At 47.2% G+C, this 115,343-nt stretch carries 104 protein-coding genes (2 of these 104 only partly in view); 74 read left to right on the top strand and 30 right to left on the bottom strand.

The annotated features are described in order from the left end of the window. The 4 genes from CWE13_RS05905 to CWE13_RS05890 all read left to right on the top strand — a co-directional run. Window positions 1–588, top strand: the 3' portion of a protein-coding gene (locus CWE13_RS05905; protein WP_126806793.1) for a calcium/sodium antiporter. Its footprint begins 378 nt before the window's first position; 588 of the gene's 966 nt are visible here — the last part of the coding sequence; its start codon lies off the left edge, out of view; its stop codon occupies window positions 586–588. Window positions 589–593: 5 nt separating this feature from the next. Further along, entirely contained in the window at window positions 594–2,027 is a 1,434-nt protein-coding gene (locus CWE13_RS05900) for a phospholipase D-like domain-containing protein (protein WP_126806791.1), read from the top strand. 112 nt (window positions 2,028–2,139) lie between these two features. Continuing rightward, the gene (ribA, locus tag CWE13_RS05895; RefSeq protein WP_126806789.1) at window positions 2,140–2,733 is read left to right on the top strand and encodes a GTP cyclohydrolase II; all 594 of its coding nucleotides are present in this window, start codon (window positions 2,140–2,142) and stop codon (window positions 2,731–2,733) included. 111 nt (window positions 2,734–2,844) lie between these two features. Then, a complete protein-coding gene (locus CWE13_RS05890) occupies window positions 2,845–4,920 on the top strand; it encodes a M13 family metallopeptidase (RefSeq protein ID WP_126806788.1) in 2,076 nt (691 codons plus the stop codon). Between the two features lie 449 nt (window positions 4,921–5,369). Here CWE13_RS05890 and CWE13_RS05885 read toward each other — a convergent pair whose 3' ends face one another. Next, the gene (locus CWE13_RS05885) at window positions 5,370–7,886 is read right to left on the bottom strand and encodes a zinc-dependent metalloprotease (RefSeq protein WP_126806786.1); all 2,517 of its coding nucleotides are present in this window, start codon (window positions 7,884–7,886) and stop codon (window positions 5,370–5,372) included. A 183-nt stretch (window positions 7,887–8,069) separates the two neighbouring features. On the opposite strand from CWE13_RS05885, the gene CWE13_RS05880 reads away from it, so the two are divergent. The 3 genes from CWE13_RS05880 to CWE13_RS05870 are packed head-to-tail and all read left to right on the top strand — an operon-like array spanning window position 8,070 to window position 11,020. Continuing rightward, complete coding sequence (locus tag CWE13_RS05880; protein ID WP_126806784.1) at window positions 8,070–9,875, top strand: glycerophosphodiester phosphodiesterase family protein; 1,806 nt, start codon at window positions 8,070–8,072, stop codon at window positions 9,873–9,875. Between the two features lie 43 nt (window positions 9,876–9,918). Beyond that, window positions 9,919–10,398, top strand: a complete 480-nt coding sequence (locus CWE13_RS05875) for a methylated-DNA--[protein]-cysteine S-methyltransferase (RefSeq protein ID WP_126806782.1) — start codon at window positions 9,919–9,921, stop codon at window positions 10,396–10,398. Beyond that, window positions 10,385–11,020, top strand: a complete 636-nt coding sequence (locus CWE13_RS05870; RefSeq protein ID WP_126806780.1) for a hypothetical protein — start codon at window positions 10,385–10,387, stop codon at window positions 11,018–11,020. The genes CWE13_RS05875 and CWE13_RS05870 overlap by 14 nt, the downstream gene beginning before the upstream one ends. Window positions 11,021–11,076: 56 nt before the next feature. Here the strand turns inward: CWE13_RS05870 and CWE13_RS05865 are convergent, their stop codons facing one another. Continuing rightward, window positions 11,077–14,136 (bottom strand): efflux RND transporter permease subunit, encoded by a 3,060-nt coding sequence (locus CWE13_RS05865; protein ID WP_126806778.1) that lies wholly within the window; start codon window positions 14,134–14,136, stop codon window positions 11,077–11,079. Between the two features lie 3 nt (window positions 14,137–14,139). Further along, window positions 14,140–15,258 carry an efflux RND transporter periplasmic adaptor subunit gene (locus tag CWE13_RS05860; RefSeq protein WP_126806777.1) on the bottom strand — a complete coding sequence of 373 codons (1,119 nt, stop codon included), beginning with the start codon at window positions 15,256–15,258 and terminating at the stop codon, window positions 14,140–14,142. Between the two features lie 137 nt (window positions 15,259–15,395). Here CWE13_RS05860 and CWE13_RS05855 point away from each other — a divergent pair, with 137 nt between their 5' ends. The 15 genes from CWE13_RS05855 (at window position 15,396) to CWE13_RS05785 (ending at window position 32,344) form a co-directional block, all read left to right on the top strand. Beyond that, a complete protein-coding gene (locus tag CWE13_RS05855; protein WP_126806775.1) occupies window positions 15,396–16,289 on the top strand; it encodes a LysR family transcriptional regulator in 894 nt (297 codons plus the stop codon). 80 nt (window positions 16,290–16,369) lie between these two features. Beyond that, window positions 16,370–17,689, top strand: coding sequence for a chromate efflux transporter (gene chrA / locus CWE13_RS05850; protein WP_126806773.1), 1,320 nt, complete (start codon window positions 16,370–16,372; stop codon window positions 17,687–17,689). A gap of 111 nt (window positions 17,690–17,800) precedes the next feature. Beyond that, window positions 17,801–19,318 carry a DUF1538 domain-containing protein gene (locus tag CWE13_RS12750; RefSeq protein WP_126806771.1) on the top strand — a complete coding sequence of 506 codons (1,518 nt, stop codon included), beginning with the start codon at window positions 17,801–17,803 and terminating at the stop codon, window positions 19,316–19,318. Further along, a complete protein-coding gene (locus tag CWE13_RS05840) occupies window positions 19,315–19,665 on the top strand; it encodes a P-II family nitrogen regulator (RefSeq protein ID WP_126806770.1) in 351 nt (116 codons plus the stop codon). The genes CWE13_RS12750 and CWE13_RS05840 overlap by 4 nt, the downstream gene beginning before the upstream one ends. A 36-nt stretch (window positions 19,666–19,701) precedes the next feature. Continuing rightward, entirely contained in the window at window positions 19,702–20,088 is a 387-nt protein-coding gene (locus CWE13_RS05835; protein WP_198677900.1) for a CBS domain-containing protein, read from the top strand. Next, entirely contained in the window at window positions 20,088–20,576 is a 489-nt protein-coding gene (locus CWE13_RS05830; RefSeq protein WP_126806766.1) for an alpha/beta fold hydrolase, read from the top strand. The genes CWE13_RS05835 and CWE13_RS05830 overlap by 1 nt, the downstream gene beginning before the upstream one ends. A gap of 140 nt (window positions 20,577–20,716) precedes the next feature. Then, the gene (locus tag CWE13_RS05825; protein ID WP_126806764.1) at window positions 20,717–21,280 is read left to right on the top strand and encodes an NUDIX hydrolase; all 564 of its coding nucleotides are present in this window, start codon (window positions 20,717–20,719) and stop codon (window positions 21,278–21,280) included. Between the two features lie 167 nt (window positions 21,281–21,447). Next, the gene (gene acnB / locus CWE13_RS05820) at window positions 21,448–24,036 is read left to right on the top strand and encodes a bifunctional aconitate hydratase 2/2-methylisocitrate dehydratase (RefSeq protein WP_126806762.1); all 2,589 of its coding nucleotides are present in this window, start codon (window positions 21,448–21,450) and stop codon (window positions 24,034–24,036) included. Window positions 24,037–24,244: 208 nt separating this feature from the next. Continuing rightward, window positions 24,245–24,490 (top strand): type II toxin-antitoxin system Phd/YefM family antitoxin, encoded by a 246-nt coding sequence (locus tag CWE13_RS05815; protein ID WP_007420767.1) that lies wholly within the window; start codon window positions 24,245–24,247, stop codon window positions 24,488–24,490. A gap of 13 nt (window positions 24,491–24,503) precedes the next feature. Then, window positions 24,504–24,854, top strand: coding sequence for a hypothetical protein (locus CWE13_RS05810; RefSeq protein WP_126806760.1), 351 nt, complete (start codon window positions 24,504–24,506; stop codon window positions 24,852–24,854). A 17-nt stretch (window positions 24,855–24,871) separates the two neighbouring features. Next, window positions 24,872–26,599: a gamma-glutamyltransferase gene (gene ggt, locus CWE13_RS05805; RefSeq protein ID WP_126806758.1), complete on the top strand. Its 1,728-nt coding sequence runs from the start codon at window positions 24,872–24,874 to the stop codon at window positions 26,597–26,599. Between the two features lie 102 nt (window positions 26,600–26,701). Further along, window positions 26,702–28,687, top strand: coding sequence for an acyltransferase family protein (locus CWE13_RS05800; RefSeq protein WP_126806756.1), 1,986 nt, complete (start codon window positions 26,702–26,704; stop codon window positions 28,685–28,687). 46 nt (window positions 28,688–28,733) lie between these two features. Beyond that, window positions 28,734–30,272 (top strand): S10 family peptidase, encoded by a 1,539-nt coding sequence (locus CWE13_RS05795; protein ID WP_198677899.1) that lies wholly within the window; start codon window positions 28,734–28,736, stop codon window positions 30,270–30,272. A gap of 149 nt (window positions 30,273–30,421) precedes the next feature. Beyond that, window positions 30,422–31,348 (top strand): glycosyltransferase family A protein, encoded by a 927-nt coding sequence (locus CWE13_RS05790; RefSeq protein ID WP_126806754.1) that lies wholly within the window; start codon window positions 30,422–30,424, stop codon window positions 31,346–31,348. A 93-nt stretch (window positions 31,349–31,441) separates the two neighbouring features. Continuing rightward, a complete protein-coding gene (locus CWE13_RS05785) occupies window positions 31,442–32,344 on the top strand; it encodes a Dyp-type peroxidase (protein WP_126806752.1) in 903 nt (300 codons plus the stop codon). Between the two features lie 23 nt (window positions 32,345–32,367). On the opposite strand, the gene argR is transcribed toward CWE13_RS05785, so the two are convergent. Further along, window positions 32,368–32,832 carry a transcriptional regulator ArgR gene (gene argR / locus CWE13_RS05780; RefSeq protein WP_126806750.1) on the bottom strand — a complete coding sequence of 155 codons (465 nt, stop codon included), beginning with the start codon at window positions 32,830–32,832 and terminating at the stop codon, window positions 32,368–32,370. 180 nt (window positions 32,833–33,012) lie between these two features. Between argR and mdh the strand changes: the two genes are divergently transcribed. After that, entirely contained in the window at window positions 33,013–33,948 is a 936-nt protein-coding gene (mdh, locus tag CWE13_RS05775) for a malate dehydrogenase (RefSeq protein ID WP_126806748.1), read from the top strand. A gap of 210 nt (window positions 33,949–34,158) precedes the next feature. Here mdh and ispB read toward each other — a convergent pair whose 3' ends face one another. Next, entirely contained in the window at window positions 34,159–35,130 is a 972-nt protein-coding gene (ispB, locus tag CWE13_RS05770) for an octaprenyl diphosphate synthase (RefSeq protein ID WP_126806746.1), read from the bottom strand. Between the two features lie 174 nt (window positions 35,131–35,304). Here ispB and rplU point away from each other — a divergent pair, with 174 nt between their 5' ends. From rplU to CWE13_RS05730, 8 genes are all read left to right on the top strand, one after another. After that, a complete protein-coding gene (gene rplU / locus CWE13_RS05765) occupies window positions 35,305–35,616 on the top strand; it encodes a 50S ribosomal protein L21 (RefSeq protein WP_007420752.1) in 312 nt (103 codons plus the stop codon). Window positions 35,617–35,631: 15 nt separating this feature from the next. After that, window positions 35,632–35,889, top strand: coding sequence for a 50S ribosomal protein L27 (gene rpmA / locus CWE13_RS05760; RefSeq protein WP_126806744.1), 258 nt, complete (start codon window positions 35,632–35,634; stop codon window positions 35,887–35,889). 122 nt (window positions 35,890–36,011) lie between these two features. After that, on the top strand, window positions 36,012–37,199 hold the full coding sequence (gene cgtA / locus CWE13_RS05755; RefSeq protein WP_126806743.1) for an Obg family GTPase CgtA: 1,188 nt from the start codon (window positions 36,012–36,014) through the stop codon (window positions 37,197–37,199). A gap of 56 nt (window positions 37,200–37,255) precedes the next feature. Continuing rightward, window positions 37,256–37,765, top strand: a complete 510-nt coding sequence (folA, locus tag CWE13_RS05750; protein WP_126806741.1) for a type 3 dihydrofolate reductase — start codon at window positions 37,256–37,258, stop codon at window positions 37,763–37,765. Window positions 37,766–37,929: 164 nt separating this feature from the next. Further along, window positions 37,930–39,423 (top strand): alpha/beta hydrolase, encoded by a 1,494-nt coding sequence (locus CWE13_RS05745; protein WP_126806739.1) that lies wholly within the window; start codon window positions 37,930–37,932, stop codon window positions 39,421–39,423. Between the two features lie 3 nt (window positions 39,424–39,426). Further along, window positions 39,427–40,161 carry an ABC transporter ATP-binding protein gene (locus tag CWE13_RS05740; protein WP_126806737.1) on the top strand — a complete coding sequence of 245 codons (735 nt, stop codon included), beginning with the start codon at window positions 39,427–39,429 and terminating at the stop codon, window positions 40,159–40,161. Then, on the top strand, window positions 40,158–41,300 hold the full coding sequence (locus tag CWE13_RS05735) for an ABC transporter permease (protein WP_126806735.1): 1,143 nt from the start codon (window positions 40,158–40,160) through the stop codon (window positions 41,298–41,300). The genes CWE13_RS05740 and CWE13_RS05735 overlap by 4 nt, the downstream gene beginning before the upstream one ends. Before the next feature lie 9 nt (window positions 41,301–41,309). Further along, a complete protein-coding gene (locus CWE13_RS05730) occupies window positions 41,310–42,632 on the top strand; it encodes an NAD(P)/FAD-dependent oxidoreductase (RefSeq protein ID WP_126806733.1) in 1,323 nt (440 codons plus the stop codon). Between the two features lie 10 nt (window positions 42,633–42,642). Here the strand turns inward: CWE13_RS05730 and CWE13_RS05725 are convergent, their stop codons facing one another. From CWE13_RS05725 to folE2, 4 genes are all read right to left on the bottom strand, one after another. Next, a complete protein-coding gene (locus CWE13_RS05725) occupies window positions 42,643–43,221 on the bottom strand; it encodes a GNAT family N-acetyltransferase (RefSeq protein WP_126806731.1) in 579 nt (192 codons plus the stop codon). A 96-nt stretch (window positions 43,222–43,317) separates the two neighbouring features. After that, window positions 43,318–44,691 carry an adenosylhomocysteinase gene (gene ahcY, locus CWE13_RS05720; protein ID WP_126806729.1) on the bottom strand — a complete coding sequence of 458 codons (1,374 nt, stop codon included), beginning with the start codon at window positions 44,689–44,691 and terminating at the stop codon, window positions 43,318–43,320. A gap of 29 nt (window positions 44,692–44,720) precedes the next feature. After that, a complete protein-coding gene (locus CWE13_RS05715; protein ID WP_126806727.1) occupies window positions 44,721–45,737 on the bottom strand; it encodes an adenosine kinase in 1,017 nt (338 codons plus the stop codon). Between the two features lie 55 nt (window positions 45,738–45,792). Next, the gene (folE2, locus tag CWE13_RS05710; protein WP_126806725.1) at window positions 45,793–46,716 is read right to left on the bottom strand and encodes a GTP cyclohydrolase FolE2; all 924 of its coding nucleotides are present in this window, start codon (window positions 46,714–46,716) and stop codon (window positions 45,793–45,795) included. A 272-nt stretch (window positions 46,717–46,988) separates the two neighbouring features. Here folE2 and CWE13_RS05705 point away from each other — a divergent pair, with 272 nt between their 5' ends. Next, window positions 46,989–47,345 (top strand): Hpt domain-containing protein, encoded by a 357-nt coding sequence (locus tag CWE13_RS05705; RefSeq protein WP_126806723.1) that lies wholly within the window; start codon window positions 46,989–46,991, stop codon window positions 47,343–47,345. 16 nt (window positions 47,346–47,361) lie between these two features. On the opposite strand, the gene arcA is transcribed toward CWE13_RS05705, so the two are convergent. The 7 genes from arcA to mutH form a co-directional block, all read right to left on the bottom strand. Continuing rightward, entirely contained in the window at window positions 47,362–48,099 is a 738-nt protein-coding gene (gene arcA, locus CWE13_RS05700; RefSeq protein WP_126806721.1) for a two-component system response regulator ArcA, read from the bottom strand. 142 nt (window positions 48,100–48,241) lie between these two features. Then, window positions 48,242–49,897, bottom strand: a complete 1,656-nt coding sequence (locus tag CWE13_RS05695; RefSeq protein WP_126806719.1) for a sensor histidine kinase — start codon at window positions 49,895–49,897, stop codon at window positions 48,242–48,244. 54 nt (window positions 49,898–49,951) lie between these two features. Further along, entirely contained in the window at window positions 49,952–51,001 is a 1,050-nt protein-coding gene (locus CWE13_RS05690) for a class I SAM-dependent methyltransferase (protein WP_126806717.1), read from the bottom strand. Window positions 51,002–51,075: 74 nt separating this feature from the next. Next, on the bottom strand, window positions 51,076–52,107 hold the full coding sequence (locus CWE13_RS05685; protein ID WP_126806707.1) for a succinylglutamate desuccinylase/aspartoacylase family protein: 1,032 nt from the start codon (window positions 52,105–52,107) through the stop codon (window positions 51,076–51,078). Window positions 52,108–52,137: 30 nt separating this feature from the next. Then, complete coding sequence (gene rimK / locus CWE13_RS05680) at window positions 52,138–53,043, bottom strand: 30S ribosomal protein S6--L-glutamate ligase (RefSeq protein ID WP_126806705.1); 906 nt, start codon at window positions 53,041–53,043, stop codon at window positions 52,138–52,140. Continuing rightward, window positions 53,040–53,492 carry an ATP-dependent zinc protease family protein gene (locus tag CWE13_RS05675; RefSeq protein WP_126806703.1) on the bottom strand — a complete coding sequence of 151 codons (453 nt, stop codon included), beginning with the start codon at window positions 53,490–53,492 and terminating at the stop codon, window positions 53,040–53,042. The genes rimK and CWE13_RS05675 overlap by 4 nt, the downstream gene beginning before the upstream one ends. A 120-nt stretch (window positions 53,493–53,612) precedes the next feature. Next, window positions 53,613–54,317: a DNA mismatch repair endonuclease MutH gene (gene mutH / locus CWE13_RS05670; protein ID WP_126806701.1), complete on the bottom strand. Its 705-nt coding sequence runs from the start codon at window positions 54,315–54,317 to the stop codon at window positions 53,613–53,615. A 125-nt stretch (window positions 54,318–54,442) separates the two neighbouring features. Between mutH and rppH the strand changes: the two genes are divergently transcribed. The 6 genes from rppH (at window position 54,443) to tcdA (ending at window position 60,716) form a co-directional block, all read left to right on the top strand. Next, a complete protein-coding gene (gene rppH / locus CWE13_RS05665; protein ID WP_126806699.1) occupies window positions 54,443–54,958 on the top strand; it encodes an RNA pyrophosphohydrolase in 516 nt (171 codons plus the stop codon). 3 nt (window positions 54,959–54,961) lie between these two features. Further along, entirely contained in the window at window positions 54,962–57,235 is a 2,274-nt protein-coding gene (gene ptsP, locus CWE13_RS05660) for a phosphoenolpyruvate--protein phosphotransferase (protein WP_126806697.1), read from the top strand. Next, window positions 57,235–58,032 carry a sulfite exporter TauE/SafE family protein gene (locus CWE13_RS05655; RefSeq protein ID WP_126806695.1) on the top strand — a complete coding sequence of 266 codons (798 nt, stop codon included), beginning with the start codon at window positions 57,235–57,237 and terminating at the stop codon, window positions 58,030–58,032. Before ptsP ends, CWE13_RS05655 begins: the two co-directional genes overlap by 1 nt. 64 nt (window positions 58,033–58,096) lie before the next feature. Continuing rightward, on the top strand, window positions 58,097–58,990 hold the full coding sequence (lgt, locus tag CWE13_RS05650) for a prolipoprotein diacylglyceryl transferase (RefSeq protein WP_241973643.1): 894 nt from the start codon (window positions 58,097–58,099) through the stop codon (window positions 58,988–58,990). 61 nt (window positions 58,991–59,051) lie between these two features. Then, a complete protein-coding gene (locus CWE13_RS05645) occupies window positions 59,052–59,885 on the top strand; it encodes a thymidylate synthase (protein ID WP_126806693.1) in 834 nt (277 codons plus the stop codon). A 42-nt stretch (window positions 59,886–59,927) separates the two neighbouring features. Then, complete coding sequence (tcdA, locus tag CWE13_RS05640) at window positions 59,928–60,716, top strand: tRNA cyclic N6-threonylcarbamoyladenosine(37) synthase TcdA (protein ID WP_126807332.1); 789 nt, start codon at window positions 59,928–59,930, stop codon at window positions 60,714–60,716. 16 nt (window positions 60,717–60,732) lie between these two features. Here the strand turns inward: tcdA and CWE13_RS05635 are convergent, their stop codons facing one another. Continuing rightward, entirely contained in the window at window positions 60,733–61,176 is a 444-nt protein-coding gene (locus CWE13_RS05635; protein ID WP_126806691.1) for a SufE family protein, read from the bottom strand. 246 nt (window positions 61,177–61,422) lie between these two features. Between CWE13_RS05635 and CWE13_RS05630 the strand changes: the two genes are divergently transcribed. The 5 genes from CWE13_RS05630 (at window position 61,423) to CWE13_RS05610 (ending at window position 66,204) form a co-directional block, all read left to right on the top strand. Further along, window positions 61,423–62,172 (top strand): electron transfer flavoprotein subunit beta/FixA family protein, encoded by a 750-nt coding sequence (locus tag CWE13_RS05630; RefSeq protein WP_126806689.1) that lies wholly within the window; start codon window positions 61,423–61,425, stop codon window positions 62,170–62,172. Further along, complete coding sequence (locus CWE13_RS05625; protein ID WP_126806687.1) at window positions 62,169–63,101, top strand: electron transfer flavoprotein subunit alpha/FixB family protein; 933 nt, start codon at window positions 62,169–62,171, stop codon at window positions 63,099–63,101. The genes CWE13_RS05630 and CWE13_RS05625 overlap by 4 nt, the downstream gene beginning before the upstream one ends. Window positions 63,102–63,293: 192 nt before the next feature. Further along, complete coding sequence (locus CWE13_RS05620) at window positions 63,294–65,096, top strand: DUF1302 domain-containing protein (protein WP_126806685.1); 1,803 nt, start codon at window positions 63,294–63,296, stop codon at window positions 65,094–65,096. A gap of 148 nt (window positions 65,097–65,244) precedes the next feature. Continuing rightward, on the top strand, window positions 65,245–65,952 hold the full coding sequence (gene ung / locus CWE13_RS05615) for a uracil-DNA glycosylase (protein ID WP_126807330.1): 708 nt from the start codon (window positions 65,245–65,247) through the stop codon (window positions 65,950–65,952). 90 nt (window positions 65,953–66,042) lie between these two features. After that, window positions 66,043–66,204: a DUF3545 family protein gene (locus CWE13_RS05610; RefSeq protein WP_007420721.1), complete on the top strand. Its 162-nt coding sequence runs from the start codon at window positions 66,043–66,045 to the stop codon at window positions 66,202–66,204. 84 nt (window positions 66,205–66,288) lie between these two features. Here CWE13_RS05610 and suhB read toward each other — a convergent pair whose 3' ends face one another. After that, a complete protein-coding gene (gene suhB / locus CWE13_RS05605) occupies window positions 66,289–67,089 on the bottom strand; it encodes an inositol-1-monophosphatase (RefSeq protein WP_126806683.1) in 801 nt (266 codons plus the stop codon). 188 nt (window positions 67,090–67,277) lie between these two features. Between suhB and trmJ the strand changes: the two genes are divergently transcribed. From trmJ to CWE13_RS05590, 3 genes are all read left to right on the top strand, one after another. Next, window positions 67,278–68,003 carry a tRNA (cytosine(32)/uridine(32)-2'-O)-methyltransferase TrmJ gene (gene trmJ / locus CWE13_RS05600; protein ID WP_126806682.1) on the top strand — a complete coding sequence of 242 codons (726 nt, stop codon included), beginning with the start codon at window positions 67,278–67,280 and terminating at the stop codon, window positions 68,001–68,003. Between the two features lie 185 nt (window positions 68,004–68,188). Then, on the top strand, window positions 68,189–68,671 hold the full coding sequence (gene iscR, locus CWE13_RS05595; RefSeq protein WP_126806680.1) for a Fe-S cluster assembly transcriptional regulator IscR: 483 nt from the start codon (window positions 68,189–68,191) through the stop codon (window positions 68,669–68,671). Window positions 68,672–68,758: 87 nt separating this feature from the next. Beyond that, on the top strand, window positions 68,759–69,913 hold the full coding sequence (locus tag CWE13_RS05590) for an IscS subfamily cysteine desulfurase (RefSeq protein ID WP_126806678.1): 1,155 nt from the start codon (window positions 68,759–68,761) through the stop codon (window positions 69,911–69,913). A 31-nt stretch (window positions 69,914–69,944) separates the two neighbouring features. On the opposite strand, the gene msrA is transcribed toward CWE13_RS05590, so the two are convergent. After that, window positions 69,945–70,508, bottom strand: a complete 564-nt coding sequence (gene msrA, locus CWE13_RS05585; RefSeq protein ID WP_126806677.1) for a peptide-methionine (S)-S-oxide reductase MsrA — start codon at window positions 70,506–70,508, stop codon at window positions 69,945–69,947. Window positions 70,509–70,755: 247 nt separating this feature from the next. Here msrA and ndk point away from each other — a divergent pair, with 247 nt between their 5' ends. The 8 genes from ndk (at window position 70,756) to der (ending at window position 79,521) form a co-directional block, all read left to right on the top strand. After that, window positions 70,756–71,187, top strand: coding sequence for a nucleoside-diphosphate kinase (gene ndk, locus CWE13_RS05580; RefSeq protein WP_007420715.1), 432 nt, complete (start codon window positions 70,756–70,758; stop codon window positions 71,185–71,187). An 85-nt stretch (window positions 71,188–71,272) separates the two neighbouring features. Beyond that, window positions 71,273–72,409, top strand: coding sequence for a dual-specificity RNA methyltransferase RlmN (rlmN, locus tag CWE13_RS05575; RefSeq protein WP_126806675.1), 1,137 nt, complete (start codon window positions 71,273–71,275; stop codon window positions 72,407–72,409). 55 nt (window positions 72,410–72,464) lie between these two features. Then, window positions 72,465–73,547, top strand: a complete 1,083-nt coding sequence (locus CWE13_RS05570) for a RodZ domain-containing protein (protein WP_126806673.1) — start codon at window positions 72,465–72,467, stop codon at window positions 73,545–73,547. A gap of 41 nt (window positions 73,548–73,588) precedes the next feature. Beyond that, the gene (gene ispG / locus CWE13_RS05565) at window positions 73,589–74,704 is read left to right on the top strand and encodes a flavodoxin-dependent (E)-4-hydroxy-3-methylbut-2-enyl-diphosphate synthase (RefSeq protein ID WP_126806671.1); all 1,116 of its coding nucleotides are present in this window, start codon (window positions 73,589–73,591) and stop codon (window positions 74,702–74,704) included. A gap of 138 nt (window positions 74,705–74,842) precedes the next feature. After that, window positions 74,843–76,120, top strand: a complete 1,278-nt coding sequence (gene hisS / locus CWE13_RS05560; protein WP_126806669.1) for a histidine--tRNA ligase — start codon at window positions 74,843–74,845, stop codon at window positions 76,118–76,120. A 12-nt stretch (window positions 76,121–76,132) separates the two neighbouring features. Then, window positions 76,133–76,753 (top strand): YfgM family protein, encoded by a 621-nt coding sequence (locus CWE13_RS05555; protein WP_126806667.1) that lies wholly within the window; start codon window positions 76,133–76,135, stop codon window positions 76,751–76,753. After that, on the top strand, window positions 76,750–77,937 hold the full coding sequence (bamB, locus tag CWE13_RS05550; protein WP_126806665.1) for an outer membrane protein assembly factor BamB: 1,188 nt from the start codon (window positions 76,750–76,752) through the stop codon (window positions 77,935–77,937). Before CWE13_RS05555 ends, bamB begins: the two co-directional genes overlap by 4 nt. A gap of 132 nt (window positions 77,938–78,069) precedes the next feature. Next, window positions 78,070–79,521, top strand: a complete 1,452-nt coding sequence (gene der / locus CWE13_RS05545) for a ribosome biogenesis GTPase Der (RefSeq protein WP_126806663.1) — start codon at window positions 78,070–78,072, stop codon at window positions 79,519–79,521. Window positions 79,522–79,609: 88 nt separating this feature from the next. Here der and hslO read toward each other — a convergent pair whose 3' ends face one another. Both hslO and hslR read right to left on the bottom strand, forming a co-directional pair. Beyond that, window positions 79,610–80,479 carry an Hsp33 family molecular chaperone HslO gene (gene hslO, locus CWE13_RS05540; protein ID WP_126806661.1) on the bottom strand — a complete coding sequence of 290 codons (870 nt, stop codon included), beginning with the start codon at window positions 80,477–80,479 and terminating at the stop codon, window positions 79,610–79,612. Window positions 80,480–80,499: 20 nt separating this feature from the next. Beyond that, the gene (hslR, locus tag CWE13_RS05535) at window positions 80,500–80,886 is read right to left on the bottom strand and encodes a ribosome-associated heat shock protein Hsp15 (RefSeq protein WP_126806659.1); all 387 of its coding nucleotides are present in this window, start codon (window positions 80,884–80,886) and stop codon (window positions 80,500–80,502) included. Between the two features lie 193 nt (window positions 80,887–81,079). On the opposite strand from hslR, the gene gspC reads away from it, so the two are divergent. Genes gspC through CWE13_RS05470 form a run of 13 tightly spaced genes read left to right on the top strand, consistent with a single transcriptional unit; the run spans window position 81,080 to window position 93,246 of the window. Continuing rightward, complete coding sequence (gene gspC, locus CWE13_RS05530; RefSeq protein ID WP_157980935.1) at window positions 81,080–81,910, top strand: type II secretion system protein GspC; 831 nt, start codon at window positions 81,080–81,082, stop codon at window positions 81,908–81,910. A 10-nt stretch (window positions 81,911–81,920) separates the two neighbouring features. Next, window positions 81,921–84,014, top strand: a complete 2,094-nt coding sequence (gene gspD, locus CWE13_RS05525; RefSeq protein ID WP_126806655.1) for a type II secretion system secretin GspD — start codon at window positions 81,921–81,923, stop codon at window positions 84,012–84,014. Beyond that, window positions 84,011–85,591 (top strand): type II secretion system ATPase GspE, encoded by a 1,581-nt coding sequence (gene gspE / locus CWE13_RS05520; RefSeq protein WP_241973642.1) that lies wholly within the window; start codon window positions 84,011–84,013, stop codon window positions 85,589–85,591. The genes gspD and gspE overlap by 4 nt, the downstream gene beginning before the upstream one ends. A gap of 3 nt (window positions 85,592–85,594) precedes the next feature. Further along, window positions 85,595–86,815, top strand: a complete 1,221-nt coding sequence (gspF, locus tag CWE13_RS05515) for a type II secretion system inner membrane protein GspF (RefSeq protein ID WP_126806653.1) — start codon at window positions 85,595–85,597, stop codon at window positions 86,813–86,815. A gap of 1 nt (window position 86,816) precedes the next feature. Continuing rightward, a complete protein-coding gene (gene gspG / locus CWE13_RS05510) occupies window positions 86,817–87,254 on the top strand; it encodes a type II secretion system major pseudopilin GspG (RefSeq protein WP_126806651.1) in 438 nt (145 codons plus the stop codon). An 8-nt stretch (window positions 87,255–87,262) separates the two neighbouring features. After that, window positions 87,263–87,820, top strand: coding sequence for a type II secretion system minor pseudopilin GspH (gspH, locus tag CWE13_RS05505; RefSeq protein WP_126806649.1), 558 nt, complete (start codon window positions 87,263–87,265; stop codon window positions 87,818–87,820). Beyond that, on the top strand, window positions 87,814–88,188 hold the full coding sequence (gene gspI / locus CWE13_RS05500) for a type II secretion system minor pseudopilin GspI (protein WP_126806647.1): 375 nt from the start codon (window positions 87,814–87,816) through the stop codon (window positions 88,186–88,188). The genes gspH and gspI overlap by 7 nt, the downstream gene beginning before the upstream one ends. Continuing rightward, window positions 88,188–88,802 (top strand): type II secretion system minor pseudopilin GspJ, encoded by a 615-nt coding sequence (gspJ, locus tag CWE13_RS05495; RefSeq protein WP_126806645.1) that lies wholly within the window; start codon window positions 88,188–88,190, stop codon window positions 88,800–88,802. The genes gspI and gspJ overlap by 1 nt, the downstream gene beginning before the upstream one ends. After that, window positions 88,799–89,803, top strand: a complete 1,005-nt coding sequence (gene gspK, locus CWE13_RS05490) for a type II secretion system minor pseudopilin GspK (RefSeq protein ID WP_126806644.1) — start codon at window positions 88,799–88,801, stop codon at window positions 89,801–89,803. Before gspJ ends, gspK begins: the two co-directional genes overlap by 4 nt. Beyond that, window positions 89,796–90,998 (top strand): type II secretion system protein GspL, encoded by a 1,203-nt coding sequence (gene gspL, locus CWE13_RS05485; RefSeq protein ID WP_157980934.1) that lies wholly within the window; start codon window positions 89,796–89,798, stop codon window positions 90,996–90,998. Before gspK ends, gspL begins: the two co-directional genes overlap by 8 nt. Next, on the top strand, window positions 90,995–91,543 hold the full coding sequence (gene gspM / locus CWE13_RS05480) for a type II secretion system protein GspM (RefSeq protein ID WP_126806640.1): 549 nt from the start codon (window positions 90,995–90,997) through the stop codon (window positions 91,541–91,543). The genes gspL and gspM overlap by 4 nt, the downstream gene beginning before the upstream one ends. A 52-nt stretch (window positions 91,544–91,595) precedes the next feature. Further along, on the top strand, window positions 91,596–92,342 hold the full coding sequence (locus CWE13_RS05475; RefSeq protein ID WP_126806638.1) for a type II secretion system protein N: 747 nt from the start codon (window positions 91,596–91,598) through the stop codon (window positions 92,340–92,342). A 34-nt stretch (window positions 92,343–92,376) separates the two neighbouring features. After that, on the top strand, window positions 92,377–93,246 hold the full coding sequence (locus tag CWE13_RS05470; RefSeq protein WP_126806636.1) for a mechanosensitive ion channel domain-containing protein: 870 nt from the start codon (window positions 92,377–92,379) through the stop codon (window positions 93,244–93,246). 410 nt (window positions 93,247–93,656) lie between these two features. On the opposite strand, the gene xseA is transcribed toward CWE13_RS05470, so the two are convergent. Next, on the bottom strand, window positions 93,657–95,018 hold the full coding sequence (gene xseA, locus CWE13_RS05465; RefSeq protein WP_126806634.1) for an exodeoxyribonuclease VII large subunit: 1,362 nt from the start codon (window positions 95,016–95,018) through the stop codon (window positions 93,657–93,659). A 276-nt stretch (window positions 95,019–95,294) separates the two neighbouring features. Here xseA and guaB point away from each other — a divergent pair, with 276 nt between their 5' ends. Further along, a complete protein-coding gene (gene guaB, locus CWE13_RS05460; RefSeq protein ID WP_126806632.1) occupies window positions 95,295–96,761 on the top strand; it encodes an IMP dehydrogenase in 1,467 nt (488 codons plus the stop codon). Between the two features lie 5 nt (window positions 96,762–96,766). Here guaB and CWE13_RS05455 read toward each other — a convergent pair whose 3' ends face one another. Then, entirely contained in the window at window positions 96,767–97,039 is a 273-nt protein-coding gene (locus CWE13_RS05455; protein WP_126806630.1) for a hypothetical protein, read from the bottom strand. A 319-nt stretch (window positions 97,040–97,358) separates the two neighbouring features. Here CWE13_RS05455 and guaA point away from each other — a divergent pair, with 319 nt between their 5' ends. Genes guaA through tadA form a run of 3 tightly spaced genes read left to right on the top strand, consistent with a single transcriptional unit; the run spans window position 97,359 to window position 100,916 of the window. Continuing rightward, on the top strand, window positions 97,359–98,936 hold the full coding sequence (guaA, locus tag CWE13_RS05450) for a glutamine-hydrolyzing GMP synthase (RefSeq protein ID WP_126806628.1): 1,578 nt from the start codon (window positions 97,359–97,361) through the stop codon (window positions 98,934–98,936). 37 nt (window positions 98,937–98,973) lie between these two features. Continuing rightward, window positions 98,974–100,368, top strand: coding sequence for a Na+/H+ antiporter NhaC family protein (locus CWE13_RS05445; RefSeq protein WP_126806626.1), 1,395 nt, complete (start codon window positions 98,974–98,976; stop codon window positions 100,366–100,368). Between the two features lie 26 nt (window positions 100,369–100,394). Continuing rightward, a complete protein-coding gene (tadA, locus tag CWE13_RS05440; protein ID WP_126806624.1) occupies window positions 100,395–100,916 on the top strand; it encodes a tRNA adenosine(34) deaminase TadA in 522 nt (173 codons plus the stop codon). Here tadA and CWE13_RS05435 read toward each other — a convergent pair. After that, window positions 100,906–101,088 (bottom strand): hypothetical protein, encoded by a 183-nt coding sequence (locus CWE13_RS05435; protein WP_126806622.1) that lies wholly within the window; start codon window positions 101,086–101,088, stop codon window positions 100,906–100,908. The genes tadA and CWE13_RS05435 overlap by 11 nt on opposite strands. Continuing rightward, a complete protein-coding gene (gene mltF / locus CWE13_RS05430; protein ID WP_126806620.1) occupies window positions 101,085–102,533 on the bottom strand; it encodes a membrane-bound lytic murein transglycosylase MltF in 1,449 nt (482 codons plus the stop codon). Before mltF ends, CWE13_RS05435 begins: the two co-directional genes overlap by 4 nt. Before the next feature lie 151 nt (window positions 102,534–102,684). Here mltF and purL point away from each other — a divergent pair, with 151 nt between their 5' ends. Further along, window positions 102,685–106,620 (top strand): phosphoribosylformylglycinamidine synthase, encoded by a 3,936-nt coding sequence (gene purL / locus CWE13_RS05425; protein WP_126806618.1) that lies wholly within the window; start codon window positions 102,685–102,687, stop codon window positions 106,618–106,620. A 229-nt stretch (window positions 106,621–106,849) separates the two neighbouring features. Here purL and CWE13_RS05420 read toward each other — a convergent pair whose 3' ends face one another. The 3 genes from CWE13_RS05420 to CWE13_RS05410 all read right to left on the bottom strand — a co-directional run bounded on the left by CWE13_RS05420 (window position 106,850) and on the right by CWE13_RS05410 (window position 110,119). After that, complete coding sequence (locus CWE13_RS05420) at window positions 106,850–108,220, bottom strand: alkaline phosphatase (protein WP_126806616.1); 1,371 nt, start codon at window positions 108,218–108,220, stop codon at window positions 106,850–106,852. Between the two features lie 27 nt (window positions 108,221–108,247). Continuing rightward, on the bottom strand, window positions 108,248–108,844 hold the full coding sequence (gene smrA, locus CWE13_RS05415) for a DNA endonuclease SmrA (RefSeq protein ID WP_126806614.1): 597 nt from the start codon (window positions 108,842–108,844) through the stop codon (window positions 108,248–108,250). A gap of 120 nt (window positions 108,845–108,964) precedes the next feature. Further along, entirely contained in the window at window positions 108,965–110,119 is a 1,155-nt protein-coding gene (locus tag CWE13_RS05410) for a DcaP family trimeric outer membrane transporter (RefSeq protein ID WP_126806612.1), read from the bottom strand. Window positions 110,120–110,306: 187 nt separating this feature from the next. Between CWE13_RS05410 and acs the strand changes: the two genes are divergently transcribed. Then, window positions 110,307–112,250, top strand: a complete 1,944-nt coding sequence (gene acs, locus CWE13_RS05405) for an acetate--CoA ligase (protein WP_126806611.1) — start codon at window positions 110,307–110,309, stop codon at window positions 112,248–112,250. 40 nt (window positions 112,251–112,290) lie between these two features. After that, entirely contained in the window at window positions 112,291–112,956 is a 666-nt protein-coding gene (locus CWE13_RS05400) for a response regulator (RefSeq protein WP_126806609.1), read from the top strand. 21 nt (window positions 112,957–112,977) lie between these two features. Here CWE13_RS05400 and CWE13_RS05395 read toward each other — a convergent pair whose 3' ends face one another. Then, window positions 112,978–114,528 (bottom strand): protein adenylyltransferase SelO, encoded by a 1,551-nt coding sequence (locus tag CWE13_RS05395; protein ID WP_126806607.1) that lies wholly within the window; start codon window positions 114,526–114,528, stop codon window positions 112,978–112,980. Next, window positions 114,528–115,343, bottom strand: the end of a protein-coding gene (locus tag CWE13_RS05390; protein WP_126806606.1) for a PAS domain-containing hybrid sensor histidine kinase/response regulator. Its footprint extends 2,649 nt past the window's final position; only the last 816 of its 3,465 coding nucleotides appear in the window; its start codon lies off the right edge, out of view — the gene reads right to left on this strand; it ends in the stop codon at window positions 114,528–114,530. The genes CWE13_RS05395 and CWE13_RS05390 overlap by 1 nt, the downstream gene beginning before the upstream one ends.

Below are 115,343 nucleotides of genomic sequence, written 5' to 3'. Positions count from 1 at the left end.
ATTGATGCTGCTATTTTCTTGGTGACGCTATTTGCTTATCTATTCTGGGCTTACCGCACGGAACGTTTTGGTTCTGCGCCTTCGGCAGAATTACACAAAGCGGAAGCAACAGAAATTACCGCATTGCCGCGCACGGTGTTGTGGATTACTACGGCAGTGGTGTTTGGTTTACTGCTACTAATTGGTGGCTCGCAAGTGCTGCTAAAAGGTGCTGTAGGTATCGCCGAAGCGCTAGGGCTTTCCGAGGCGGTTATCGGCCTCACATTGGTTGCCGTTGGCACCTCTTTACCTGAGCTTTCTATTTCTGTAATTGCGGCATTTCGGCGTCATGCTGATGTAGCGATAGGCAATATTCTGGGTAGTAATATATTTAACTTGTTGGGCATTCTCGGTATTTCGGCGCTTTTACAACCGTTGCCGGTTCACAGCCGGATATTGCAGTTTGATCAGTGGGTCATGCTCGGTGCGGCATTGATTTTAGCGGTGTTTTTATACACGGGTAAGCGGCTAACGCGGTTCGAGGGAGCCTTGCTATTACTCGGCTATGCGGCCTACGTGGGCTTAAGTTTCACTGTGTTTAATGGATGATTCCTTTGAAAAAATTATTAGCAGCCATATTTTTAGTTTTGTTAAGCATTGGGGTTTATCAATCGTATAAGCCGTTACCTGAAGGTTTGGATTACAGCGGTCCGGAGCGCAGCGTTGAGGATGCTGAGTTTTTATCTGATAGCACATACACTGATGCCAATGGCGAACGGGTTATCGAGCAACAAATATTCGATGAAATATTAACCATCATTAGTGATGCGCGGCAGTTTGTGCTCGTTGATATGTTCTTGTTCAATAGCTTTCAGGGGGCATTAGGCGAAACACATCGTTCCCTTTCGTCAGAGCTTACTCAGGCGCTTATTACCCAAAAGCACCAGTATCCAGAGCTTGAGATTTATGTGGTTTCTGATCCATTGAATAGTATCTACGGAGGTTTGCCTTCTGCACACTTTACCGCTTTAGAGGCTGCAGGCATTCACGTAACGCTCACAAAATTACCACGCTTGCGCGATAGTAATCCGATTTACTCTGCGTGGTGGCGCCCATTTGCGCAACCTTTCGGAAATAGCGAAGCAAATACGCTGCCGAATCCCTTTGGCGAAGGACGAGTTTCACTACGTAGCTACCTAGCACTTTTGAATTTTAAAGCGAATCATCGGAAATTGATTATTGCTGATAACAACAATGCGTTATTGGCACTTGTTACTTCAGCAAACCCGCATGATGGTAGCAGTGCACACAGCAATGTTGCCTTGCGGTTTGGCGGCCAAGCAGCATGGGATTTACTGGAATCTGAAATGGCGGTGCTCGCGTTTTCTGATGGCCCAATCATAGAAACGGGTGTAGTACGTTCAGAACTCGAGGCCACTGAAGAAACCGCAGAGAGCGGCTCAATCACACTACAAATAGTGAGCGAGCGTTCGGTAGAGCGGGCACTACTGGAGATTATCAATAAAGCTCAGGCAGGTGATCATATTGATATGGCAGCTTTTTATTTATCGGATCGACAAGTGGTTCGTGCTTTACGACACTCAGTGGCGCGCGGAGTAGCGGTGCGGGTTTTGCTAGACCCCAATAAAGATGCTTTTGGTCGAGAGAAGAATGGTGTGCCGAATCGCCCAGTAGCCCATGAACTTATGAGTGCAGGTGTTCCCGTGCGTTGGTGTGCCACCGAAGGTGAGCAATGCCACTCAAAATGGGTGCTGTATCGTGATAGCCAGGGGCAGGGGGCGATGCTGCTAGGTTCCACAAACTTCACCCGCCGCAATCTACATAATCTCAATCTCGAAACTAGCGTTGTGCTGCGAGGGCCGATGTCGGCAGAGCCTTTAGCAGAAGGTGAACAATGGTTTGATAACCAATGGCACAACGTGGATGGCAACCAGTTTAGCCTTGATTATGCTACCTATGCCGATGATAGCTTGTGGCTACGAACGTTATATCGCGTAATGGAAGCAACCGGCCTGAGTACGTTTTAGCTGCGTTCTTCCGATAACCACAATCGAATGGCAGCGCGTTGCTAAACGCGCAATTATTTTGCCTTCCTGCTATAATCGCCGCGTTTTTAGTTGCTGAATGAGAGCTGTATTCATGACCAACGTTGCAAAAATGAAAGTGGTTGCACAAACCCGTTTACCCACCCAATTTGCCGAGTTTACTTTGGTAGGTTTTGAAGATCCGAAAGGTAAAGAGCACGTTGCTTTAACCTTAGGAGATATCACTACTGATGAACCGGTATTAGCACGGGTGCATTCTGAGTGCTTAACGGGCGATGCGTTGTTTAGCCAGCGTTGTGATTGTGGCCCACAGCTTGAAGCGGCCATGCGTAAAATAGCGCAAGAAGGGCGCGGCGTAATTATCTATTTACGTCAAGAAGGCCGAGGAATTGGCTTATTAAATAAAATTCGAGCCTATGCTGAGCAAGATAAAGGCTTAGATACCGTGGAAGCGAACGAAATTTTGGGATTTGTAGCGGATGCGCGGGAATATGATATTGCCGCCGGTATGCTTGCTGAATTGCAGGTGAAATCGATTCAGTTAATGACGAATAACCCGAAGAAAATAGAAAAGCTTACCGAGTGTGGAGTGAAAGTGGTGGAACGTATTCCTCACCGCACGGAAGGAACGCCACACAATGAGTATTATTTAGCCACAAAAACCAAAAAATTCGGCCACCTGCTGTAATTTGCGACCAACACGCAGTTAGCCGTGCGTGAGAACTTTGCCAAAGGTTCGTGAAAGCCTTAAACTGATTATGTTGTAACACTCTTATTACATAATTCAGGTGGACACAAAATGAAGAAGGTAACTTTGGTAGCCGCAAGCATTGCAATGGCATTAGGCCTAGCTGCTTGCTCACCAGCAGAGCAAACTCAAAATAACACCCAACAAAGCCAGCAAAGCGAACAAGCAGAACAGCAGCTTACTTCAGGTTTATTCTTGCAAGATTTCGATATGGACGTGCGTCCGCAAGACGATCTGTTCATGTTTGTAAATGGTACTTGGTACAATAACACTGAAATTCCTTCAGATCGTTCCACCTATGGTGCGTTCAATATGTTGGCCGAAGAGAATGAAATTCGGTTACGTAGCATTATTGAAGATGCAGCAGCCACTTCCGCCGCACCGGGTTCAAACGAACAAAAAATTGGCGATTTCTTTGCCAGCTTCATGGATGAAGATCGCATTGAAGAGCTCGGTATCACTCCTGTGCAGCCGATGCTTAACCGTATCGCGGGCATTGAAAGCCACGCAGACCTAACCACTACGATGGCCGATATGCGCCGTAGCGGTTTAGGCGGTCCATTCAGTTTCTATATTTCAACAGATGCTAAGAACCCGGAAATCTATGCATTGCACATGAGCCAAGCTGGTTTAGGTTTGCCAGATCGCGATTACTATTTCCGTGATAGCGATGATTTCGAGAACATTCGTCAGAAATATGTGCAATACCTTAGCGATATGCTAACGGCCGCAGGCCATACTGATGCTGAAGCAGCCGCACAACGCATTTACGATCTTGAATACACACTTGCCGGCCATCACTGGACCCGTGCAGAGATTCGTGATGCAGAAGCACGCTACAACAAAATGACCATCGATGAAGTACGCGATCTTATGGGCAGCATTGATTATGATGCGATGGCCGAAGTAGCAGGCATCGATCACGCTGAATACGTAATTGTAAATACGCCTTCTTACATCGAAGCGTTAGGCGAGTTATATGCCGATACGGATCTGCAAACTTGGAAAGATTACCTTCAAGTTCGCTTAATGAGCTCGTTCGCATCACGCCTACACAAAGAAGTAGCGGATATCCAATTTGATTTCTACTCAACTACCCTAAGCGGTACGCCAGAGCAGCAAGAGCGTTGGAAACGTGGTGTTCAAGCAACTAATGGCGCACTCGGCGAAGTGCTAGGCCAAGAATACGTGGCACGTCATTTCCCACCTGCAGCCAAAGAGCGCATGGGTGAGCTGATCGATAACTTATTAGAAGCGATGGAAGAATCTATCGAAGATCTTGAGTGGATGACAGCAGACACCAAAGAAAAAGCACTCGACAAGCTCAACAACTTCACGCCGAAAATTGGTTACCCAGATGAGTGGAAAGATTACTCTGCACTCGAAGTAGCAGCCGATGATCTAATTGGTAACACGATTCGCGTAGCGCAATTTGGTTACGACGAAAACATCGCTGACTTAGGCCAACCAGTAGATCGCACCCGTTGGGGCATGACGCCACAAACGGTAAACGCTTACTACAGCCCAACCGCTAACGAAATCGTTTTCCCAGCCGGTATCTTGCAGCCTCCATTCTTTGATATGAATGCAGAAGACGCAGTAAACTACGGCGGCATCGGTGCCGTAATCGGCCACGAAATCGGCCACGGATTCGATGACCAAGGTTCACGTTACGACGGCGGCGGCAACTTAGCCAACTGGTGGACAGAACAAGACCGCGAGCAATTTGATCAAAAAGCCGACGTGCTCGTTGACCAATACTCGCAGTTTGAGCCACTCCCAGGCATGAACGTTGATGGCCGCGTATCACTTGGCGAAAACATCGGCGATCACGTAGGCCTATTAAGTGCATACCGTGCTTACCAGAAATCGTTAGACGGCGAACCATCACCAGTAATGGACGGCTTCACCGGCGAACAGCGTTTCTTCATCAGCTGGGCGCAAATCTGGAAAATTAAGTTCCGCGAAGACGCCATGCGCGCACAGCTAGCCCGTGGCCCGCATTCACCAGGCAAATACCGCGCCCTAGGTGCTCCACGTAACATCCCAGGCTTCTATGAAGCGTTTGATGTGCAAGAGGGTGATGGGATGTATTTGCCTCCAGAAGAGCGTGTAATCCTTTGGTAGGAGGCTTGTCCGGCATCACATCTAGCTGCGTTGCGGGCCTTACTCGCTCGGTTACGCACTAGATGTGCGCGCCCTCACTCGGTGCGGCCTGCGCCTTGCTATATGCGCGCCGGCCATCGCTTAGTGTGGGCTAGCCCCGATTCTGGTTGCGCCTCTGGTTTAGAGGTTAAGTGTAAATAAAAAGTCAGCGCTTGCGCTGGCTTTTTTATTGGGTGAAAAGTGGCGGCTCTTTGGGGCGAAGTTAAAGCAAAGCTCGATGCATAACAGGAATGGCGTTCGGGGGTGAGGTTCTAGCGCTGCAGGGTGTCTGCCGCAGGGATGCGGCAGCCAAGCCTACATGGAAGTACTTGCGGCGTCCCGGCAGTGTTAGAACCTCACCCCCGAAGCAAGCTATTCCAGCAAGCAATAAAAAAGGCTCCCGAAGGAGCCTTTTTAGTGCAAGGAGGCGATTAGCCTTCCATTGCGCGATCAATCATCATGCGTAAGTAATCGTAGTGCGCAGTAGCCGCGAAATCAGAGCGACGCGGAGCACGCATAGCTTTGATACGGTTAAGCTGCGCAGTAGCCGCTACTTTACTCATGTTATCGTAGCTCGCGCTACCTTCGATACCTGCAACAGCTAACAAACGCGTTACGTATTCTATTTGCAGATTCTTCGCTGTAGTAGAAAGCGCTTTATCTGTTTGGAATACCGCATCAGTAAGATCACCCATTACTTCATGTAACGGATACTCATTACCGTAGCGCGTTGAATCAGTAACACGTTGAAGAACCGCAGGGTGCAATAAGTGATTGAACGTATTGCGTTGCATGTTCAGAACCATTTCATGGAACTTCGGATCTTCGTTACGGCCAGAATGGCTAAAGCCACGGCGCTGATTTTGCATGTAGGCCAATACTGGCTCCATGTTGCTCAACACGTCAGGCGCGTAAACGTGATCTTTCAGCGCTTGAATAGCCGCCTTTTGACGCTCACGTGATACCGGAGTGAACGGCTTCACATCGTCGGCTTGGCCAACAATTGCACGCTCAACATAAACACCACCGATTTGACGCGTAATCACACCCGCTTGGCTAGCATACTGACCGAACAAACGGCTCGCAGAAGTAGCTGTGCGCTGATGCGATTCGCCGGCAACCAATGAACGCTCAAGCAAGTTTTCCAGGGTATCATTTACCACTGCAAAACGGCCTACAGCATAAGCCACTGGATTCGATGACATATCACCAATCATTACCTGTGGATCAATGTGGCGGCCAGGCGCACGCATGTCATCAGCATCGTTACCGAAGGCTAAGCCATGTTCGTGTGAACGGCTCAAGATAGCTTCTAAACGCGCTTCTTCAGCTTCCGCATCGTCAAGACCTTGTGAGTAACCATACTCGATAGCCCACTCATCGTAAGGACCAACCACGTATTGATAGTAATCACCTTGGGAAACACCTGGCGGTGCAATGTTCACTGGTGCGTAATCCATTACAGAGCCGGTTAACACACCTTTAGTTAACGAGGCATCATGAACTTCGTTCTCATCCCAAAGGATAGACGCTTTCATGTTGTGGTTTAAGCCTAACGTGTGGCCAACTTCGTGCAAGATTACGTGAATCATACCTTGGCGAAGCAATTCGTTATCTTCGATAGATTCAGTGCCTAATAAATCAGCCATCGCGCTACCCGCGATAAGATTCTGATGAATTAAATGACCTTGGCTGCAATATAAATCTTGTTCTTCATAACCATGTTCGCTATCGCCGTGTAGTTGATCTTCTAACCAACGGTTGGTCATGTACACGTATTCCATCATGATATCAGCACCAATTAACTCACCCGTTAATGGGTTTGCTAACGATGGGCCGTAACCACCAAATGGAGGACGCGGAGAAGAAGTCCAACGCACAACGTTATAGTTGATATCGCCAGCATCCCATTCGGCGTCGTCAGGCTGAACGCGAACTTCAATAGCATTTAAGAAACCAGCGGCTTCAAATGCTTTGTTCCACGCTAAAATACCTTCCGCAACCACATCGCGCCATTCTACTGGCGTGGTGTTCTCAATCCACCAAACGATAGGTTCTACCGGCTCAGAAAGTTCAGCTGAAGGGTCTTTTTTCACTAAGTTCCAACGATTGATGTAATCGTTGAATGGTGCCCAATCCGCCGTTGTCATATCGGTGAACTGCTGACCGAAATAGCCAACACGTGCATCATCACGACGTGGTTGGAAATCGTTGTCTGGCATTTCAATGAACGAGTGTTGTAGCTTGATTGAAATTGAGCGAGGGTCCGTTACGCCGCCACCGCCCCAAACTACTGGGTTCGGGTTGTTGAACACGTAATCAACCACGATATCCATATTATCTTCGTATGCACGTTGATTTAGGATGCGTGATTGGCTTTTGCTCAAGTTACCTAATGAAAAAGAAGGGCCTTGATTACCTGGGCGTGCCCACGGTGCTACACGGTGAAGTGCTTCGCTGATGAAAAGTTCATCGGCGTCTAACAAGATACGGCCTTCGCTTTCTTCTTTGATTTTTAAGCTGGCAACAGTAGATTCACTAATGTTGGCATCTTTAGCACGGTGAAGTGCGCTATCTTCATCGAAGTGGAAGTTATTGTTCAGAATAACCACATCAATACGATCAAAATAACGGCGGAATTCAATAAGTTTGGTATCGCGGTAGTTGCCCCGGAAGTGGCCGGCTTCAACTACACCATCTACGGTTGTTGCAAAGTAGATGAAAGGTTGGTCTAACTGGTCGGCAGATAAAGAGAACTGCATTGCGCCAGTTTCTTCGTCTTGATAAAAGTTAAATAAACCTTCCGCTTTGTTGAGATCTTTTACAATTTCACTATACGTTTTCGGTTCTTCTGCCTTTTCTGCTTCAGCTTCGGTTGGCTCCTCGGCATAGGCGAAAGGCGAAAGCAGAATGGCAGCCAAACTGCTCGCGATCAGTGTTTTTTTCATGATTATTAGTTCCCTGATGAATTAACACTCTGATTCTATCCATTCTTGGCGCAAATGAAAAAACCGAAAACGTAAAAAAATGTGTATTTGCGATAAGCAGGGCGGTTTCGCCTACAAGTAACAGGTAAATGAATGCGAAATCGAATTATTTAAACCTGTTCGCAAGCGCGTTACACTAACTTCATGATTTCACTTCGGCATATGCAACGGGATATTCTTGCCGCTATTCGGTATCACCGAAGGCCGTTGCTCGCCTTTCATTTGTACTTCGCATTATTGTCGGTGCTCCTCCTCGCTCCTTTTAGTGCGTGGCTTCTAGCGGCACTGGTGCATTTGAGTGGTAGCGGTATGATCGGGAATGAAGAGCTGGTGCTGTTCGCTCTCAACCCGGTAGGTGTGTTGTGGCTCTTGATATCGCTTACTTTGGCGGCGATGTTTATCTTCGTTCAGCATGCTGGAATGATGCTTATTGCTACGCGCGATGCCAGTGGGAAATTTCATACCGCAGCCGGTGCGCTATGGTGTGTGGCAAAACGCCTCGGCTTTTTGCTGAAATTATCCGGCCTACAGGTAGCTGTGCATTTATTGTTGTTAGCGCCCATGGTTTTACTGGTGGCGTGGTCGTTTCAACAATTGCTTGCCGATTACGATATTTATTATGTATTAACCGCTTATCCATCTGAATTTTGGCAGTTCCTCGCTATTTTGGCATTCGCTTCGGTAGGAGTGGTTGCAGTGAATGGTAGCCTTTACTTGCGTTGGGTGTTGGCGTTGCCTGCAATGCTTATCGAAGATTTGAAGCCTATCGCAGCGTTAAAGCGCAGTGCCGAACTCACCTTTGGTGCACGGCGAAAAATTGCGATGACGGTGCTTACCATTGCCGGTGCAGTGGCCATGATCCCATTTGCGGTTTCGCTGTTTTTCGATGCGTTAGGCTGGGGAATTTTTCAGGTGTTGCCGGAGCAGCACGTGGTTGTGTTAACGGTGTTGGCCGCCTTGCTATTTGGCTATGCGCTATTGAATCTGATTGCCGGTTTCTTTGGGGTAAGCGTAAATAGTTTGCTCATTCTTAAGCTCTACCACCGCCGGTGCCAACGTAAACGTGGCGTAACCATTGATAACGAACCTCGGCATGTGGGCTATTTTGCGATTGGTATTGAAGCAGTGTTGGTTATTTTTGCAGTAGTGCAAGTGGCCATTGCATTGCAAGTATTCGCGCCACGCGATGAAGTAATGAATATTGCGCATCGAGGTAATTCTTGGAATGCCCCAGAGAATACATTGGTTGCGATTGAGCGCGCAATAAATGAAGGTGCGAACTATATTGAAGTAGATGTTCGGCACACTGCTGATGGCTCGTTAGTACTTTTACATGATCGTGATTTGCTGCGAATTGCAGGCGATAGCCGCGCGATTTGGGATGTGCATAGCCGTGAGCTTGAGAACATTGATGCAGGCGGCTGGTTTGCGAGTGATTTTCGTGGTGAGCGTATTCCAACATTAGCGCAAGCCGTTGAACTTGTGCGGGGAAGGGCGGGTCTGTATATAGAGATTAAAGGCGCGCCGCAGATGCCGGAATTAGTTGCGAAAACGCTCGCCGAACTGGAAGCATTGGACTTTCTTGAGGAATCGGTGATCGCGTCGCTATCGGCGCATGATTTGTTGCAAGCGCAAGAAATCCATCCAGACATACGCACCAGCTTGTTAGTGCACACTTCGGTTGGGCGGGTTGAAGGGCAACCGTTTACCGCGTTAGCACTAAGAGATGCGTTGGTAACACCGAGCCGATTGAGTAGCGTGCGCCGTTACGGCCACGAACTGCATGTTTGGACGTTGAACGATGCTGCAAGTATGGCGCGAATGGTGGATTTAGGCGTTGATGGCATTATTACCGATAGACCTGACGTATTAGCGGCGGTATTAGCGGAGCGCGCAGAAATGAATGCGCTCGAACGTTGGCTATATCGTTTTAAGCACTGGATTTGGTAGCCCGTGAAGCCAATAAAATACGGGTAACTTGAGGATATAAAATATGATTGATCAGGCTGAACGTTATATTCGAACCCCAGTGGGAACCCTGCATCTGTTGGCGAATGTGAAAGGTATTCTCGCGGTTAATTTCGTAAAAGAAATGCCAAAAATTGGCCATGGTTACCATACCCATAACGAAGCGAATGCTTGGTTAGATAAACTGGAGCAGCAGCTTAACGAATATTTTGCTGGCGATTTAGAGATATTTGATGTGCCGTTAGTAGTGCAAGGTACCGAGTTCCAAAGGCAGGTATGGGCAGCGTTACGGGAAATTCCGTTTGGCGAAACATGGTCTTATCGACAACTTGCTGAACGCGTAGATCGACCTCGAGGTTATCAAGCCGTGGGTCAAGCAAATGGCAAAAACCCACATGCTATTATTGTACCTTGCCACCGTGTAGTGCAGGCTGATGGTAGTATAGGTGGTTACGCCGGTGGCGTAGAACGAAAGAAATGGTTGTTAACACATGAATCTAGTTAGACGTAGTATTGTAATAGCAAGCGCAGTTTTTCTCGCGAGTTGTGGTGATGCACCAAGCCGGAACCAATCGAATTGGCCGGAGGGTGAGTTACCTACAATTCAGCATCAGTTAGCGGTGCTCACCGAGTTTCAGCTTTCGGATTGGGAAGGCTGCAATACTGATTTTGAGCGTGGGCAAATTCTTGGCCAGCAGGGGTACCAAAACTATTGGGTGTGTTGGGGAACCACTTCTTCGGAACATCGGTATGCCATTACGCTGCTCGCAGCGCCGGGCAATGAAACAGGCGCTCAGCTCACGTTGGAGTTCCTGCGTGGGCATGAGCAAGGGATGAATGCGCTGCTGAATACCTATTTGCGAATGGCGGGTATTGATGATGTGGATCAGCGCTTGCGTATGCGCTCGGATATCAGCCGCTATTTAATTACGCCGCCGGATGTACGCACCATGATTCAAGCAAGCATGACGCCTAATCGTTTGCCATTGAACATGGGGTATAACATGCCGCGTTCCGGTTACACTACGCTGCAAATTCAGGCGCGCGTGCAACCGGATGAGCTGCCAGTTGATGAAATGCAGGAAGGTGAATTGCCAGAAGCTAGTGAATCGGGGGCTGCCAACTAACAGCGCTAATAACAGTGAAAACACATGTAAAAGCGCCGGTAGCTCGCGTAGCTAAATTAGCTACTGGTGTATTCCGATTTACGCATCACTAGGCTATACATAACGGGTACTACGATCAGCGTAAGCAAAGTGGCGAAGCCTAAGCCAAACATAATGGTTACGGCCATGCTGGCAAAGAACTCATCAAATAGCAGCGGAATCATACCAAGAATTGTGGTTACCGCAGCCATACCTACCGGGCGTACACGGCTTACAGAGGCATCAACAAGCGCTTGATAACCCGATTTACCACTGCGCTCTTCAGTGAGCACCTGTTCTAACAATACAATACCGTTCTTAATCAACATGCCGCTAAGGCTCAATATTCCGAGTAACGCCATAAAGCTAAACGCTTGGTTGGTAAGCAGTAAACCTAAGGTAACGCCGATAATTGAAAGCGGCACCGTTGTCCAAATTACCGCGGCCCGGCGCACTGAGCTGAACAATAATACGGTGATAATAAACATAGCCAAATAACCTAACGGAAGCGTTTTGAATACTGCCGCTTGCGCATCACCCGAAGCTTCATGTTCGCCACCCCACGCCATTTCGTAACCTGCGGGTAGCGGGATAGCCATAATTTCGGCTTCGATATTGCTAAAGATTTGTGCGGGTGTGCCGTTAAACAGTGGATCGGGATCCGCCATTACAGTGAGCGTACGCTTGCGATCACGGCGGTGAATAACTTGATCTTCCCACTCAAGCGGCATTGCATCCACCACCTGCGGCATCGGAACATACCGGTTTAGGGCAGTACTAAATACCTGAATATCCTGCCATTGCTCTAAATACACACGTTCGCTCTCTGGCGCCCGCACAAGAATGGGCAAAAGTTCGGTGCCATCGCGATAAATACCAACGCGTTTACCACGGAAATTTGCGAGCAATAAATCATCTACATCTTGTTTGCTAATACCTACCCGGCGGGCATGGGTTTCATTAAATTGCGGACGCAATACTTTTGCTCGCTCACGCCAATTATCACGAACGTATGCAAGCGCAGGCTCGCGGCTCAGTACTTCCTGTGCTTGTGCGGAAAGCTGGCGCAAAATATCGGGATCGGCGCCGCTGTAACGTACTTCGATAGCGGCTTTTACAGGCGGGCCAATTTCCATACGGCGTATTTTTGGCCGTGCATCGGGGTGAGCATTCGCCAAGTAATCACGGGTTTTGCCCATTAAACTTGGCAAAATATCGGTGTTTTCCGTGCGAACAATAAGCTGCCCATAGTTTTCATGCTGCATTTCTACTATATATGGCAAGGTGAAACGTGGCGCACCTTGGCCAACGGTAGTGGCAACTTGCTCGATACCATCTTGGCTAAGTAACCATGCTTCGGCGCGCGTAATATCTTCGCCGGTAGCCCGAATATCGGTGCCTTGTGGATACCAAAGATCTACATAAAACACCGGAGTATTGGAACTCGGAAAGAAACTTTGTTTTACCTGCATAAAGCCCATCACCGAAACAACGAGCAGCACGCCCATGAGGCCCATGGTTAGTAAACGAAAACGCAGCGCCGTTTTTAACAAGCGCCGATAGCCGCTATACACTGGGTTGCTGTATAAAGCCTCCTCACTTTCCGCCGGCTTTATGCCTTTTCGGAACAACCGTTCACCTAAGAACGGAATAAGTAAAAGTGCAGTAAGCCAACTTAAACTCAGAGAGATTAACAACACCCAGAATAGAGAACCGGCGAATTCACCAGTAGCATCGTTGGAAAGACCAATAGGTGCGAAGGCTAAAATAGCAATTAACGTGGCCCCTAAAAGCGGCCAAGCATTTTGCCGCAGCACGTTTTGAGCAGCGCGTAAGCGAGTTTGTCCACGCTGCACACCTACCAGCATACCCTCGGTAATAACGATAGCGTTATCAACCAACATCCCTAGCGCGATAATGAGTGCGCCGAGCGACACACGGTGCAAATTAATGCCTGCCATGGCCATGAAGATAAAGGTACCCAATACCGTAAGCAGCAAAACGAGGCCGATTAAGAAGCCGCTGCGTAATCCCATGGTTAGTAGCAATGCAACGATTACAATAACAACCGCTTGCGCTAGGTTATTCAAAAAGCCAGAAACCGAGCTTTCTACTTCAGCGGGTTGGTTGTAAATCGAGTGTAATTCCATACCTACTGGTGTGGCATAGTTTAATTCTTCTATGCGTTCGCGTAAGTGAGCGCCAACTTCTACTACGTTAACATCGCGCGTAAAGGATACGCCTAACCACAACGAAGGCTCACCGTTAAAATGTAAAATATGGCTTGGAATCGGTTGTTCTTGTCGGTAAATATTCGCAACATCACCCAAGTAAATTTGCTCGCGTGCACCAGGGTTGCTGATGATTAGCGTGTTTAACTGTTCTACCGACGTAAATTCACCACTAGTGGCAAACCGCACAGCATCATTCCCGAGCCGAACACGACCTGCATCAGAAATGGTGTTTTGAGTAGAGAGCAATTCATAAATACGTTGTGGTGGAATGCCTAAATTGGCGAGCCGAGCGCGTGATACTTCAGCCACAACTTGCTCTTGTTGTTTGCCGCTAATCACTACTTTGGCAACGCCGGGAACGAGCGCTAACTCGCGGCGCAGATACTTAGCGTGGTCATATAGTGCCGGCAGGCTGTAGCCATCACCAGTAATCGCGAGCAATACACCATATACATCCGAGAAATCATCTTGCACCATGGCTGGGCCTGCGCCCGGGGGTAAATTTCGCGATTGGTCGTTAATTTTACGGCGAAGCTCATCCCAAATTTGCGGTAACGCATCAGAGCGGAATGTTTCCCGCACCTCTACCATAATTTGTGAACGCCCCGGCATAGAGTTCGACGTAATGTGCTTAATGTACGGGAGCTCATGCAATGCATTTTCAAGCAGTACCGTTACCTCTTCCTCTACTTGTTGTGCTGAAGCGCCGGGGTAAGGGGTAACCACTAAGGCTTGTTTGATAGTGAACTCAGGATCTTCAAGGCGGCCTAGGCTTTGTAGTGCCACAAAGCCACCGATTAAAAGTACCAGTAATAGAATCCATGAACTGGTGGGGCGTTCAATACTATAGCGAGCAATATTCATGGCTTATAGGCCTCGCTCGCGGATCCAAGGGCGCACAGCTTGCCCTTCTTCTAGCCGATGAACCCCAGCTACCACTACATGTTCGCCAATATTAAGGCCATCCAGAATTGATATACCCGATGAACTTGCAGCACCAATGGTTACCTGCCGCGCGGTTAGTGTTCCTTGGCTGCCTTGTTCTGCAGGCTGATAAATCCAAACCCTACGAATGTTTTCCGCGAGCATTTCATCTGTTGGCGTAAACACAGCCCCAATCGGAATGGTAATTCCATTGTTGGTTTCCGGCATAACTTGGCTACTATCGATAATTACCGAGGCGCTCATACCCGGTAAAATATTGCCAATTTCAGGTTTCGGTAAGGTGAAAACCACACGGTAGGTATTGGTGGCAGAATCGGCAATTCTATCCCACTCACGAATCTGGCCTTTGAAGGTTTGCCCGGGTAAGCTTTCAAATGTGATATCTGGCTGATAGCTTAAATCGCGGCGGACTTGGGCAAATAATTGTTCTGGCACCTGAATACGTACATCGATCATATCATCCACTTGTAAGGTAATGATCGGCTGCTGTGGGCCAATGTTCTCGTATAGCTCTACATGCAAATTGGCAATAACGCCGGCAAAGGGCGCATGTAATTTGGTGTAGCCTAAATTGGTTTCGGCTGTGTTCAAGTTGGCTTGAGCTACTTGTAGTTCGGCTTTGGCCTCATCAAACTGTGAGCGCGAGATGATATTTTGCTCGGCGAGCTGTTCTATTCGATCGTATTGCGCTTGTGCCAGTTCAGCCCGAGCTCTGGCTTGTTCAGCGGTAAGGCGATAATCAGTAGGGTCAAGCGCTGCAATTAAATCACCCTGTTCTACCTCATGCCCAGGGCGCCATGGAAGCTCAGTGAGTTCGCCGCCAACACGAAAGGTTAAATCGGCAGTTTGGGTTGCTTCAACTACTGCCGGGAAACTACGAATGTCACCGCTATCATCGCTACCTACAGTAATCAATTTCACGGGCCGTAATGGCTTATCTTCAGGCGCTGAAGGCGTTTCGCTGCATGCCGTGAGGCTAATGGCAGCGGTGGCAATGATGAGTGTTATCAAAGACCGGGCATTGAATTTCTTGTACTGCATGAGTGACAACCTTTCACAATTAGGATGTTGGTGAATGCTGCGAATGTACTACTAGTGTAGTGCATTTAATTGTAAAGAAATATTTAAATAAATTTGCTATATTATTAAATAATACTTAATAAGTTTTAGGCGGCTCCATGAAAATATGGCCATTGAAAGTATTGTTCACTGTTCTCGAAAAGGGAAGCCTACAAGGTGCGGCTAAAGCGCTGCACCGAACCGCACCTGCGCTCAGCATGACCCTACAAAAATTAGAAGATGAAGTGGGCTTTGCAATTTTGGATCGTAGTGGTTACCGCTTACAGCTGACCCCGCAAGGCACACAGTTTAAACGACATGCAGAAGAGCTAATGCGGCAACATGAACGCCTGAGTTCTGCTATCGGACAACTTCGGGAGGGGGCAGAGCCGCAGTTGCGTATCGCCTACGATTATACCTGTAACCCTGAGCTTCTGATCGATGCTCTGCGGCTTGTGCAGCAACATTTCCCGTTTACTGAAGTGATTGTTTCGGGGCATTCGCAACTGGAATCACTGCGCGATATCCAATCAGAAGATGCTGATTTAGCCTTAACGCCTTGGTTGCCTACGTTTCAACAACTGGCTGATTTCGAGAGCTTGCGCATTGGTGATTTTCAATTAGTGGTGGTGATGGCGCAAAGCTTGATTACGGAACATGGATTACCGAAAAGCCGCGATGCGCTGAGTGCGTTGCCATATATTTTGCCGAAAGAACTGAATATGGGTATCAATCCGGAACAAATTTATCGCGTTTCGGGGAGTTCCCGGTTACGTGTAAATGATGCGCATACCTTGGTACAGTATGTGAAAGCAGGTATGGGTTGGGGTGTCGTGCCACGCGATTTAATTAGCCGTGAGTTGAAGAATAAGAAGCTTGTAGAAATTGATATTCCGGGGTTCCTTGATCATATTCACGCAGAAATTCATGTGGTAAAAATGGCCGCGAAACACTTAGGGCCTGCAGCCACTTTAGTATGGGAAACCTTCGCGAAGCAAATTCATCGTTGCTGAAGGTTTTCGTTGAGATACCTGAGTAAAACGTTCACAAAACGCTGATACCCTAGGCAATTCACGGGTAAGGAATTGAATTCATGAGCAATGCCACAAGTAAGCTGCAAGAAACTCACTCGATACCGTTCGCCGAGGCCTTAGCCGTATGGTGGCGGATTGGTTTGCTCAGTTTTGGTGGCCCTGCTGGGCAAATTGCATTGATGCATCGGATGATTGTAGAAGAAAAAAAGTGGCTCGATGAATCTCGTTTTCTGCATGCTCTAAATTACTGCATGCTATTACCTGGCCCCGAAGCGCAGCAACTCGCCACTTATGTGGGCTGGTTATTGCACGGGGTGAAGGGGGGCTTAGTAGCTGGTATTTTGTTTATTTTACCCGGTGCAGCCATGATTTTGGCGCTCTCATGGGCGTATGTATTGCTTGGTGACGTGAGCGTGGTTGCTGGGTTGTTATTTGGCCTCAAAGCTGCGGTTCTAGCGATTGTTTTCCAAGCCATGATTCGGCTAAGCCAACGCGCGTTAAAAACGCCTATTGCTGGCTTGTTGGCAGTGGCTGGTTTTTTGGCGCTGTTTGTATTTGATGTTGCTTTTCCGTTGGTCGTGTTGGGCGCTGCCATAATTGGCTGGGCTTTTGCCACCAAAATAAATGCTAAAACCGCTGATCCGAACGATACTCTCACCACTGATATTCGGCCTGGCACTAAACGGGCGGCGCTTATTTGCGCTGGCCTTTGGGTGCTTACTGTTGTTGCGTTAATCGTACTTTTCGGTGATAGCTCAGTGTGGGCACAAATTTCTCTGTTCTTCTCTAAGCTTGCGGTGGTTACTTTTGGCGGCGCTTACGCAGTGCTTGCTTATGTTGCGCAACAAGCGGTTGAGTTATACGGCTGGCTACAGCCCGGCGAAATGCTTGATGGCCTGGGCTTGGCTGAAACCACGCCGGGCCCACTTATTTTGGTAACTCAGTTTGTCGGCTTTTTAGCGGGCTTCCGCGAAGCCTCCGGCATGCACCCATTATTTGGGGCAACATTGGCCGCAATCCTTACTACGTGGGTTACCTTTTTACCTTGCTTCGTTTGGATATTCGCTGGCGCTCCCTACGTTGAGAAACTGCGAGGAATGCCGCGTTTAAGTGCGGCACTATCGGCAGTAACGGCCGCGGTAGTAGGGGTTATCGCAAATTTGGCGCTTTGGTTTGCGCTTAACTATTTATTTGCCAATAACTTCACATGGGAAACTTCCGGCGTTTCTGTGTTACTGCCAGAATTGAGTTCCTTTGAAACCGGAGCGTGGGTGTTAACCGCGATTGCATTTGTGTGCATGTTCGCATTGCGCCTTGGTCTGTTCTCATTGCTGGGTTTGCTGTGTTTAGGCGGAGTTGTGTGGCAATGGTTGATCTAGATCGTTTAACCAGCTAGCTAAGCGTAGGGATCTGTTGCACGCTAAAGGTAAGGCAAGTAAGATTTGTAGCCTCTGCGAAAACGTAGATTAACAACAAGGAAATCGCCGCGTTTGGGTTATTTAAAAGAGTTCTCCCATGCACTAATGCATGCTTTTAAAAACTTAATACCGATCGTTGTTGTGGTATTGGTTTTTCAGCTTCTAGTGCTCCAGCAAGTACCCGATAATAGCCTAAGTATGACTATTGGCTTGGGCATTGTAGCCGTGGGTGTTGCCCTTTTCTTGCAGGGCTTAGAGCTAAGTATTTTTCCAGTGGGAAAGAGCCTTTCCAACCAGTTCGCGAAAAAGGGTTCGGTGCCGATATTGTTGGCCTTCGGTTTTGCAATTGGTTTTTCCGCCGTGGTTGCTGAACCGGCGCTGATCGCGGTAGCTCAACAAGCCCAAGAAATTAGTGACGGCCGCATTGATGCCCTAACGCTCCGATTGTTAGTTGCCGTATCGGTGGGTTTTGTTATTGCTCTTGGGGTATTTCGAACTATTTTTGGGTATCCGCTTCAGTGGTTTATGATTGGCGGCTACATTGTTGTGGTCATTGTCACTTACTTCGCGCCCGAAGAGATTGTTGGCTTGGCTTATGATTCTGGCGGTGTAACCACCAACATTGTTACGGTTCCTTTAATCGCGGCGTTAGGCATTGGCTTGGCTGCTTCAATTCGCGGTCGTAACCCTTTGATTGATGGCTTTGGGCTTGTGGCACTAGCAGTAATGGTGCCGATGATCAGTGTGCAGATCTACGGCATTATTGTGTTTAGTGGCCCGGCCCCAGATGCAGATGCCACGCTACTGCAATCAGGCGCAACCGAAGCTGCTCTCGGTGGCTTTACGGCCATGCTGCTCGATTTAGTAGAAATGTTCCGCGATGTAATTCCCATTATTCTTACCATTGTGTTCTTTCAATACATTGTGTTGCGGCGGCCTTTGGCTAATCCGCGGAAGGTGTTACTCGGCTTTTTATTAGTGATTTTCGGGCTATATGCTTTTGTGGTTGGCTTAAAAATGGGCCTATTCCCGATTGGTAGCAGCATGGCCGAGCAGCTTATTCAGCGCGATAACCTAATTTTTATATATCTCTTCGCCTTCACTATCGGCTTTGCTACTACGATGGCTGAACCTGCGTTAATAGCGGTTGGGCAGCAAGCCGAAGAAGCAGCGGCGGGTAAACTCAATGGCAATGCGATTCGGCTTTTGGTGGCGTTAGGCGTTGCCATTGGTATTACTATTGGTGTTCACCGTATTATTGAAGGTGGCTCCATGCACTATTACGTGATTGGCGGGTACTCGATTGTGATTGTGCTCACGATTATTGCACCACGTTACATTATTGCTCTGGCTTATGATTTAGGCGGCGTAACCACATCAGAGGTTACCGTTCCGCTGGTTACGGCCCTAGGTATTGGTTTGGCTACCCATATTGAGGGGCGGAATGTACTCATTGATGGATTTGGCTTAATTGCTTTCGCCTCAATATTCCCCATTATTACTGTTATGGTATACGCTATTCTTATGCAGTGGCTGGCAACATACCGAGCGAAACAGCAAAACACTTCGATTGAAAAGGTAGAAACATGAAATTTTCAGTGTTAGTTGCAATTGTTCCAGAAGAGTTAGAGCAAGAAGCGATTGATGCAGCGCGCGAACTTGGCGCTGGCGGTATCACGGTGATGTCTGGTCGAGGGATCAGCAATAACCAGAAGAAATCGTTTTTTGGCCTAACATATGATGGAAGTCAGCAAGTGTTGTTGATGGTTTTGGAAAAAGGCTTATCACTACAAATACTGAAAGCCGTCCAGCATGTGATCATGCCTGATGGTGAGGATTCGAAGGGGTTAGTTTTCACATTACCACTCGAACACCTAGGTGGCATTGATGTATCTCAGCTTGAAAAATTCGAACAACATTTAAAAGATACGTTATAACCCAGATAACCCCTTGGTTAATGATAGGAACTAATAATGATCGTACGTGATGTAATGATTAACAATGTAATTACTATCTCGCCTTTTGCGACTTTACGGCAAGCATTAAGCTTGCTGAAAAGCAAAAATATAAAATCGTTGGTGGTAGAAAAGCAAACAGAAAGCGATGCTTACGGGTTAATTACCTACACGAATATTCTAAAAACGGTTATCGCCGAAGATGGCGATATTGATTTATTAAATGTTTATGATGTGTGCGTAAAACCGGCGTTATCGGTAGGAGAGAGCATGGGCTTGAAGCATGTAGCTGGCTTAATGTCGCAGCACCATGTGAAGCGCTTGTTGGTGGTGAACGATAATGATTTGGTAGGCTTCGTAACCATGAACGATATTATGGAAGAACTATTGAAGCGAATTGATTAATGCCAACTTTATTCTTTTTTCATGGCCTCGAAAGTGGCCCTCATGGTTCGAAATATCAGCTGATTAAAAAAGCGTTTCCTGAGTTGGAGTCACCTGATTTTCAAAATATGGATTTACAACAGCGCATAGCGAAAGCGAGCGAAATAACGCAGGGCTTAACGGGGGTTACCCTAATCGGCTCTTCTTTTGGGGGCTTGTTGGCGGCGCGTTTGTACTCCATGTATCCGGAGCGGTTTAAGAGCTTGGTATTGTTGGCACCTGCCGTACATACCGATGAAGGCGAACTCGTTGCTGAATTACCGCCTGCTTCTCGTATCCGCGTTATTCATGGTAAATCCGATGAAGTAGTGCCACACGCGAAAGTTGCGGAGTTTTGTAAGCGCTTTGGCATTTCCCTGATTACCGTTGAAGATGAACACCGTTTAGCTTCAGAAACCTCGCAACAAACTATGCTCGCCGCACTCGATGAAGTGTACACGGGCGCTTAAATTTTCGCGCTCGTATAAGTTTATACACCCAGTAAATTAGATTCAGGCGGCGACTTCGCGTACAATTCGTCGCCTGAATTTAGTGTGCTTCGTTGGCGCTAAATCAATACGTTTTCTGTTAGCGCGGTGCCTCATACTTAATGACTCAATTTTCTCTTCTCGATATCCGGTTAATTTCTCATCTGGTTCATGAATCACTAGCGGATTATGATTTGCATGCGAGCGCTCCAGCGCGAGATATGCGGGTGCTTAAACGAGAGGCCGCGCGTGGCATCGTGCGTCGTGATGACAAAATCTTGTTGCTGTATACCGAGCGCTATGATGATTTTAGCTTTCCGGGCGGTGGTATCGATGCGGGTGAAAGCCCAATTGTTGGATTGAAACGCGAACTGCAAGAGGAAACCGGAGCTCAAGATATTCAAGTGCTCTCGCCGTTCGGGAAGGTTACAGAATATATGCCTACATGGAAGAAAGATTGGGATCTGATGCATCAAACATCCTACTGGTTTCATTGTGATGTTGCGGAAGAGCTTGGGGCAAGTAACCTTGAGCATTATGAAATTAATAACGGCATGTCGGCACATTGGGTTTCACTAGCAGAGGCCGTTGCTCATAATCAAAAGGTGATTCAACAACGCCCTAAAACTATGGGGCTCTCAATTCATCGTGAAACCTTAGTACTTGAGCAGTTATTGGCGTTATAACTGTTCGTTACGAGCACCATAAACACCATGAATGGCTGAAATAGCCCTTATCAGAGCTGCTTAAATTCATTTTCAAGCGAATTTGGCGTATAATTCGCCCGTTTTCAAATTGCCTATGCAGGTTTCATGTTGAGCTTGGCGGGGGCTTTTATTAAGAGGAATTATTTGTGTTAGAACAATACCGTGCACATGTGGCCGAACGTGCCGCCGAAGGAATTCCAGCAAAACCACTTAGCCCAGAGCAAGTTTCTGAGCTAGTTGAGTTATTAAAAAATCCACCAGCAGGTGAAGAAGAATTCTTACTAGAATTAATCAGCGAGCGCGTGCCTCCAGGCGTTGATGAAGCAGCCTATGTGAAAGCTGGCTTTTTAGCTGCAATCACCAAGGGCGAAGTAAGCAGCCCAGTTATTGATAAGAAACTTGCAGTGAAGCTTTTGGGCAACATGCATGGCGGCTACAACATTGTAACCTTGGTTGAGCTGCTTGATGATGCAGAACTCGCCGAGCTTGCTGGCGTTGAGTTAAAGAAAACTATTTTAATGTTCGATGCGTTCCACGATGTAGAAGAGCGCATGAAAAACGGCAATGCCGTGGCAAAAGATGTTGTGGAATCATGGGCGAAAGCGGAATGGTTTACGAACCGTCCGGAAATGCCAGAGAAGATTACCACCACTGTATTTAAGGTTACCGGCGAAACCAATACCGATGATCTTTCACCTGCACCAGATGCATGGTCGCGTCCAGATATTCCATTACATGCGAAAGCTATGTACAAAATGCCACGTGAAGGCATTACGAACGCGGCAGAGCAAATTGAAGAGCTGAAGAAAAAAGGCCACCCAATCTCATTCGTAGGTGATGTAGTAGGTACCGGTTCTTCACGTAAATCGGCAACTAACTCTGTGCTGTGGTGCATTGGTGAAGATATGCCAGGTACCCCGAACAAGCGTTCTGGTGGTATTTGTATCGGCGGTAAAGTAGCGCCTATCTTCTTTAACACCATGAAAGATACCGGAACCCTAGTATTCGAAGCTGATGTAGACAAAATGAACATGGGTGATGTGATTCACATTTATCCATACGCTGGCAAAATCGAAAACGAAGCTGGCGAAGTGATTGCTGAATACGAATATGCTTCTGATGTAATTATTGATGAAGTACGTGCGGGTGGCCGTATTAATCTAATCATCGGCCGTGGCTTAACCACGAAAGCACGTGAATCACTAGGCCTTGGCCATCACGATTTATTCCGAGCGCCAGACCAGCCAAACGATAGCGGTAAAGGCTTTACCTTAGCGCAGAAAATGGTGGGTAAAGCTTGTGGCATCGAAGGCGTTCGCCCAGGTACTTACTGTGAACCACGCATGACAACAGTAGGTTCGCAAGATACTACCGGCCCAATGACGCGTGATGAGCTGAAAGATTTAGCCTGTTTAGGCTTCAACGCTGATTTAGTAATGCAATCATTCTGCCACACAGCGGCGTATCCGAAGCCAGTAGATATCGATACTCAGCACACATTGCCAGATTTCATCATGAACCGTGGCGGCGTTTCATTGCGTCCGGGTGATGGTATTATTCACAGTTGGTTAAACCGCATGTTGTTGCCAGATACTGTAGGTACGGGCGGCGATTCGCATACTCGTTTCCCACTGGGTATCTCATTCCCTGCAGGTTCAGGCTTAGTAGCATTCGCGGCAGCTACCGGTGTAATGCCGTTAGATATGCCAGAATCAGTATTGGTGCGTTTCAAAGGCAAAATGCAGCCGGGCGTTACCTTGCGTGATTTAGTACATGCCATTCCTTTATACGGTATCAAGCAAGGGCTACTTACAGTTGAAAAACGTGGTAAGAAAAATGCCTTCTCTGGCCGTATTTTAGAAATCGAAGGCTTGGATGATTTAACGGTTGAGCAAGCGTTCGAGCTTTCTGATGCCTCGGCAGAGCGTTCAGCTGCGGGTTGTACCATTAAGCTTTCAGAAGAATCGATTGCTGAATACCTACGTTCAAACATCACCATGCTTCGTTGGATGATGGCAGAAGGTTACGGCGATGTGCGCACACTTGAGCGCCGCGCGAAGAAAATGGAAGAGTGGTTGGCGAACCCTGAACTGATGCAAGCTGATAAAGATGCAGAGTATGCAGAAGTTGTGGAAATCGATTTGAACGAAATCGTTGAGCCAATTCTTTGCTGCCCGAACGATCCTGATGATGCGAAAACCTTATCAGATGTTGCTGGCGATAAAGTAGATGAAGTGTTCATCGGTTCTTGCATGACTAACATTGGTCACTTCCGTGCTGCTGGTAAATTGCTTGAGCAAAACACCAAGCCACTGAACACACAATTGTGGATTGCGCCACCAACGAAGATGGACGAAGCGCAATTGATGGAAGAAGGTTATTACAACATTTACGGTCGCAACGGTGTGCGTACTGAAATGCCTGGCTGTTCATTGTGTATGGGTAACCAAGCGCGTGTGAAAGCCGGTGCAACGGTGCTTTCTACCTCTACGCGTAACTTCCCTAACCGTTTAGGTGACGGTGCAAACGTATACTTGGCTTCTGCTGAACTTTCAGCAGTGGGCGCGATTTTGGGCAAAATCCCAACGCGTGAAGAGTACATGGAATACGCACAAAACATCGATGCAATGGCTGGCGAAGTTTATAAGTACCTAAACTTCGATCAAATGCCTGATTTCATGGCTGCGGAACAAAAAGCTAAAGACAGCATTATTCCAACGATTAATGTTGCGTAACTTATCTAGCGAGTAACTTCCGCTAGCAAAATAAAGCCCAGTACTTATCTAAGTGCTGGGCTTTTTGTTTCTTGGGCATTGAATCTTGTGAACTCATGATAAATGGTCTATAAATAGTTCATATTTAGACTGCCTAACTGTGTTCTACTTTTGCCGGTGTTCTACTTTGGGCTGTGTTCTATTATGACTAAGTGTTTACGGGGGTCTTATGCAAATTAAAACCATCAGTTATATAAAGCAAAATGCGGCAACTCTTGATGTTGAAGAGCCTATTGTGGTTACTCAAGGTGGTACCCCGGTATATCGAATAGAATCAGAGGCGAGTGCGCAAATACGCGATGAAGGTATTGCGCTTCTCAAGCTTATGAACCTTGCCGAGCGAGATATTCGCGAGGGCAGAACTATCGGTGCAGATGAGCTTTTGCAGCGAGTAGGTTTGGATTCACAAGATTAGGATCCAAACAAAAATGAATACTGCAAGAACACTCGTAAAATACACTCATGTTTCTCAAGTAACGCTAACCATACTGATTCGCTATATGAACCAATTTATAGGCGAGGTAGAGGCTAGTGCAATCGCACGAGAGTTGGTTTTAGCCACGGAAAGCAAGTTAGCCAATAACCCGAAGCAGTTTCCGGTATGCCCAGAGCTTGAAATGCTCGGCATTACTGATTATCGTCAGGTAACCTACAAAAAATACAAAGTTTTATTTCGATTGGATGAAGGTAAGCAGGAGGCTCACGTGATGGCGTTTATGCGCCAGAAACAAAGCGCACAGCAGCTGCTGATTGATTATGTAATCAAAGCGCCCACTTAACATAGCTGGAGAACACCATGCATGCATTTGTTCAAAAGGCAGCCGTTGCTGCTATCACCGCGGGCCTAGTTACCGCTGCCGCACTTGCTCCAATATATACCGCCACAGCCTCCGATAGAATTACTGGCCACCATTTTGCTACTCGCTCGGAAGTAATGGCTCCGGAAGCTATGGCTGCAACTAGCCAAGGGCTAGCCACACAGGTAGCCCTTGATATTATGCAAGCGGGCGGCAACGCCATTGATGCAGCTATTGCCGCCAACGCTGTATTGGGGCTGGTTGAACCAACGGGCAACGGAATTGGTGGTGATCTTTATGCCATAATTTGGCATGCGGAAAGTGAGCAATTGTATGGATTAAATGCTTCTGGTCGCTCACCGATGAGCCTTTCGCTCGATTATTTTATTGAAAATGGCTATGAAAGCATTCCGGCGCGTGGGCTATTGCCACTCTCGGTGCCGGGCGCTGTTGATGGCTGGTTTGAAATGCATGGCCGCTTTGGTGCATTGCCGATGAATGAAATTCTTGCGCCCTCTATTCATTACGCAGAAAACGGCTTTCCAGTAACGGAAGTAATTGCCTATTACTTTGAGCGCAACGCTGAAGTGTTGCAAGATTTCCCCGGTTTTCGTGAAGTTTTCATGAAAGATGGGCATCCGCCGCGCAAAGGCGAAATGTTTCGTAATCCAGATTTAGCCAGTACTTATAAGAAGCTGGCGAGCGATGGCCGAGATGCTTTCTATGAAGGTGAAATTGCCCGCACCATTGGTAATTTTGTGCAGGAGCATGGCGGCTTTTTAAGTTACGAAGATTTAGCTGCGCATGAATCAGAGTGGGTGGAGCCGGTATCAACGAATTATCGTGGCTACGATTTGTGGGAGCTGCCACCGAATACCCAGGGTATAGCAGCTCTGCAAATTCTTAATATCCTTGAGAATTTCGATATAGCCGAAATGGGATTTGATAGCCCTGAGTATATTCATCATTTTGTAGAAGCGAAAAAACTGGCGTTCGAAGATCGCGCGAAGTTTTATTCTGATACCGCGTTTAATGATATTCCGGTTGATTGGCTGATCTCGAAAGAATATGCCCAAGAACGTGTGCAGTTAATTAACCCTGAACGGGCTGGCCGCAGCTATGAGCCCGGTAATCCGCCAACTACGGGTGATACGATTTACCTTACCACTGCGGATAAGCATGGCAATATGGTTTCGCTGATTCAGAGTAACTATCGTGGCATGGGCTCGGGCGTTACACCGGAAGGCTTGGGCTTTGTACTACAAAACCGTGGCGAGCTGTTTGCTCTGGAAGAAGGCCATATGAACGTGTTTGAACCGGGAAAACGGCCGTTCCAAACCATTATTCCAGCGTTTGTTACCAAAGATGGTAAACCACTCATGAGTTATGGCGTTATGGGCGGCGCAACACAACCACAAATGCACGCTCAGATTCTAATTAACATGATCGATTTTGGCATGAACTTACAAGAAGCAGGTGATGCACCACGCATTCTGCATACCGGCTCCAGCCAACCAACGGGTGAAATTATGGTTGATGGTGGCGTGGTAAGTTTAGAAAACGGCTTTTCCGATAACACTCGGCGTGAACTGGTAAAAATGGGGCACAGGTTGCAAGAAGCGGTGGGCCCTTACGGTGGTTACCAAGCGATTTGGTTTGATGCGGAACAGGGCGTTTATATCGGTGCCTCGGAAAGCCGCAAAGATGGTTACGCTGCGGGGTATTAATTAGAAAAGTAGGTTTACTTCATGCGCCGTAGCCCTGAAAATACACCAATAGAATAGTACATAATGATTGTTTTGAAGGTGTTTTGAGGGCTAAACAGGCGCATGCAGTTTGATTTAAGTAAAGCCGGATTCCGTAACGATATTAATGGCCTGCGCGCATGGGCTGTGATGTCGGTGGTGCTATTTCATTTTTTAGTGCCAGGTTTTGCCGGTGGTTTTACCGGTGTTGATATTTTCTTTGTTATCTCCGGTTATTTAATGACCGATATTATTGTGAGCGGCCTTGCTCAGAATAAGTTCAGCTTCCGGCTATTTTACCTCGCCCGCGCAAAACGCATTATTCCCGCGCTATACGTGATGATTTTGCTTCTGCTTGGAGCAGGCTGGTTCTTTTTACCCACGCCAGATTATCAAGAGCTCGCATCTCAGGCGAATTATGCCTTAGCATTTATTTCTAATATCGATTTTGCCAGTGCGGCCGGGTATTTCGATAGTGAAGCCCATGAAAAGTGGTTATTACACACTTGGAGTTTAGCGGCTGAGTGGCAGTTTTATTTACTGTTTCCGATATTTTTGTGGGCTGCATTTCGTTTGTTACGGGGCAACATAACCGCGCTATTTATAAGTATTGCGGCGCTGTTTTTGTTATCACTGGGCTACAGTATTTATATTTCCCCGCACGATCCAAACGCGGCATTTTATTTGCTGCCCGCGCGGGCGTGGGAAATGGCCGCAGGCGGATTGGTATTCTTTTTCACCCGTTGGCAAAATAAGCCCCGAATCAATAGCCGATTGGTAAATGCCGGCTACATCTTGGGCTGGTTGTTGATTCTTTTACCCTTTGTGTTCTTTCATGCAGCGCTGGTTTGGCCCGGCGCATGGGCTTTGTTACCTGTAATCGGTACCATGCTTGTGCTTGGAGTTGCGCGGCAGGACAACCCAATGGTGTGTCATCCGATTGCGCAGTGGTTAGGCACGCGTTCTTATTCGATTTATTTGTGGCATTGGCCTTTTGCTGTGTTGTTATTCTTTGTCGGTATGCAAACGTGGGTACCGGCTGTTATCGGCGCTATCGTAGCGAGTTTGGTGCTCGGTGATTTATCTTATCGGCTCATTGAAAACCCGGTTCGCACACTTTTTTACGGCCGCCGAAAACGCGCTTTAGCGGCCATTTTTTTGACCGCGCTCGTGGTATGTGCAGTGCCTGCGCAATGGATTCGTGGCGGTGATTTACCGGAACGTTTGCCCCCAGCTGTTGAGGCGCTTGCTAGTGCTATTAACGATATTAACCCGCGTAGAGGAGAATGTTTGGGCTCAAGCTCTGCAGGTGAATCGGTGGAATGTACGTATGGCGGAGCCACGCTTGGGCTGATTGTTCTCGGTGATAGCCACGGTGGTTCGATAGTACGCACAGCGGAAGAAGCGCTGCCACACGATAATTTACATGTACTCGATTGGACAGTGACCGGTTGCCCAACCATCGAAAATATTCAATCGGCGGAAGATAGGGGTTATCGTTGTGCTGAATTCATCGATTTTGCCCTTAAGCGCAGCGAACAACTACCGGCTGATGTGCCTATGTTAATGGTGAATCGTTTTGCCCAATATGTGATAAGCCGCGATGCAACCGATACCGATGGCTTTGAGGATACGCCCGAGTATTATATTTCGGAACCCTACACAGAACGCACCATGGCGTTTTTTCAGGAGTTTAGTGAAGCGATAACGGCCACCGCTTGCGAGTTTGCCGAAGATCGGCCCGTGTTTATGCTGAAACCAACTCCGGAAATGCCCGTAAGTGTGCCCCAACACATGGCCAGAACAGAGTTTTTCCAAGGTGAGGCTGAGCGGGTAAGTATTTCGTTAGTGCACTACTATGAGCGACAAAGGGTGATACTCACCGCATTGGAACAGGCAGTTACCGATTGTGGGGTAACTTTACTCGATCCGGTGCCGGTTTTTTGCCAAGATGGGGTTTGCTGGGGCGATATAGCGGGTTCACCGATTTATTTTGATGATGATCATTTGAACGAATACGGCGCTAGTTTTTTGAAACCCGTGCTGGCAGAAATATTTTCTGAGAAGTAACTTCGCTGAACCGTTGTAAAACCATAAAAATATAAATGGGAAGACTATGAATATACTACAGAAAGGCGTGTTAGTGCTTACACTAGCCACGCTGCAATTGGGTTTTGTTTCCTATACAAACAATGCGCAAGCTAGTGATGAACATCGCCGCAGTATTGATGTGGAATCAGTAGTGGTTACTGAGCATCGGGCAGAAATAAATGGTTCGCGTATTGATTACAAAGCCTACGCGGGAACCATGCCGGTATGGAATGATGAAGGGCACCCAACAGCAACCTTACAATATACCTATTACGAGCGCCAAGGTGTACGCAACCAAGAACGCCGGCCTTTGCTGATTTCATTCAACGGAGGCCCGGGTTCTGCATCGGTTTGGATGCACGTAGCTTACACGGGCCCAAAAACGTTATTGCTTGATGACGAAGGCTTTCCAACCCAGCCGTATGGTGTGCAAGAAAACCCGTTTTCGGTGCTGGATGTAGCCGATATCGTATTTGTGAACCCAGTAAACACTGGTTATTCGCGAGTGCTACCAGGCCCTGATGGCAATATGCCATCGCGGGCGGAACAGCAAAAAATGTTCTTCGGTGTGAATGAAGATATTCGCTATCTTTCTGAGTGGGTCAATACGTTTGTTACTCGTTATGAGCGCTGGCGTTCGCCGAAATTCCTGATTGGCGAAAGCTATGGTACTACCCGTGTTGCGGGCATGGCACTAGCGCTACAGAATAATCATTGGATGTACCTGAACGGTGTGATTTTAGTATCGCCAACTGATATGGGTATTTCTCGCGATGGCCCGGTAAAAGCAGCCAACCGCTTACCTTACTTCGCGGCAGCAGCTTGGTATCATGGTGTGTTAGCGGATGATCTACAAAGTGGCGATCTCTACGATTTATTGCCTGAAGTAGAAGCCTTTACGATAAATGAATATTTGCCGGCGCTGGCCAAAGGCGCATGGCTACCGGCAGAAGAGAAACAAGCGATTGCTGAGCAAGTAGCACGTTATTCAGGCCTTTCCGTTGAAGCGGTAATGCAAAGCAATTTAGATATTGATACGGCGTTTTTCTGGAAAGAGTTGCTGCGTGACGAGGGCCACACAATTGGCCGTTTGGATTCGCGCTATAAAGGTTTAGATCGTAAAGATGTAGGTGTACGCCCTGATTTTAATTCGGAGCTTACCTCTTGGTTACATTCGTTCACACCGGCGATTAACTATTATCTGCGTGAAGAACTAGGTTTCAAAACAGATGTAACCTACAACATGTTTGGTCCGGTTCACCCCTGGGATCGCAGTGGTAACAACACGGGCGAAAACCTACGCCAAGCTATGGCGCAGAACCCGTTTTTAAATGTGCTGTATCAGGCAGGTTACTACGATGGCGCCACGAATTACTTTGATGCCAAATATAGTATGTGGCAAATGGACCCAAGCGGAAAAATGAAAGATCGCTTGTTTTTTGAAGGCTACCGTAGCGGCCACATGATGTATTTACGTCGCCACGATCTGGAGCTTTCAAATCAACACTTGCGTGAGTTCATTTTAAACGCGTTGCCAGAAGCAGGTGCTCCGGCACAATATTAATGCTTGCTAGGCGATAGTGATAGATGAAACCCGTGCTGTGATGGTGTAGCATCGCAGCATGGGTTTTTTTATGGGTATTCCATAAGTATTTCGGCAACTAAGCATTTTAAGTAAGCGGTTTGAAATTTAACGTTAGCGAGAGTAAATAGATGCAAGCAACTTCAACGCGGGTAGCACCGCAACGTTGGTATCGGGGAATTCAAGGGCAACTCGCTCGCTTAGCGGTAAGCGGCGTGCTACCAATTCGTTGGTTGTATCCGCAACCAAAGAAGCAATATGCACCGAAAACCGGCAAGCTGCATTTAGAGATTGTAAGCCATTGCTGGCAATATGCGCATTTACAGGCTTATCAATTAAGTTCGCTGGTGCAACACGCGCCAAAAGATCTTCGCGTAACCATGACGGTGTATTACAGCGAAGAAGATCAGAAAGCCTGTGAATTATTAGCATTTTTCGCTAAACAACCGGTAGATAACGTGGAATGGCAATGGCGCGCGATGCCGAAAGAGCAACTGTTTCGCCGTGGCATTGGCCGTAATCACGCTGCTTTAAATAGCAAAGCGGATTGGGTGTGGTTCACGGATTGCGATGTGGTGTTCCACGAAGGGGCACTTGATAAACTGGCTTCTGAACTGCAAGGTTGCACCGAGCCGTTGGTGTACCCACAAGAAGAGCGTGTTACTTCGTTATTAGCGGAAGATGATCCCTTGCTAAAAAAGGCTGCGGAGCCGCAAGTAGTAAACCTAGATGGCACTGATTTCATTACCAAAGCGATTACCAAAGCCACCGGACCATTACAAATTACCCATGGTGATGCGGCCCGGGAGATGGGATATTGTGATGCAATGTCGGTGTATCAAACCCCAGCCGATAGCTGGCAAAAATGTTACGAAGATCGCGCCTTTCGGTGGATGCTAAAAAGCCAAGGCAAAGCGATCAACGTGCCTGGTGTTTATCGAATTCGGCATATATTTAAAGGGCGTTATACCGGCTCGCAAGCCAACACATCGGTGCGCAGTGGCATTCGCCAAGTGCAAACGTGGTGGCGTGACCGCAAAGATAAAGCGCAAAAATAGGCGCACAGGTAAGGCGTAAACGTAAGTTTTAAAGGCAAGCATAGAACCTGCATCAGCAGTGTTCATTCACGTTTAGCAAGGAAGTTCGTAAATATGGGGCAGCTCATTCGTTCACAATCGGGAATATGCGCAGAAGCAAGCCTACATGGCTTGGTAATGTTATTGCACGTTACGTCGGAAGATGTAGCAGCAGTTCGGCGTAAACTCGCATCCTTTGGCGAACAATCTAGCCAATTAGAAGATCGCTTCTCGGAAAGTATGCTCAGCATTGTGTTAGCGATCGGCGAACCCTATTGGGATGTGATTTCCCCGGATGCACGGCCCGATGCGTTAAAAACTATCCCGGATTACATTCGTAGCGAACACCCGTTGCCAGTAACGCCATTTGATATGGCGATTGTGGTGCGTTCAGATCGCGCTGATGCCAACTACTTAACTGGTTTACAGCTGTTGCATTGGCTCGGTGATCTCGTAACCTTAGCCGAGCAAACTACGCCATTTCGTTGCCTTGATGGCCGAGATTTATTTGGATTTAAATACACCAATGAAACCTTAGCAGGCGCCATGCGCCGTAAACTGGCGTTGATTTCTGAAGAGCAAGACCCTGAATTTAGTGGCGGTAGCTACTTTTGGTTGTTGCAAAGTCAACTTGATGTACGGCGCTTTAATAAGCTTACGCAAGCTGAGCAAGAACGTATTATGGGGCGTGAGAAAACTTCGGGACGGCGCATGAAAACCACGAATGGCGCTACGCATGCGAGTAAAACTGAAGGCGATATCTGGCGCTTACACATGCCCTATGGTGCGTTGCAACGGCCGCAAGAAGTGAGCTTTTTGTTTTCTAATCAGGTGAGCTTATTAGATCAATGGATTCGCAATCGCTTTATTGCCGGCGAGGATGGTTTAAGCGATCCATTGCTTGATTATGTGAATATTGAGCACTCAAGTGCTTATTTCGTGCCTGCATTGAATTGGTTTAACAGCTTGCAGGGCTAGAGTAAAAGCACGGGCTTATAATATTAGTGACTCTCAAACAGCCGCTGAATATTATGCAGGGTTTCATCAATGTCGCTCACTTTAACTGGCGCAATGAAAATTGTGTCATCACCGGCAATCGTGCCGAGCACACCCTCTTTCTTACCTACCGAATCAAGTAAGCGAGCAATAAGCTGAGCAGCCCCCGGGGTAGTGCGGATGATAACCATGACATCGTTATGCTCAACATCAAGCACAAGCTGGCGCACTGAGCTACGAGCCGAAGGCATGGATAGTTCGGGTGGTAAACAATACACCATATCTTCACGCGCATTGCGTGCACGTACAGCACCGAATTTACTCAGCATGCGTGAAACTTTCGATTGATTCATACCATCGAAACCACGCTCTTGCAGCGCTTCAACGATTTCCGCCTGCGATGAATAAGATTCTTCTTTTAATAATTCGCGAAATGCTTCAATGAGCAAATCTTGTTGTAAAGAGGCCATACGATCGTCTAATTGTTTACCAAGAAAAAGAGATAGATAGTGTATCGGAAATTTTCCATAACACCTAGTTTTGTAAAAAAATGTCCCCATATATAGAAGCAGTTAAACGAGCGTTTTATTGTTTTTTTGGGGCTGATCGGCTAAGGTTTAGCCCCCGCAACAGATTGATTGGAGTGCATTATGAAAGTAACAGTATTAGGCGCCGCTGGCGGTATTGGTCAGGCGTTATCTTTGCTATTAAAAACCCAGCTTCCAGCAGGAACTGACCTTGCCTTGTTCGACCTTGCACCGGTAACGCCGGGTGTTGCGGTTGATTTGAGCCATATTCCAACCTCGGTAAGCGTAAAAGGTTATGGTAAAGAGAACTTAACTGATGCACTTGAAGGCGCTGATGTTGTATTGATTCCAGCTGGTGTTCCGCGTAAGCCAGGTATGGACCGTTCAGATTTGTTCAACATGAACGCTGGCATCATTAAAAACCTAGTTGAAAATATTGCAGATACTTGCCCGAAAGCATGTATTGGAATTATTACCAACCCAGTAAATACCACGGTAGCAATTGCTGCTGAAGTATTAAAAGCCAAAGGTGTTTACGATAAGAATCGTTTATTCGGTGTAACTACACTTGATGTTATCCGCGCTGAAGCGTTTGTGGGTGAACTCAAAGGTCTGCCGCTAGAAGACGTTCATGTGCCAGTAATTGGTGGCCATAGTGGTACTACGATTTTACCATTGCTTTCACAAGTAAAGAATGTTGAATTCACGCAAGAAGAAATTGAATCACTTACCCACCGCATTCAAAACGCGGGTACTGAAGTGGTTGAAGCCAAAGCTGGCGGCGGCTCTGCAACCCTTTCCATGGGCCAAGCAGCAGCACGTTTCTGCTTATCAGTTGTGAAAGGCCTGCAAGGTGTTCACGTTACTGAATACGCTTATGTTGAAGGCGATGGCAGCGATGCACAGTATTTTGCGCAAGCGGTAGTACTAGGCGCCAACGGTATTGAAGAAGTTTTACCATACGGCGAATTAAGCGATTTCGAAGCGAAAGCCAAAGCCGATATGCTTGATGGCCTGAAAAAAGATATTCAAATGGGTATCGATTTCGCCAATCAGTAAATCTGATTGCTTGAAATTAAAAAACCGCGCTAGGTGCAAACCAGCGCGGTTTTTTTATCTTGGCTTGGGGGGCTCTGGGCGTGCTTACCACCATGCAGGGCGCCGTAAACCCATCCGAGGCATGGATGCCGAGGCCAAGCCTACATGGACGTATTTACGGCGTCCCGCAACGGTGGGAGCGCCGCACCCGAACTTAAACGCTTAAATCTCTCAGGCCACCCGCTCTACTGCTAGGTTGGCGAGGGCTTTTAATGCTTCTTTATGTTGGTTCTCAGGGAAGGGAGCAAGTGCTGCGATGGCTAGATCGCGTTGTTCGAGCGCCTTACTGCGGGTGTATTCTAAGGCGCCGGTGCTTTGCATTACGCCAAGGATCGTTTCTAGCGAATCACGTTTACCACCTTCTTCAATAGCGCTGCGAATCAAGGCTGCGTGTTCTTCATCGCAATTCCACATAGCATAAAGTAATGGCAGGGTAGGTTTGCCTTCGGCTAAATCATCGCCGGCATCTTTGCCCATGGTTTCGGCATCAGAGGTGTAGTCGAGCAAATCATCTACTAATTGGAAAGCATTGCCTAAATAGCGGCCATAATCAGCGGCTGCTTGTTCGAGCTCGGCGCTTTCACCTGCGAGCACGGCACCGAGTTGGGTTGCCGCTTCAAAAAGTTTTGCCGTTTTACTGTAGATAACTTGAAAGTAAGATTCTTCGGTAGTGGTGGGATCGTTGCAGTTCATCAGCTGCAACACTTCGCCCTCAGCAATAATGTTTGTGGCATCGGCGAGCACTTCGAGAACGCGCATACTTTCGGTTTTCACCATCAACTGAAATGCGCGGGTGTAAAGAAAATCACCTACTAATACGCTTGCTTCGTTGCCAAATAAGGCATTTGCAGTTTCTTGACCACGGCGGGTGAGTGACTCATCAACTACATCATCGTGTAGCAAAGTGGCGGTATGTATGAATTCAACAATAGCTGCAAGCAGGTGATGTTTATCACCTTTATAACCCAAGGCGCGAGCTGCAATTACTGCCAACTGGGGGCGTAAGCGCTTACCACCGCTGTTGATAATGTAGAAAGCTAACTGATTAATCAACGCGACATCTGAACGTAATTGTGCTGTAATAATCTCATTCACAGCATGCATATCGTTTTCGCTAAGCGTGCGTACGGCAGATAAATCCATGGTAAAGCAGCTCTTTGTTTACATAAAATTAGCGTTTGATTTTACCTGAATTACAGATTTCTGCCAGTTTGATGATTTTTATATTTTTCGCTTGCGCTGCGGGATGTTTTTACGTAAAATCCGCGGCCTGAATTAAAGTTTGTAGCGCCTTATAAAAGGCAATTGGAGAAGAATATGTACGCGGTTTTTCAAAGTGGCGGTAAACAACACCGTGTCACCGAGGGCCAGACCGTTCGCCTGGAAAAGCTCGAAGCAGCTACCGGTGATACCGTTGAGTTTGAGCAAGTGCTCATGCTCTCTGATGGTGAAAACGTGACAATTGGTGCACCTTTCGTTGAAGGTGGCAAGATTAAAGCAGAAGTAGTGACCCATGGTCGTGGCGATAAAATTACTATCGTTAAGTTCCGTCGTCGGAAGCACTCACGCAAGCAACAGGGTCATCGTCAGTGGTTCACGGAAGTGAAAATCACTGGTATTGGCGCTTAAGAGGAGTAGAGACACATGGCACACAAAAAAGCAGGTGGTTCAACACGTAACGGTCGCGATTCAGAAAGTAAACGTCTGGGCGTTAAGCGTTATGGCGGTGAAACTGTACTAGCCGGAAACATTCTGGTTCGTCAACGGGGCACCAAGTTCCATGCAGGCAATAACGTAGGTGTAGGTCGTGACCACACGTTATTCGCGAAAGTAGATGGTAAAGTTACCTTCGAACAGCGTGGACCGCAAAATCGGAAGTTCATCAGCGTAAACGCTGATTAATACGAGCACCGAATCCGGAAAACCCCGCCTTAGTGCGGGGTTTTTTGTATCTTTACCTTACCTCCGGGTAAGTATATTCTTGAAATATTGACGTGTGAGCGTCGGGCAAAACAGGCAAAACCATGAAATTCGTTGATGAAATTGATATTCGCGTAGAAGCAGGCGATGGCGGCAATGGCTGCATTGGCTTTCGGCGCGAGAAATACATACCGAAAGGCGGCCCTGATGGCGGCGACGGCGGCGATGGTGGTGATGTTTGGTTGGAAGCCGATGAGAACCTCAATACCCTTATTGATTATCGCTTTGAACGCACGCATCGTGCACAACGTGGCGAAAATGGTAAGAGTAGTAACTGTACAGGCCGCCGCGGTGAAGATAAAACGCTGAAGGTTCCTGTAGGTACGCGTGTTAAGGATATGGATACAGGCGAAATCATTGGCGATTTAACCCGCCATGGTCAGCGCCAGCTCGTAGCTAAAGGCGGTTTCCACGGTTTAGGAAACACCCGGTTTAAGAGCAGCACCAACCGTGCACCGCGGCAAAAAACCGATGGCACCAAAGGTGAACACCGTATTTTATTACTCGAGTTATTGTTGTTAGCTGATGTTGGCCTACTGGGTATGCCGAACGCGGGTAAATCAACATTAATTCGTTCTGTTTCAGCCGCAAAACCAAAAGTGGCTGATTATCCGTTTACTACCATTACGCCGAATTTGGGCGTGGTGCGTTTAAATGCGAGCCAAAGTTTTGTAATCGCTGATATCCCCGGCTTGATCGAGGGGGCTTCTGATGGCGCCGGCTTAGGTATTCAATTCTTAAAGCACCTTGAACGCTGTGGCTTGTTATTGCACTTGGTTGATATTGCGCCGTTTGATGAGAGCAGCCCTGCGGATACCGCGGAAACCATTATTCAAGAACTTGCGCAATATAGCCCAGCACTAGCGGCTAAGCCGCGTTGGTTGGTGTTGAATAAAACCGATTTAGTAGACGAAGAAACATTGGCTGAACGCCGTGCTGAAATCGTTGAGCGTTTGGATTGGCAAGGCCCGGTATTTGAGCTTTCCGCGATTACTGGTAAAGCGTGTAACGAACTTATGCGTGAAATCATGCAATACTTGGAAGCGCTGCCGAAGCCCGATGCAGAAGCTGAAGGCAATGATGAGCCGGTTGAGTTTAAATGGACAAGCTACCACGATGAACAGATGCAAAAAGCTGAAGAAGAGTGGGGCGATGATCTTGAAGATGATTTAGATGACGACGATGATTGGGAAGAAGAGCCCGATGATGGTCATGTGATCTACAAACCATAATTTAGAAACGATAATTTAGAAACCATAATGATTAAATAAAAAAGGTATTTAGCCCCATGGAAATCTCCCTTATTGCAGCGATGGCCGATAACCGCGTAATTGGCAACAAAGGAGATATGCCATGGCATTTGCCTGATGAGTTGAAGTATTTTAAAGAGCTCACCATGGGCAAGCCGATTATTATGGGGCGCAATACCTTTGCTTCGATTGGCCGGCCACTCCCAGGCCGGCACAATATTGTTATTACCAGCAACCCCGAATTACTTCCCGAAGGTGTAACTACCGCAAGTAACCCTCAACAAGCGATTGCTGCTGCTGAGGCAATGGCGGCGGCGAATGGTACGGAGTTGCATGAAGTAATGATTATTGGCGGTGGTCAAGTTTACGAAGCCTTTTTGCCGCATGCTACGCGGTTATACCTCACGCATATCGATCTGAATATAGAAGGGGATACCTTTTTCCCTGAGTTTCACGCCGATGAATGGCAACAGACGTTGCTGCGTGAACACAAAGCTGATGACAAGAACCCACTTTCTTTTCGCGGCTACATGTATGAAAAACCCTAATTTCTAAACTTCTCATTTTATATGTTTGCGTATTAACCAGCGCCTTTCCTTGTGTGCCCGAAAGTTTAATTTTTTGTTACTGAATGTAAACAGCTATTGCAGTAATGTAACAAAATCGGTAAAACACATTAAAACGCTAGCGCACCCATAAAGAGAGAATAATAATGAAAACCCTCACTCCGGTAACACTGGGGTTTGCCTTTGCTGCGTGCCTTGTTTTAGGCGCGCCCGCAGCAAATGCGCAAACTTCAGAAACATCCTCTGAAAATCCATCAGCCACAAACAACTTGTTACAGCTCGAATCTTGCCATTTACGCGGATTATCGGAGCAAGTTGAATGCGGTTTCCTGACTGTTCCAGAAAATCATGCTGCGCCCGATGGCAAGCAAATTGATTTACATATTGTTCGTTTACCGGCGGTAAGTTCCGGAGCGGCTTCTGATCCTTTGTTCTTTTTAGCTGGCGGCCCAGGGCAAGCTGCAACCGAGCTTGCAAGCATGATTGATCACATCTTCCAAGATGTGCGTCAGCGCCGCGATATCGTATTGATTGACCAACGTGGCACTGGAAAATCAGGGGCGCTGCAATGTGAAGTTTCTGCTATTGATGAGCTCCTTGTTCCCGATGATCAAGTTGATTTAAGCGCGACAATGGCAGAGTGCGCTGAAGACTTCGATGTTGATTTTCAGCAGTATAATACGGTGAATGCGATTCTCGATTTCGAGATGGTACGCAAAGCGCTTGGTTATCAGAAAATCAATTTATATGGTGGCTCTTATGGTACTCGTGCCGCATTAGTATGGATGCGTGAAGCGCCAGAAGCGCTGCGCAGTGTGGTACTTGATGGTGTAGCACCAACGCAGGTGGTTGTGGGGCCTTTTGGCACCTACAGCCAACGCGCTTTCGATTTAATGGTCAGTGATTGCAATAACGAACCAGAATGTGTGGAAAGTTTTGGCGCCATTGACGAGAAATATTACGCATTGCGCGAGCGTTTGCAGGCATCACCTGAGCAATTAGTAATGCAGGACCCTCGGAGCGATGAGACTCGCGAATTACTGATGACAGCGAAGCGCCTAGCCGGTATTTTGCGCACAGCGTTGTATTCGCCAAGAACACGCCAGCTCATACCCATTGTTATTAGTGAAGCCAATAATGGGAATTGGCGTCCACTCGCAGGCTTAATGGGAGCTTTTGACGCCGACTCTCCATTGTATGTGGGGCTGCTCGTTTCGGTATTGTGCCAAGAAGATATGCCTCGGGCCGACGATGCGCTCTTAGCGCGTGATGGTGATAATCGCTTTATTGGTGGCAGCGTAGGCGATGATTTTGTCAGTATGTGCGCCGGTTGGCCCGTAGAGCCATTGCCGGATAACAGCCACGCTGCACCGGTAGTAAGCGATATTCCTTCGTTGTTACTTTCTGGTGAACAAGATCCGGTAACCCCGCCTGAGTGGGCAGAAATTGCCGCTGAAACGTTATCAAATTCACAGCATTTAGTTGCCGAGTTTGGTGGCCATACGATTATGAGCCATACCTGCGCAAATCGCCTGATTGCGCAGTTTTTGGAAGACCCGAGTAAAACGGTTGATGATTCTTGTTTGGCACGCACGCGCATGTTGCCATTCTTACGTAACGTAAATGCGGCGGGGATGTAAGCCATGATAGTTACTAGCGGATTAGAGAAAGCATATAAAGACGTGAAAGCGCTTAAAGGCCTTTCATTTCAAGCCAACGATGGCGAAATCACCGGTTTGCTTGGCCCGAATGGTGCCGGTAAAACTACCTGTTTACGCAGTATTTATGGCTTGATTCACCCCGATACGGGGAGTGCGCAAGTAGATAGTATTGATGCTTCGAAAGCACCTATTGATGTGCGTAAACGCATTGGTATCTTCCCGGATAAGTTTGGGTTGCAAGAGCGCTTAAGCGCACGTGAGCACATCGCTTATTTTGCTGGCCTTCATGGTTTACATGGCGACGCGCGTAAAGCAGCGGTGCAGCAGGTAATCGATGATTTAGATATGAATGATATCGCTGATCGCCGCACTGGCGGTTTCTCTCAGGGCCAACGCATGAAAGTTGCGCTAGGCCAAGCCATTGTGCATCAGCCACAGAATTTGATTCTAGATGAGCCAAGCCGCGGCTTAGATGTTATGAGTACGCGAATTTTACGTGAGCTTTTATTCCGATTGAAGGCCCAAGGCCGCTGTATTTTATTTTCTAGCCATGTCATGCAGGAAGTAGCAGCACTTTGTGATCGGGTAGTGATTATGGTGGCAGGGCAAGTAGTGGCTGAAGGTAGCCCAGCTGAGCTGTGCGAACGAACAGGGCAAGAGAGCTTCGAAGAAGCCTTCGTGCAGTTAATTGGAACTGAAGAGGGCATCATGCTATGAAATCAGTATTTATGACAGTTTGGCTAAAAGAAATGACGGATGCCTTGCGTGACAAGCGTTCGTTAATGGCGGCAATGAGCTACGCGTTCTTTGGACCCATTATGATGGCGGTAGCCTTCATGATGGTTATTAAAGATGCGGTTTCTGAACGTGATGTGTACGTACACATTGATGGCGCCCAATATGCACCAGCGTTAGTAGATTTTCTTGGTGATCGAAGAATTTTTGCCGGTGATGAAGAAAACACTGCGCGTGAAATCTATTTGGAGATCCCAGAAAACTATGAAGAAAACATGGAAAGTGCAAAGCCGATTTATATCACGGTTCGTTCGGATTACTCGGAGCGCAGCGATGGTAGTTATCGTAGCCGTTTAGAGAGTGCATTGCGTGAATATAACAATACGATTGCTAGCCACCGCCTAACGCTGCGAGGGATTAGTGCTGATGTTATTTCGCCAATTCGTATTGATAAGCAAGATACCGCAACAAAAGAAGCTAGGGCGGCGATGATTTTGGGTACGGTGATGGTGTTCGTGCTCATGGCTATTTTCTTCTCAGGTATGAACGTTGCTATTGATGGCAGTGCCGGTGAGCGTGAACGGAATTCGCTAGAGTTCCTGTTGGCACAGCCTGTAGGTACGCACTGGCTGGTAATGGCCAAAGCAGCTGCGGCGGGAACCTTTGCTTTGTTTGGGGCGGTGTTAAGTATCTTGTTAATTCCGTTGGTATTCTTGTTTGTGCCACTTGAAAAGCTCGGTATTGATTTCAGTATGAGTTGGATAGATCAAGCAGGAATGATACTGGTGCTTATTCCTTTGGCGGCTTTTGCGAGTATTTTGCAATTGTTCGTAAGCTTTCGAGCAAAATCGTTTAAAGAAGCACAAACTTATATTTCGCTGGTAATGTTCATCCCAGTAGCTGTGATTTTTGCAGTAGAATTTACGCGTTTTGAACATCCTGCATTAGAAATACTTCCGGTTACTTCGCAACATCGCGTATTGCTTGCTACCATTGGTGGACAAGACGTTAACTGGTTGATGGTACTTGGCGGCGCGGGCATTACGTTAGCAGTAACCGCGGCGTTAGTAGCGGTAGTAACGAAGATGTTACGCAGCGAGAAAGTAGTTTTCGGCCTCTAGGAGGCAGTTGTGTATGATCCGTTAAAAAGCCGGGATATCCCGGCTTTTCACGAATTTGGTATTGCTTCATATTGGGCAGCGGTAACACCTTTCCCGGATACCAATGCCGTAGCTTTACCGCGCAAAGCGGAAGTGGTGGTTATTGGCGCTGGTTATACAGGCCTTAATGCAGCCATTGAAATTGCACAACAACAACATCGTGAAGTTGTACTTATTGATGCCGGAGGCGTGGGTGCTGGAGCCAGTAGCCGCAATGCCGGCTTTTTATTGCCTGGCACGGGTAGGCTGAGCTATGGCGATTATGCCAGCAAGTTTGGTGATGATGTAGCACACGCTGTGCAAAACGAATTTGCCAACAGTATCGCGCATGTAAAGAATGCTGTTGAAACCTCCGATTGGCCGTGTGAATTAATCGAGGCTCGCTATTTGCGCCTCGGCCACAATGCCAAAGCTGCGGCAACCTTGCAGCAGCACCAACCCGCATATGCGAATACTCTATTAACCGCGCAATGGCTTAGCCCCGAAGCGCAACAGGCACAGCTACCGGGCCTTAAGTGGCAACATGGCGGCTTGTCCCTTACTCCCGCTGCAGCGTTGAACCCAAGGGCGTTAACGGGCGCTTATTTACGCTTAGCGCAACGTGCAGGGGTTACCATCGTAACCGGTCATCCGGTAACCGAGTGGGGGCAGAGTGTTGGTAAACACACGCTGATCGCTGGCGGCCATGAGATCCAGTGTGATCAAGTGCTCGTGTGCACCAATGGATATTTACCTCAGCAACCTTTTCCGGAGCTCAGTACGCGCCAGTTCCCAGTGCTCTCGAGTATTTTGGTATCGCGGCCATTGAGTGCGGCGGAACAGCAACACTGCGGCCTAACGGTTAATGATTTGGTAATGGATACCCGCACTCTAAAATATTATTACCGTTTGCTACCTGATGGCCGTATTCTTTTCGGCGGCCGTGGTGCCGTAGAGGGTAAGCATGCCGATGATGCTGCACAAAAGCAGCGTATGGAAAAGGCGCTAGCGGCTACCTTTCCAGATCTCAGCGATTTACATGCAGATTATTTTTGGAGTGGCTGGATTAGTGTGGCGCTTGATTCGATGCCGCGAATTTATTCGCCTGCGAATGGTGTGTATACCAGTTCTGGGTATTGCGGTGCAGGTGTGGCCTTCGCAAGTTTAGCGGGAAAACGCCTAGCGCAATATTGCAACGGCGAGGCGGTGCCTGATTTACCGTTCTATCAATCTGAGCTACCGCGCTACCCGTTTGCGGCGGCGCGGCGTATTGCGCTAAGGGCGATGTATAGCATTGATAGATTTAGGAAGTAGAAGGTTCGGATTAAAAGCGCAGTAACATTTCTGCGGCAGTACAATAACAATCGCCATCACACACTGGGCAGTAGTACCCATCATCAAGTGAAGATTGTAGCCACCGCTTGCCATGATCAGCTATAAGCTCACCACCACAGCGTGAGAAGTATTCAAACGCGCTGTTGTTCGGGCTTTGCCGCCAAATATGAGCCAAACCGCCTTTGCAGCCAGCGCCCTGAGCTTCAACAATAGAGTGCATGAGTAATGATTTACCGATACCGCCGCCTTGCACTTCATGATCAACTGCAGAACATTTGAAATAGCAGAGCTCTTCTGCGGCAAATGGCCATGCGCTGGGTGTGCAATACTTATCAATATCCCATTTGCCGGGTGCAAAGGTGAGGCGAATGCCCGCTAATTTATCATCGCTGAACGCTAACCAGTGCAGATTGCGGCCATTTTCAGTTTGCCCTCGTTGAAAATAATCAGCGAGATTCTCAGGAGTTAGGTAGTTTTCGCCATGAACTTTATTGCCAAGCTCGATCACGTCAGCAAAATCTGCTTCGGTAAGCGGGCGAAATGAAAGGCGTGGGGAATTGATTGTCATAGTGAACTTCCTTGAAAATGAGCGCGCATTATACCGCGCATAAAAAAAGGTGAGCAACTAAGCGCTCACCTTTTTTCTAGTTAGCGTGTGCTAATCTTAGTAGCGGTATTCATCAGGCTTGAATGGGCCTTCTACCGGCACACCAATGTACTCTGATTGTTGTGCTGTCATCTTCGTGATAACACCACCAAAACCTTCAACCATATAACGCGCCACTTCTTCATCAAGCTGCTTTGGTAATACTTCAACTGTTAAGTTTTGTTTCTTATCAGCATCAGACATTGCAGCATATTTCTTCTCAAACAAATGAATTTGCGCTAATACTTGGTTTGCAAAAGAACCATCCATAATACGGCTTGGGTGGCCAGTAGCGTTACCCAAGTTCACTAGGCGGCCTTCTGATAATAGAATCAAATAATCATCTAGTGAATCAGAACGGAACACAGTGTGTACCTGTGGCTTCACCTCTTCCCAGCGCCAGTTTTTACGCATGAACGCAGTATCGATTTCGTTATCGAAGTGGCCGATGTTGGAAACCACAGCACCGTTTTTCAACGCTGCAAGAATGTACTGATCACACACGTTCACGTTGCCAGTAGTGGTAACGATTAGGTCGGTATTGCCTAACAATTCTTTATTGATGGTAGAACCATCACCTGCGTTTACGCCACCGATGTATGGAGATACAACTTCGTAGCCGTCCATGCACGCTTGCATTGCACAGATTGGGTCGATTTCAGTTACTTTAACAATCATGCCTTCTTGGCGTAATGATGCTGCAGAACCTTTACCCACATCACCGTAGCCAACCACTAGGGCTTTTTTACCTGATAATAAGTGATCGGTAGCACGCTTAATGGCATCGTTTAACGAGTGGCGACAGCCGTACTTATTGTCATTTTTTGATTTCGTTACTGAATCGTTTACGTTGATAGCAGGTACTTTCAAAGTGCCTTTCTTCAACATTTCTAATAAACGGTGAACACCTGTTGTGGTTTCTTCAGTAATGCCATGGATTTTATCGAGCATTTCTGGGAATTTATCGTGCATAAGCAGTGTTAAATCGCCACCATCATCAAGAATCATGTTGGCATTCCATAACTCACCGTCTTTCTTACACGTTTGCTCTAAACACCACTCGTATTCTTCTTCAGTTTCGCCTTTCCAAGCGAATACTGGAATACCGGCTGCGGCCATAGCAGCAGCCGCGTGATCTTGCGTCGAGAAGATATTACACGACGACCAACGCACTTCTGCACCTAGCTCGATAAGTGTTTCGATTAACACGGCAGTTTGGATGGTCATGTGGATGCAGCCGATGATGCGCGCATCTTTCAATGGCTTCGCTGCTGAATATTTGCGGCGAATAGCCATTAATGCAGGCATCTCTGATTCGGCAATGCGAATCTCTTTGCGACCGTAATCCGCAAGGTTAATATCAGCTACTTTATAATCTTGAAAAGAAGTCATTATATTCTCTCGTATCTGCAAATTTGAATTTATGCTGAAACCTGTTCAGCAAGATTTAATTCTTCCAGAATTTGTTGTTGCGTTTCGGTGCTCAAGCGAGGCCCGTAGTTACATACAATTTCTGCTGCCGAACGGCTAGCAAGTGTGCCAGCCTGAGCAGGTGTTAACCCCTGCGTAATGCCGTATAAATAGGCACCAGCAAACATATCGCCAGCACCATTGGTATCAATCGCTTTTACTTTAAAGCCCGGCACTTGTATCCGATGCTCACGCGTGCCGATAATGGCGCCTTCTTTGCCGCGCGTGATTACTACCTGTTTCGCGACATCGAGTAACGCATTCATCGCCGGCTCTAAGCCTTCACAACCGGTGTAGATTTCAGCTTCTTCCTGATTACAGAAAAGAATATCAACACCTGGGGTAAGAAATTCATCTAAGCCTTCTTTGAAGTACTTAACCATGGAAGAATCGGAGAAGGTTAGTGCAATTCGGGTGCCATTTTTTTCGGCAACTTCACGCGCTTCGCGAACTGCATTGCGGGCAATTTCTGATGTAGCTAGATAGCCTTCAATATAGAGATATTGAGAATCCGCAACAACCGCAGGTTCTAACTCTTCACTTGAGAAATCGATGGTGATTCCCAAAAAGGTGCACATGGTGCGCTCAGCATCAGGCGTAACCATCACCACACATTTACCTGTGTGGCCATCGTTATCTTGCTTCACCAAATGGGTACTCACGCCAGCGCGCTCAAGATCGGCCTGGTAGAAGTTACCATCATCATCGTTGGCAACCTTACAGCAGTAGAAAGCCTTGCCGCCAAATTGGCTAAAGGCAACTAAGCTGTTTGCTGCGGAACCACCACCAACGCGCTTCTCGAGTTTGAACTCTTTATGGAGCTCACTGAGAAGTAGCTGTTGCTGAGTTTCATCAAGCAACGTCATGATGCTTTTTTCAATACTGTGGCGCGCCAAAAATTCTTCAGTTACTTTAAATTCTTGGTCTACCAAGGCGTTCCCGACGCCGATTACATCGTAAGATTTCATTACGCTTATTTCACGCTAGCTTAGTTAAAAATGAGACGCAGGATTATACAGGAATTTACGCGCGATATCCGCCAGTAATTCCTTTTGTTGTAATACTCACTGCATCATGGGCGTGCAAGGATTCGTAATGATTCACGCGAATCCAGAAATCTAAAATTGTAGAATTCTTGCTCAGCTCGTATTGTAGCAGGCGCGCTGCATCTTCGCAGAACATTAGATTCTGGCCATTTAAACGTGCAAATTCTTGTTCATCCTCACGTTTTACCGCGGCTTGAACGGGGGTTTTTAGTGCTGCTTCAACCCGGTCGATCATGGCTACGATTGGCAAGATATCGGTGTCATCAGATAGCTTAACTTTAATATCGGCTAGCGAGCGTTGGCTATGTGGCGTTGCCACAATACCATCAGTGGTGCCAAGCCAAGCAACAACATCATCAATGTTCAAATCTTCATCGTGAAATTGCTTCTGAAATGCTTCTTGAATGAGCTGACGGGCTAACGCAGCTGAGCAAGGACACGTGGACGAGTAGGTGATCCCTACTTGCATTTCAAGTTCGGTTTTACCATTGTTGCGCACAGCGCTGATAGTTACCGGATACCCTTTCCAACCTTGTTTGCCACTCACGAGTGATTTCCGGCGTAGCAGATATTCGAACGCAAACGAAACACGTGCTTGCTGACTGATATCGTTGTGGCTCTCAATAAAATAGTCGAGTAGTTTACGAATGCTACTTCCACTGAGTACATCATCATTGGCAAGTTCATCAACTGCTAAATATAACCGAGACATATGAATGCCTTTAGCTTTAGCGTCGTCGAGGCTCACGAATGCTTCTACGCGTGCAGCCACTTGTTGTGGCAAGCCGCTTTCGCTCGCAACCATGAATGGCATTTCAATATTACTCATACCAACCCAATCTAGGGTTCCTTCGATATGAGCTTGTGCTTGATTTGCGATATCTGGCATCGATGTTGGCATTCAAACTACTCCGCTTAATAATAACCTTGCGCCGAACTGTTACAGCCAAGGTTATGCGAGTCAATTGTAAAATCTAAAAAGTGACCGCGAATTATACAACAAGGCACCTTAAAACGGCACCCCAGAATCAAAATACAGTGGCGCTCTTGCGAAGGCACTGAAGATAGGCAATGAATGCTGCCTGTAGTAAAGTGAGGCATACACAGCCGTTATTCCATAGCTGGCTTTACTAATTGTTGCTTAATACGTAACTGCAAGAGGATTTGGATTGCATGAGCAGAGGAAATTCTACTGATATTGATTGGGCGTTACTAACACAGTATCAAGAAATTCTTGGAACCCAGGGCATTAGCGATAGTTTTCAAATATTTTTAAAAGTTTTGCCTGATTACCAAGCCGAATTTGAGCAACTTGTGTTAGCGCAGAATGAACCAGGTGTTCGTTCACAAGCTCACAAGATTAAAGGGAGTTGCCGCTCGCTGGGTTTTAAGCGGTTGGGTGAAATAATGCAGTTTATTGAAAAAGAAGCGTGGCAGTGGCAAGAAGTAGAAGCCCACATAGCACAATGGCCGCACCACTATGCTGTGGATACGGCCATTGTTGAAGAATGGTTAACTGCTAATTGCTAGCGGGAATAACGCTTTTTTACGCTACTTTAATTTCCACATCACCCACAAAACGATAACCTTCACCGTGTATGGTGGTAATTAAGTTTGGTGTTTCTGGGTGAGCTTCGAAATGCCGACGAATACGGCGAATTGCCACATCGACCGTGCGATCATTCGGGCGCAACTCACGATCAAGCATTTTCCGGACTAAGGTATCGCGATCGTGGATTTTACCGGGCTGCGTTAGAAATAACTCAAGCGCACGGTATTCACTTTTCGGTAATCGAAACATTTTATTATCAGGTGCATACAAACAACGGCTATCGCAATCTAAAACCCAATTGCTGAAATGATATTGTTTACTGCCTTCAACCTGATTCTCGCGTGGCTCGTTGATTTGCTCGATACGGCGCGCTAAGTTGCGCACACGAACGGTAAGTTCGCGAGGATTATAAGGCTTAATTAGGTAATCATCGGCGCCTAATTCAAGTGCTAATAAACGATCTTCATCGCTATCGCGGCCAGTAAGGAACACTAAACCGATGTTGTTTTGTTCACGTAGTGATTCTGCAAGCTCTAATCCACTCTGGCCCGGTAAATTAACATCCATAATGATGATATCAATTTGCTGTTGCGCCATGATGTGTTCCATCTGGCGGCCATCGGCAGCGTCAAATACTTCATAGCCTTCTTGCTGAAATAAGCGCGTTAGTGTTTGGCGGGTAACCACCTCATCTTCTACAATCAGAAGCTTCACGTTCGTTGTTTGTTCCATGTTGTTTTCTGATCTCCGCGTTCAATTGCTAATGAAATAGAACTGCTGATGAATTATGTTGCAGCCTACAAGAATAAGTTTTCCTAGGGAACAAATGCAAGTAAGTTCTTATATTTTTAACAAAACTTATATTAATTGTATATTAATTATTCAGTATAGGTATTTTGATCGTAAACGTACTGCCGTGTTCTATCTCGTCTTCATGGCTGATATAGGGCGTACTGGCGCATGAGATTTCGCCATCCAAAAGCTGGGTTACCCAGTTGAATACTTGATATAAGCCTATTCCAATCGCACCTTGCGCTCGGCGAGTGGTGGTAAAAGGTTGGAATATTGCTTGTTTTAAATCAGGTGGTATCCCCACGCCGTTATCATTAATTTCTATATGTAAAAATTCATCAACAACCACTATCGAAATGTTGATCAGCAGCGGCTGAACGGCTTTAGCGTTATTTTTTATACTTGCGTGCACCACGGCATTATCAATGATCTCCAATATAACGCGCTCAAGAACTAAGGTTTTCAAGCTCACCACTGCATTTTCGGGGGCGCAATGGAATCGCACCTGAATGTGTTGAGGTAAACCTCGTTCTTGAATGATGGAATGTTGTAATCGCTGTGAGAACGCCGATAGTGTGATTTTTTTCGGTGTGTCATTGCGATTCAACATTGCCATTTCTTGGAAATGTTGGATTAGGTTAGAGCAGCGATTTAGGCTATGCAAAATAGCATCAAGGTTGTTGGCCGATTCGTCAAGGTAAGTGCTCAATTGCGATTCTGTGATTTCTTTTTTCTGCAAAGCTCGAACAATCTGTTTTTGTTGCTCTTGCGCTTTAACGGTAGCGGTAACACTCGCATCCAATGGGGTATTAAGCTCTCGCGAAATGCCAGCGATTAAACTTTCCAGCGAAGCCATTTTATCGTGTTCGAGATTTTGTCGTTGATGGCTATGCAGCGTTTCTAACGCGTGCGTAAGCTTTTTATTTACTTCTGATAGACTTTGCGTCCGCTCCGCCACTTCAGCTTCTAGTTCTTCATTTGCTCTTTGTGCTTGCAGCGCACTGTGTTCGGCGTATCGTTTTTCATGCCGATACTTTTCGAGTAATCGCTTTATCTGCAGTTGAACATCGATTAATTCCTCGGGGATATCTCGTTCCTGTTCAATGTCGAAGCTGTGGTCTTGACTCGCTTTCGCTATGGTTCTGCTAAACCGCAGTAGCGTGGATTCAAGTGTGCGCACGAAAAATCGTACACTGAGTGAAACACTAATTAAAACCACAATAAATGCGGCAATACTGATGAAGATGTGGCGGCGATGCGCACTTTGCACTTGTTCAAGCGAGGTTCTCACGTATATGTAGCCAGACAGCTCATTTTCGTTAAATATTGGCTGCGCAATTTCTAAATGATCGAGTGCGAATTGGTAGGTGGGTAAATTTTCAATGCGCTCTGATTGCTCGGCAAGTATTGTGCGCCCGCTCGTAGCGTAGTTTTTTATGAGTACAGGATAACGCTCATCTTCACGCACAGCGTATAGATGCACGTGCTCTAAAAAATCGTGGGCTGATAAGCCGCTAAAAAGGTACTCGGTATGCTCACTGGTTAACGGATAATTACTCGCTTGTACCGATAATTGCTGGGCTAATGCTTCGGTTTTATTAACCAGTGAGCGGCGTTCGGAATCGGTAACGAGCAACGTAGAAAGCGCAGTGAATAGCAACATGGCTAAGGCAACAATACCTGCAATGATGACATTTAGGCGGCTACTCAGCGACCATTTCTGTGCCCGTTCCCCCATATTAATGTGCTCTTTTCGCTGTATCAGTGATCATTTGGTATAGGCTCCCGTGCGCTATACTTTGCGGTTGGTGGCAAGCCAAACGGTGAATTTTGGCGTTTGCACCAAAACGTTTACGTGCTTAAAGTTAGCACTTAAGGCTTCGCGGTATGGTAGAAACGTGTTTGCCACAATTAACAGTGAACCATTAGCCTGCAGTTTTGCGCAACTTTCACGAATGAAGTTTTGTGTGATTTGGTAATCAGTTTGCTTGCCTGAATGAAAGGGCGGGTTGCTGATAATCCACTCATATTTACCGGCAACCTTGGCCAAGCCATCGCTGGCAAATACATCAGCGCTGATGCCAAGTTTAGCTAATGTGGCTTGTGTAGCTTCAAGTGCAAGCACATTTATATCAACCGCTGATAGTTGAATTTTCGGGTATTCGGTTGCTAGCCAAGCACTTATTACGCCCGCGCCACAGCCAAAATCCAGTACTTTACCGGTAATGTTTGCTGGCAAATGTTCGAGCAATAGCTGGGTACCCATATCGATATGGCCACTACTGAACACCCCAGGTAGATTGGTGATGCTGAGTTTTTTTTCACCTGTGGCTGAGGGCAATAGAAATTCGTATTCGCTGATGAAATCTTCGGCGCTGAAAGGAGCTTGGCTTTGTAAGCAACTACTCAATAACTGGCAGTGATTTCCACTTGCAAGCTTTTGAAACGATTGCCAGCCCGCGTGTTCTTGTTTTAGATAAGAACGAATACCGGTTTCGTTATGCCCGACTAACCAAATCGGTGTGCCAGTAGGCGCTACTGCCCTCAAATTAGCGAGTAACATCCGCGTAAGCTGCTTCTCTTTCGGGATATTCAGAATAATGCCAGCAACATGTTGTGCTTCGCCTAAGTGCGCCTGAAATATCTCAGTTTCGGGTGCACCGCCGGTAAGCGCTTGGGCGTTGAGTATCCAACTAATGCAAGAAAATCCAGCATGCTCAAGTTCTTGCGCCATGCCAACACTTGGATTTACCAAAAGAACCCGCTCGTTATGGGGATCCTCTAGTTGTGTTTGTATCAAGCTCGCTTGGCGAACGAGTAATTTACTTGCTGCTACCGACATTCAGTGCCTTCTTGCTGAGTTTATTTTACGTTCGGGTAATGTATTGCTGTGAGTACCGCGTAACTAACCGGTTGTTAGCTCGGACGATCTGGGTATGCTTCTACAAACATATCAACCATTTCCGATGCATTTGGAATCTCATTCGCATCGAAGCAGGCAATATGGAATAAGGCTTCACCTTCATTACTCACTGGAATGTTGCTGATGCCTATTACAATGCCACTTACAATCGAATAGATCGATGTGTGTTCGCCGCCATGAGGTGGCGCCACATGGGCTAAAAGCTGGCCGCGATGAACGGTTTGCCCAAGCTCAACTTTAGCAAGCACTAAACCATCACCTTCACTGCGAACCCAAATCGAACGCTGGGCGAATACCGGCGTTACTTTTTTCCGAGTACGTCGGCCTTTCATCATTTTCAGCATTTTCATTACATTGGTAACGCCGTTTACGCCTGCCCGAATGGCAGAATAATCGAAACGTAATGCTTCACCCGCTTCATATAAGATTAGCGGGATATTTAATTCCGAGGCTTGTGAGCGCAACGAGCCATCGCGATCTTTGGCGTTCATGATAACCGGGCTGTTAAAGGCTTCGGCCATTTCTACCGCTTTTTCATTGTCCATATTGACACGGATTTGCGGCAGATTGCTGCGATGAATAGCGCCGGTATGTAAATCAATAATATAGTTTGCGCGCTCTACTAATAGGGTGCGGAATAAGTATGCTAATCGGCTGCCCAGAGCACCGCGTTCGGAGCCCGGAAAACAACGATTTAGATCGCGACGATCGGGTAAATACCGCGTTTGTTGAATAAAACCAAACATGTTCACCACGGGCACGAGCAGCAAGGTTCCGGTAAGTTGTGTTGGGTCGATGTCTTGAATTAAACGCCGACAAATCTCGATGCCGTTTAGTTCGTCGCCATGGATTGCAGCACACACCAACAAGACTGGGCCGGGTTTGCTGCCGTGTAATACTTCAACATGCAGATCGAGAGGGGTATCTGAATAAAGGCGTGCTGCGGGAAGAAGCACCCGCTCTTGAGTTCCTGGGGCAACGGATATCTCGCCCAACAAAAACGGCTTACTGTGTTTACGTGCCATGAAGGGTAGACCTCAAAGGAAGATCGCGGGTTAGCCGCGACCCTTAGTACGAGTTTTATGAAATTGTGCCGTTTTCTCGATGAAGCTGATAATTTGCGCGGCTACATCTTTATCGGTTGCCGTTTCAATTCCTTCAAGGCCAGGCGAAGAATTTACTTCCATAACCAATGGCCCATGGTTTGAGCGTAATAAATCAACGCCCGCTACATTCAAGCCCATGGTTTTCGCCGCTTTAACAGCAGTTGAACGCTCGGCGGGACTCAATTTAACTAACGTTGCGCTGCCACCGCGGTGTAAGTTTGAACGAAACTCACCTGGTTTTGCTTGCCGTTTCATAGCGGCAATTACTTTATCGCCGATTACAAAGCAGCGAAGATCAGCACCGCCGGCTTCTTTAATATATTCTTGCACCATGAAATGTGCGTTTAAGCCCATAAAAGCTTCGATAACGCTTTCCGCCGCCTTGCGGGTTTCAGCAAGTACAACGCCGATACCTTGAGTGCCTTCCAATAACTTAATAACTAATGGCGCTCCACCAACCATGTCGATAAGGTCAGGGATATCATTCGGTTTGCTGGCGAAGCCCGTAACTGGCAAACCGATGCCTTTACGCGATAAAAGCTGGAGCGAACGCAACTTATCGCGGCTGCGGCTGATAGCTACCGATTCATTCAATGGGTAAGTGCCCATCATTTCAAACTGGCGCAACACCGCAGTACCATAAAATGTAATGGAAGCACCAATACGTGGGATAACGGCATCAAACTGCGGTAACTCTTTGCCGCGCATGTGAATTTCCGGCTCTTTGGCGTTAATGTTCATGTAGCAGCGGAGCGGATCAAGCACGTGCATTTCATGCCCTTTAGCTTCACCAGCCTCAATCAAACGACGCGTAGAGTACAAATTCTTGTTCCGCGATATAATAGCGATTCTCATGCTGGTTTTCCTTGTAGGTAGGAGGCTTCGGGGTTTACCAAGTAGCGGCCATTTAATGCTTGGCGGCCAAGTAGCATTCTGAACTTCATTGTATCACGATTCGTTAAGGTAAATTCAGCATAAAATTCTTCGGCCTCTGGCCCAAAGCCCACGCGCACTCGGGTACGAATTACATATCGAATTTCGGTGTGGCCACCAGAATCAGTAACCGCACGCTGTTCTAAAATTGGGGCTTCAACAACTTGCTCGGTTAAATCGTCTTGAATCGGGTGAACCCAGATACGCAGCCAATTTTCGCCATCTTTATCGAACGGCTCTATGTGAAAGGCATGCAAACAGGATGTTTTTGCACCGGTGTCTACTTTCGCTTTAATAGCTGAAATGCCTAAATCAGGCAGCGATAGCCATTCGCGCCACCCGGTTATTTTTAGTTGCTGTTCGTTTATCACGGTTCGATTCTTCCCGAAAATATAAGTATGGTTAAATTTAACGCAATTCTTAATACGTTTAAACTAATGGCGTTAAACAGAATGCGGCTTGGCTACTTAGATGTTGTTCGTTGCAGGAAGTTATAAGCCTAATCCCTCGGCTAAAATCTGCTGAGTGAACTGTTTTTTTAAGTAATAGCCTCGAGGTAACGTTTGAATGGTTTCGCCGTGTGGGCCAATAGCGCCTGTTAGTGCTTTGCTGTTCGCCGCTTTCGGGCGCAATTGTAATGCGATTCCAGTACGAGCGGTAATACTTTCTACATGGCCTAATGCGATGGCTTCGGTAATTTCTTCCCAATCCTGCTTTAATACCAATTCTTGTTCTGCAGAAGGTTGCCAAAGTAAAGGCAGACCAATGGTGCGCTCTGCTACTGGCATCTCGCGGCGGCCATCAATTGGTATCCAAAGTACCTTACTCAGCTTGTTGCGCACATTACTCTGCTCCCAGCTTACTCCGTTTAAACCCAGTAGTGGGGCGATACATACATAGGTGGTTTCAAGTGGCATCGCATCTAGGTTTACCGGAATTGTTTTTAACTCTATCCCAATATCTGGAAAATCTTGTTCGGCACGCGAGCCTGCACTCGCACCCAGAAATAGCTCAAGCAATTGGCCGGTCCAGCCTTTGGCGTTGCGTAAATTGCGTGGAACCTCTATCTGTGCGATATCGGCTAATTGTTGAAAACTGCAGCCAATAAGCTGTTCTGCGCGCGCAACCAGTTCGATCTGACTCTCTGGTGCCGAACTAGCGAGCGTTATTCCACGGTTTTTATATTGATTTGGCAACCTGAGTTTGCTCCTGGGATGCAAAAATGAATTTGATATATTCGCTATAGTAAAAGCGTAAGATATTTGCCGCAAGCGAGGGTTTGTGGAAGAATCAAGAAAAGCTTTATTAAGAGGATGCTCGCGTGATTGATGCCGAGGGATATAGATCGAATGTCGGCATAGTGATATGTAACGAGCAGGGACAAGTATTTTGGGCGCGGCGCTTTGGCCAACAAAGCTGGCAATTTCCTCAGGGTGGTATTGATGATGGTGAAACCCCTGAACAAGCGATGTTCCGCGAACTATATGAAGAAGTGGGCCTGAAGCCTGAACAAGTTGAACTCGTGTATACCAGTAGAACTTGGTATCGTTATAGGCTCCCAAAACGTCTCGTGCGTAAAGGTTCTAAGCCGATTTGCATAGGCCAAAAGCAAAAATGGTTTTTGCTGAAGCTCACATGTGCAGAATCGGAAGTGGACGTGTTGCAATCAAGCCACCCGGAATTTGACGGCTGGCGCTGGGTTTCATATTGGTATCCAGTGCGCCAAGTTGTTGCTTTTAAACGGGATGTATACCGGCGCGTAATGAAAGAATTTGCGTCTGTGGTGATGCCATTTCGCCACAAAGCGCGCCCCAAACGATTTAAACGTAAGCGATAACCCATGCTAACCGTATTGCAGCGTATAGTTGAAGCAGTTAACCAAGCGCCTGATCTTGATTCGGCGCTTGGCCTAATTGTGCAAAAAGCACGGGCGGCATTGGGAAGTGATGTGTGCAGTGTTTACCTTGCCGATCACGATGCGCAGCAGTTTATTTTGATGGCTACCGAAGGCCTTAATTTAGATGAAAACGATCGTGTAACCCTCGCGTTTGGTGAGGGTTTGATAAGTTTGGCGGCTCAGCGTGAAGAGCCGCTGAATATTGCCAATGCCACGGAACATCCCAACTTTAAATTAGTTGAATCGGTAGGCGAAGAGGCTTACCGCGCGATGCTGGTTGCACCGATTATCCATCAACGCAAAGTGCTGGGTGTATTGGCCGCACAACAGCGCAAAGCGCGGGCCTTCTCGGCTGAAGAAGAAGCCTTCGTGGTTACACTCGCTGCGCAGTTAGCTACGGTTATTGCTCATGCGGAAGCGCGTGGGTTAGTAAGTGGCCACTATTCCCCATGGTTACGAAACTTAACGGGTTTACCCGGTGCTCCGGGTGTAGCTATTGGTGAAGCCTTTATTGGTAAGCCGGCTGCGACGTTGGGCTCGGTTGTGCCGAGGCGCACCGAATTTCCATGGCGAGAAATTCACAAATTCCGCAAAGCGGTTCTGCAAACACGGATGGAATTACGTACGTTGGCGGAGCAAGTAGCGGAATACGTGGCCGAAGATACCCTAGCAATTTTTGATGTGTACCAAAGTTTGCTCGATGCTTCGAGTTTGGGTGATGCGGTTGAAAGCAAAATTAAAGACGGCTGGATGGCACAAACTGCCGTAAAAATGGCGGTTGAAGATTTTGTTTCGAAGTTTGAAGATCTCGATGATTCCTATTTGCGTGAGCGCGCGGTAGATGTTCGTGATTTGGGCCAACGTATCTTATCGTTTCTGCAGGATAAAAATGGCAGTAAGCCAAACTTCCCCGACGCCTGCATTTTAATTGCTGAAGAAGTAACGGCTAGCATGCTTGCAGGCGTGCCAAGAAATAAGCTGCAAGGCTTAGTTTCCCTGCAAGGCTCGGCTAACTCCCATGCCGCTATTATGGCACGCAGCATGGGAATACCCGCGGTTTTTGGTGTGAGCCAAGTTCCGCTCGGTTATTTGGCCGATCAGCATTTAATTGTTGATGGTTACAGTGGTGAAATTTTCGTAAATCCACCGCAGCAGCTGATGCAAGAATATGAAATTCTGCGCAAGGAAGAGTTTGAACTTGCAGAAATGGTGGCGGATCACCGCGAAGATGAAGCTTGCACACTCGATGGTATAGCGGTTTCCTTACAGATCAATGCAGGCATGAACGTTGAGCATGATCAGCAACGGCTCGGGCACTATGAAGGTATCGGGCTGTATCGCACAGAAATACCGTTCATGATGCGCGAACGTTTTCCAACAGAAAAAGAGCAGTATGATCTCTACCGCCCGGTATTGGAGAGCACTGGCTCGTTACCTGTTGTGATGCGTACGCTCGATGTGGGTGGGGATAAGCCGCTACCTTACTTCCCAATTCATGAAGAGAATCCATTTTTGGGCTGGCGCGGGATTCGCATGACGCTGGATCATCCAGAAATTTTCTTAGTGCAAGTGCGCGCCATGTTAAGAGCGAATATTGGTCTTGATAATCTGCAGATTTTATTGCCGATGATTACTACGCTCGATGAAGTAGATGAATCGATACGCTTAATTAATCAAGCTTATTTCGAGGTGCGCAACGAATTGTTGCATAGCCAACCCGGTGCGGTTGTGAACCGGCCGAAAATTGGTGTGATGATTGAAGTGCCAGCCTTGCTGTATCAACTCGAGGCTGTGGCGAAAAAAGTTGATTTCTTTTCGGTAGGAACAAACGATCTAACGCAATACTTGTTGGCGGTTGACCGCAATAATTCCCGAGTTGCAGGGCTGTATGATTCATTTCACCCAGCACTTTTGCACGCGTTACAGTTCATTGTAGATCGTTGCCGTGAGTTGAATAAACCAGTGAGTATTTGCGGAGAAATGGCGGGCGATCCAGGTGGTGCACTCATTCTGGTAGCCATGGGCTATCGAAGTTTATCGATGAGTACCCACAACCTTGATAAAACCCGCTGGATACTCCGCCATTTAGATAGTGAAATTATGCAAACTTTGCTGGGCAAGGTAATGCAGTGTACGCATCCAGATCAGGTTCGCCGAATTGTGCGGTTGAAACTGGAAGCGTTGGGCCTTGGCGGTTTTGTTCGGGCGGGTAAATAGTGTTACTCAGTTTGCTTATTTGCTTAGCAGGTGGTGTTGCTGCGGGCCTGCTTTCTGGCATGTTAGGTATTGGCGGCGGCATTCTTATTGTGCCGCTTCTTATTTATCTATTGCCAATTATGGGATTACCCGTTGAGATTGTAGTGCCCACGGCTATCGGCACTAGCTTAGCAACCATTATGCTTACTACGTTATCAAGTGCTCGTGCTCACGCGAAGCGCGGCTATGTTTTATGGCACTGGGTAAAGCTAATTTCTCCTACATTGATTTTAGGTGGTTTAGTGGGCGCTTATTTAGGCACCCGGTTACCGCCAGAATTGCTGCAACGTATATTTGCTGTGATGCTGATTTTCTTAGCGGTGCACATGATTTGGAAGCACCGGCCGCGCTCGGAAGACCGCACGGTAAACCCGGTTGGCGTGCAGTTTTTTGGCGGAGCGATAGGTATTATTTCTGCCTTGGTTGGTATTGGCGGCGGTGCGCTTGTAGTGCCTTTATTGCATTTTTATCAAGTTGCTATGCGTAATGCGGTGGCTATTGCTGCGGTTTGTAGCGTACTGCTATCGGGTTTTGGCATGTTAACTTACATGTTTGCTGGGCCATCTATTGGTGGAACTGCGGTTTCTGGTTTAATTGGTTATGTGTATGTTCCCGCGTGGCTGGCCGTAGCGGCTACGTCGATGATTTTTGCACGTGTGGGAGCATCAATTGCACATCGTTTACCGGTTCGTTATTTGCAACGTGGCTTTGCCATACTATTGATAAGTGTGGCAATTCATCTATTTGTTGGTGGATAAAGTGTTGAGAAAACGTGACGCTGAAGCACTTGTTAACCCCGTTTGAATTTAATTAGGATTAGGCATGAACAGTGAGTTTCTTCAGTTCCCAAACTGGGATCCAGTAGCCGTATCCATCGGCCCATTAGCCGTGCACTGGTATGGGTTGATGTACCTCGTAGGTGCTGCATTTGCATACTGGTGGGGCAATCGGCGTGCGGCCGCAACACAAGGCTGGCAGCCCGAAGAATGGCAAGATCTTCTATTCTGGGGATTTCTAGCGCTCATTTTGGGCGGGCGCTTGGGGTACTTTTTGTTCTATCAAACAACGAGCTTTTTTAGTGACCCGCTAATGTTTTTCCGGTTTGGCCAAGGCGGTATGTCGTTTCATGGTGGGCTTCTTGGTGTTATTACCGCAATGCTCATTTTTGCGATCAAGAAAAACCGATCATTTTTGCGGGTGGGTGATTTTGTTGCCCCACTGGTTCCCGTAGGCTTGGGCGCCGGACGTATTGGTAATTTTATTAATGGTGAACTTTGGGGCCGGGTAACCGATGTGCCTTGGGCCATGGTGTTTCCCAATCCTGCCGCTGGTTATTTGCCACGCCATCCTTCGCAGCTTTATCAGGCCGCCACGGAAGGATTATTATTATTCGCATTGCTCTGGGCATTTAGCCGTAAACCTAGGCCAGTAGGCGCGGTTTCTGGGTTATTCTTGCTCGGCTATGGCAGTGCACGCATGACAACTGAGTTTTTCCGTGAGCCCGATGCCCATTTGGGTATTTTGGGAATAATGAGTATGGGGCAGTGGTTATCCCTACCAATGATTATCGGTGGCACCATCTTAATGGTGTTGGCTTACCAAGGTACATTTGGTGGTATGCGGCCATTACCAGATAACACTCCAGCACAGGAAAAAAGCGCTTCTAAAGCCAAAAACACGGGCAAAAAGCCAGTTTCTGGTAAGAAAAAAAGATAACGTTAAGCCGTGTACATTGGAATATGATACTCAGTGAACTGAATGAACGAGGCTCGGATTTATGCGTCAATATTTAGATTTAATGCGCCATGTGAAAGAAAATGGAACGCTTAAAGAAGATCGCACCGGCACGGGGACACGAAGTGTTTTCGGCTATCAAATGCGTTTCGATTTAAGCGCCGGTTTTCCTCTGGTCACCACAAAAAAATGCCACTTACGTTCGATTATTCACGAGCTGCTATGGTTTTTGCAGGGCGATACCAATATTGCATACCTGAAAGAAAATGGTGTGAGTATTTGGGATGAATGGGCAACTGATAGCGGAGAATTGGGCCCCGTTTATGGCGCAATGTGGCGCAATTGGCCAGCGGCCAATGGGGAAACCATTGATCAAATAAGTGATTTAATTGCACAAATTAAAACTAACCCTGATTCACGGCGGTTGTTGGTAAGTGCATGGAACCCCGCGTTACTGCCAGACACAACAAACTCCCCGAAAGAAAATGCACAAGCGGGTTTGCAGGCTTTACCGCCGTGCCATACCTTGTTTCAGTTTTATGTGGCCGATGGCAAATTGAGCTGCCAGCTTTATCAGCGTAGTGCCGATATTTTTCTCGGTGTACCTTTTAACATTGCAAGCTATGCATTATTTACGCTTATGGTGGCCCAAGTTTGTGGGTTAGAGCCGGGTGATTTTATTCATACGCTGGGTGATGCGCATTTGTATTCAAATCATATGGAGCAGGCGGATTTGCAGTTAAGCCGCGAGCCACGGCCATTACCTAAAATGACATTGAATCCGGACGTGAAGGATATTTTTGCTTTTCGTTTTGAGGATTTCGAGCTGAGTGGCTACGATCCACATCCGCACATCAAAGCGCCTGTTGCGATATAATAAGCGCGAGATTTTTGCAGGTAGGAACGAAAAATGAGCTCGATGACAGAGTGGCAGCGGCGTTTTAGTGGTATTGAACGGCTTTACGGTGCCACCCAAGCGGCACAAATTGCAAAACTACACATCGCCGTGATTGGCCTTGGTGGCGTTGGCTCTTGGGCCGCCGAAGCGTTGGCGCGCACTGGCGTGGGTAGCATTACTTTAATCGATTTAGATGAAGTGTGCTTGAGTAATATCAATCGGCAATCACATGCGCTTACCCACACTGTGGGGCAATTAAAAACAGATGTTTTAGCGGAACGAATTCGCGCTATTAACCCCGATATTAATCTCCATATCGTCGACGATTTCATTACGAAAGATAATATTGCTGAGTGTTTAACACCGACCCCTGATGGGGTGCTTGATGCTATCGATAGCCTACAGGCGAAAGTTGCCCTATTAGCGTGGTGCAAACGGCAGAAGTTGCCGGTAATTACGACCGGTGGCGCGGGTGGACAAATCGATCCAACTAAAATTGCTATCGCGGATATTGCTAAAGTAACGCAAGATCCGCTGATGGCGAAAGTGCGCAATCAATTGCGCCGCGATTATGGTTTTAGCCGCAATCCGAAACGCAAGTTTGCTATTGATTGTGTGTATTCTTCCGAACAATTGCGCTACCCAGATGCTGAGGGCTGCGTTTCATACGCGAAGCCAGGGGAAAACAACGTACGCATCGATTGCAGTACGGGATTTGGTGCGAGCATGATGGTAACCGCTAGTTTTGGCTTATTTGCCGCTGCTCGGTTACTGGAAAAAGTATTACCAAAACTGACACCGAGTTCTTGAAGGTTGTTGAGTAGCCTTAGGTAAATGATTTTGCGGTTGCCTTTGCATGTTGGCAAATATGATACAAGCCGTTTGCACGTGAAGGTGTGAGTTGCTGTTGCAAACCACAGGATTGCAGCCATTCATTAAAATTAAATGTTAGGATATAAGCCGGTGGTTGGTTTTGCACCGGCGCCAACAAAATCACCAGTAGCCCGCGAATTAAACGTGAACTACTATCGGCATGAAAGCGTAATGTATTCTCAGTGGTTTGCTCTACTTTTAGCCACACGGGGGCTTCGCAGCCGCTCACAGCGAACGCTTGAATGCGAGCAACCACATCGTCGGGCACCTGTTTAGCAAGCTGTAACACATACCGGTAACGTTGTTCCCAATTCGGCGTTTGTTGCAATGTAGTTAGGATTTCTGCCGCGGGTGGCGTTTCGATACGGTGAATATTTTGAGCGTTCGTGTTCGGCATTTTCAAGTTTCACGATTGTTAGTTTAGTTTCTTGCATGGGAATGGTTTGCGTTAGGTGCTTGTAGCATTACCGCCATTCCCGACAAATTTTCTGCGTTGTTTTGAACAAGGTGCCAGCTTCAGTTGACACCAAATCGCCAGCGAATTTTTATCATTATAGCGAGAACACTTGTTTCATGCAGGCTGCTTTTACATAATGCTGCCTGAATTCGGTTTCGATACAGAAATTATCAGAAGGAAGATGTTATGAAAATCTTGGTCGCGGTTAAGCGCGTGATTGACTACAACGTCAAAGTACGTGTGAAAGCTGATCAATCGGATGTTGATTTGAGCAACGTTAAAATGGCGTTGAACCCATTCTGTGAAATCGCGGTAGAAGAAGCCGTGCGTTTGAAAGAAAAGGGTGTTGCCGAAGAAGTTGTGGTGGTTTCTATTGGCCCGAAAGCGTGCCAAGAACAGATTCGTACGGCGCTAGCGCTTGGTGCCGATCGCGGTATCCACGTTGAATCGGATGTTGCTCCAGATTCTTTAGCCGTAGCTAAGATCTTAAATAAAATTGTGGCAGAAGAAGCACCGCAATTGGTTATTCTTGGTAAGCAATCCATTGATTCAGATAACAACCAAACAGGCCAGATGCTTGCCGCATTAGCGGATATGCCACAAGGCACTTTTGCATCAGAAGTTGTTGTTGATGGCGATAAAGTGCAGGTTACGCGCGAAGTTGATGGCGGTTTGCAAACTGTGGAGCTTACTCTCCCAGCTATTGTAACTACCGATCTTCGCTTGAACGAGCCTCGTTACGCATCATTGCCAAATATTATGAAAGCCAAACGCAAACCACTTGGTGTAAAAACGCCAGATGAACTGGGTGTAAGCATTGATAGCAAGGTTTCGGTATTGAAAGTTGAAGCGCCTGCCGAACGTAGTGCTGGTGTGAAAGTTGCGGATATCGCGGAATTGGTAGAGAAATTGAAAAACGAGGCAAAAGTATTATGAGCATTTTAGTTGTCGCGGAACACGATAATAAAGCCCTGAACCCAGCCACGTTGAAAACGCTTACTGCGGCGCAGGCTATGGGTGATGATATTCATGTTTTGGTGGCCGGCGAGGGCTGTGCAGATGTTGCTGCCGAGGCCGCAAAAGCTGCTGGCGTGGCGAAAGTGATTCATGCCGACAATGCTGCATACGGCCATCATTTGGCTGAGAACTTGAGTGCATTGGTGCTAAGTATCGCTAAAAACTACAGCCATATTGTAGCACCAGCCACTACGACCGGTAAAAACTTTATGCCACGCGTAGCCGTGCTTCTCGATGTAGCGCAAATTTCCGATATTATCGCGGTGGAATCTGCAGATACGTTCCGCCGGCCTATATATGCAGGCAACGCAATTGCTACCGTGCAATGTGCAGAAGCGATTAAAGTAATTACCGTTCGTGCAACTGCATTTGATGCAGTTTCCGCAGAAGGTGGCAGCGCTGAAATAGAAACGTTAGACGATGTTTTTGCTTCCGATAAAGTTAGCTTCGTTGGTGAACAAGTTGCCGCTTCTGAGCGCCCTGATTTATCAGCAGCTCGTGTTGTGATTTCTGGCGGCCGTGGTATGCAAAATGGCGAGAATTTTGTATTGCTAGAAAAAGTGGCCGATAAATTAGGCGCCGCAATTGGTGCTTCGCGTGCTGCGGTAGATGCAGGCTTTGTTCCGAATGATATGCAAGTAGGCCAAACAGGTAAGATTGTAGCGCCAGAACTTTACATTGCGGTAGGTATCAGCGGTGCGATTCAACATCTGGCCGGCATGAAAGATTCGAAAGTTATTGTTGCAATCAACAAGGATGAAGAAGCCCCTATTTTTCAAGTGGCGGATTACGGCTTAGTGGCTGATTTATTCGACGCATTACCGGAACTTGAAAGCGCATTATCGTAACTGCGTGACAAGCAGGTTAGAGGTCTGCTAACCTGCTTGTTAAGAACATATTATAAAAAAGTTGGAAAAATGATATGAAACACTTGCTTAAATGCGAGTAATCATACATGATTTTTCCAAAGTCATTAGCCAGGGACTCCCGATTCGGGGTACGCAGGATAGGTGGCAACAACAATGAAAAGAAGAACAACTATGTTTAAAAAACTTCCATTAGCCGCTGCAGTAGCAGTTGCGATTGCAGCCGTACCAGCACAAGCCGCAGATTTCGATTTGGGGCCGTTCGCCGTTCAGTTTGATTCTACATTCTCACTTGGTGCCGTTTGGCGTACCGGTTCTCGCGATGCACGCGTATTGCATCCAGGGAACTACGAAGGTGGTATGGGCCGTTCGGGTGTTGCCGATGATGGTAACTTGAACTTCGATAAAGGTGACATGACATCATTAGTATTCAAAGGTATCCACGACCTTGATATTAATGCTGGTCGTTACGGCGGTTTCTTCACGCGCTTCAATTACTGGCACGATGCCGTTATTGAAGGCGAAGGTGTAGCACACGGCCATAATGGTAACAATTATACGCCAGATACACGCCTTGATGGCGATGCGTTTGATGATTATTCGAAAGGCCAAGGCTTTAACGTACTTGATGCGTTTTATTACACACAATTTGATTTTGGCAACACACCAGTAGATTTGCGTATTGGTCGCCAAGTACTCAGTTGGGGTGAAAGCACGTTAATCTTTAACGGTATTAACTCAATCAACCCACTTGATGTAAACGCTGCGCGCCGCCCAGGTGCTGAAGTTCGTGAAGCGTTATTACCTGTGGGTATGGTGAGCTTGTCGTTAGGTGTTGGCACAAACACAACCATCGATTCATTTGTTGGTTTTGAGTGGGATAATACTAAACTTGATGGTTGCGGTACGTTCTTCTCAACCGTTGATATTCTAGGTGGTCAAGGTTGTAACAAAGTTACTTTGAACCCAGAAGTAGCACCTGGCCGTTTCTTAAGCGACCAAGAATCAGTAGAAGCTGGCCTATACGTGTCACGCGCAGCTGATAAAGATGCTAGCGATAGTGGTCAATGGGGTGTTGGTTTACGCCATTACTCTCTAGATTTAGATACTGAATTTGGTTTGTACTACATTAACGTGCATAACCATGCGCCGATTATTTCTGCGTATGATTGGGATACACCCAATATCAGTAACAACATCGTTTCTACGAATGGTCCAATGTACTTTGCAGAATGGCCGGAAGATAACCAAATCTTTGGCGCAAGCTTCAGTACTACATTAGCAGGTTGGTCTTGGGCTGGTGAAGTAAGCTACCGTCCGAATCAAGCTGTGCAAATTAATACCACAGAAATTCTTACCGCTGGTTTACAGCCGAACGTTCCAAGTTCATTTTCTGGCCGCATTCAAGCAGCGCGTCCGGATGGTATTCCAGTTGGCAACTATGCAGCTGGTTATGAAGAGCTAAAAGTTTATCAAGCACAGATGACGTTCATTAACTTCTTCGAGCAGTTCTGGATTTCAGATCGAATGACATTACTTGCTGAAGTAGCAACGAACCACATTGATAACCTTCCAGATTTGGATACTCAGCGTTTTGGCCGTAGCCCAGTATATGGCAAGTGTTTAACTATTCGTGATCAGCGTCAACTTGGTAACCCAGGCGCAACGAGTGACATGAACTGTGAAGGCTTTGTAACGACGACTTCATTTGGTTATCGCGTACGTGCGGTGTTTGATTTCAACAACGTATATCGTGGTTGGAACTTATCGCCTACGCTAGTGCTAAACCACGATGTTAAAGGTTACTCACCAAACGCGAACTTCATTGAAGGCCGTTTGAACCTTGGTGTTGTGTTAAACGCTACATACATGAGCAAATATAATGTAACGGTTGGCTACAACAACTATAGTGGTGCGGATTACGACCCAATGCAGGATCGTGACCACGTATCAGCAAGCTTCTCAGTAGCATTTTAATATTGAGCATGCTTCACAAAAAACCGCCTTCGGGCGGTTTTTTATTGTCAGCAAATGAGCTAGTTAATGTTTAAGGCGCGCGAAAGTTAACTCTGGGAATATCCGTGAATTGTAAAGCACGCAATGTAATTGAGGGGAAAGAGTGGCAATGGTAAGTTGGCAAACGTTTATTGCTCAGGAGCAGAAGCAAGCGTATTTTCAAGAGTTGCAACATAACTTACAGGCCGAACGGGCTCGTGGTGTAAACGTTTATCCGCCCGAGAACGAGATATTCAAGGCCTTTGAACTTACACCTATAGAGCGCGTTAAAGTAGTTATATTAGGACAAGATCCCTACCATCAACCAACGCAAGCGCACGGGCTTGCCTTCTCGGTTCCTCGAGGCGTAAAAACGCCACCGTCGTTAAAAAATATCTACAAGGCAATTTTGCATGATTACCCAAACTCAGCGATTCCTGCGCACGGTGATCTGCAGGGATGGGCAGAGCAGGGTGTTCTATTGCTCAATACTTCTTTAACTGTGCGAGAGAATGCTGCTGGTTCCCATGCTAAATTTGGGTGGCAGCAGTTTACGCAAAATGCACTTAAATATTTGGCGCAACATCATGGATGCGCATATTTATTATGGGGTAAACATGCGCAGCAGGTAGCAAAGCCGATCATTGCAGAATCGCTTTATTCCGAACATGCTAAGGTTCTGGAATCAGTTCACCCTTCACCGCTTTCAGCACATCGTGGATTCTTAACCTGCGGACATTTTCGAAACGTAAATCAATGGCTTGAGGCGCAAGGAAAATCGCCGATTCAATGGTTGCCTGAGGCATCTGAAGAATCGGAGCAGTACACATTTTTGTAACATTTCTCTTTTATAATTTCACTTCTTGTGGTACAACATACATGCGCTTTAACAAAAATATAACAGTGATATTTTTATAAGGGGAATCCCATGAACGACGAACTCAACAATACTGAGAAATCAAGTAAGGGTCGGGCAGCAAAGCGGAAGTGGCGGGAAATCGAAGCAATTCAAGAACGCCAACGCCTCGAAAAGGAATTAACAGATATCGACTACTGTTATGATTTAGAAACAGACGATTTAGAGTTTTAAATTATCTCGGGTTCTAAACAAAAAAACGCCGCATTTTTTAAGTGCGGCGTTTTTGTTTTTTTGGAAATGAGTTCAGCGTTACGGTTATTTGCGCATTGACGCTGATAACAAAGGCCGCATTTGCGATACCATGGTTTGTAATACCCGCGGCGTAGCAGCAACGATGTTCCCGGAATTGTTGTGGTTGGTGCCACCGCCGAAATCGGTAACAACGCCACCGGCTTCGCGTACTAACAATTCGCCTGCAGCAGTATCCCAATATTTCAAGCCAGCTTCGAAGAAGCCATCGTAACGACCAGCGGCAACATAAGCTAAATCTAAAGCCGCGGATCCCGCTCGGCGAATATCGGCCGTTTGTTCGAAGAATTTATTAAATACCGCCTGATATTCAGGTAGTAAGTGCTTCATGCGGAATGGAAAGCCGGTAGCAAGTAAAGCACCATCAAGATCTTTACCACCACCAACACGAATCCGGTAACCATTGAGCTGAGCCCCAGCACCGCGGCTTGCGGTAAACATTTCTTCGCGCACAGGATCATACACAACAGCGTGCTGCGTTATACCCTTGTGGGTAAGTGCGATAGAGATACAGAAGTGTGGAATACCACGAATGTAGTTGGTTGTGCCATCGATTGGATCGATTACCCACAGGTAATCCCCTTTTGCACCGTGTTCACCTGATTCTTCCGCAAGAAAGGCGTGATCTGGATACGATTTTTTAATCGTGCTGATAATCACTTCTTCACAAGCTTTATCAATGTTTGAAACATAATCATGTAAGCCTTTCGAGCTTACCTCAACTTGGTCAGGCTGAGCGAATGATTTCATAGCTACACGGCCGGCTGCACGAGCAGCACGCACCGCAATGTTTAAAATTGCATGCATGGGAATTTCCTGTACTGGCAAAGAGCGGGTGAAAAATTCGCCGGTATTATAGGCATGTTCGCATCCAGATGCAATCAAACTCACGCTGTGCTAGTATCTGAGCGCTTTTTTATACGCCAGTTGAATGGCATTTATACGCTGCACGGCCACGTGCCATATGGCTTCAATATAACGATGGAAATTGCGGAATGTTAAGCGAAATTCGGATTGTGTTAGTAGGTACCACCGATCAACGGAACATAGGTTCTGCAGCTCGTGCTATGAAAACGATGGGGCTGCAAGAGCTTGTGCTTGTTGATCCACAAGAGATACCTCAAGGAAAAGCACAAGCTTTAGCCGCTGGTGCAACCGATGTTCTTGCGAATGCTAGAACCGTAGATACTCTCGCGGAAGCACTTGCAGATTGTACTCTTGTGCTCGCAACCAGTGCGCGTAACCGCACCCTTGATTGGCCGCAACTTACGCCACGTGAAGCCGGAGAAAAGGCCATTCAAGAGGGGTTATCGGGCGCGAAAATTGCGATCGTATTTGGCCGCGAAGCGAGTGGTTTAACGAATGAAGAACTCCAGCAGAGTAATTTTCACATTCATATTCCAGCGAATCCAGATTATAGCTCGTTGAACCTTGCGATGGCGGTGCAAACTGTAAGCTACGAAATGCGAATGGCATTTCTGGCTGCGCAATCTCAGCCGGTAGAAACCGAGCAAGAATATCCGTATCACCGTGAGATCGAGAGTTTTTACGAGCACTTGGAGCGAGTACTCACGCACTCCGGATTCATTATTCCGCAGCACCCAGGCACGGTAATGACGAAGCTTCGTAGGTTGTTCACGCGAACCCGCTTGGAAGAAAATGAACTTAAAATTTTACGTGGTGTGTTGTCGTCTTTAGAGAAACAAATGCCAAAGCGATAAACTTGAGTGTTTTACTAGGTTAAATACTTGATAGGAATAGTCGGGAATGATAAAGTTTCATGCGTAAACTCCCTCTGTGTACGAGCCCGAAGCCACAATTTCAGAACTAATTTCCTGAAATAGCATGGTTAAAGCAGTACGCGTAAGCTTTCTTATACGAAAGCAATGGTATAACGAGGTAATGCATGCGATTAACATCAAAAGGCCGATACGCAGTTACAGCGATGCTTGATGTCGCTTTGCACAAAGAAAAAGGTCCGGTGCCATTGGCTGATATTTCTGAACGCCAAGGCATATCGCTCTCTTATCTGGAACAATTGTTTGCCCGTTTGCGCCGTAGTGGCATTGTTAGCAGTGTGCGCGGGCCTGGCGGCGGTTATCAGTTGGGTAGAGAAGCGAGTGAGATTTCTGTAGCCGCGGTTATCCATGCAGTAGATGAAAGTATTGATGCCACGCGCTGCCAAGGAAAATCTGATTGCCATGGTGGCACCCGTTGCCTGACTCATTCTTTATGGTCTAATTTGAGCGAACGCATTGATGAGTTTCTTTCTGCGATTACACTTGCTGAATTAGTTGCGCAACAAGATGTGCAAGCGCTAGCGGCACGGCAGAAAAAACACTACGGCGAAAATCAAGAACATAAAATTGAACTGAATTTACAGATCTAGCTATTGGTTAAATAAAGGTGCAATTTTCTCTGCTTTTGCGATTTATTAAGTGATAGCACCTTACCTGCCCGAACGAGGAACCGTTTGATGAAGTTTCCGATTTACCTTGATTATGCCGCTACAACGCCGGTGGATCCTCGTGTAGCAGACACTATGATGCAATATCTCACTTTTGATGGCATTTTCGGAAACCCTGCTTCTCGTTCTCATCGTTTTGGTTGGCAGGCGGAAGAGGCTGTTGATGAAGCGCGTGAGCACGTGGCGGAGCTCCTGAATGCTGATCCTCGTGAAATTGTATTTACCTCAGGTGCTACAGAAGCAACAAATTTGGCCCTAAAAGGTGCGGCCGAGTTTCATCAAGAAAAAGGCAAGCACCTGATTACAGTACGAACTGAACACAAGGCCACGCTAGATACCTGCAAAGAATTAGAGAGTCGTGGTTTTACCGTAACCTATTTGGATGTGCAAGCAAACGGCTTGTTAGATTTAGCTGCGCTACATGCAGCGATTCGCAGCGATACAATTTTATTCAGTGTGATGCAGGTAAATAATGAGATCGGCGTTATTCAGGATATCCCAGCAATCGCGCAAATCTGTAAAGAGCATGATGTAATTTTGCATGTTGATGCGGCGCAAAGTGCCGGCAAGATGCCCATCGATGTCCGTGAGTTAGATATTGATATGCTCTCGTTATCAGCGCATAAAATGTATGGACCAAAAGGCATTGGCGCGCTATATGTGCGCCGTAAGCCGCGCACCCAATTGGTAGCACAAATGCACGGTGGTGGCCATGAGCGTGGCATGCGCTCCGGAACATTGGCAACGCATCAAATCGCTGGGTTAGGTAAGGCTGCACTGATTGCCAAACAGGAGCTTGCAAATAACGCGGAGCGTATTCAGCTGCTCAGCGATAATTTTATCAGCAAAGTGCTCGCAATCCCTGGAACTCGAATCAACGGAGACACAAACACTCGCGTGGCCGGCATTGTGAATGTTGGCTTCACCGCAGTTGATGGTGAGAAATTATTGCTATCGTTACAAGAGTTGGCAGTGTCATCGGGCTCCGCATGCACTTCGGCCAGCTTAGAGCCTTCATATGTGCTCCGAGCTATAGGCCTTAGTGATGAATTAGCACATAGCTCCATTCGCTTCAGTATCGGTAATTACACTACCGCTGAAGAACTGGATTATGCCGTTGAGCTATTACGAAATGTTGTACCTCGCTTGCGGGAACTCGATTAAACCCACAAGCGAGTTTGCGTTTAAAGCCTAGTTAGCTTGCTTGTGCAGAAATAATAGGCTTAAGTTTTGCGGCAAATGTGCGGCGAAATTTAGCTAATTTCGGTGAAACGACAGCCTGGCAGTATTGGTTTTCCGGATTCCGCTCAAAGTAATTCTCATGATAATCCTCGGCGGGATAATAGCTTTGAATCGGTTCTACCTGTGTTACTACTTTACCTGGCCAAATTTGCTCAGCCTCAATCTCGCGAATAATCGCTTCCGCGGTTAGCCGTTGCTCATCGTTGTGATAGAACACGCCTGAACGATATTGGGTTCCAATATCATGCCCTTGACGGTTAAGTTGTGTTGGATCGTGCAAGGCAAAAAACACTTCCAAAATTTCTCGAAAGCTAATTTCGCTTGGGTTGTAGCGCAAGCGAATAACTTCGGCGTGGCCGCTATCACCATTACAAACCTGTCGGTAGGTCGGGTTAGCAACATCACCGTTGGCATAACCCGAACTGGCTTTTTCAACGCCTTGTAGTTGGTTAAAAGCTGATTCCAGACACCAGAAGCAGCCACCAGCAAGGGTTGCTTCCTGAAATAAACCTGCCATAAATACCTCGATAAAAGAGAATCAAATAACCATCTGGACGTCTAAACTACATCAGATTAGCTGTTTTGCCAATAGCTGAATACACAAAAGCGAAATATAAACGTGTAAATATATTTTCAAGATCATTCGGCGTACTAGCGGAAACTGAAATTTACTGGGAAACTCGCTGTAAATCACGTATAATCCGCGCGTCTTTTTTAACCACTTTGAATGGCTCTGCGGAGCCCACTTTTACCAGGAGTATACAATGGCTTTGGAACGCACTCTTTCCATCATCAAGCCTGACGCGGTTGCTAAAAACGTGATCGGCGCAATCGTTAATCGTTTTGAAACTTCAGGCTTACGTATCGTAGGTCAGAAAATGATGCATTTAAGCAAAGAACAAGCTGAAGGCTTTTATGCAGAGCACAGCGAACGTCCTTTCTTTGGTGCGTTGGTTGAATTCATGACTTCAGGCCCAATCGTTGTAATGGCGTTGGAAGGTGAAGATGCAGTTCGTAAGAACCGCGAAATCATGGGCGCTACTAATCCACAAGAAGCAGCTGCCGGCACTTTGCGTGCTGATTTTGCTGAAACTATCGATGAGAACGCAGTTCACGGTTCTGATGCAGTTGAATCTGCTGCTCGTGAAATCGCTTATTTCTTCTCTGATGAAGAAGTTTGTTCACGCACTCGCTAAGTTTTGAGCGAAATGCGTGATAGAAAAGGGGCTAAATGCCCCTTTTTTGACTATGTTTGTAGTCATGTCAAGAGAGGTCAATGCAATGGAAACCACGATAAAGAAAGTTAACTTACTCGATTTGAACCGAGAGGGGATCCGCAAGTTCTTTGCTGAGCTTGGGGAGAAGCCATTCCGTGCGGATCAGGTAATGAAGTGGATATACCACTATTGCATTGATGATTTCGATAACATGACAAACCTGAATAAAGGTTTGCGAGAAAAACTCAAGCAAATCGCGGAGATTAAAGCACCCGAAATTAAGGTTCAAAAAGAATCGATTGACGGTACGATTAAATTTGCGATGGAGCTGAGTGACGGTCAAGAAGTGGAATCCGTTTGGATTCCAGAAGCGGATCGCGCCACGCTATGTGTTTCCTCACAAGTTGGTTGTGCTTTGGAATGTACGTTCTGTTCAACCGGCCAGCAAGGTTTTAACCGGAATTTAAAAGTTTCTGAAATTATCGGCCAAGTATGGCGGGTGAACAAACTTTTGGGTTCATACGGCGATACTGGCGTAAAGCCGGTAACCAACGTAGTTATGATGGGTATGGGCGAACCATTACTCAATATGAAAAACCTTGTGCCAGCATTACAGCTAATGTTGGAGGATTTCGGGTATGGTTTATCGAAACGCCGTGTTACCGTGAGTACTTCCGGCGTAGTGCCAGCATTGGATCAGCTTCGTGAACAAGTAGATGTGGCACTGGCGATTTCGTTGCATGCTCCGAATAACAAATTGCGTGATGAAATTGTACCAATCAACAAAAAGTATCCAATAGCTGAATTTTTAGCGGCATCTCGACGCTATGTCGAAGCCTCGAAGGCGCAAACGAAAGTTACCGTGGAATACGTGATGATTGATCATGTGAACGATTCTACCGAACACGCCCATGAACTTGCTGAAGTATTAAAAGATACACCCAGCAAAATTAATTTAATTCCGTTCAACCCGTTTCCTGGTTCGGATTATGGGCGTTCGAGTAATTCACGCATCGACCGTTTTTCTAAAGTGTTGATGGAACACGGATATACCGTTATTGTAAGGAAAACGCGCGGCGATGATATTGATGCCGCATGCGGCCAGCTCGTTGGTGATGTTGTAGATCGCACGAAACGGTTGTTGAAGCGCCAAGAAAAAAACAAATCTGGGGAACCGATCCAAGTTAATGTGGTCGGTTAAGAACGTACGCGAACATGGCTATGGATAGCATAAACGTAGTGAATCTCAATCTATCATGACAAATAAAAATGAATCAGACGAAGATCTGCAACCAGAAGTTGTAGAAGAGCTTGTATCACAGCGCCCTACGCCAGGTGAGTTGCTGCGCTTAGGACGTGAAAATATGGGACTTTCGGTTGGCCAAGTTGCCGATCGCCTACGCTTACGCCAGCAACAAATTCAAGAACTTGAAGACGACGTTTTCACTGCTCATGTAAGTGGCACCTATATCCGCGGTTATCTGCGTTCCTACGCAAAACTGGTGCAAGTAAATGAAACCGAGATAATTGCAGCGTACGAACACCTTATCGGTGACCAAGCGCCCAAGGGGCAAATGCAGAGCTTCTCTCGGAAAACCAGTATTGAAACCCAAGATAATCGTTTGATGTTGGTTACTTGGATCATTGTGCTGATTTTAATCGGCTCCGTTGCGGTATTTGTTTGGCAGAAGTTTGTGGACGATCGTGATCAAGCCAGTTCGAGTAATATCGAATCATCGTTTGAAGTTACCGATTCAGCTACGGGAAATGATACCGCTGACATAGAAGGGCTGCAGCCTGACAACGATCAATTGGGCGCAGTTGATAGTGGGGAAAACGAAAGTACCTTAGAGCAGTTAGAACCAACAACAGTAGATACAGCTGCCGAAACCGCCGCAAGTGCGCCTGGCCCTGAGAGTGAGAGCGAGGGGAGTGGGACCCCTGTGGCTCCCATTCTTGATACCCGCACTTTGGTAGCGAACAACGTCGATGATTCCGCAAATACAACAGCCGAAGCGGCCGATAATGACCCTGCTGGCGATACGCCTAGCATAAATACGATTCAAGAGCAGAGTGAAAACACCGACCCTGCGAGCCAAGGCGAATTGGTATTGGTGTTCTCTGGCGATAGTTGGATTCGTATTGAGGACGATACAGGTGAGGCGATAGCTTACGGCGTCAAACAAAGTGGTTATACTATGCCGCTCGATGGCACCGCACCGTATGATTTAACCCTTGGCGCACCAAGTGTGGTAGCTGTGTATTTTCGCGGTGAGCGGGTAGATTTAAGTGAGTTTAGTGGCGGGCGTATTGCTCGTTTTACGCTACCACGTAGCTAAGTTTTTATTCTAACGATTGATAGCAAAGAGCAGTTCACATCATGATCCATCATTCTCCAATAACTCGCCGAAAAAGCCGCCGTATATATGTAGGTGATGTGCCGATTGGTGATGGCGCCCCGATTGCGGTGCAATCAATGACGAACACCCTTACTGATGATGTAGCGGCTACCGTGGCGCAGATAGAACGCATGGTTGCTGCCGGGGCTGATATTGTTCGGGTATCTGTGCCAACTATGGATGCCGCAGAGGCGTTTAAAAAAATTCGCCAACAAGTATCAACGCCGCTCGTAGCAGATATCCATTTTGATTACCGTATAGCGCTTAAAGTGGCTGAGTATGGTGTGGATTGCCTGCGCATTAACCCGGGTAATATTGGCCATGAAGATCGCATTCGTGCGGTGGTAGATGCAGCTAAAGATAAAAACATTCCCATTCGAATCGGTGTAAATGCGGGCTCGTTAGAAAAGGATATTCAAGAGAAGTATGGTGAGCCTACGGGTGCCGCGCTGGTGGAATCTGCGATGCGCCATGTAGATATTCTGGATCGTTTCGATTTCCAAAACTTCAAAGTAAGTGTTAAAGCCTCTGATGTATTTTTGGCAGTGGATGCCTATCGTTTGTTGGCCAAACAAATTGAACAGCCTTTGCATTTAGGTATTACCGAAGCTGGGGGTATGCGAGCCGGTGCGGTAAAATCAGCGATAGGCTTAGGCATGCTCTTGAATGAAGGTATTGGCGATACCTTGCGGGTTTCCTTAGCGGCGGATCCGGTTGAAGAAGTGAAGGTGGGTTTCGACATTTTGAAATCACTGCGTATTCGCAGTCGCGGTATTAACTTTATTGCTTGCCCTAGCTGCTCACGGCAAGAATTTGATGTTATTTCAACTGTGAATGCACTTGAGCAACGGTTAGAAGATGTTACAACAGCACTTGATGTATCAATTATAGGTTGTGTTGTGAACGGCCCCGGTGAAGCACTGGTTGCGCAAATTGGTCTTGCTGGAGCGAAGAATAAAAGTGGCTTTTACATGGATGGGCAGCGACAAAAACTACGTATCGATAACCATTCCATTGTTGATGATTTAGAAGCGCAAATTCGAGATTATGTTGCGCGCAAAGAAAAAGAAGATCCAATCAACGTTATCAATATTTAATTCATCAATCTGATTGCGTTCGCTTCGCGTGAGTATTCTTTCGCAGAGCGCTGTAAACACGTATAATACGCGCATTATTTTGCAGAAAGTGGCGGGTGTCATTGGCAACCGCCTTTTTAATATAGGAAAACAGCAACTGTGGCAAAGCAGATTCAAGCCATTCGCGGAATGAATGATATTCTTCCGGAGCAGAGTGGGCGCTGGCAGCAGCTTGAGCAGGTGATTCGTTCACTGCTTGCTGGTTATGGCTATAGCGAAATTCGGATGCCGATCGTAGAGCAAACTGATTTGTTCAAACGCTCTATTGGTGAAGTAACCGATATCGTCGAGAAAGAAATGTATACGTTCGATGACCGCAATGGCGATAGCCTTACTTTGCGGCCTGAAGGTACAGCAAGTTGTGTGCGCGCTGGGAATGAACATGGTTTGTTGTATAACCAAACCCGCAGGCTTTGGTACATCGGCCCCATGTTTCGTCATGAACGCCCACAGAAAGGCCGTTATCGCCAGTTTCATCAGGTAGGCGTAGAGGTTTTCGGCCTGAATGGTCCGGATATTGATGCAGAGCTGATTTTAATGACCGCTCGTTTGTGGAAGCAACTCGGCATTGAGAAGCACTTACAGCTTGAGTTGAATTCTCTAGCATCCAACGCTGCACGAATTAATTATCGAGAAGCGCTCACGGCTTACTTACGTGAACACCGCGAGTTGCTCGATGAAGATAGTATTCGTCGATTAGAAAGCAATCCGTTGCGTGTGCTTGATTCAAAGAATCCGGCTATGGCAGAAATGCTCGCAGCGGCTCCTAAATTGAGCGAATATTGGGATGAGGAATCAAAATCTCATTTCTCAGGCCTATGTGCTCGGCTTGATGCTGCCGGTATTGCCTATGTGCATAACGAGCGCTTAGTGCGCGGCTTAGATTACTACAACCGAACGGTGTTTGAATGGGTAACCGATAGCCTGGGTGCACAAGGTACGGTTTGTGCTGGCGGCCGTTATGATGGATTGGTGGAACAGTTGGGTGGGAAAGCTACGCCCGCGGTAGGTTTTGCGATGGGGTTAGAGCGCTTAGTGCTTATGCTCGAGCACGTTGAAACCTTCTCTATTCCGCGTGAAGTTGATGTATATATTGCTGCTGTTGGTGATGTTGCGGAACTTCCTGCTATGGCGCTTGCCGAACAAATTCGTGACACACTTCCTAAATTGCGTGTGCAAATGCATTGCGGTGGCGGGAAGTTTGCCAAACAGTTAAAGCGCGCCGATCAAAGTGGTGCCGAAATTGCGTTGATATTGGGGGCTGATGAAGTTGCCGAACAACGTGTTACCGTAAAATACTTGCGGAATGATAAGCCGCAAGAAACCTTAGCGTTTGCTGAACTTGTCGAGGTATTGAATACCTTGGTAGTAGAATAAGAGGAAAAATCAGTGGAAAACGAAGATCAACAAGTTGAACAAATAAAAGCCTTTATTAAAGAATACGGCCCTTGGGTTGTAGCGGGCTTAGTTATTGGGCTCGGTTCTTTATTTGGCTGGCGCTACTATCAAGATAATCAGCTAGCTGCAGCGCAAGAACGCACTGAAAGTTATCAAAACATGATGGACTCATTGCAGTTATCGGATGGCGCGGAAGCGATTGCGCAATCGGAATCAGTAGCCGCTGAACTTGCGGGTTCAGAGCAAGGTGCATTGGCATTCATGCAGTTAGCGCAATTGGCGATTAACACCGGTGATTTGGAAGGTGCTGAAGGCTTCTTGAATAACGCGCTTGAATCAACTCAAGTAAGCGAGCTGCAAGCAATTATTCGGGTACGGTTAGCTCGAATTGCCATTGCCAACGACGACTTTAGTGGTGCAGAAACGCATTTAAATGCAGTAACCAACGCCGCGTTTGAAGGCTTAGTTAGTGAATTGCGCGGTGATTTGCAATTTGCGCAAGGGAACTTCTCAGCTGCGCGCGATGCCTATGAAATTGCGGCATCGAATCAAGGTGAGAGCGCTTCACCTTATCTGCAAATGAAAATTGATAATTTGGCGGGTCAAGAATGATGGTATTAAAACGTTGGTTAGGTGCATTTGCTGCAGTAGCTTTTTTAGCGGCATGTTCGTCTACCGAAGGTCCAACTTATGCTGAACTTACCAATATTACACCAGAAGTTAATGGCTCTGTGGTATGGGAAAGTAAAGTTGGCAGTGGTAGTGAAGGGCATTACTCGCGCTTAACACCAGCGATTCAAGATGATGTAATCTATGCGGCTGACCGACATGGGTTAGTGGTCGCGATGAATGCTGCCAACGGAAATCGTATTTGGACACAGCGCTTAGGCGGCCGTACAGGCATACTCAATCGTTGGTTTCGTGGCGAGAGTGCGCGAATTAGTGGTATTACGGCGGCTGGCTCGCTGTTATTTATCGGCTCTGAAAACGGCACAATAACAGCATTAAACTCGGATGACGGTGAAGTTGTTTGGGAACAAAAAGTGCCAGGAGAAGTTCTTGCCGCACCTGCTGTTGGTGAAGGCCGAGTGATTTCTCATTTAGGTAGTGGCTACATCGTTTCGCTTTCGGCAAGAACCGGTGAGCTCCAATGGACCCATGAAGAAGAAGTATCGTTGTTATCACTGCGGGGCGTATCGCAACCGGTAATTAGCAGTGGTGGTGTGATTTTCGGTACTGCCACCGGTAAAGCGGTTGTTCTGCTGAGTGCTACTGGCCAGTTGGCTTGGGAAGAGCGTTTAGCAACACCATCGGGCGCAACAGAGTTAGAACGCTTAGTGGATATTGATGGTTCGCCTTTAGTTATTGGCGGCTCATTTTACATGAGTGCATTTAACGGTGAATTAGTAAGCCTTGATTTACGTTCAGGTGAAGCCGTGTGGAAGCAAAATCACGGCGCATGGCGTTCTCCGGTGCAAGCGGGCACGCGAATTGCATTGGTGAATCAAGATAGCCATTTGTTAAGCATTGACCGTAGCAATGGTATCGAACTATGGCGCAATACCGATTTGTTTAATCGCAGCTTAACAGAGCCGGCAGTAATGGGTACGTATTTAGTATCCGGTGATCGGTTCGGTTATGTACATTGGTTTAATCGTACAAATGGCCGATTAGTTGGGCGTTTAGAATTAGATGAAGATGTTGCCATTCAAGGTGCTGTGCAAGTGGCCGGTGAGAATCTAATCGTGCAAGATGCTAACGGAAAAATTTACGCAATTAGCCAACAAGCGCGTTAATCCGCTCGCTTAATAACTTAAACATAGCGTTCCGGTTTAGGTATCAAGGCCGAGATTAACAAGCAGTTGCCGATGAACGCCTGAGGTGCTTTTTCGCCCTCAGGCGTATTTTAGTTTAATGAGGACACATAAATGTTACCAGTGGTTGCATTAGTTGGACGCCCAAATGTGGGCAAATCAACATTATTTAACCGGCTTACCCAAAGCCGTGATGCACTGGTTGCAGATTTTCCAGGCTTAACCCGCGATCGTCAGTATGGCCAAGGCCATTATGAAGAATATAAGTTCGTTGTGGTGGATACCGGCGGTATTCATGGCAAGGAAGAAGGGCTCGATTTAATGATGGCTCGGCAATCGCTGCAAGCGGTAGATGAAGCAGATGTAGTTTTATTTTTAGTGGATGCCCGAGATGGTATTACCGCAGCCGATGAATTTATAGCGGATTATTTGCGTAAGCAAAATAAGAAAATTCACTTAGTGGTAAACAAAGTTGATGGTATTGATGGCAATGCGGCGTCAGCTGATTTCTTTAGCTTAGGTTTAGGTGAGATTTGGCAAATTGCTGCGGCCCATGGGCGCGGTGTTACCCAGTTATTGCAGGCCACATTAGATCCACTTGCGAATGAATTTCCGGATATGTTGGCGAGTGAAGAGCAAGCCGAAGCAACTGAGCTTACGGAAGCGGATGCCGAAGCGGAAATTGCCAGATTACAGGCACAACCCATCAAATTGGCGATTATTGGCCGGCCCAACGTGGGTAAATCAACACTAACTAACCGAATTCTAGGTGAGGAACGTGTGGTTGTGTTTGATATGCCAGGCACTACACGTGATAGTGTTTATATCCCGATGGAACGGGAAGGCCGCGAATATGTGCTCATTGACACCGCTGGTGTTCGGCGCCGTGGCCGTATTGATATGGCGGTAGAAAAATATTCCGTAGTAAAAACACTGCAAGCGATCGAAGGCGCTAACGTTGTTATTCTGGTGATTGATGCTCGGGAAACGATTAGCGATCAGGATCTGAACTTACTGGGCTTTGTGTTGAATGCAGGGCGCTCAGTTGTGATTGCCGTGAATAAATGGGATGGCCTTGATAACGATGCTCGTGAGTGGATTAAAACGGAGCTTGATCGCCGTTTAGGTTTTGTTGATTTTGCCCGGTTACATTTTATTTCTGCATTACATGGCACCAACGTTGGCCATCTATTTGAATCAGTGCAAGAAGCATACGCCAGTGCTACACAACGTGTAAGTACCGCGCAGCTAACTCGGATTATGGAATCAGCGCAAGATGAGCATCAACCGCCATTGGTACGTGGTCGTCGGGTGAAGCTGAAATTTGCGCATGCCGGTGGCTATAACCCACCGCTGATTGTTGTGCATGGGAACCAAGTAACAGACTTGCCGAATAGTTATAAGCGCTACTTAATAAATTACTTCCGCCGTTCATTGAAGCTGATGGGTACGCCGATAAAAGTGGAATTCCGCGAGGGTAAAAACCCTTTTGCTGGAAAGAAAAATAACCTTACTTTATCGCAACAGCGTAAGCGCAAGCGGATGATGCGGTTTGTTAAGAAATAAGCATCGAGTTCTGATGGTAAAAAGGCGTTGCTGAGAGCAACGCCTTTTTTGTTTGTGTTTAAACCTGCGCTGATTAAAACCAGCTGGACTACTGTGTTTGCTCAGGCGCGGAATGCGCATTTAATGCATCAATATCAAATTGGGTATACACATAATCTGTTAGGCAATAATCGCAAGTTAAACGTAATTCACCATCTTCTTTCAGTATTTTGTGTAGCTCATCGGCAGAAACATTACGAAGCGCAGAGGCGGTACGTTCACGTGAGCAACCGCAATAAAACTTAACTGGTTTTTCCGGGTATAGCTCAATGGTTTCTTCGTGGTATAGCCGATGCAGCACTTCTTCTGTTGATAAGCTGTAAAGCTCATCTGCGGTAATGGTAGCGGCCAAAGTCGTTACATGCTCGAAACTGGAATCGGTGTTGTTACCCGCGGGTAAAACCTGCAGAAATAGCCCGGCAGCCTGGCCTTTTTCGGCATCAGCAAATAACCATATACGCGTTGGCAACTGTTCTGATTGCAGAAAGTAGCTTTCAATGGCGCCTGCGAGTGAGTCACTCTCGATGGCTACCATACCTTGATATTTCTCACCGTGCTCAGGTGTAAGGGTAATCACTAAAAATGCGCCTTCGCCAACAAGATCACGAAAGGAATTAGATTCAGGCTCACTCGTTAACCGCGCAACCCCGCGCAGTGCTTGGCCATGGCTACCGTTAACCGTAGCAAAATTCAACGGACCATTTCCCTGTAATTGAACATTGATATGGCCTTCAAATTTCAGGGTAGCCGTTAGCAAGCTTGTAACCGCCATGAGTTCACCGAGTAATTGCTGAACTATCATGGGGTAGTTGTGGCCAGCAATTAAGCGCTTGTAGCTATCTTGCAACCGCACAATTTCGCCGCGTACATCATGGTCGCTAAAAGCAAAACGGGCAATGGAATCGTTGATAAGGCTCATACGAGCTCCTGTAACTTGGTCTATTGGTTTTTAAACTTAATAAGTTCGCGCCGTTCTTTCTTATCTGGGCGATGATCTGGGTGCGGATTATACATTTGATTGAGTTTCCGCGCCTCTGCCATTTCGGCACGCTTCTGAACGCTTTCAGCGGTTTCTTCGTATAACTTTTGCGCTTCGGTTGCATTACGGCGGTGTTCACTGATGCCGCGAACAATCACTTCCATGCGCTCGTTGCCTCGGGGCACAACAAGCTGAGCATCAAGCTCTACTGCTTTAGCGGGCTTGCTACGCTGGCCGTTATAACTTACTTTTCCCGATTGCACAGCGGCGCGCGCTAAACCTCGAGTTTTGAAAAATCGCGCTGCCCAGAGCCATTTATCGAGGCGAACAGGTGCTGAATCAGACATACCAAAGCCTTCTAATAATAGGTTCAAAAGTAACGTAACTAGAGTATCATTTTTTGAAACACTTTTTTACTTGTATCGGCATTGTTGTTGAAGCCTTAGCAGGCTAGAATGCAATTTCTTATAACAAAAATTTAATAGCCGATTAGGCAGTAAAACAATGAGAAGTACTTTTCCCACAAGGCTTTCTTTTAGTGTGAGCCAGGGTTTATTGAAAAAACTACTTACGGTGATCGGTGTTGTATTGTTGCTCATCGCAGCATGGCATGCCGCAGCGATAACGTGGCGTATTATTACGCCAGTTAACACTGCGAACGCTGTATTCTCGCCGCAAGCAAGTACAAATCAGCAAACTCGAGGCCGAATTCGTCCAGAGCAAATTAGCCAACTCAATCTTTTCGGTGAGCGTGGAGCTGCGCCAATGGCCTCACAGCGACGCGACGATGTCCCAGAAACAACCCTTAATGTTCGGTTAGTAGGCGTTACAACTGCAAGTGATCCTTCGCGTTCTGCAGCCATTATTGAGCAAGGCAGTAATCAGAATACCTACGTGATTGATGAAACCATTGCATCTAGCCGCGCGATTGTGAAAGAAATTTATGCGGATCGAATTATTCTTGAAAATAATGGTCGTTTAGAAACATTGTTACTCGATGGCCGGGATGGAGCCTCCGGGGGCCTTTCACTCGTAACGTCTTCGCCAACACGACCAGCAGAATCATCTGCGCCAGCCCGTTTGGATGAAGTAACGTATGCGAATATTGGCGAGCTAATTAATATTAGCCCTGCACAAGAAGATGGTGAGCTTATAGGCTATCGCCTAGCGCCGAAAACAAATCCTGAACTGTTTAATGAAGCGGGTTTCCGAAGTGGCGATATAGCCGTGACATTAAATGGTTATGATCTAACGAATGCGGCAGAAGCATTGGTTATTATGAATGAAATACAAACGCTTACCAGCGCCACAGTTGTGGTTTTACGAGACGGTGATCTTGTTGAGCTGGAATTTAGCATTCCTAATGAATAGGTAATTTTACATGCGCATTTTATCTCGATTTTTTGGATTAACGTTTGCACTGAGCCTCGCTTGGGTTCCATCCACGGCGATATCGCAAGAAGAGTTTTCGGCAAGCTTTAAAAACACCGATATCAACGAATTTATTCAGGCGGTAAGCCGAAATTTGGAAGAAACCATCATTATTGATCCTGAGGTTCGTGGCCGAATTAATGTGCGTAGTTACTATTCTATGGACCGAGAGCAATATTACAGTTTCTTTTTGAACGTGCTGGACGTTTATGGTTATGCAGTGATTCGCATGGACAACGACGTTCTCAAAGTTATTCGTTCTCGTGATGCTAGTTCAGAAGCAGTTCCGATTGTTGAAGATGCAAGTTTTGGCGGTGATGAGTGGGTGGTGCGGGTTATACCGTTACAGAACATTACCGTAAGAGAACTTGGTCCGCTTTTACGCCAGTTTAATACACAAGCGGATGGCGGTATTGTGGCAACCTATGATCCTTCAAACGTGGTTATGCTTTTTGGCCGAGCGGCAGTGTTAAACCGCTTGGCGGAAATTGTGCAACGCGTAGATCGTGCCGGTAATGTTGAAGTTGAAGTGGTTCAATTGGAGTATGCCTCGGCTTCGGAGATGGTACGTATAGCCCAAAGCGTGTTCCAACAGCAAGGCTCAAATACACCAGAGATGCGTGTACCAAGATTATCCGCGGATGAACGTACCAACCGAGTACTCGTAAGCGGCCAGCCTGAATCGCGTGAACGCGTGATTCGGCTTATTCGTCAACTCGATACTGAAATGCAAACCAGCGGTAACACGCGGGTATTCTATTTGAAGTATGCCAAAGCTGAAGAAATGGTAGATCTGCTACGCGGCATGACCGACACCATTATTGCCGAAGAGCGCGCTGCAGCGACCGGTTCAAACTCGGGTGGTGCTGCGCGAGCCAGCCAAGGAAGAGCCGGTAACGTGAGTATTGAAGCGCACAATGCAACTAACGCGCTTGTAGTTACGGCTCAACCGGATGTTATCCGTTCGATAGAAGGTGTTGTAAACCAACTAGATATCCGCCGAGCACAAGTATTGGTAGAAGCTATTATCGTTGAAGTTTTCGAAGGCGATGGCACCGATTTCGGAATTCAGTGGGCCAGTGAAGATATTGGTTTGATGCAGCACAGTAACGGCCAAATGGTACCAATTGGGCAATTGGGAGTGGCTGTAGAAGCGGCACGTACCCAAGAAGGTGCGGAAACAACGCGAGTGGATAATGCAGGTAATGAATTTACAACACGTGAGCCGGACCGCCCAGGTGATTACTCGCTACTAGCGAACCTTCTTGGCAATGCCAATGGCTTGTTGTTTGGCACCGTGCAAGATGGCTGGGCTGCCGTAGTGCAAGCGGTGGCAACGACTACCAACTCAAATATTCTATCAGCACCGAGTATTACTACCTTGGATAACCAAGAGGCTAATATTCTAGTAGGCCAAGAAGTGCCTACGTTAACGGGGGCAACGGCGAGTTCAAATAATGATAATCCATTCCAAACCATCGACCGCCGGGAAATTGGTGTGCGTTTACGGGTAACGCCGCAAATTAATGAAGGTGATGCGGTTCAATTAATTATTGAACAAGAAGTATCAAGTTTAGCGGGCTCTACCGGTGTTGATGTAACCTTTAACAAACGCGAACTCAGCACTACAGTGTTGGCGCGCGATGGAGAAACGATCGTTTTAGGCGGCTTAATTGATGAAGATGTGCAAGAAAGCCTCTCTAAAGTTCCATTGTTGGGTGATATTCCGTTGCTAGGGCACTTGTTTAAATCAACAAGTGTGTCTACCCGGAAAAGAAATTTGATGATTTTCATTCGGCCAACCATTATTCGCGACGATACAACGATGGGCCAACTGAGCCAGCGTAAATACAGCTACATGCGAGCGCAACAAATTGATCAGCGTGAACGCGGTATTTCGTTACGTAGCGACGATACAGTGCCAGTATTACCTGAGTGGGAAGATGATGCCGATTTACCACCTGAATATCAGCGCTTCTTAGATGAGTGGCGTCGTGAAATTGAGGATATGCGCCGCGAAGCGGAGGCTGGAGGCGAGCGATGAGCGAACAGCAAGCATCACCGGTAGCGGGTATTTCAAAGGCTACTAGTGATGCCATTCAACAGCTACCCGATGAACAGATTACTGAAGCACCGGCAGCATCAGCTGCAGGAGGGCACAAACGTGTACCTTATGCTTTTGCCAAGCGCTATGGCGTTGTACTCACGTATCAAAATGACCAGCCGGTTTTAAATAGCCGCAGCCAGCCGAGCCCACAAACCTTGCATGAAGTGCGGCGTTTGCTTGGTAAACCATTCAAAGTACAGGCGCATACTACGCAAGATTTTGAAGTGTTGTTAAGCCAAGCTTACCAACGCGATTCTTCGGAAGCGAAGCAGCTCATGGAAGATATCGGTAACGAGGTGAACTTATTTTCATTAGCCGAAGAGTTACCGCAAACGGAAGATCTGCTCGATAGCGAAGATGATGCACCTATTATCAAATTGATTAACGCGATGTTGAGCGAAGCTATCAAGGAAGGCGCTTCAGATATCCACATCGAAACGTTCGAAAAAGATTTGGTCATTCGGTTTCGTATCGATGGTGTGCTGCGCGAAATATTGCGGCCACATCGAAAACTGGCGAGCCTGTTAGTATCTCGTATTAAGGTTATGGCACAGTTAGATATCGCCGAGAAACGTTTGCCACAAGATGGCCGTATCTCGTTGTTAATTGCGGGTAGAGCGGTAGATGTGCGTGTGTCTACTATGCCATCAAGCCATGGCGAGCGAGCGGTGTTGCGCTTGTTAGATAAGAACAACGCGCAACTTGATTTAACCGAGCTCGGCATGACCGATGCAAACCGCACTATTTTCTCGAGTTTAATTAATAAGCCGCATGGCATTATTTTGGTTACGGGGCCAACGGGTTCAGGTAAAAGTACCACGCTCTACGCGGGTCTTTCTGAAATTAATACCAAAGATCGCAATATTCTCACGGTAGAAGATCCTATCGAGTACGCCCTTGAAGGGGTTGGGCAAATGCAGGTTAACCCTAGGGTTGATATGACCTTTGCTCGCGGATTACGTGCGATCTTACGGCAAGATCCCGACGTGGTGATGGTGGGTGAGATTCGTGATGGCGAAACGGCACAAATCGCCGTGCAAGCTTCATTAACGGGCCACTTAGTGTTATCAACATTGCACACGAATACCGCGGCAGGCGCTATAACCCGTTTAGAAGATATGGGTATCGAACCATTCTTATTATCCTCGAGTTTATTGGCCGTGTTATCACAGCGCCTAGTGCGTACTTTGTGTAAGGATTGCCGGCAGCTACATGTAGCAAGCGCGGAAGAATGCGAATTACTCGGTGTAAGCGCAGATAATCCACCGGAAATTTATAGCCCTCGGGGTTGTGAGAAATGCAATCACACCGGGTATCGTGGCCGAACGGGTATTCACGAGATGCTGGTGGTTGATGATAAAGTGCGGGAATTAGTGCATAACGGCCATGGCGAACAAGCTATCGAGCGGTATATAAGAACAAACACGCCAGGAATTCGTCAAGATGGCCGCGATAAAATTATCGCCGGCAAAACTACGCTTGAGGAAGTCCTCCGCGTTACTCGCGAGGAATAAGCGATGCCAGCGTATTCCTATGAGGCTTTGGATAAGCAAGGTGCCAAGAAAACCGGCGTTCTCGAGGCTGATACCGAGCGGCAAATTCGTGCGCAATTGCGAGAGTTGGGGCTATTGCCACTCAGTGTGGAAGCAGCGAGCGCTGAAGAAAAAGGTACCTCGCGCAAACGTTCACTTTTCCAAAGAAAAATCAAAACCCATGATTTGGCGCTGATTACGCGCCAGCTCGCTACCCTCGTTGAAGCCGCTTTACCGATTGAACAGGCTTTGCTGGCGGTGGCCGAACAAACAGATAAGCCGCGGTTGCAAAAGATGTTGATGTCGGTTCGTAGCCGAGTGGTGGAAGGGTACAGTTTGGCCGAGGGTATGCGTGATTTCCCCGGCGTTTTTGATGATTTGTTTTGTGCCATGGTGGGCGCGGGTGAGAAATCGGGCCATTTGGATGAAGTACTAAATCGGTTGGCAGATTACACCGAACAGCGGCAAGCGATGAATAGCCAAATTACGCAAGCGGCGATTTATCCGATTGTTCTTTCAGTTGTTGCCTTTGGTGTTGTGGCGTTTCTTTTAGCGGTGGTGGTTCCGCAAATTGTTGAGCAGTTTGATAGCCTAGGTGAAGAATTACCCCTGATTACGCAAATTCTTATCGTGATCAGCGATGTGTTAAGTAGCTACGGTATTTTCATATTGCTCGCGTTTATCATTGCCTTTATTACGGTGAAGCGCCTACTACAGATTGAAAAGTATCGCTACATGGTGCACAAACGATTGCTACATATGCCGTTTATTGGAAATCTTGCGCGTACTGTGAATACTTCCCGGTTTGCTCGTACATTGAGTATTCTCGCAGCTTCGGCTGTACCACTCTTAGAGGGTTTGCGAATTTCCGGTTCGGTATTAGGTAATTTGCGGATGCGTGAAGTTGTCGAAATTGCCTCTGATCGGGTACGCGAAGGAAGCAGTTTACGGGCGGCTCTAGCCGATAGTAAGCTATTTCCTCCGATGATGTTACACATGATAGCGGCAGGTGAGAAAAGTGGTGAATTAGAACAAATGCTGCGTCGCTGCGCAGATAATCAAGACAATGAGTTTTCCGCAGTGGTGAACATATCTTTAAAAGTTTTCGAGCCATTGCTCATTGTAACAATGGCATTTGTAGTTTTATTTATTGTATTGGCAGTCATGCTGCCAATATTAGCGCTTAACACAATAGCAGGTGGGTAAAATGAAAAATAATCATCAAAGTGGCTTCACTATGGTTGAGATGATGGTGGTCATCGTGATTTTAGGCGTTCTGGCGACATTAGTTGTACCGCAATTTTTAGGCCAACGAGAGCGGGCCGACATGCAGAAAGCTATTTCTGATATCACGGCCCTCGAAAATGCGATGGTGATGTACAGTGCTGAAAATGGAGTGTACCCCACAACAGAGCAGGGATTGGAAGCGCTGGTAACGAAGCCTCAGGGTGACCCTCAGCCACGTAGCTATCCAGAAGCCGGTTATATTCGCCGATTGCCAGCCGATCCGTGGGGAAATGAGTATCGGTTGTTGAGCCCTGGGCAAAATGGCCGTTTTGATATTTTTAGTGTGGGGCCAGATGGGCAGCCCGGTACCGAAGATGATATTGGCAATTGGAATATGCACGATCGAGAAGAGAACTAATCAGTTGTATGGCTAAAACCGACCGCGGCTTCACCTTAATTGAAGTGATGATGACCATTTTAATTATTGGCGTCGCCGCTATGGTAGTTGTACTGAATTTACCAAGCCAACGGTTCGGAAATACGGCTGAAGATTCGGCACAGCAGTTTTTGCAGCAAATTCACCATGCCCGCGAGCAAGCGTTATTGCGTAACTATGTTTATGGCATAGAAGTTACTGGCAACAGCTACAAGTTTTATCGTTGGCACGAGCAAAAATGGCAACTGCAAACGGAAGCACCACTTGCCCCAGTAACGGCGCCGGAACTGGTAGCCCTCGAACTTGAAATGGGCGATTTTCGCTTGTTAGACAATATGGAAGATGATCGTGATTCGATCTTCGGCCGTGATGTGCGCCGGGAAAATCCAGATGAAGAAGTGCCACGGCCAACTATCTTGATCTTTGAAAGCACTGAGTTTGTTCCGTTTACGCTCGTATTTAGTGGTACTGATATGAACGCTTCGGTATTTGCGGTTGATGGCCGCAGCGGTATTCAGTTAAAGCTGGAGGAGCGCGGGCGGTGGTAGCTGCAAACCGAGGGTTTACATTAGTAGAAACCATGTTTGCGCTGGTGATTTTTTCAATTGCCGCGCTTGCAGCTCTGAATGTTGCTACCGAACAATTACGCAGTACCAGCATTCTTGAAACGCGTTATTTTGCCCAACAAGTAGCCAGTAACCGCTTAGCGCAAGTACACGGGAACAGCGATAAAGAAGATTGGCCCCCAAAAAACGAAAAAACTGGCAGCGTTGAAATGGCGGGTAAGCAATGGTTTTGGGAACAACGAGTATTAGAAACCGTTACGGATGATTTGCGTGAAGTAACGGTTATGGTTCGTGAGCGGGAAGATGGACCTGTTGTGGCTGAACTAAGTTCCTACGTGGGGCGGCGCTAATGCAAAAAGCGCGCGGATTTACGTTAATCGAAGTGATGGTGGCAATGGCCATTCTTGCCATCATTGGTTTGGTAAGCGCTATGGTGCTTTCACAAATGTTAGATTCAGAGCGCGTGAGCAAGGCGCGTCACGAGCAACTGAGTGAGTTGCAGTTCGCGATGGTAACCCTAGACCGCGATGTACGGCAGATGGTAATTCGGCAGGTGCGCGCACTCCCGGAGGAAGGTCGGAATTTTTATATAAGTAACGACGCGGATTTGATCGATAGTGATAGTGGTGGCTTAGCTTTTGTACGGGCAGGCTGGAGTAACCCCGATATGATGTTGCCCCGCAGTGAGTTACAGCCCGTTGTTTATCGGGTTCGTGAGGGTGTTTTACAGCGCGTTTACCGGCCGTTTGTAGATGATGTTAGCGGTGACCAAATAGTGCAAGATTTGCTCACTGGTGTGGAATCTTTGGAAGTAAGTTTTCAGGATGCAGGCGAGGATCACGATACTTGGGATCAACCGAATCGTTTTCCTGATCTTGTGGTTGTGCGTATTGAACTTGAAAGTTATGGCGTGATTGAACGCTGGTTGCTTACCTCGGGCGATAAGCCAGAGGCGCTGCCATGAAGTTTCGTTCGCACTCGCAACCACGTGGGTTCGCCATTATTACTGTTTTATTGGTAGTAGCCTTAGTTGCTGTTTTAGCCATGCAAATGAGTAGCCGTTTGCGAGTACAAGTGGCTCGAATTGCCAGTAGTGATTATGCCGAACAAGCCTATTGGCATTGGATGAGTGCAGAGGCGCTAGTGCGGCAAGTTCTACTGCTTGAGCTTCGGGAAGCCGATGGGCACACGAATTTAGGGCAGAATTGGGCTACGCAACAGGGGCCGTATCCGGTTCGCGGGGGCTTAATTGCCGGGCGAATTCGTGATTTGCATAGTTGCTTTAACCTGAATAGTTTGTACACGGACGATCCAAGCAATGCTCAGTTTTTGTTGGCGCAAGAGCAGTATCGCGCATTGTTGGCAGCCCTAGAGATAGATGAATTTACTGCTGAGCGGTTAAGCAGTACCTTGATTGATTGGCTTGATAAAAATAGCGAATTACATAGTTCATTGGGTGCTGAAGATCCGGATTACGAATCGCTCGCGCAACCTTATCAGGCGGGTAATAATCTGCTTTCGCACATCTCTGAATTGCGTCAGATAGTAGGTTATAGCCGTGATGTTTATCAGCTAATAAAGCCTTATGTATGTGTGATTCCAGCAGTAACGGAATGGCAACTCAATTTGAATACGGTAAGCGAAACCCAGCCTGAAATCGTGATGGCATTTTTTCGCGGGCAACTTGATATCAATGCCGCGCAGGGGCTTTTAAGCGCTCGTCCGGAAGATGGTTATGCCGATGTAGATGCCATTCGGCAACAAGGTGAGATTCAGAATTTAGTGGGTAGTGGCACAACGTTAAATGAATTGGATCAGCTTACCGTAACAAGTAGTTATTTTGAATTGCAGGCACAAGTGCAATATGGTGATCTTGAGTATTACGGATTTAGCCAATTGCGCATTTTAAACGGCTCTGCCCATGTATTGCATCGGTCCCGTGGAGGATACGAACAAGATGAATGAACAATTAATTATTCGCTTACCAGCTGGGGCAACAGGCCCAGTGAGCTGGTTAGTTTGGCACAGCGATGAAGCCCATGTAGTTGCTAGCGGCGAGCTTAGCGATATAGCGCAGCTCAATGAGTTGAGCGAGAAAGCACAGAATCGATCGTTGCGTGTTTATGTGAGCTCGGCGGCTATTGGCTTTCACCAAGTCGAGTTACCGGCAAAATCTCGGCGTCACCTCGATCGCGTGATTCCGTATGCGCTCGAAGATGAGATTGCGGAAGATATCGATCAGCTACATTTTTTCTGGCCAGAAGTACTCACCAAAGAAAGTCCAATTCCTGTTTTTGTTGTGCGTCGTGATCAAGTAGAGCGTTGGCTAAGCCAACTAGCTGGCGCAGGCTTACATACCACAGCGATTTACCCTGATATATTTTTATTACCGTTGCAGGAAAATGTTTGGAGCATGGCTGCATTTCCAGGCGCGTTCGGCAAAGAGTGGGTTATTCGGCAGGATGCTTGGCGTGGGATTGTTCTTGAGCCCGAATTAGCAATGGGTATGCAACCGGAAGAACACGAAGTGCTCACTGAAATTTCGGCTTATGGCGAAATTGAGTGGCCGCAACCGCCGGCACCGTTAATTGCACACGATCCAGCACTGCCTTTGCAACTCGCGGTTGGCGAACATGCGCGAGGTGTAAACATATTGCAGGGCGATTATCAGCTGCATTCGGGTGGTTCAAGTGATTATAGCCATTGGAAGTTCCCAGGTATTGCTGCTGCTATTTTTATGGCGGTTTTGTTGGTGAATGAATGGATGGGTGTTGTTGAGTTAGAAAGAGAAGCCGCGCTTGTGAAAACGCAATATGAGCGGCTTTATCAGCAAACCTTTCCTGAGAGTACACGAATTGTTGATATTCGCAGCCAGCTTGCGCAACAAGTAGGAGCGTCTGGTGCGGGTGACCCTGGCCAAGTGCTACGGATACTTGAGCAATTAAAACCAGCATTTAATGGCGTACCTATCGAACTTACCATGCTGCAGTATGATCATACTCAAGGCGAGCTACGAATGCAGGCTAACGGTGAGAACTTTCAATCATTTGAGCAGTTTTCTAGAATTGCGCGGGAACAGAATTTGGAAGTAGATCAAGGACAACTTACCAGCCGAGGTGGCCAGATCAATGGCACGATTATCGTTAGGGTGGGTGTATGAGTAAGTTTAAACAATGGGTAGCGCCTCTCCGTCAGAAAACCGAACCGCAGCTCACAAAAGCGAAAGTACAAGCATTACAACGTTGGCAGCGTTTACAGCCTCGCGAACAAAAAATGCTGCAGGTAATGGTTGTTGTGATTGCGCTCGCTATTTTGTGGTTTGGTATTTGGCAACCGTTGCAAGCGCGAGAAATGCGCGCTGAAGCTGCTTTGGCAAATGAATACAACACCAAGCGTTATGTAGAAACGCAAATAGCACAAGTGTTGCAGGCCCGTGGAAACCAACAGCAGGGGCCTGGTGCGGTGAATACGGCACAGTTAAGCGGCGTCGTAACCACTCTTGCAAATGAACTTGAGCTTGATGTGGCACGTATGCAGCCACAAAACGAATCACTATTGCTGGTGTTTAACGAAGCCGATTTTAATCGCCTTATTCAATTTTTAGCGCGCCTAAGCGAACGGCAAGTGATAATTGAAGCGATAGATATTTCCGAAACGAATGAAGCGGGTGTAGTTCGTGTACGGCGGTTATTAGTTCGTGCTTAGAAAATCTCGCAACTGAGCAGAGTTCTACATTCAATATAACTGGAGTAGCTCCATGATAAAAAACTGGCAGCTGATTAGCCTCATCGTTTTGGTGTATGTGATTGGCCTTATCGTACTGTTTCCGGCTAAAGTAGCTATAGGTTTTGCCCCGATTCCAGACAATGTAACTATCGGCCGAGTTGACGGCACCATTTGGCGTGGTTCGATTGAACGGGTAGAAAGCCAAGGTCTATCTTTCCACGATGTAGGCTGGCGTTTGAAAGCCGCTGATTTAGTGCGCTTACGCGCAACCGCCGATATTGATATTCCCCGTCATCCCAATAATATTTTGCAAGGCCAAGCCCAAGTTCAAGCGAGTGCAAATGCAATCAAGGTACGCGACGCGAGTTTTGGGGCGGATTTAGAAAATATACTGGTATTGAGCCCTGTTTCTTCGCCAATTCCACTACAAGGCGGCGTAAGTATGCGCATTTCCGATTTCGAATTGGGTAGCCCTGTGTGTAATGCACTCGTAGGGCAAGTGATAGCGGTTCAAGTACAAGCTCAATTTGGCGCCCGTTGGGAAAACCTTGGTGATTACGAAACTAATCTAGGATGTAGTGAAGGCCGTATAGCAATAGCAATGCCGGAAGATAACCTGCTCGGGTTAAGTGTAAATGGCAACGTAGCACCTACGGGAATCGATCTACGCATTGGCATTGCGCCAAGAGACGGAGCACCGCAGGGAATACGGGATCTACTGCAATGGCTTGGGCAGGCTGATAGCCAAGGTCGAAGATATTTTAATTTCCGGCTATAATATTTGAAATTTTTTAATCGAGAAGGATTTAAATATGGACCAAGCTCTGAACTGGCTCGCTGAAAACCAAGAAGCAATTTTATTGTTTGCGGGTAAATTTATAGTAGCACTGGCCATTGTTATTGGTGGTTTCGTGATATCACGCATACTTACCAGCGGCATGAAAAAGCGTTTACATAAAAGCAAAATTGATAACGCCGTAGTTTCCTTTATGGCAGGCATCATCCGCACCATTATCATCATTGCTTCACTGTTAATGGCGCTTTCGCATGTAGGCGTGCAAACCACGTCGTTTATTGCCATCTTGGGTGCTGCCGGTTTAGCCGTAGGTTTAGCTCTGCAAGGTTCGCTTTCAAACTTTGCCTCGGGCGTTCTAATCATGATCTATCGCCCTTTCAAATCAGGCGATTATGTTGATGCAGGCGGTATCGCGGGTACTGTAGAACGTATTGAGCTGTTCATTACCATTCTTAAAACGCCGGACAACAAGATCGTGATGGTGCCTAACTCACGGATTACCGGGAATGAAATTACCAACTTCTCGCAGGAGCCGATTCGCCGTGTCGATATGGTAATTGGTGTTTCTTACAATGCTGATTTAAAGAAAACCAAAGAAGTATTGATGGAAGTTATTAGCTCGGATGAGCGCATGTTAACAGATCCTGCACCACGCGTTTCGGTTACCGCGCTGAACGATTCCTCGGTAGATTTCATCGTTCGCCCATGGGTTAAGAGCGAAGATTACTGGCCAATGTATTGGGATAGCATGGAACGCATAAAGAACGCCCTAGATGCAAATGGCATTGGCATTCCTTACCCACAAATGGATGTACACTTACACCACCCAGAAGGCGAAGTAAGCGAACTCCGCATAGTTAACCCCGAGAAACTCGAACAGAAGTAATCGAGCCTTGTAGCTGAGGCTTTATTGAGGGGCCGGTTATGGTTTTCAGGGACGCCTAAACGCTTAAAGTTCGGGCAGGCTAATCGCTAATATCGGGACGCCGTAAACCCATCCTTGGGGCTTGTCTGCCGCATCCCTGCGGCAGACACCCGATATCAGCAATTAGCCTACCCAAACCGCGTTTAGTCATCCCCCGCCAACGCACATCTCCCACCCCGAAACACAACTCGAAGCAACTTAGCTGAAATATCCAGAGGCTTGTGGCCGTAACAGCATTTGTGATGTAAGCATTCCCCTGTCAGAGTGTCTGCCGCATGGATGCGGCAGCCAAGCCCCCAGGGATGGGTTTACGGCGTCTCTGACAGGGGAGTGCTTATAGCGCAATGAAGCTGTTATGGCCACAAGCCAGTCTACCGGGGTTTAATGGATTCGATGCGGCTGAGGATTTCGCCGTTGGCGAAGCGGGTGTGCATTTGATCGCCGGTTTTAAAGTGTTCGGCACTACGAACAATGTTGCCAGCTTCATCGAAGCTTATGGTGTAGCCGCGTTCTAGAGTTTGTAGTGGGCTGACCAGGCCTAGTGCTTGCTGATTTGATTGCATGCGCGTGTTGGCACGGTTCAAGTGCAACGTAATAGCTTTGATTGAACGTTGCTGTAATTGGGCACGTAGTAAGCTTTCTTTTTCAATACGAAACGCGGGGCTTACTCGTAGCAAACGCTGTTGCAACTGTGCTTGCTGTTGCTCAGAACTCTGCAAGTTTCGGCGCAGAGAGCGTTGCAAACGAGCGTTGAACTCATCAAGTTGTTGGGCCTTGGTTTGTAAGCGTTGTTGCGGATTTAATGGCACTAAGCGGCGCTGAATATGCTGTAAATGCAATGCCTGTTGTTGTCTATACTGTTGCCAGCTGCGCTGTAATCGTAACTTCATTTGCGTTAGTAAACGTAAGTACTCACTGCGGTCTTGGCTCACTAATTCAGCAGCCGCCGAAGGCGTTGCTGCGCGAACATCGGCGACAAAATCAGCAATACAAAAATCAACTTCGTGGCCAACCGCACTAATGGTTGGAATACTCGCTGCGGCGATGTCGCGAGCTAATGCCTCATCATTGAAACACCACATATCCTCTAATGAACCGCCACCACGCGTTAGTAATAGTGCATCGACTTCGTTGCGCGCTAGTGCAGTAGCTAACGCTTGGCGGATTTGCCCAGCAGCCGTGGCACCTTGTACCTGTGTTGGGTAAATAATCACGTTCAGATCCGGATCTCGGCGCTTGAGGACACTTAATACATCACGAATAGCAGCGCCAGTGGGCGAAGTAATAATTCCCAACGTGCGGATAGGGCTGGGCAGGGGCAGTTTGTTCTCGGCAGAAAATAATCCTTCGGCGTTTAACTGCCGCTTTAAGGCTTCGTATTGCTGTTGTAACAGCCCTTCACCGGCGGGCTCAAGCTGATCAATGATAAGCTGGTAATCACCTCTAGGTTCATACAAACTTAAACGGCCACGCACTAACACTTGCATGCCGTTGGCCGGCCGAAGTTTTACTCGAGTATTGTTACCACGAAACATGGCCGCGCGAATTTGTGCATCTTTATCTTTTAAACTGAAATACCAGTGCCCGGAGCCGGGCGCGGAGAAATTTGAAATCTCACCAAGTAACCAAACCGAACCCCATTGTGATTCCAAAAGCCGGCGTACTTCACTGTTCAGGCGTGCCACCGTAAAAATCTGCCGTTGGTTGCCGCTGTTCTGTTCGCTTGGTTGCATGAACTACACCTTTTTGTTCGCACTTTACCCAACGCTCCGTGAAGTTAACCAGAGGCGCCAGTGATCATTGAGTAATTGCAACCATGATAGCGGAATAAAGAGAGAATGGAATGCAGAATTTGTTGTTGATATCGCTTAACTTATGCGGAAATCAAGCTAAGCGGATGGTAATTAAACAAACGTAAATGAATATTTTAGTTTACTGAAGCCCGCATAGTGAGTAAAATACCGCCGCAACATTGATCCAGTCATTCACCTCTAGCGAGAGATGTTGCCATGCTACGATTAGCTCAAGAAGCTCTAACCTTTGATGACGTTCTATTACTGCCTGCGCACTCAACTGTGTTGCCGCATACAGCCGATCTGAACACCCGTTTAACTCGTTCAATTTCGCTTAATATCCCAATGGTCTCTGCGGCCATGGATACAGTAACGGAAGCTGATCTTGCCATCGCACTCGCCCAAGAAGGCGGTATCGGTTTTATTCACAAAAACATGAGCATTAGCGAACAAGCTGCTCACGTACGCAAAGTGAAAAAATACGAAAGTGGTATTGTTTCAGATCCCGTAACCGTTAGTTCAAAAACCACCATTAAACAAGTAAAAGCACTTGCTGCAGAGCATGGCTTTCAAGGTTTCCCAGTGGTTGATAACAATCGTTTGGTAGGCATCGTTACCGGCCGTGATACGCGTTTTGAAGAAGCAAATAACAAAACCGTTGCCGATGTAATGACCCCAGAAGATCGCCTGATTACCGTAAAAGAAAACACCAAAAGCAAAGATATTCTGAATTTGATGCATAAACATCGGATTGAGAAAATTTTGGTGGTTAATGATGCCCATGAATTGCGCGGGATGATTACCCTCAAAGATTTCGAAAAAGCTGCTAATAAGCCAAATGCCTGTAAAGATGAGCAAGGCCGCTTGCGCGTTGGTGCTGCTGTAGGTGTTGGTGCTGGTACAGAAGAACGTATTGCTGCGTTAGTTGATGCCGGTGTCGATGTTGTGCTTATCGATACTTCGCACGGTCACTCTGAAGGTGTTCTTGAGCGGGTACGAGCAACTCGTAAAGAGTATCCAGATTTAAATATTATCGGTGGCAACGTGGCCACAGCTGAAGGCGCGCAAGCGCTTGCGGATGCGGGTGTGGACGCTGTGAAAGTGGGCATTGGCCCAGGCTCAATTTGCACCACACGTATCGTAACCGGCTGCGGTGTACCGCAGATAACCGCGATTTCAAATGCAGTTGCGGGCCTTGAAGGCCGTGATATTCCAGTAATTGCAGATGGCGGTATTCGTTTCTCTGGCGATATCGCAAAAGCATTAGTTGCTGGCGCGAGCTGTGTAATGGTAGGGAGTATGCTAGCGGGTACCGAGGAATCTCCGGGCGAAGTTGAGCTTTACCAAGGCCGTTACTACAAATCGTATCGCGGTATGGGCTCTTTAGGCGCCATGAATCAGAGCCACGGTTCTTCCGATCGTTATTTTCAATCTTCTAATCAGGTTGAGAAGTTAGTTCCTGAAGGTATTGAAGGACGCGTAGCGTATAAAGGCCCAATTGCGAATATTATTCATCAGCAAATGGGTGGTTTACGCTCTGCGATGGGGCTCACGGGCTCGGCAGATATCGAAACGTTACGCACCAAACCACAATTTATAAAAGTAACATCAGCGGGCATGGGCGAATCGCACGTGCACGACGTACAAATAACCAAAGAAGCACCAAACTACCGCATGGGCTAAGTTGCCTATGTTGAAAGCTGCGGCACTGGATAGCTTCCGCATCTGCGTTGGGTACCACCGGGAACCGCTCGAGCACGTCCATGTGGCGCTATGATCCACGCCATCCATGGCGTGGACATTTCCCAGCGGAACCCAACGTAGACGCTCGCGCTACCCAGTACCGCCGCTTTCAAAGGCAACGAGGCAAGGTTGCTTCCACGTGAGCCGTAGGTGCCAGCGAGAATCGCTCGAGCACGTCCATGTGGCGCTATGATCCACGCCATCCATGGCGTGGACATTTCCCGCAGGCACCTACGTCTCGCGCTCGCGCAACTTCGCCTCGCTGTTTCAAAAGGCAACGAGTGCAATAAAGCTCCGTGAGATTTTATTCCACTTTATGCTTAGCATTAGTTTGGTTGGTGAGTTATAGGTCAAGATTTGCGCGAGCTGTGGGGCTTGCTGCCTTACAGAAATGTCCGCGCCAAGGATGGCGCGGATCATAGCGCTACATGGATGTACTTGAGCGGTTCTGTAAGGTAGCAAGCTCCACCGCGGAAGCGAATCTAGGCCTGTAACTCGCCACGAAGCAAATTTTATTAATTAGATATTGGGAACCTCATGACACACGATATTCACCAGCACCGAATTTTGATACTTGATTTTGGATCGCAGTATACACAGCTTATTGCGCGCCGAATTCGTGAAATTGGCGTGTATTGCGAGCTTTGGGCTTGGGATGTGGATGCGGAAGATATTAAAGGCTTTAAGCCCGATGGTATCATTCTTTCGGGTGGGCCCGAGAGCGTGCCAGAGGCCAATTCACCGCGTGCACCTGAGTATGTTTTCGAAGCTGGTGTGCCAGTTTTTGGTGTTTGTTATGGGATGCAAACCATGGCGGCGCAACTTGGTGGCGCCGTGCAAGGTTCTAATTTGCGTGAATTTGGCTATGCCCGCGTTGAGCAGATTGCCGATTGCAAATTGTTTGCCAATATCGAAGATGGCGTGAGCGCGGATGGTTTGCCTTTATTGGACGTGTGGATGAGCCACGGTGATAAGGTAAGTGCGATTCCAGAAGGTTTTAAAACGGTTGCGCGCACCGACACTTGTCCATATGCGGCTATGGTTCATGAAGAGAAGCAATTCTACGGTGTTCAATTTCACCCTGAAGTAACCCATACGCGCCAAGGTCAGCGCATGCTTGAGCATTTTGTGCTGGATATCTGTAAGTGTGAAAAGCTGTGGACGCCGGGCGCGATTATTGAAGATGCGATTACTCGTATTCGCGAGCAAGTGGGTACTGAGAAAGTAATGCTTGGCTTATCTGGTGGCGTTGATTCATCGGTTACAGCCATGTTGTTGCACCGGGCGATTGGCGATCAGCTTACCTGCGTATTTGTGGATAATGGCTTACTGCGTTTAAACGAAGCTGACCAAGTTATGGAAATGTTCGGTGATCATTTCGGCTTGAATATTATTCGTGTTGATGCCGAAGATCGTTTCCTTGATGCGTTAGCGGGTGTTGATGAGCCAGAAGCAAAGCGGAAAGCGATTGGTCGTTCATTCATTGAAGTATTTGATGAAAAAGCCCACGAACTAACGGATGTTGATTGGCTGGCGCAAGGCACCATTTATCCTGATGTTATTGAATCTGCGGGTTCTAAAACGGGTAAGGCGCATGTGATTAAATCGCATCACAACGTGGGTGGTTTACCACCAGAAATGCGTATGAAGTTGGTTGAGCCATTACGTGAGTTGTTTAAAGATGAAGTGCGTAAAATCGGTTTAGAGCTTGGTTTACCTTACGATATGTTGTTCCGCCATCCATTTCCTGGCCCAGGCTTAGGGGTTCGCGTTTTGGGTGAAGTGAAAAAAGAGTATTGTGATTTACTTCGCCGTGCCGATGCCATTTTCATTGAAGAGCTGCACAAAGCTGAGCTTTATCATAAAGTAAGCCAAGCATTTGCGGTATTCCTGCCGGTGCGTTCTGTTGGTGTAATGGGCGATGCGCGCAAGTATGATTGGGTTATTTCGCTGCGGGCAGTTGAAACCATTGATTTCATGACCGCGCATTGGGCACACTTACCCTATGAATTACTTGGTCGCGTATCGAACCGCATTATTAATGAAATTGATGGTATTTCGCGAGTGGTATACGATGTATCAGGTAAGCCGCCAGCTACCATTGAATGGGAATAACGCGGTTCGTTAAAATAATAATAAAGGACGCCGCACAATGAATACAGATCTCGGTTGGTTAAGTTTACTTCCTTCGCTGTTAGCGATTGTTTTTGCAATTCTTACACGCCGAGTTATTCTGGCCTTGGTGGGTGGTGTTCTGCTTGCCCATGTTCTTCTATTTATGCCAAGCGTTGGCACTGGGGTAATTTCCGGTGTCAGTAGCCTTGGCGAAGTTCTTATTGATCCCTCGAACCAACTTATTTGGGGCTTTACCCTCGCGATTGGTGCGCTTTTCGGTGTGCTTGAGCGTGGAGGTACCTTTACTCATTTTGTAGCCGCGTTAAAGCAAAAACAGTTGGTTCCGAATAAACGTCGCGCACGCATGTTTACTTGGATTTTGGGTGTTTTGGTATTTATCGAATCAAATGTGTCAATTATGACGTCGGGTACCACTTCGCGGCCTGTATATGATCAACTCGGTATCTCAAGGCAAAAGCTGGCTTACTTGATCGATTCTACCTGTGCCCCTATCTGTATTTTAATTCCCTTAAACGCTTGGGGCGCTTTCAATATTGGTTTAATCGGTAATCAAGGAATTAACGAGCCCATCAGCACTTTTGTAGCGTCGATTGGGTTGAATTTCTATGCCATCATTGCGCTCTTTCTGGCGCTCTTCGTTGCCTGGACAGGTTGGGCGTTTGGACCTATGAAGGCCTTTGAACAGCAAGCCAAATTGAATTTGCAAAATAAGCCTGAGGCGGTTGAACCGAATCAAGAGGTTAATAGAGGTGCGCTCTATACCGTTATCATTAGCTTGGTAACCATGGTACTCATGGTTCCGGTAATGCTTTGGTTTACCGGCGAGGGCCGAATTGTTGCAGGCGATGGGATGCTGAGTGTATTTACTGCAATTGTGGTGGCGTTAATCATCGCGATTATCGGTACAGTGTTGAGCTTAGGTGCATCGGCAAAGCTAATCATGAGTTCGATTTTGCGGGGCGCTTGGAAAATTTTACCGTTGGCGATTATTCTCTGGGTGGCTATTGCACTTGGCGATGCCACCAGAACCTTAGGCTCCGGGGAATATTTGGCGGGTATTTTGAACGCTAGCTTACCAAGTTGGTTATTACCGGCACTGATTTTCTTACTTTCTGCGCTTACGGCCTTTGCTATTGGTTCAAGCTGGGGTACGTTCGCGATTATGCTTCCGCTTGCTATTCCTCTGGCCCTAGGCCTTGATCTTCCGGTCGCGCTATTTGTTGGTGCTGCGCTTGCAGGCGGTATTTTTGGTGATCATTCATCGCCGATCAGCGATACCACTATTATTGCTTCGTTGGCTTCCGGTTCGGAGCATATCGACCACGTGCGCACACAATTACCTTATGCGCTGTTAGCGGCTAGTTTAGCAACCGGCTGTTATTTGGTTGCCGGCTTGGTTGTAGCCGGATAAGTACTCAAGATGATGATAAATTCTGTATGAACGATTCAGCTCAACACTCGGAACAATACCAAGAAGACATTGGCTATATGCGCAAGGCGATTGCGTTAGCAGCGCAAGCAGAAGCGGATGGCGAAGTGCCTGTAGGTGCTGTTTTGGTGTATCGGGGAGCGATAATTGGTGTCGGCCGTAATCGTGTAATTGGAAGTTGTGATCCTTCATTGCATGCGGAATTTGAAGCCATTCGCCAAGGCGCCGCTGAGATTGGCAACTATCGCCTTCTCGAAAGCACCCTATATGTCACCTTGGAGCCTTGCCCAATGTGTGCTGGCTTGTTGGTACATAGCAGAATTGGCCGGTTGGTGTACGGTACACCTGATCTGAAAACCGGCGCTGCTGGCAGTTTAATGAACTTGCTCCAGCACCCTGAATTAAATCATAAAGTTGCGATAACCAGTGGTGTGCTACAAGAAGATTGTGCAGCACAGCTATCCGGTTTTTTTAGCGCGCAACGTGAACGCAAAAAAGCGTTAAAAAAGCGCCTTCGGCCTAATCTTTAAACGCCTGAAAATCGAGATACTCAGGGTCTGGTGCGTTTGGCGATGTTACTGGGCGCAAAGCGGTTTCCGTTAAATAAAACCATTTGTTGCGGCGATCAACGATGTTTCGGCTATGGCGCTTCCATAACTGACGGCGGCGTTCATTTTTTATAAATCTTGATTTTAATTTCATTGCTCGTCTGCCCTATTCGCAGTTTGGGTAACGCTTGAATACTCTAACTCAGAAGCTGGCAAACGCCCTTGCTCATCAAGCCATACTAGCGTATCAAAGTAACGGCGGATATTCTCTACATAATTTACCGGTTCTTCTCCACGTGCGAAACCGAATCGTGTTGTGCGATAAAATTGTTTTTGCCGGAGTAATGGTAGCCGCTCGCGAACGTCAATCCAATAATCAGGGTTACCACCTTGGCGCTGCGTAATAATACGGGCATCTTCGAGGTGGCCTAAGCCCACATTATACGCGGCTAATGCCATCCATGTGCGATCAGGTTCCGTGATTCTATCGGGCAAACGCTGATGCAAACGCCGTAAATATTCTGCGCCACCGCGAATAGCTTGCTCCGGATCTAGCCGACTATTAACCCCCATATCCTGTGCAGTAGGCAGCGTAAGCATCATTAAACCACGCACGCCGGTAACTGAACGCGCCCACGGATCCCAATGAGATTCTTGATAGCTTACGGCGGCTAATAACCGCCAATCAAGCTCTCCGGAATACTCCTTAAACAAACTCAGGTAATCGGGCAGTACATTTTCCGTAGCGGCAATAAAAGCGCGCGTATCAACAAAATTGAAATCAGAAACATGGCCGAAATACCGGTCAATAAGTTGTGCTATTTCACCGCTTTCGTGTTGGCTCCCAATGTATTCAACCGCCGCCGCGTATAGCGAATCATCGTGGCCACCGCGAAAAGCCCATGCAATAGGTACTGTGCTTTTCGTGGTGAATGCCACGCTTAAATTTGGGAACGCCCGGCGTTTTATGTCCAAATGATGGGAATCAACGATTGTGTAATCGATTTTCTCCTGAATAACGTGTTCAAGTAATTCGTCAGCATCGTATAAATGCGTGCTTGTCCACTCTAGGTGTGGGTAGGTTTTACTAAGCTCAATTAAATGCTCTTCGTGGCTACTGCCAGCAACAACGCGAATGGTGCCGGTTACTTCCGACCAATCTCGAGGGCGATCTTGTGCTCCTTGGCGAAATACTAGCTTCTGCTCTATGTTGTGATAGGCAGGGGTAAATTTAAGCCAATTTAAGCGGGGCTCGGTAACGTCGATACCTGCTGCTACAAAATCAATTTCACCGCTTTCCAGTTTGCTCCATAAATCACGCAGCTCGTAACTAGTGCTCATCTCGAGTTCAACACCGAGCTGACGTGCTAAATTTAACGCGAGTTCATATTCAAAACCCGTTTCGAGGTTATCCGAACCCAAGTAATAATTCACAGGGCTCATCATCGTACCCACGTGCAGAACACCGCGTTCCTGAATGTGTTCTAACTGGTGCTGATCTACGCGTTCGTTGCCACAGCCGGAAAGACTTACTGTGAGCAGGGCGAACAGCCATAATGAACGGGCGCGCAGGGCGCGGCCGATTCTTGGTATGTTCATAACCCACATCGCTTTTGCAGAGTAATTTTCATAATCGTAGTTATAACAGAACATTGTGATTTCTGCATTGTCATTTATGTCGCAACTTCCCATCATTTTCTCTATAATATGAGCCCATCTTCATTCCTCAAAGTAATCTGGAGCTCAACCCGTGGATATCCTTCGTGGTTCACCTGCATTGTCTGATTTTCGTGCTGAAAAACTCGTTCAACGTCTTCATGGTGCAGGCTTACCGATTGCCTCGGTGTATGCTGAGTTTGTGCATTTCGTACATTGCCCAGAGCGCGGCTCGAAAAGTGATGCTGCAGAAGTATTAGCACCAGCGGAAAAACGGGTTTTAGAAAAGCTTCTACAGTATGGCCCGCAACGCGAACCGCACACGCCAACGGGCAATCTCATTTTAGTAACTCCTCGCGTAGGTACTATCTCGCCGTGGGCATCCAAGGCCACTGATATCGCCCACAATTGTGGCTTACAAAAAGTAGAACGAATTGAACGCGGTATCGCATATTACCTCGAAGGTTCGCTTAGTAGTGAACAAATAAAAGCGGCTAGTGCGTTGCTGCACGATCGCATGACTGAGAGCACATTTACAGACTTAACTGAGGCTTCTGCACTTTTTACTGAGCAATCACCGGCACCATTTACTACGGTAGATATTCTTGGTATGGGCAGAGAAGCGCTCGTCAGTGCGAATCAGAGTTTAGGTTTAGCTCTTGCAGACGATGAAATTGATTATCTTACGGAAAATTTTGAGAAACTCGGCCGTAACCCAGTAGATGCTGAGCTTTATATGTTTGCCCAAGCAAACTCAGAGCATTGCCGGCATAAGATATTCAACGCATCCTGGACAATTGATGGCGTGGAGCAAGAAAAATCATTATTTAAAATGATTAAACGCACTTATGAAGTTACGCCCGAGTACGTGCTCTCGGCTTACAAAGATAATGCCGCAGTGATGACCGGCTCAGAAGCGGGACGTTTCTTCCCAGAAGCTGGCAATGGTGAATATCATTATCATGGCGAACCTATCCATATTCTTATGAAGGTAGAAACCCATAACCATCCTACCGCTATTTCTCCTTATCCCGGTGCAGCAACAGGCTCAGGTGGCGAAATTCGAGATGAAGGCGCCACAGGTATTGGTGCTAAACCAAAAGCGGGCTTGGTGGGTTTCTCGGTTTCTAACTTGCGCATTCCTGGATTTGAACAGCCTTGGGAAGAAGATTTTGGCCGCCCAGAGCGCATCGTGAGTGCGCTCGATATCATGATTGAAGGGCCACTTGGTGGCGCAGCATTTAATAACGAATTCGGGCGTCCAAATATTTTAGGTTATTTCCGCACCTATGAAGAAAAAGTAAACAGTTTTAACGGCATGGAAGTGCGCGGGTATCATAAGCCGATCATGATTGCTGGTGGTTTGGGTAATATCCGGGAAGAGCACGTTGAAAAGCATGATATTCCAGTAGGAGCTCCATTGGTGGTACTGGGTGGCCCTGCGATGAATATCGGCCTAGGTGGTGGTGCTGCTTCATCTATGGCATCGGGTGATTCTTCCGAGGCACTTGATTTCGCTTCGGTACAACGAGAAAACCCAGAAATGGAGCGCCGGTGCCAAGAAGTCATCGATCGCTGCTGGCAGCTTGGTGATGAAAACCCAATCGTATTTATTCATGATGTTGGTGCCGGTGGCTTATCAAATGCGTTGCCAGAGTTGGTAAACGATGGTGGCCGCGGTGGTGAATTTAAGCTGCGTGCGATTCCAAACGATGAGCCGGGTATGTCGCCAATGGCGGTTTGGAGTAATGAATCACAAGAACGCTATGTAATCGCGATAGCGCCAGAACGGTTAGCTGTGTTTGAACAAATTTGCCAACGTGAGCGTGCTCCATTCGCAGTAGTAGGTGAAGCCACTGAAGCGCAAACACTGCGTTTGTATGACGAGATTTTTGACAACTATCCGGTTGATATGCCGCTCAATGTATTGCTTGGGAAAACGCCAAAAATGCATCGTGAGGCCATATCAACGAAAGTACAGAATTCCGCGTTAGCAACGAAAAACGTTGATGTAGCTGACGCCGTAAATCGTTTATTACGTTTACCGGCAATCGCTGAAAAAACCTTTTTGATTACCATCGGTGATCGCAGTGTTACTGGCTTGGTAGCCCGTGATCAAATGGTTGGGCCATGGCAGATTCCGGTAGCCGATTGTGGTGTTACCGCGGCTTCTTACGATAGCTATGCGGGTGAAGCGATGTCGATGGGCGAACGCACACCTGTTGCATTATTGAATCACGGTGCTTCCGCGCGTTTGGCGGTTGCGGAAGCCATCACAAACATCGCCGGAACCGCCATTGGTGATTTCAAACACATTAAGTTATCAGCGAATTGGATGGCGCCTGCTGGCCATCCGGGCGAGGATGCGGGCCTATATGAAGCGGTGAAAGCGATTGGTGAAGAGCTATGCCCAGAGCTTGGCATTACCATTCCGGTAGGTAAAGATTCCATGTCGATGCAAACGCGTTGGCAAGAAAATGGTGAGGATAAAGCAGTAACTTCGCCGCTTTCATTAGTGATTACTGCTTTTGGCCGCGTTACTGATGTGCGGAAAACAGTAACGCCAATGCTGCGCAGCGAACGCGATGATGCTCGCTTATTATTACTTGACTTAGGGCGTGGCAAAAACCGCCTTGGTGGTTCTGCGTTGGCACAGGTATACCGTGAGTTGGGTGATATCCCTGCTGATTTAGAGGCACCTGCCGATCTGCGCTTTTTCTTTGAATTAGTGCAAGAGCTTGTGGCGAATAATGAACTATTGGCTTACCACGACCGGTCCGATGGCGGGGTATTTGTTACCGCTGCGGAGATGGCATTTGCTGGGCATTGCGGGGTAGAGCTGCAACTTCCAGAAGGGGTTGATCCGGTAGCTGCATTATTCAGCGAAGAACTTGGTGCTGTATTGCAGGTGAGTGATGACGTTGCTAAGCGTATTCAAGCCCAGTGCGAGGCCGCGGGATACGCAGATATGTGTGTGGATATCGGCCAAGTAAGTAGTGAAGATCATGTTCGTGTGCAGCAAGGTGATGCTCTTATTTATCAAGCACCGCGTTCTCAGTTGCGGGCGATTTGGGCTGAAACAACGCATCAAATACAACGTTTGCGTGATAACCCGGCCTGTGCTGATGAAGAGTTTGTTGCGAAGCAAGATACAACGAACCCTGGTTTAAATGCTCAGTTGAGCTTTGATCCTGCGAAAGATATTGCGGCACCGTACATTTTGAAAGGTAACTCACCCCGTATCGCTATTTTGCGTGAGCAAGGCGTGAACTCGCATTACGAAATGGCGGCTGCTTTTGACCGCGCTGGCTTTACGGCTATCGATGTACACATGAGTGACATTCTCAGTGGTCGGGTTACGTTAGATAATTTCCAAGCTCTGGCGGTTTGTGGTGGATTTTCTTACGGCGATGTTTTGGGTGCAGGTGAAGGTTGGGCGAAATCGGTTTTGTTCAACGAAAATGCTCGCGAACAATTTGCGAACTTCTTTGCACGTGAAGATACGCTTACGTTGGGCGTATGTAATGGTTGCCAAATGCTTTCGAATTTACACGAACTGATTCCAGGTACGGAGCATTGGCCGCATTTCGTGACCAACCGTTCGGAGCGTTTCGAAGCGCGAGTAGCGATGGTGGAAGTGCAAGAGAACAATTCGCCATGGTTTAGCGGTATGGCGGGCTCACGTATGCCTATCGCGGTTTCGCATGGTGAAGGGCGGGTTGAATTCAGCCGCAGTAATGCGGATTCTGCGCTCGCGGGTTTGGCGCAAGGCAAGCAAATTGCTTTACGCTATGTTGATAACTACGGTGAAATAACGGAAACGTATCCGGCAAATCCGAACGGCTCAATACAAGGTATCACGGGCTTAACTAGTGCCGATGGCCGTGTTGCTATCATGATGCCACACCCTGAACGGGTATTCCGTGCCATCAGCAACTCGTGGTATCCAGAATCGTGGGGCGAAGACGGCGCCTGGCTGCGCATCTTCCGCAACGCCCGCCGCTATTTTGGCTCGATCGAAAAGAGCTGAGTTTGTGGAACGATAAGTTCAATCCCGGGACGCCGTAAATACATCCGTGTAGGCTTGGCTGCCGCATCCATGCGGCAGACACCCGGGCTCGAACTTATCCTTCCTCAAACGCTCTTTTCTCCAAGCTTCTCAGTAGCAGCTTTCGCCGGGAGCTTCATTCGCCAGCCAGAACCGCTTAAATATATCCCCCGCGAACTCAGCCCTTAACTTCAGGACCAGTGGAAGCCCTTTAGTTCTGCACCCACTCGAAGAGTTTTTTGGCTATATCGGTGTGATCTTGGGTTCCGCGGAAGTTATCGGACCATGGGCCAATAGCAATTACAGGAACATCTTCGCCGGTGTGTCCACCGGTCGTCCAGCCCGCGCCTGTGTGATAGCGTACGATATCAACCAATATTTCTTGAATCTCGGCTCGGCGGCGTTCGCTTGTGCTTGCTGCTACGTCGCTTAATGCCGTTTGGTGATCGGTTGATAGCGGAAATGGGAGGTATTCATCAATGTACGCATCCCAATCAATAGCTGGCATATTATTTAAATCTACCGCCATAGTGCGTAAGCCACGGCCGATACGGTGTAAATCGCCGGCGCGGAATTTGTAATCGCCATCTGCGCCCAAGGTTAAGCCACCGGTGCTGTGATCGGCGGTAAGTATGATTTGAGTATCATCACGGCCTTCAGCGTATTCTTGCAAAAACATCATTAACTCGTCGAGCTCTGCCATTTCATGCATGGCACAGGCGATATCGTTTGCGTGTCCACACCAATCAACCATTGATGCTTCAATCATGAGCACGAAAGGTTTCTCATTGTTGCCTAACAAACGCAGGCCTTCGCGCGTCATCATTTCTAGGCGCTTTTCGTCGTCGATAACGTACGGAAACGAATCATCAAAGAACAAGCCGATGAGGGGTAAACGCTGTTGGGTTTGTAATTGTTCATAACTTTCAATTACACGAACACCGCGGTTATTAAGTGTGCGTAGGTGGCTTACACGATTCCCGTCAGCGTCTTCGCGTACAAAATGTTTACGGCCACTGCCGAGTAATAAATCGAATATTGGTTGGCCATTTTCATCGACTTCGGCAAATTGATCGGCGATTTCATCTTCCATGCGGCGTGATGGAGCATGGGTGAAAAACGATGCCGGCGTTGCGTGGGTTACTTTCGTAGTCGCAATGGCGGCAGTTTGCCAACCTTGCGTACGTGCGCGTTGCATAATCGTAGGAATTGGGTTTCCTTCGGCGTCTACCGAGATAGCACCGTTATAGGTTTTAACGCCCGTTGCCAATGCGGTTGCGCCTGCGGCAGAATCGGTAACCAGGGTATCATCGGCAGGGTAAGTACTGGCGGCGCCAAGCAGGTAATCATCAAAAATGGTGGATTCAATATCGGTTGCCATGGTTGCGTTACGGCCATCTTTAAAATAGCGATACGCTGATAAATATGGGAAGCCCATGCCATCTGCAATAACTAAAATAATTTGCTTTGGTTTTTCTGCTGCGGGTTCGTTAGCAGTTGCAGCTATAGGTAGGGTTAGCCCAAGCATCGCTGCGCCGATAATTAGCGTGCGCTTTACTTGATTGCGTGGCGGTATCAACATGATTTTATTCCTATGTTAAAGCAAAATTTAGCGTTTTCGGTTTTGTTCTTTAGTTGCCAGTTTAACAGCTGAATTTTTCCGTATTATGACATAGCTCGCACCTGAGCCGCCGTGGAACTTCTGGGCACTGTGGATAGCAAGTACAGGTTCAAGTTCTGGCAGCCATTGATAGCATAAGCTTTTTAGTAGTGCAGGCCGAGGTTGGCTTTTCAGCCCTTGGCCGTGAATTATTAATGCGGTTCTCACTCCGGTGCGGTAGCACTCTTGAATGAAGCTAGCTACTTCACGGCGCGCTTCACTAACACGTAACTTGTGTAAATTAAGCGCAGCTTGTGGCTCGTAATTTCCGCGCTTTAATTGGCGATACACACCATCTTGAACGCCATCATGTTTCCAGCCGATAATATCGGTTGGCGCTACCCACTCGCGAACTTCTTCGCTTAATGCTGCAGCCGCATCATCTTCTATTTTCGCTTCAGCGGCTCGGCGGCGTGCCTCTAAACTCTCTGCTGAGGCCTTTGGGGTGTTAACAGACGTAATTTCTTCTTGCGGTAAGGGCTTTACATCCTGCATCAATTCGCGAAACAGGTCGATGTCGTCAATGGCTTGGTCGTTCTTTGACATAAAAAACCTCCGACACTCGAAAACATAACTGAGTGTCAGAGTTTACCAAAAATAATGGGGGGCAACTAAGAAAACTACAGCGTAAGCGTTCACCGGTTGAACACTCACGCTGAATGGTGTTTAGAACGAATAGGTTACGCTGAATTGTAAACGATCCAAGTTGCCGTCATCACCGCTCAACAGTTCACGGCTAGCACGGCTAATTTCAGCGCCCACTACCAGCTTTTCATTAACTTGGTACATTAAGTTAGCGGCTAAACGCTGTGTATGGTCGTTGGCGTTGATACCGGTATATTCTCGTTTGTCATCAAACATGCCGCGCGAGAATATGAAGTTGGTGCGGTACTTATCACTCCAAACATGACGATAGGCGAAAGTAACGCCGGTGTACCCTAAAGTATCAAGGTTTAGAACATCATCGATCACGGCCCCGTTTACTGAGTTAATACCTACATAACGGCCAATACCTTCACCATGAACAAAGCCGGCGCGAATATCATGTTCACCGATATCAATTTTGGTTGAAAGATTAATACCGTAGCCATTTACCGTGTCGTTTACACCATGTTGGCGGAGCTCAAGGCGGCGAACGATACCCGCAACACTGTAATGTACGTTATTAACTTTGGTTTGGTAACGAGCTGTAAGGTCGGGCATTGCGGTATCGCCGGTAGTAATCCGTCCGGTGCCGCCCATATTTGGTGTTACTGTGGTTTCTGGGGCTTCAACGGAAAAACTCCAACCGTTTGCCATGGTGTAACGAACTTGCGGTTGACGGTTAAACACGATGCCATCAGGTGCGCCAACGAAATCAGGCGCTTCTGGAATGATGGTTACGTCTTGGAAGTTACTCCAATATTGACCTACCATCCAATTGCGGTATTGAATAAATGCATGCCGCACACGCGGTGAATAGGAGTTGGTAATTCGCTTATCGCCACCTGGTGTACCGAGAAAATCGAATTCCACGTACCCGGTAATCTTCTCACCATTTTCTAGTGTTTGTGCAGCACGGAAGAAGAAGCGTGTTTCTCGTGCATGAAAATCGGTGTAGGTGTTGCTTGCGCCATTCCCTACTGGCGTTAGCCCCGGAATATAAAAATCTCTGCCAATACTACCAGACGGTAATGAGCCACTATCGGTTCGGCTAATCATGGCATCTAATTTAATATAACCGCCGTAACTATATTCGGTTTCTGCAGATGCGTTTGCCATGCTTGCTAAGCCGCCAGCAACTAAAGTGCTCGCCAGTAAAGCCGTGGTTAAACGTTGCATATCGAGTTCCTCGTTGTGATTATTCAACAGATGGATTAATTTTCATGTAGCGCATTTATATGCGTTTTTATCGTGCTGTAAGCATTCGACAATATGCAGTTTTGGTCAATCTAGACTATGGTCTAATAGGTTTCAGAGCCCGAAATCAGTACAAATACAGACAAGAAAAATTCAGGAGGAAAGCTAAATGTCAGCACACGTGTACCCAATGCCTGACGCAGTAAAAGCAGATGCGCGTCTGAATCCAGAAACTTATTTGAGCAAATACAACGAATCAGTAAACAACCCAGAAGCATTTTGGGCAAAAGAGGGCAAACGCATTACCTGGTTTAGCCCTTACAGCAAAGTAAAACAAACGAGCTTTGCTCCAGGCAACATTGATATTCAGTGGTACGCGGATGGCACATTAAACGCGTGTTACAACTGTGTTGATCGCCACTTGGCCGAGCGAGCGGACAAAACCGCTATCATTTGGGAAGGCGATGAAGTTGATGTGCAAAAATCAATTTCTTATCGTGAATTACATGAACAGGTTGCTAAGTTTGCCAACGGTTTAAAAAAGCTTGGCGTCAAAAAAGGCGATCGAGTGGCTATTTACATGCCGATGGTGCCAGAAGCTGCTTATGCAATGCTGGCTTGCGCTCGTTTAGGCGCGGTTCACTCGGTGATTTTTGCGGGTTTCTCGCCAAACGCGATTGCTGATCGCGTAAACGATTGCGGTGCCAAGGTCGTGATTACGTCTAATGAAGGCCGCCGTGGTGGCAAAGGCGTTGCATTGAAGCCGAATGTAGATGAGGCACTAGCGAATGGCGCGTGCCCAAGCGTTGAACACGTCGTAATTTTGAAGCACACCGATGTTGCTTATGATATGCAGCAGGGCCGCGATGTTTGGTGGCACGAACTAATTGGTGATTGTGATACCGATTGCCCAGCTGAAGTGATGAATGCGGAAGATCCGTTGTTTATTCTGTATACCTCGGGCTCGACTGGCCAACCGAAAGGTGTGGTGCATACTACTGGTGGTTATCTTGTGTATGCGGCGATGACACACGAATATACGTTCGATCTGAAGGAAGATGATATTTATTGGTGCGCGGCGGATGTGGGCTGGGTTACGGGCCATAGTTATATCGTTTATGGTCCAATGGCTAACGGCACAACAACCTTAATGTTTGAAGGTGTACCTACTTACCCAGATGTATCGCGTATCGGCAAAGTCGTTGATAAGCATAAAGTGAGTATTCTTTACACAGCGCCCACGGCTATTCGGGCACTCATGGCAAAAGGTGATGCTGCCGCCAAGGGAAGCAAACGCAATACCTTACGAATTCTAGGCTCGGTAGGAGAACCGATTAACCCAGAAGCGTGGGAGTGGTATTACAAAACGATCGGAAACAGCAATTGCCCGATTGTGGATACCTGGTGGCAAACTGAAACCGGGGGCATTTTAATTGCGCCATTCCCAGCCGCAACGGATATGAAACCGGGCTCTGCAATGCTGCCATTCTTTGGTATTAAGCCGAAGCTTGTGGATAACGAAGGGCAGGAACTCGAAGGTGCCACCGAAGGCAACTTGATCATTGAAGATTCTTGGCCGGGGCAGGCACGCACGCTTTGGGGCGACCACGATCGTTTTGAGCAAACCTACTTTAGCACATACAAAAATGTGTATTTTACTGGTGATGGTGCGCGCCGCGATGAAGATGGTGATTTTTGGATTACCGGCCGGGTTGATGATGTATTGAATGTTTCTGGCCACCGCTTGGGAACGGCTGAGATTGAAAGTGCGTTAGTAGCCCATGAATCAGTTGCGGAAGCTGCAGTAGTGGGGTATCCGCATGATTTGAAAGGGCAAGGGATCTACGTTTATGTAACTGTTGTTGATGGTGTGGAAGCAAACGACGAGCTGAAGAAAACCTTGGTGCAGTGGGTACGTAAAGAACTCAGCCCAATTGCTACCCCAGATTTCATTCAGTGGTCGCCGGGCTTGCCGAAAACGCGCTCGGGTAAAATCATGCGGCGGATACTACGAAAAATCGCGGGTAACGATTACAGCAATTTAGGGGATACCTCTACGCTCGCGGATCCGAGTGTGGTAGATTCACTTATTGAGAACCGATTAAACCGTTAAGGATAGGAAGCGATGAAATAGCGCTTCCGGTAAAAGTGCTATGACCCGATTACTAATCGCTGACGATCACCCTTTATTTCGCGAGGCCCTGCAAGGGGCGCTCGCGAATTATTTTTCCGATCTAAACATTCGTGAAGCCGATAGCCTTGATTCTACTTTAGAAGCACTAAACAGTGATGATGAAGTAGATTTATTGCTGCTCGATTTGCATATGCCGGGTGCCGGTGATTTATATGGCTTAATTCGCATACGTAAAGATTACCCGATGCTGCCGGTGGCGGTTATTTCTGGTGCTGAAGATCCACAAATTATTGGGCGCTGCATGGGCTTTGGCGCCCTTGGTTTTATCCCCAAATCACTTTCGTCAGCAGATATCGCCAACGCTATTGCTAGCATCCTAGATGGTGATGAATGGTTGCCAGAAGGTATGGCGGAGCAAATTGGTGATGTAAGCCAAGAAGATAAAGAACTTGCGGAAAAAGTAGCTGATTTAACGCCGCAGCAATACCGCGTGTTGTACTACGTGCATGAAGGTTTACTGAACAAACAGATTGCGTATCAGTTAGGTATCACTGAGGCGACGGTGAAAGCACACATGACAGCGATTTTTCGCAAGTTGAATGTATACAGCCGTACGCAAGCAGTGCTGTTAGCTGAGCGTTTACAGTTATCGCCGCCAGAACAAGATAACAACCCGCTAATCTAAATTTTTCACCATGTAACTTTATTAAGTGCCGCAGAAAGTACGCGTAACTTCCTCACTTTCTTTCGGTGCTTGATAAAGCTCAACCTGCAAAGCCGACATTGGCATTTTGTAGGGCTCTTGCCAGGCTTCGAGTAACTCATGAAAACGGGTTAAATCGCCGTCTTCTTCGGCCGCTTTTATCGCTTCAGCGACACGGTGGTTGCGGGGGATAATGGCTGGATTCACCTTGCGCATGCTTGCTTGTACTTGTTCGGCATTGTTGTCGTTTTCAATAAGCCGTTCCAACCAACGCTGGCGCCACTCGGTATATTCCATTGGGTTGGTAAATAACGTAGATGCAGGGCTTTGCGGCCCAGTTGTTGCAATTTGCGTGCAATTTAGTTCATTTGCTAGCTGCCAAAAAGCCTGGGTAAAATCTACGTTCTGATGTTGTAAGAGCGCTAAAAATGCCTGCATTAATGGTTTATCGCTTTTCGTGGCATGTTGGATACCGAGTTTTGCGCCCATATTCGCCAGCCATAATTGTTCGGAATACTCACTGTACTCATCAAGTACGCGTGTGGCCAAGGCAATGGCGGCTTCTTTTTGATCTGCAGTTGCATCGCTAGATTCGTCCGCCGTGAGCAAAGGCAATAGCGTTTCTGCAAGCCGGGCAAGGTTCCACTTCGCAATCTCAGGTTGTTTATTGAAAGCATAGCGACCACGGCGATCAATTGAGCTAAACACCTTAGCAGGGTTATACACATCCATGAACGCGGCTGGGCCATAGTCGATGGTTTCACCGCAAATCGATGTATTATCAGTATTCATCACGCCATGTATAAAACCAACGCGTAGCCAATTATTCACGAGTTCAGCTTGTCGTTCAGCAACATGTTGTAGAAATGCTAGATAAGGGTTACCGGCGTTGGTACTTTTGGCTATATGTGGAAAATGCCGCTTAATGGTGTAGTCGGCGAGCGTTTTCACCTTCTCGTTTCCGCCATGTAACAGCGCGTACTGAAAGCTACCGACCCGTAAATGGCTGCTGGCAACGCGAGTAAAAACGGCTCCTGGCACACCCTCATCGCGGAACACCATTTCGCCGCTTGCTACCGCAGCAAGTGCTCGCGTAGTAGGGATGCCAAGCGCATGCATAGCTTCGCTGAGTAGATATTCTCGCAACACTGGACCAATAGCGGAGCGGCCATCACCGCCTCGGGAAAACGGAGTGCGGCCAGCACCTTTAAGCTGCACATCCCAGTGCTTGCCATGATGATCAACGACTTCGGCGAGGAGTAAAGCGCGGCCATCACCTAACTGTGGCACTAAATTCGCAAACTGGTGCCCCGCGTAAGCTAGAGCTGCTGGCTTTGCCCATTCAGGTGTTTGATTGCCAGACCAAATCGCCAGTCCCTCATCGGTATCTTGCTCTGAAGCGGGTATATTTAACTGATTTGCTAGATCTTGGTTAAAGGCTATCCATTGTGCGTTTGCCACTGCAGTTGGCTGCGCATCGCGATAATAAAAATCACCGAGCGCTCGCAAGCTATGTGCCGTTTGAAACTCTGAATGATGATTAGATATAGGCATTATCGCGTTTCCTTTTGCCGTTGCATGTGTTGCATCAGCGCTTTAAGTTGCGCTGGTTTTACTGGCTTCGCTAAAAATTGTAGGCCAAGTTTTCGAGCTTCTGCTTTAACATCAGGATCACGAACAGCGGTTACCAACGCGCCGGGAACTGGTTTTTGCCAAATATCTTGCAACGAGCGCCATAGGCTTATGCCATCGCCGTGATCCGCAAGTTGATAATCTAATAGCGCGCCGTCTGGCGGCGGGTTGTTTTGTGCCCAATGAATCGCTTCATCTGGCGTAGTAAACTGAATAGCTTGGCAACTCCATTTACTTAATAGCGCTTGCAAAGCTGCCAAGTTTTCGGGGTCATCGTCTACGCACAGCACTTGTAAACCATTATAGGCTTGGCTCGAACGTTCGGGACGTATACGCGGAATTACCTTTGCCGCCGAACCTAACGGTACTAACACCGAAAATCGAGATCCTTTCCCTAACGCCGATTTTATCGATAACGGGCACTCGAGTTGTTCGGCCATGCGTTTCGCTACGCTTAAGCCTAAGCCTACTCCGCTAATTGAGCCTTGGTGTAGGCGAATAAAGGCTTCAAACACCTCGGAATGTTTTTGTTCAGGTATTCCGGGGCCAGTATCCCAAACCGCGAGTTCGGCAAACTCACCGCGTTGACGAACTGAGAGTAACACTTTACCACTCTCGGTGTACTTAATCGCATTTGAAAGAAAATTCTGAATAATCCGCCGTAAATATGTTGGATCAGTATATACCGTGAGATTACGCAGACGTGCCTTAAACTGCAAATCTTGCTGTTCGGCCAA

The organism is Aliidiomarina shirensis (assembly GCF_003987345.1).
Taxonomy (GTDB): Bacteria; Pseudomonadota; Gammaproteobacteria; order Enterobacterales; family Alteromonadaceae; genus Aliidiomarina; species Aliidiomarina shirensis.
This window is presented reverse-complemented; position numbering and strand designations above follow the sequence as displayed.

Coding starts and splice junctions, on each gene's coding strand:
- ribA (WP_126806789.1), top strand. CDS start 2,140: ATGACCAACGTTGCAAAAATGAAAGTGGTTGCACAAACCCGTTTACCC.
- CWE13_RS05890 (WP_126806788.1), top strand. CDS start 2,845: ATGAAGAAGGTAACTTTGGTAGCCGCAAGCATTGCAATGGCATTAGGC.
- CWE13_RS05885 (WP_126806786.1), bottom strand. CDS start 7,886: ATGAAAAAAACACTGATCGCGAGCAGTTTGGCTGCCATTCTGCTTTCG.
- CWE13_RS05880 (WP_126806784.1), top strand. CDS start 8,070: ATGATTTCACTTCGGCATATGCAACGGGATATTCTTGCCGCTATTCGG.
- CWE13_RS05875 (WP_126806782.1), top strand. CDS start 9,919: ATGATTGATCAGGCTGAACGTTATATTCGAACCCCAGTGGGAACCCTG.
- CWE13_RS05870 (WP_126806780.1), top strand. CDS start 10,385: ATGAATCTAGTTAGACGTAGTATTGTAATAGCAAGCGCAGTTTTTCTC.
- CWE13_RS05865 (WP_126806778.1), bottom strand. CDS start 14,136: ATGAATATTGCTCGCTATAGTATTGAACGCCCCACCAGTTCATGGATT.
- CWE13_RS05860 (WP_126806777.1), bottom strand. CDS start 15,258: ATGCAGTACAAGAAATTCAATGCCCGGTCTTTGATAACACTCATCATT.
- CWE13_RS05855 (WP_126806775.1), top strand. CDS start 15,396: ATGAAAATATGGCCATTGAAAGTATTGTTCACTGTTCTCGAAAAGGGA.
- chrA (WP_126806773.1), top strand. CDS start 16,370: ATGAGCAATGCCACAAGTAAGCTGCAAGAAACTCACTCGATACCGTTC.
- CWE13_RS05840 (WP_126806770.1), top strand. CDS start 19,315: ATGAAATTTTCAGTGTTAGTTGCAATTGTTCCAGAAGAGTTAGAGCAA.
- CWE13_RS05835 (WP_198677900.1), top strand. CDS start 19,702: ATGATCGTACGTGATGTAATGATTAACAATGTAATTACTATCTCGCCT.
- CWE13_RS05830 (WP_126806766.1), top strand. CDS start 20,088: ATGCCAACTTTATTCTTTTTTCATGGCCTCGAAAGTGGCCCTCATGGT.
- CWE13_RS05825 (WP_126806764.1), top strand. CDS start 20,717: ATGACTCAATTTTCTCTTCTCGATATCCGGTTAATTTCTCATCTGGTT.
- CWE13_RS05815 (WP_007420767.1), top strand. CDS start 24,245: ATGCAAATTAAAACCATCAGTTATATAAAGCAAAATGCGGCAACTCTT.
- CWE13_RS05810 (WP_126806760.1), top strand. CDS start 24,504: ATGAATACTGCAAGAACACTCGTAAAATACACTCATGTTTCTCAAGTA.
- ggt (WP_126806758.1), top strand. CDS start 24,872: ATGCATGCATTTGTTCAAAAGGCAGCCGTTGCTGCTATCACCGCGGGC.
- CWE13_RS05800 (WP_126806756.1), top strand. CDS start 26,702: ATGCAGTTTGATTTAAGTAAAGCCGGATTCCGTAACGATATTAATGGC.
- CWE13_RS05795 (WP_198677899.1), top strand. CDS start 28,734: ATGAATATACTACAGAAAGGCGTGTTAGTGCTTACACTAGCCACGCTG.
- CWE13_RS05790 (WP_126806754.1), top strand. CDS start 30,422: ATGCAAGCAACTTCAACGCGGGTAGCACCGCAACGTTGGTATCGGGGA.
- CWE13_RS05785 (WP_126806752.1), top strand. CDS start 31,442: ATGGGGCAGCTCATTCGTTCACAATCGGGAATATGCGCAGAAGCAAGC.
- argR (WP_126806750.1), bottom strand. CDS start 32,832: ATGGCCTCTTTACAACAAGATTTGCTCATTGAAGCATTTCGCGAATTA.
- mdh (WP_126806748.1), top strand. CDS start 33,013: ATGAAAGTAACAGTATTAGGCGCCGCTGGCGGTATTGGTCAGGCGTTA.
- ispB (WP_126806746.1), bottom strand. CDS start 35,130: ATGGATTTATCTGCCGTACGCACGCTTAGCGAAAACGATATGCATGCT.
- rplU (WP_007420752.1), top strand. CDS start 35,305: ATGTACGCGGTTTTTCAAAGTGGCGGTAAACAACACCGTGTCACCGAG.
- rpmA (WP_126806744.1), top strand. CDS start 35,632: ATGGCACACAAAAAAGCAGGTGGTTCAACACGTAACGGTCGCGATTCA.
- cgtA (WP_126806743.1), top strand. CDS start 36,012: ATGAAATTCGTTGATGAAATTGATATTCGCGTAGAAGCAGGCGATGGC.
- folA (WP_126806741.1), top strand. CDS start 37,256: ATGGAAATCTCCCTTATTGCAGCGATGGCCGATAACCGCGTAATTGGC.
- CWE13_RS05745 (WP_126806739.1), top strand. CDS start 37,930: ATGAAAACCCTCACTCCGGTAACACTGGGGTTTGCCTTTGCTGCGTGC.
- CWE13_RS05740 (WP_126806737.1), top strand. CDS start 39,427: ATGATAGTTACTAGCGGATTAGAGAAAGCATATAAAGACGTGAAAGCG.
- CWE13_RS05735 (WP_126806735.1), top strand. CDS start 40,158: ATGAAATCAGTATTTATGACAGTTTGGCTAAAAGAAATGACGGATGCC.
- CWE13_RS05725 (WP_126806731.1), bottom strand. CDS start 43,221: ATGACAATCAATTCCCCACGCCTTTCATTTCGCCCGCTTACCGAAGCA.
- ahcY (WP_126806729.1), bottom strand. CDS start 44,691: ATGACTTCTTTTCAAGATTATAAAGTAGCTGATATTAACCTTGCGGAT.
- CWE13_RS05715 (WP_126806727.1), bottom strand. CDS start 45,737: ATGAAATCTTACGATGTAATCGGCGTCGGGAACGCCTTGGTAGACCAA.
- folE2 (WP_126806725.1), bottom strand. CDS start 46,716: ATGCCAACATCGATGCCAGATATCGCAAATCAAGCACAAGCTCATATC.
- CWE13_RS05705 (WP_126806723.1), top strand. CDS start 46,989: ATGAGCAGAGGAAATTCTACTGATATTGATTGGGCGTTACTAACACAG.
- arcA (WP_126806721.1), bottom strand. CDS start 48,099: ATGGAACAAACAACGAACGTGAAGCTTCTGATTGTAGAAGATGAGGTG.
- CWE13_RS05695 (WP_126806719.1), bottom strand. CDS start 49,897: ATGGGGGAACGGGCACAGAAATGGTCGCTGAGTAGCCGCCTAAATGTC.
- CWE13_RS05690 (WP_126806717.1), bottom strand. CDS start 51,001: ATGTCGGTAGCAGCAAGTAAATTACTCGTTCGCCAAGCGAGCTTGATA.
- CWE13_RS05685 (WP_126806707.1), bottom strand. CDS start 52,107: ATGGCACGTAAACACAGTAAGCCGTTTTTGTTGGGCGAGATATCCGTT.
- rimK (WP_126806705.1), bottom strand. CDS start 53,043: ATGAGAATCGCTATTATATCGCGGAACAAGAATTTGTACTCTACGCGT.
- ptsP (WP_126806697.1), top strand. CDS start 54,962: ATGCTAACCGTATTGCAGCGTATAGTTGAAGCAGTTAACCAAGCGCCT.
- lgt (WP_241973643.1), top strand. CDS start 58,097: ATGAACAGTGAGTTTCTTCAGTTCCCAAACTGGGATCCAGTAGCCGTA.
- CWE13_RS05645 (WP_126806693.1), top strand. CDS start 59,052: ATGCGTCAATATTTAGATTTAATGCGCCATGTGAAAGAAAATGGAACG.
- tcdA (WP_126807332.1), top strand. CDS start 59,928: ATGACAGAGTGGCAGCGGCGTTTTAGTGGTATTGAACGGCTTTACGGT.
- CWE13_RS05635 (WP_126806691.1), bottom strand. CDS start 61,176: ATGCCGAACACGAACGCTCAAAATATTCACCGTATCGAAACGCCACCC.
- CWE13_RS05630 (WP_126806689.1), top strand. CDS start 61,423: ATGAAAATCTTGGTCGCGGTTAAGCGCGTGATTGACTACAACGTCAAA.
- CWE13_RS05625 (WP_126806687.1), top strand. CDS start 62,169: ATGAGCATTTTAGTTGTCGCGGAACACGATAATAAAGCCCTGAACCCA.
- CWE13_RS05620 (WP_126806685.1), top strand. CDS start 63,294: ATGTTTAAAAAACTTCCATTAGCCGCTGCAGTAGCAGTTGCGATTGCA.
- ung (WP_126807330.1), top strand. CDS start 65,245: ATGGTAAGTTGGCAAACGTTTATTGCTCAGGAGCAGAAGCAAGCGTAT.
- CWE13_RS05610 (WP_007420721.1), top strand. CDS start 66,043: ATGAACGACGAACTCAACAATACTGAGAAATCAAGTAAGGGTCGGGCA.
- suhB (WP_126806683.1), bottom strand. CDS start 67,089: ATGCATGCAATTTTAAACATTGCGGTGCGTGCTGCTCGTGCAGCCGGC.
- trmJ (WP_126806682.1), top strand. CDS start 67,278: ATGTTAAGCGAAATTCGGATTGTGTTAGTAGGTACCACCGATCAACGG.
- iscR (WP_126806680.1), top strand. CDS start 68,189: ATGCGATTAACATCAAAAGGCCGATACGCAGTTACAGCGATGCTTGAT.
- CWE13_RS05590 (WP_126806678.1), top strand. CDS start 68,759: ATGAAGTTTCCGATTTACCTTGATTATGCCGCTACAACGCCGGTGGAT.
- msrA (WP_126806677.1), bottom strand. CDS start 70,508: ATGGCAGGTTTATTTCAGGAAGCAACCCTTGCTGGTGGCTGCTTCTGG.
- ndk (WP_007420715.1), top strand. CDS start 70,756: ATGGCTTTGGAACGCACTCTTTCCATCATCAAGCCTGACGCGGTTGCT.
- rlmN (WP_126806675.1), top strand. CDS start 71,273: ATGGAAACCACGATAAAGAAAGTTAACTTACTCGATTTGAACCGAGAG.
- CWE13_RS05570 (WP_126806673.1), top strand. CDS start 72,465: ATGACAAATAAAAATGAATCAGACGAAGATCTGCAACCAGAAGTTGTA.
- ispG (WP_126806671.1), top strand. CDS start 73,589: ATGATCCATCATTCTCCAATAACTCGCCGAAAAAGCCGCCGTATATAT.
- bamB (WP_126806665.1), top strand. CDS start 76,750: ATGATGGTATTAAAACGTTGGTTAGGTGCATTTGCTGCAGTAGCTTTT.
- der (WP_126806663.1), top strand. CDS start 78,070: ATGTTACCAGTGGTTGCATTAGTTGGACGCCCAAATGTGGGCAAATCA.
- hslO (WP_126806661.1), bottom strand. CDS start 80,479: ATGAGCCTTATCAACGATTCCATTGCCCGTTTTGCTTTTAGCGACCAT.
- hslR (WP_126806659.1), bottom strand. CDS start 80,886: ATGTCTGATTCAGCACCTGTTCGCCTCGATAAATGGCTCTGGGCAGCG.
- gspD (WP_126806655.1), top strand. CDS start 81,921: ATGCGCATTTTATCTCGATTTTTTGGATTAACGTTTGCACTGAGCCTC.
- gspE (WP_241973642.1), top strand. CDS start 84,011: ATGAGCGAACAGCAAGCATCACCGGTAGCGGGTATTTCAAAGGCTACT.
- gspF (WP_126806653.1), top strand. CDS start 85,595: ATGCCAGCGTATTCCTATGAGGCTTTGGATAAGCAAGGTGCCAAGAAA.
- gspG (WP_126806651.1), top strand. CDS start 86,817: ATGAAAAATAATCATCAAAGTGGCTTCACTATGGTTGAGATGATGGTG.
- gspH (WP_126806649.1), top strand. CDS start 87,263: ATGGCTAAAACCGACCGCGGCTTCACCTTAATTGAAGTGATGATGACC.
- gspJ (WP_126806645.1), top strand. CDS start 88,188: ATGCAAAAAGCGCGCGGATTTACGTTAATCGAAGTGATGGTGGCAATG.
- gspK (WP_126806644.1), top strand. CDS start 88,799: ATGAAGTTTCGTTCGCACTCGCAACCACGTGGGTTCGCCATTATTACT.
- gspL (WP_157980934.1), top strand. CDS start 89,796: ATGAATGAACAATTAATTATTCGCTTACCAGCTGGGGCAACAGGCCCA.
- gspM (WP_126806640.1), top strand. CDS start 90,995: ATGAGTAAGTTTAAACAATGGGTAGCGCCTCTCCGTCAGAAAACCGAA.
- CWE13_RS05475 (WP_126806638.1), top strand. CDS start 91,596: ATGATAAAAAACTGGCAGCTGATTAGCCTCATCGTTTTGGTGTATGTG.
- CWE13_RS05470 (WP_126806636.1), top strand. CDS start 92,377: ATGGACCAAGCTCTGAACTGGCTCGCTGAAAACCAAGAAGCAATTTTA.
- xseA (WP_126806634.1), bottom strand. CDS start 95,018: ATGCAACCAAGCGAACAGAACAGCGGCAACCAACGGCAGATTTTTACG.
- guaB (WP_126806632.1), top strand. CDS start 95,295: ATGCTACGATTAGCTCAAGAAGCTCTAACCTTTGATGACGTTCTATTA.
- CWE13_RS05455 (WP_126806630.1), bottom strand. CDS start 97,039: ATGTCCACGCCATGGATGGCGTGGATCATAGCGCCACATGGACGTGCT.
- guaA (WP_126806628.1), top strand. CDS start 97,359: ATGACACACGATATTCACCAGCACCGAATTTTGATACTTGATTTTGGA.
- CWE13_RS05445 (WP_126806626.1), top strand. CDS start 98,974: ATGAATACAGATCTCGGTTGGTTAAGTTTACTTCCTTCGCTGTTAGCG.
- tadA (WP_126806624.1), top strand. CDS start 100,395: ATGAACGATTCAGCTCAACACTCGGAACAATACCAAGAAGACATTGGC.
- CWE13_RS05435 (WP_126806622.1), bottom strand. CDS start 101,088: ATGAAATTAAAATCAAGATTTATAAAAAATGAACGCCGCCGTCAGTTA.
- mltF (WP_126806620.1), bottom strand. CDS start 102,533: ATGAACATACCAAGAATCGGCCGCGCCCTGCGCGCCCGTTCATTATGG.
- CWE13_RS05420 (WP_126806616.1), bottom strand. CDS start 108,220: ATGTTGATACCGCCACGCAATCAAGTAAAGCGCACGCTAATTATCGGC.
- smrA (WP_126806614.1), bottom strand. CDS start 108,844: ATGTCAAAGAACGACCAAGCCATTGACGACATCGACCTGTTTCGCGAA.
- CWE13_RS05410 (WP_126806612.1), bottom strand. CDS start 110,119: ATGCAACGTTTAACCACGGCTTTACTGGCGAGCACTTTAGTTGCTGGC.
- acs (WP_126806611.1), top strand. CDS start 110,307: ATGTCAGCACACGTGTACCCAATGCCTGACGCAGTAAAAGCAGATGCG.
- CWE13_RS05400 (WP_126806609.1), top strand. CDS start 112,291: ATGACCCGATTACTAATCGCTGACGATCACCCTTTATTTCGCGAGGCC.
- CWE13_RS05395 (WP_126806607.1), bottom strand. CDS start 114,528: ATGCCTATATCTAATCATCATTCAGAGTTTCAAACGGCACATAGCTTG.